Genomic DNA, 115343 nt, shown 5'->3' with positions numbered 1-115343 from the left:
ATCGATTGAAAATCAGCAAGTTTATCTGCATATTTTATGTTTCTTATTTCTTCAAGACATCTCACAATGACAGTTATGAATGATTTGTAATGACATGTAGCGGAGGAATTTAATAGTGGTTTTGACTGTTGAAGACTTATGCCAAATGACGGAACCTGCAATTATTCCGGTAGCCGGGAAGACCCGTTTAAAAAACAAAATAAACTGGGTTATTGCAACAGATCATCCTAATCCTAAACAATGGATAAGAGGAGGCGAATTTAATCTTATTTGTGGCTGTAATTTGAAAGACAATCCTGTTGAATTGGTAAGTTACATAGATAGATTATATTCTTGTGGTATATCAGGCATTGGGTTTGGTATTGGTTTAAAATTCGATAAAATTCCGCAAATCATTATTGAGCGTGCGAATGCACTACAACTTCCAGTTTGTGAAGTGCCTTATGAATTAAGCTTTTCGCGTATTTCACAAATAGCGGCTGAAAATATAATTAACGAACAACTGAAAAAAAATAAACGGCTTTTAGAAAGCCGCGTAATTGAAGATGCTATTGATGGTCGTTTGACTATTTATGATATTGCAATGCGTATCTCATCAACATTGGTTTGCGATACGAGATTTATTAGCCATGACGATACTATTATAGCACAGGTTTTATGTGGGCAAGGTCCCATAAAGGCAAACTATATTAACGAAATATTGGATAGGCGTGCTGTTTTTTCATGTACGCCAACGGTCAAACTCGAAATTATACGTCAAGTCGATAGTCTTTCTGCGACGGAAACAGCTTTTATTTCAAAAATGCTTTTAGCGGCACGTATTATTTTAACACGTCAGGATGCTGTCGCACGTGAACGAGCGCAGTTATCAATTGATTTGTTGTCGGAAATTTATGCAGGTCAAAATAAACCGAAAGATTTAATGCGTAAATTTGCCATTTTAGGTTTTGCTTTGAATGCAAAATATCGCATTATTGTCATTCGTTCTTCTTCCGGTATTTTGGATGAAACTTTTCAAATATTACGCAAGACGCTACCACAACATATGCTCATCGGCTTTGAAAATGATAACGGGGTTGTTCTTATTCCCGAAGAAACAAAAGACAATAAAGTCAATTTTTTGTTGAGTACATTGTGTACACGTTTGCCGGATGTAACGATCGGAGTAAGTTCCCCCTGTGAAATTAAAGATTTATCTGCCGCGGTAAATCAAGCAAAAGCACTATCAAAAATTAAAGAACCGGGCTTAAAATATCCGGATAATATGAATATTGAAAGTTTACTTAAGTCATTGGATCCGGTTATTTTACAAAATTATGTTACTACACTGTTTACGAAAAAGTTAACGCGAGAATTGAGAGAAACGATTGAAATATTATTAGATTGTGGCTTCAACATTAAACAGGCGGCTGAAAAATTGGGGGTTCATCGCCATACGATACGTATCCGTATAGATCGTTTTTGCGATGTTACCGGTGTTGATATCAAAATAGCTGAAAATAGAAATAAAATTTGGTTTTTGTTGAAATTAGCAAAAACGTTGGATGACAGTGCAAATTGAGCGACAGTGCAAGGTTTTGTTTGTTCAGGATTTTAATGCTGGTAACATGTTAAATGTTTTAGAAATTGTACGGCATGTATAATAAATAATTCTTCTATATACGGTTTGGATATAGCATACTGATAATTCTTTATTAAACTCTTCCAAAAAAATGGTGGGGTTTAAAATATGAAAAATAAAAAATTGGAAAAACGCCGTTCTGCTGCTGTTGCCAGAGGCGTGGGGGTTTCAACGCCATTATTTGCTGTAAGAGCAGAAAATTCAGTACTTTGGGATGAGGATGGGCGCCGTTATATTGATTTTGCGTCAGGTATAGCCGTTGTTAATACCGGTCATCGTCATCCACGCGTTATTGCTGCTGTTAAACAGCAACTTGATCGCTTTACGCATACTTGTCATCAGGTTGTTCCTTATGAAAATTATGTCGAGTTAGCAGAAAAGTTAAACCAATTAACGCCAGGTGATTTTGATAAAAAGACAGTATTCGTAACGACAGGTGCCGAAGCAGTTGAAAATGCCATTAAAATCGCGCGTGCTCATACCGGTCGTGATGGTGTTATAGCTTTTTCCGGTGGTTTTCATGGCCGCACTTTTATGGGGATGGCGTTAACCGGAAAAGTTTCACCTTATAAAATCGGTTTTGGTTCAATGCCCGCTGATGTGTATCATGTACCTTATCCTAATGAAGTTCATCAGATTACACCGGAAGATAGTATTAACGCAGTGCGTACTTTATTACGCGCAGATATTGATGCCAAAAGAATTGCAGCCATTATTCTGGAACCTGTTCAGGGTGAAGGCGGCTTTTATCCAGCTTCTCCGGAACTTATGCGTAAAATTCGTGAAATTTGCGATGAATACGATATTGTTATGATTGCAGATGAAGTTCAGACGGGTTTTGCCCGTACTGGTAAGCTGTTTGCGATGGAGCATTATGACGTAACGCCTGATTTAATCACAATGGCAAAAAGCTTGGCAGGTGGTTTTCCTCTTGCGGCTGTAACGGGTCGTGCTGAAATGATGGATGCACCGGTTGTTGGTGGTCTTGGGGGAACCTATGGAGGAAGCCCTATAGGTGTTGCCGCTGCTCTTGCTGTTTTAGATGTCATTGAAGACGAAAAATTGTGTCAAAAAGCAGAAATGCTTGGATCCCGCTTGCATCAAAGATTGGCATCATTGCAACATGAAATTCCTGAGATCAAGGATATTCGTGGTCCAGGTTTTATGAAGGCTGTTGAATTTTTCGATAAGAACGGAAAACCTTCACCAATATTTACCACTATGGTGCGTGATATTGCTCTGGAAAAAGGATTGATCTTGCTTATTTGCGGTGTCTATAGCAACGTCATCCGTTTTCTTGCACCAATCACTATTGAAGATCATATCTTCAATGAAGCTCAAGATATTCTCGACGTTTCAATTCGTGAAGCGAAAAGAAGAATTGGGTAGGAATAGCTAATTATCAGGCTTTTCTACCTAAGTTTTTAGTAATTCAAAATAAAAATAATTTCGTTTAATAAAAAACGATCATTCTGACTGGGGAGCAAGATGGAAAAAATGGGAATTATAATAGCGTTTTACTTATGATTGCTCCTTTTGATGAATGAGATCTAACCGTCTGTAAAGTATATAACGATTATAACAACTTTGCAGGTTGAGCCATCAGGAGGGAAATATGGCCAAACAACAACCCGTTAGAGCTGCGCTGGCAGCATTCATTGGAACTGCTATTGAATGGTATGATTTTTATATTTACGGAACCGCTGCAGCTCTTGTTTTCGGTGAAATTTTTTTCGCTTCACAGAGTGAATTTGTTGGCACTCTTGCGGCATTGGGAACATTTGCTGTCGGTTTTGTTGCTCGCCCCTTCGGGGCTGTTATTTTTGGCCATCTTGGTGATAAAATAGGGCGCAAAAAAAGTCTCGTCATTACTTTGTTGATAATGGGCGGTGTTACCGTTCTTATCGGTTTACTTCCTACTTATAGATCTATTGGTATGGCGGCAGCTCTTCTATTGGTTATATTGCGTTTTGTGCAAGGCATTGCCGTAGGTGGCGAGTGGGGTGGAGCTGTTTTAATCGCTGCAGAACATGCGCCCGCAAAATGGCGGACATTTTTGGCAGCCGCTCCACAATATGGAAGCCCTATCGGACTCATATTGGCTTCATTAGCATTTGGTTTTGTTTCCGATTTACCGAAAGAGCAACTTCTGTCTTGGGGATGGCGTATTCCGTTTTTATTAAGCGGTGTTCTACTCTTGATTGCTTTTATCGTTCGTGCCGGCGTGAACGAAAGCCCCGAAATGGTCAATGAGCTTGAAAAAAATAAAACAATAGATGTTGCTCCGATAAGAGAAGTATTTGCCACAAAAAAATTGACATTAGTATATGGTATTGGTGCTTGCATATTAGGTGTTGCCGGGTTTTATTTTATAACGACATTTATGATCAATTATACGACCACTTATTTAGGCATAGAGAAAAAGACTATCCTCAATATTGTGGCGTGGGTTGGCGTTGTTGAAATTACGAGCGCCCTGATCGGCTCTTATTTGGCAATTCGATTTAGTGAACGGTCTCTGTTACTTTTTATGACAGGACTTGGCGTTATTTGGGCCGCACCGATGATGTTACTTGTGGTGACAGGTGATATTACCAATATTACAATTGCTATTCTTTTTGCAACCGGAGTTTTAGGTGCGTATTATTCGGTTATTGCGCCTTATTTACCCAATGCTTTTCCGGTTCGTATGCGTTATACAGGTATTTCCTTAAGTTATCAGCTTTGCGGCGCTATTTTTGGTGGTGCAACACCTATGATTGGTGTGTGGTTAGCAAGTATTTACGGAACGAACTGGCTTCCATTGGCCATATTATTTGGAATGTTATGTTTACTAACATTTATTTGTGTCTGGTTTCTACCAACCGAACATAAAACGATTTTTAATACAATAGATGAAGATCGTACATTCAAGTAAGAATGTTTAAGAAAGTGAAATATAAATTTATAGGGAGCTTGGATAAAATGGATACTTCAAACAAAAATACAAACTATAATAATGTTACTATTGATGAAGATCGGTTGTGGAAGTCTCTTATGGATATGGCGCTTATTGGTGCTACATCCAAAGGAGGATGCAATAGGATTGCTTTTTCAAAGCAGGATGACGAGGCTCGTTCGCTTTATCGCAAATGGTGTGAAAGCTTGGGCTTAAAAGTGTCATTTGATGCTTTCGGTAATATGTTTGCTTATAGAGCTGGTAAGGAAAACTTACCACCAGTCGTCATTGGCAGCCATTTGGATACACAGCCAACAGGCGGAAAATTTGACGGTATATTGGGAGTTTTAGGGGGGCTTGAGGTTGTACGAACCTTGGTAAATGCGGATATACAAACGAAACACCCTATCATTATTGCAAACTGGACAAATGAGGAAGGCGTTGTTATGCGCCAAATGCTCGGTTCAGCTGTTTTTGCGGGTGCTCTTGATCTAAAGACGGCTTTATTACTTGATGACGGACATGGAAATACTGCTCAAGACCTTCTTTCCAGAATGAAAAATGGAATTGGCAATCAACCGCTAGGTTTTCCCATACATAGCTATCTTGAGTTACATATCGAGCAAGGTCCAATTCTTGAAGACAATCAAAAACAGATAGGTATAGTAACCGGTGGTTTTGGATTTCGTCGTTATCAGTTGGATTTTACCGGTGAAGATGCACATGCCGGCTCCACTCCCATGGCAAAACGTAAAGATGCAATGCTTGTTGCAGCCAAATCCATCATAGTTGCCGATGAAACTGTAAAAAAGGATGATAATGCTCGTGCAACATCAAGCATATTAACGGTACATAATGGTTCACCAGTGACCGTTGCAGCAAATGTTTCACTTATTCTGGATATTCGTTTTCCAAATGAAGAAGGGCTGCAAAAACTTGAAGATGATATTTTTCAGCAAATTGCGACAATTGCCAAACAAAATGGCGTAGCATTCGATTGGAAATATATCGTTCGTTCTCAAACCGTGCATTTTGATGAAAATATTATCAATGTGGTTACAGACGCAGCAAAAACATTGGGATATAGTTCTATGCGCGTTGTAAGTGGTGCAGGACACGATGCTTTCAATTTAGCACGTAAATATCCTACGGGAATGATCTTTGCGCCTTCAGTGAACGGGCTGAGCCATAATGAGGCGGAATATACGAAGAAAGAGGACTGTGCGGCGGCAGCAAATGTTCTCTTACGCAGTGTATTGCAATTGGCACAATAAGCCGATCTTTTAATTTTAGCCAAGCAAAATCAAATTCAAAGAAAAGGTCCAGTAAATGAAATTAAAACAATTACAAGACCGCTTTGGTGGCAGCAATGAAATGGAAATATATGATAATCATTTTAGAGCTGTAGCTACGGGTGTTATTAATGAATCCGGCACGCGTCAAGCACCTTTTGTAGGTATGCCAACATTATTGTCTGCACCATCACGTCAAGTCGATTGGAGCAATCCACAAATAAAGGATCTTGATGTTGCCTTACTTGGCGTACCGATGGATCTGGCTATATCAAATCGCAATGGTTGCCGCTTTGGACCACGTGCATTACGTTCAATTGAAAGGATAGGCCCTTACAATCATGTTTTACGACTGGCGCCAGCTATGCTGCTTAATATTGCAGATGTTGGAGATGTTCCATTTCGTAGCCGATACGATCTAGAGGGCTGTCATATTGATATTGAACATATTATTACAAAACTGGTTGATGCCGGCGTAAAGCCTTTATCAGTAGGTGGAGACCATTCTATTAGCCTGCCAGTCTTACGCGCTCTCGGTCGTAAAACACCATTGGCTATGATCCATATTGATGCACATTGCGATACGGGTGGCCCTTACGATAATTGTCGTTTTCATCATGGCGGCCCTTTTCGCCATGCTGTTCTTGAAGGTGTTCTCAATCCTGAAAAAACAATTCAAATTGGTATTCGTGGTGCTTCCGAATATCTTTGGGAGTTTTCATATCAGTCCGGAATGACTGTTATCCACGCAGAAGAAATTCAAAAAAACGGTATTGAACCGGTTATTGCACAAGTCCGTCAACTTATTGGAGATGACGAAGTGTATTTATCTTTCGATATTGACAGTTTGGATCCGGCTTTTGCACCCGGTACAGGAACTCCGGAAATTGGTGGCTTAACAACACGAGAAGCACAAATGCTGCTGCGCGGTTTCAAGGGGATGAATATTATTGGTGGTGATGTGGTCGAGGTATCACCTGCCTATGATGCTACTACAAATACAGCACAAGCCGGCGCACAAATGCTGTTTGAAATTTTAAGCCTGATGGCTTTCCGAAAAAGTGAGGAGAAATGATGATAAACAAAGCGTCATCCATAACTGCCGAGGATATTAAAAGATCTGTTGATGAATTGTTTGATGAACAGGTTAAATTTCTTCAGGAATTAGTGCGTTTTCCTTCAATCCGCGGGAATGAAAAAGAAGTTCAGAATTTCATGGCAAAGGCGATGGGGGAGTTAAACCTTTCTGTTGACCAATGGACAATCAACATTGATGATATTCGCTCCCACAAAGGATTTTCGCCCGTTACGGTTTCTTACGAAAATACGACAAATGTTGTCGGCACTTATGAGCCCAAGAACCCGCCAAAAGGTAAATCCCTTATATTGAATGGTCACGTTGATGTTGTACCAACGGGAGATGAAAAACGTTGGCGCTTTGGTCCATTTAACCCGATAATTGAAGATGGTTGGATGTATGGACGCGGTGCCGGTGACATGAAAGCGGGCGTCTCTGCCAATGTATTCGCATTAAAAGCACTACAAAAATTAGGTGTAATGCCTGCTGCGCGCTTACATCTGGAGTCAGTCGTAGAAGAGGAATCTACAGGAAATGGCGCATTGGCGTGTCTCGTTCGCGGCTATACAGCAGATGCAGGAATTATTCCGGAGCCATTGGAACCTAAGCTGATGCGCGCACAAACAGGGCCGATTTGGATAAGAGTTGAGGTTGATGGAGCTCCCGGACACGCTTCCGGAGATTTTGGTAGCGGCGCTGATGCAATCCATAATGCGATAGAACTTATCCAATCCCTTGACGTTCTAGAAGAGCGTTGGAATGCACGAAAAAAAGATTACCCACCATTTGATCGTCACCCCCATCCGATCAACTTTAATGTCGGTCGCATAGAAGGTGGTGAATGGGCGTCAAGTATGTCAGCAGGCTGTTGGTTTGAAGTCCGTATTGCTGTTTATCCAGGGCAAGATATAGAAAAAGCATGCCATGAATTTGAAGAATATATAAACGAACAAGCGAGTAAAAATCCTTTTTTTAGAGAGTATCCTCCACGGATAATCTATACGGGGTTTATGGCTGAAGGATATTTATTGGAAAATGCTGATGAGCAAGAGAAAATCCTTGCCAATTCACATTTGGATGTGTGGAAAAATACGTTGGAAGAAAATCTTTTTGCTGCGACAACCGATGCCCGTTTTACAGGGCTTTACGGTAATTGCCCGACATTGGTCTATGGACCATTTTGTAAAAATCCTCATGGTTTTGACGAATGTGTCGATTTGGATTCTGTCCGGAAAGTTACTCAGGTTATCGCTTTATTTATTGCGGAATGGTGTGGACTTGAAGATGTCTCAAAATAGCCATTCGGTTTAATAATACTATTAAATTCAAAACTATTTTGAAAAATAATACGAACAGAGGACAAGTGTTAAAAGATGAATTATTGTTAAAACAGGCTGCCTATATCGGCGGAAAATGGATTGATGAAAATTCTGATAACGGGGTAGAAGTGACCAACCCCGCGACAGGCGAAATTATTGGTTATGTACCGAATTGTAGTGCTCAAATGGTCGAGACCGCAATCGAAGTTGCGCAAAAGGCACAAAAGGGTTGGGCGGAAAGAACAGCAAAAGAACGTTCGCTTATTTTACGCCGATGGTTCCGGCTGATAATTGAAAACCGCGAGGATATTGGTCAAATCTTGACACTTGAACAAGGCAAACCATTGGCAGAAGCCATTGGTGAAATTGATTATGGTGCAAGTTTTATTGATTGGTTTGCTGAAAAAGCGCGCCGCGTTAATGGCGAAACCATTCCAGGACATCAGCGTGACAAGCGTATTCTTGTGATGAAACAACCCATAGGTGTTGTCGCAGCTATTGCGCCTTGGAATTTTCCTAATGCCATGATTACCCGTAAAGCTGGTCCTGCTTTTGCTTCTGGTTGTGCTTCGGTTCTGAAACCGGCAATGTAAACGCCTTTTTCTGCTATCGCATTGGCAATTCTTGGTGAGCGGGCTGAAATTACCCGCAGGTCTGTTTAGTGTCATCACCGGCTCTGCAACAGAGATTGGTAGAGTGATGACACAAAGCCCGATTGTTCGTGAAATTAACATTCACAGGCTCCTCTGAAGTCGGCATGAAACTTTATGCGCAAAGTGCACCAACCATTAAAAAACTCGGTTTGGAACCCGGTAGTAATGCACCATTTATCGTTTTTGATGACGCAGATATTGATGCCGCGGTGACAGGGGCCATTATTGCAAAATTCCGCAATAATGGGCAAACTTGCGTATGTGCTAACCGCATCAATGTTCAGGACGGCGTTTATGATACTTTTGCATCGAAACTTAAAGCTGCTGTTGAAAGCTTGAAAGTTGGTAATGGTATGGATGATGGTGTTGTCCTCGAACCATTGATTGATGAAGCAGCTTTGGAAAAGGTTGAAGAGCATGTTGCAGATGCTGTGTCAAAAGGTGGACATGTTCTTTCAGGTGGCAAACGACATGCTCTGGGCGGTACCTTTTTTGAGCCAACGATCGTTACGGATGTGACAAAGGAAACGATTGTTGCGCGTGAAGAAACTTTTGATCCTATTGCACCATTGTTTCGTTTTAGCGATGAAACAGATATTATCAAACAAGCGAATGATACCGAATTTGGTCTCGCTTCCTATTTTTATGCCAAGGATATGGCACGTGTTTTCCGTGTCGCTGAAGCACTTGAATATGGCATGGTTGGCGTTAATACAGGGCTTATTTCAACGGCTGAAGCAGCATTTGGCGATATAAAACAGTCAGGTCTTGGGCGTGAAGGTTCACATTTCGGTATTGATGATTTTGTCGAGCTTAAATATATCTGCTTGGGAGAAATAAAATAAATGTCATCATTGTTAATGAGTTAGAAAATCTTTTCTACCCATTAACAGAATTTGATTGCATAAATGGAAACCAGACTATTTTTCTATCTCGCACTTCTATTGAAGTTGCGTGTTCCATTTTGTATTCCTCGGATGGGTTCTTGAATATTCGGGCTTGACGAGCTTTGATGTTTTTTTGATGGATGTATTCGTGCTCTTGATTAAGTCTGAACGTTTAATCGGGTTGGAACGCTCTATCAAAATGGTTTGATCTTTTCACAGGCTCCATAACATTCAAGAATAATATCGCAATCATGAGGATTATATTCGGCAAAATAAGCTCATCCTCCTGCCTTTTCAGCAGCAATCAAGATTGAACCAGAACCACCAAACAGATCGACAACAATATCATAGCGGTTTGATTGAGCCTTGTTCGCATCAGCTATTATCCCGACGGTTTTGGCTATCGGATGAAGGTCGAGTTCTTTATGATTGGCATTTCGATAAAAGCAGCTCTTCATGTATGAGACAAAGTCATATCAAGCAATAAAGGCCGCCATAGCTCGTGCGAGATTCAAACAGACCGTCTGAATTATCAGGCGCGTAAAATGTCTGTCGTCACAAAATTAAATCACGAAATCTACACAGCAATAGAAAAATCAATGTTGGAAACCGAACCGGTTTACGCAATCGTGAAAAATAAATTTGCTGTTCATTTCCTGTATTTTTGTATTGCCCATAAAAATACCAATCCACACCGCAAAAATTGTAGACGAAGACAGAACGCAGAAAAATGCCAAACAATAACAGGAAATAAATCTCTTGAGAAAAAGACAGAATCTAACGCTTTGAAATCGTGCTTTATTTATATGGAATAAAAGGAACATCATACGATCATGATGTCTTAATGGCGGAGGGGGTGGGATTCGAACCCACGGTACAGTCGCCTGCACGCCGGTTTTCAAGACCGGTGCCTTAAACCGCTCGGCCACCCCTCCAAAAAGGATGCGCAAGTCTTTACAAGGTTCTGGCTAAAGGTCAATCACTTATTTGAATTTTTTTGAGCCAAATTTAATTTGCCTTCGTGCCTTTATAAATGTTCACTTTGAGATCGCGCACTTTTTTGCGCAAAGTATTGCGATTAAGCCCCAACAGTTCTGCTGCCTTGATCTGGTTTCCCTTTGTCGCCGTAAGACAGGCAAGAATAAGTGGATACTCGACTTCTTCCAATACGCGGTGGTAAAGTCCGGCAGGGGGGAGCTCATTACCGAAAGAAGCAAAATATTTTTGCATATTCATCTCGACTGCTTCGCCAATCGTTATATTGTCACTCACTGAAACCGGATTGTCTGCCCCGTGAAGACCGGTTTCATTTTTCAACTCGGTCTCGATAACGTCGACCGCAATTTCTTCCTGCGGATAAAGTGCGGCAAGTCTGCGTACAAGATTTTCCAATTCCCTGACATTGCCCGGCCAGGAATAACGGCGCAACAAATCAAGCCCCTCATTGCTGATATGTTTTGAAGGCAACCCGTTGTCGGAGGCCAATTTGAAGAAATGGCGCACAAGGTCGGGAATATCGTCGGCTCTTTCACGCAAAGCGGGAATGCGTAGCGGCACCACATTGAGCCGATAAAACAAATCTTCTCTGAAATGTCCTTGATTGATAAGCTGGTGTAAATCCTTGTTGGTTGCAGCAACGATTCTGACATCTGTTTTGATCGGCGTCCGCCCGCCAACTGTCATATATTCGCCTTGTTGCAAAACGCGTAGCAAACGTGTTTGTGCATCCATCGGCATGTCGCCAATTTCGTCGAGAAACAACGTTCCGCCGTTGGCCTGCTCGAAGCGCCCGCTCGAACGCATATTGGCACCGGTAAAAGCACCTTTCTCATGCCCGAAAAGTTCCGATTCAATGAGATCCTTCGGAATTGCTGCCATATTGATTGCGACAAAGGGGCCTTTTCTGCGTCTGCCATATTCGTGAAGTGCACGGGCAACCAGTTCTTTTCCTGTTCCGGATTCCCCTGTAATCATCACAGTCAGGTCTGTCTGCATCATGCGGGCAAGAATGCGATAAATTTCCTGCATTGCAGCAGAACGGCCAACAAGCGGCATTGCATCGGCGGTTTCATCGGATTTGGGCTTTTCGTTTTCGGAGCGCGGTTCCACCATGGCTCTTCCGACAATATTGATAAGCTCCGAAAGATCGAACGGCTTGGGCAAATAGTCATATGCGCCTGCTTCCGAGGCTTTGATTGCCGTCATAAATGTATTCTGGGCACTCATGACAATGACAGGAATTTCCGGACGAGCCTTTTTAATGCGAGGCAAAAGGTCAAATGCGTTTTCATCCGGCATAACAACATCGGTAATGACGAGATCGCCATCGCCATTGGCAATCCATCTCCACAGCATTGCAGCATTCGGTGCGACGCGTACTTCATAACCGGCACGCGAAAGCGCCTGATTGAGAACAGTGCGGATCGCTGCATCGTCATCTGCAACAAGTATCATCCCTTTTGTCATTCGGTTTCTCCGCTGTGCTTGTGTTCTGTTTCTTCCGGCCGCCACATAGGTAAAAGAACACGAAATATCGTACGCCCCGGTTGTGAATCGCATTCGACCACCCCGCCATGGTCATTTACAAGCTTGGCAACCAGTGCAAGTCCAAGGCCGGATCCGTTCGGTTTGCTGGTAATAAACGGATCAAACAGGTTTTCCTGAATGTCTTTGGGAACACCCGCTCCATTGTCTTCCACACAGAATTCCATCGGCAAAGTGACTTTGTCATGCCGCCCTTGAACAGAAAGTTTGATACCGGGCCGATAGGAGGAGGTAAGCGTAATTGTCGGGTTCTTTACACTTTCCAGAGCTTCTGTCGCATTTTTAACGAGATTGAGGAAAATCTGGATAAGCTGGTCACGATTGGCAAAGACCGGTGGCAGCGAGGGATCATATTTTTCGACAAATTTTATATTCTTTGCAAAACCGTTTTGCGCCAGTCTTTTGACATGATCGAGAACAGTATGAATATTGATCGGAAAACGTTCGATTGGCCGTTCATCGGAAAACACTTCCATACGATCAACCAGAGCAACAATACGATCTGTTTCATCGGTAATCAGACGTGTCAACTGGCGGTCGTCATCGCCAACCACACTTTCAAGCAACTGGGCAGCACCGCGTATTCCCGAAAGCGGATTTTTTATTTCATGGGCAAGCATCGAGGCAAGGCCGGTAACCGAGCGGGCAGCTCCCCGATGGGTCATTTGCCGGTCGAGCTTTTCGGCCATAGATTTTTCCTGAAACAGCACAACAACGCTACCCGGTATCTCCGAGAGCGGCTGGACAAAAATATCGACAAGCTTGTCATAACCCAGTTTTGGTGATGATAAATCGACATGATATTCATTAACCGGTTTGGGTTTTTCCCTCACCTGATTGATAAGCGAGAGCAGGGGGCTGCCGAAGGGCAAGAATGTTTCGAGCTTATTTCGTGCCAATACAGAAGAACTCGCTTTAAAAAATTGTTCGGCATAGGCATTGGCATAGGCGATGCTATTGTCCTTATCGACGAGTATAACCGGATGACGAACAGCATCAAGTACAAGACCCGCCAGATTTTGCTCCGGATTTTTGGTTTTTTGTTGCATTGTCAAGCTGCCCTTTTCGGATGTACCGAATCTCTTGAAAATATCGAATTTATTAATGTAAGAACACGTTCCGGACGGCGTGAAGTCATCAGTTCCTGCCGCTCTTCGCTGCTATAAACTCCTTTGGCATGTTTGTTCAAATACCAGTCGATATGTTTTCGGGCGTGACGGAGACCGGTATTTTCACCATAATAATCAAGCATCGCCTGATAATGGTCGCAAACATAATCACCGAGATTTGCTGAAAAAGGATGGCCTGCAATTTCACCGGAGAGCCACGGCGCACCGTAACTTGCCCGCCCGATCATAACAGCATCGGCACCGGAGCGGCGCAGGCATTCTTCAGCCTCTTCAAGATTGCCAATATCGCCATTTGCTACCATGGGAATTGAAATGACATCACGAACTTTTTTCAAAGCATCCCAGTCGGCTTGACCGTTATAAAACTGCATTCTGGTGCGGCCATGCACTGTAATCATGGCAATACCGGCCGCTTCGGCCATTTGTGCGAGTTCCGGCGCATTGATTGTTGTTTCATCCCAACCAAGCCGCATTTTGAGTGAAACAGGTATTCTGGCTACTTTTAAAACGGCCTCTATCAATGACATGGCAAGTTTCAAGTCGCGCATGAGTGCCGCACCCGAATATCCACCAATGACCTTTTTGGCCGGACATCCCATGTTAATATCTATCATATCGGCATGATTATCCTGAACGATTTCAGCCGCTCTTGCCATCCATTCGGGGTCGCGACCGGCAAGCTGTACCACATGCTGGGGAAGGCCTTTGCCATTCACACGCATTTGGCTTTCAACCGCACCGGAACATAATTCGGCACTCGCCACCATTTCCGAAACCACCATGCCCGCACCGGCGAGCCAACTTCTTTGCCGGAACGGTAGATCGCTTACCCCCGACATAGGGGCAAGAAAAACACGGTTTCTGAATTCCAGATTGCCAACTTTAAGAGGAGAGGTAAGAATGGACAATCACGAGTGCCTTTTTGTTGTGCAATTTTAAAAACGCCTAATCTTTTATCATTTTATTCACAAAAGGCAATGCAATGTCTAGGATTATGCATTCAAAATCGGCTCTATGCGCAAAAAATAAAGAGATCGGGAAGTGGCCTGTTAAAAATAAATTGAAATGCGCATTTGAATTGAACAATGTAAGATAAAGCGAGACTATTGAAAGAAACGAAAAACTGTATCAATTTCGGGCTATAAAACCGCAATATTTTTGAAGGGATAGAGATTATGAAATTGTATTTTGCCCCCGGTGCCTGTTCACTCTCTCCACATATCGTAGCGCTGGAAGCAGGTATACCAATTACGCTTGAAAAGGTTGATTTGGCAAAAAAGGTCACAGCAAGTGGCAAAGATTACCTGACTGTCACACAAAAAGGCTATGTTCCGGCTCTTGAACTTGATGACGGTCGCGTCATTACCGAGGGGCCGGCTATTGTGCAATATCTTGCTGATCTCAAGCCTGAAAAGAATTTGGCTGAAAAGCCGGGTACTTTCGAGCGGGCAAAAGTGCAGGAATGGTTGAATTACATTGCAACCGAGCTTCATAAAGGTTTCGGGCCGCTTTTCCACCCGACCTCGGAAGAAGAGAAAAAAGCTGCGAAAACAAAACTTATCCAGAGGCTTGTCTACGCAGAAAAAAAGCTTGAAAATTCCGAGTTTGTAGCCGGTGACCATTTCACGGTTGCTGATGCCTATCTTTTCACAATTTTGACATGGTGCAAATTTGTCGGGATCGATCTTCTCGATATGCCTGCTTTGTCTTCTTATATGGAAAAAATCAATGGCCGCGACAGCGTAAAAAAAGCTTTTGCGGATGAAAAAGCTGCTTGAGTATATCAGAATCAATATGCGGAAATGACTGCATATTAGAATTCGGGTTGAGCTAGCCGGTTTCATTTTCAAGGGGAAGAAAGCCTGCTTTTGACGAGAGGTCGAAGCAGGCTTTCTGTTTTTCAATGGAGATTTTTTTATAACCATTGTTTTGCAAATTTTGTGAAGTGCTAAAATGCCCGAAGCTTGATGACGGGAGCGATTTGACTTCAAGAAATGGCAATCACCTTGATAATTGAATAAAGTGTCATCGAATTGAATTGATAAGACTTTTACCCTGTCAGCTTATTCAATTGCATCTTCAAATTCTTGCCGGTTCGCGTCATAAAGGTGGAAGCCATCGACGATCAAACGACTTTTTCTTGTATGAAATGAAGTTTCCTCTTGAACTCGGAGTCTTTCCCGTTATATTGCGCCTCGCTGGAGAGGTGGCCGAGTGGTTGAAGGCGCACGCCTGGAACGCGTGTATACGGGCAACCGTATCAAGGGTTCGAATCCCTTTCTCTCCGCCATTGCAATTATAAACAGGTTTAAAAAACAATAAGTTATGTTACCTTAGAGTTTTCTTATCCTCCCATCAAAATTGCAACATATTTCTAAAAGAATATCTAATTTTTGGCTTTCTTTCTGCCATAGGAACGCTATGCATCTGCACGTATGACTTGCGTGTCTACTCAAATACATCAATAATTTTATGCCAATAAGCAGCGATTCAACCGCCGATTAATGCAGCAACAAGCTACAGTAAAAAAACATAAGCCAGTTAATAAAACAGTATAATTCCAATGTTTTCAGAGATAATCAAATCTTCTCACGTATAAGAATTGGCGTCACAGTCTAGCTTAGAGCACCGTATCTATTCTTTTTCTATCAATATTCGTGTAGGTATCATGCCCAGCAGCAAGGTGGGTTAAAAAACAAGTCAGCGGAGATCGAATTTTTCGGTTTCGTTCCTCGACTAAGTGCTCAAATGAATATGGTTTCCATAAATAATATAGCTGTCTCCGGGTGTGTTTGAGAGCCCTCAACGCCGTTCCATTTGGCATTATCTTCAAATGGGAGAAGAATGCGCTTTTTGACATCTGCAGCAAGCAGGATAAACATAATCGGGAAATACGGACAGGCTGGATAATAGAAGTCGACCTTGGTGTATACGCTTTGCCTCAGCGCGAGACAGCGGCGCAAATCCAAACGCCACTTATAGCTGAAGAGGAGACGGTTTGCTATTGATGTTTTTCTACCTTATCGAAGATTATTATGCGACCTCAACTCCTATTACGTCGGCGTTGTCCTCTTCGAATGCGGCGTCTTCTTCACCTTTTTCTTTCCAGCCTCAGTTGGCTTTTTTATCCATGAGAAAGCACTTTTGTAGCCGAGGGCCTTTAACTCACGAACCGCTTGTTTCAGAGTTACCTTGCTGAAAAACGGAAGCTTTGCTTCGGAGCCGGTGCCTATTACAGCATAGACAACTGTGAAATCACCGGTCCGAAACTCTGCATCAGCAGCGCTAATGACCTCATCAAAACCAGTTTGCCCGGTCTCACTTTGGACAACAGCAATTTGTTTGCGAACCTTGTCGCGAACCGGACCATCTAGAACGAGGACACGCCCCGATACAGTTCCTTGGTTGAATAGGTGGCTCAGACGAGACGAGGATGTCTTGTCTTTGACGTGAATTAGATGATGGTCATTATCTAGGAAGTCGCATACTTCAATATTCGAATTTGAGTCGGTAGGCTTTACCAATTTGCGATCAAGGCAGAGTAGCTCTGGCTTGTCATTTTTAAGGCGTGCGTTGTACTTTTCCTCGTTTTCATCAACGAGAGCATCAGGCATATTATATCGGGGCATAGCGTCGAAGAAGTCCTGAACTTGTTTTGCTAAGTTCTTGTCGACCTGATACCAACGCCCTCCGGAAAGAACGTAAGTGTGACCATCTAAGTTCGTCTCGTACGCCAGGCATTCGGAAATCTTCCATTTTTTACCGCAATCTCTGCCTTCGTCGTCTACCTCGTGGACGCTGTGTTTTTCAAAATCTTCTGCAGTAAATTCAGATTTGCCGCGCTCCTTAAGGGCATCAAGGTATCCCTCAAGTTCCAGATCCGGATAGATGTTATTGCTCCGGAAACCCTTGTAGCGAAGCTGGCTGAAGTGCTCAGGATCGTATATCACCGGAAATGCAAGGTACAAACCGTCTGCATTGCCGTCTTTTACTGCGGTATCTACGGCTGCGATGACCTTCGCGTTCAACTTCTTGATGAGGACACTTTCGCGGACATGCTTGATCTGGTCGATCCATGAGAAATACGCTTTGTAATCAGTCTTCTGATACATAATGTAGGCCTCGGAACAGGCCTTCGCGAGATCGGCCCTTGTCATCTTCCGATCCATGGAAAGCGCGTCTGAACCCGCGACACGAGATGCAAATGCTGGATCCTTCGGAGTTCCCGCAAGACCACGTACGATGTCGCGCTCTACATCGATTGCGAACGCAGTCTGGTCTGACCCATGGCTTGTCTGGCTCCGCCGTACCAGGGTGTTCTCGTCGGGAGTCCTGACGTCTGCACTCTTAAGCTGCTTAGGGTCTACAGCGTTCAGGACAACTCGCAAACCGAAGTCTTGCTCAAACTTTACTGGGTCTAGCTTAACGTGCCCTGTCCCGAACGCCACCGCAAACCAGCGATTGCAAGCCTTCAAGAACACAAGACCATATGCAGTTTTGTTGAACACCTTCTTCATTTCTTCTTCGGAAAGCCCAAGGAAGTGTGCCCACTTTGGAGAGTTTCCACCCATTGTCCCAAGAGTGATCTCTGCTCCTTCTAGTTCGTTCCAATTGGCGAGCTTAACGTCGTCTCGCAAACTATCGCAGGGGAGCAAACCATCCTTTAACAGGCGGATGGAAAGCTTTTGTGTATTTCCCGTCATGTCGCCGTTCCTTCCTTCGACACGCCATTCTTTTTGCCAACAATTTTTGTACTAGATTATGGTATTAATATCGAAAATATTATCCAAATTCGTTATTCAACAAAGCTGTAAATATGTCTTTATTTGGAAGATAAATATAAATGCTGTTGATATCAAGAATGCGTCCAAAAAGGAACGAAAAAAACGTTCTGACGCTGTAAATTTTATTTAAAGCAAAATTGAAATCTACCGGCACCGCAAAGTGTAAAATAACGGGATAACTATAGGTGCTCAATTGTTCGTTGCGTGATAACTTTCTGAGAGATAAAGATTGATGAAGTTCCAACTTCATATTGCAAGTCGGGCAATTGATTAAGACAGGTTTTAAAGGACAATAGGTTGAAGTTATGCCTTTCACCTTACCGGAAGGCTCAACTTCAACAACATCTTCAAACTTTGGCCAATTGTGAATTTTATCAATATCTTCAATATCAATTTTCCAATTATCCGAACGCATTTCGTCGAAATTTTTGAAGTCGCTCCCTTGAATGCAAAGCTTATATGAAATCTTGTGTCGGATCGGCCTGAAAAATCGAAATTCGCGTTTTCTTCATGAAGTTTATACAATGAAAACAAGCTGGTGGATGATTTGAAATTCAGTAATTCAATTTCGCTCGGAGCCACCGATTTGGGCCAATCACTTTTGAATAGGTCTTTTTCATTGATAATCAGCAGCCCCGATATGTTAATGAAAATTTTTTCGTCAGTTAGATGAAGTGCGGCAGGAAATTCTTTTCCATCTAATATTACACCACCCATATGTTCTTCATTGACCAATTTAGAAATTCCTTTGTTTGAAAATCGTGATTTACTTCAAACATATGAAATAATCCTAGTATAGTAGGAATATTGACATCAAAAATTAAATAAAAATCGTCGGGTATGTTACACCGCATTAGTCAATGAAGATTTATGAATAGCGCATTTTTTTCGTTAAGAAAATTTCAGTCGAAGCTTTACTCAGAACAGAAAAAACATAGCGACACAAACAAGTGTCATAACCCCCCAGACACCTGTCCATGATGTTGCGTTTAGTATCCACGGTATAATTGTCGGGGTTGCGAACAATATAAAGAAGGTTGCCGTGTTTGCCATTGCCATTGCGGTTGCAACGCTTTTCGGGCCTGCCATTGTTGCCAATTCGGTCATTCCGACGCCCTGCCAAGATAATATGAAGACACCGGCAACGAGTACTGCGGCAACCAAAGCCCACGATAGATGCGTCGAGGGAGCCTCTCCATAGAAGAAGGTAAGCAACGTAAGAACAAAAAACGCGATAGCACTTAATATTGTTACCGCTTTTAAAAAGCCTGCGCGATTGTTTTTCTTATCGGTATAATAGCCACCGGAAATACGTGTGAAACCGGCACTTATCTGGATAAAGAACAGTATCGCGCTGATATATTCGATATTGATATGTGCGAAGTCGTGTAAGAAAAGCATTGTAAAAGTCATCAGTGCAAACTGTGGTGCGCACAAAAGGCCTATTGCGACAACAATACGCCATATAGCGAACTGTTTGAAAACATGGGTAGCGGATTCGGTTTTTTGGGCTGTTCCGTTTGTTTCGGTGCTTTTTCCCTGATCTATATCAACAACCCAAAGATAAGTTAAAAAGGCAAAGAGAATGCAAAACAAGGCCGAGATATAAAGTGACCAGACAAAACCCATTTTATATGAAACGAGAGGGAAAAAGACTGCTCCCAAGGCATAGCCGAGCGGAACAGCAGTCTGTCTGACACCCATCGCAAATCCACGTTCGTCTTTGTCGAACCATTGCATAATAGCTCGTCCACTCGAACCATTCAGGCTGCCGCCTGAAAGGCCGATAATGAGTAGCCCGATGAATAATGTTACAGGTGCATAAACAATTGGAACGGCATTTATTATGATAGCTGTCAGGATGAGGACAAATGCCGTGGTCGTTAAACCGGTTATAAGAATGGGCCGGTCGCCCAGCCGGTCGGTGAGCATTCCCCAAGGAACTTCACCAAAAGCTATGCCTATTCCGACAATTCCCATAAGCATGCCTAATACCGGTGTGGAAATTTGATAATCATCCCGCAAAAGGAGAGCTGCGGCCGGAACACCACCAATCACAAATGTAAAACATGTATTCGCCAACGCACATGTAAACAGTACTTTCCACTTGTGCCCGCTTGAACGAACCCTGTCGTTGATGAAAATTTTGTCACTCATTATTCAGCTCCGCTTTTTCAGTTGAGAAATGCGTAGCACTGGATTAATTATAAATATAACAGGAATATTTTATAAAATAATTCGGTTTTTCCGAATTTTAAAAGGTGCGTATATGCAAAATCTGGATCCCGATCTTTTAACGACCTTCATTACAATTTTGGAAACCGGAAGTTTTCTGAAAGCATCCGAACGCCTCTACCGTTCCCAGTCGGCATTGACAGAGCAAATGCAAAAGCTTGAACTTGTTTGTGGCTGTCAATTACTCGAAAGAGGAAAAAAAGGAACACGACCGACAATTGATGGCGAAAAGTTGCAAAAACATGCGCTTGCTATTTTGAAACTTAACCGTTTGGCGCTTGCCGACATGCATAATGTCGCAGCAACCGAAAACATCTCGATTTCTATTACAGATTACCTCATGCCTGAAAAAGTGGCAGAGGCTTTGGAGATGTTGACAGCAGATCGTCCGAAAATACAATTGAGCCTTACATTCAAAAGCGGCTCAAATACGCTTATTCACGAAAACAATCTTGACGGTTTCGATATAATAATCCTGACACATCTTATCGGTACGCCGTTACCCTCCTATTCCAATAGGGTTGTTATAAAACGCGAGCGGTTATATTGGGCGGGTGCAGCAAAGAAGAGGTTTTCAACCGGTAGGGTCTTGCCGCTGATTGGTATGAAAAAGGGCTGTGTCATACAAAAGGCAGCCCTTCAACTTCTCTCGGATAGTTCGGTACCTTTTGGATTGACGCATACAGCCTCGAATGTTGCAAGTTTACAATTGGCGGTCAAAGCCGGTTTGGGCATTGGGTGTCTTAACGAAAATTCGATGGATGACAGTCTAAAAGATTATACACATTTCTATAATCTCCCGACTTTGCCGGATATTGAATATCTGCTTTTATATAAGCCGGAAAAATCGGATATTGCCGAGGTTTTACGCCGCTCGCTTGATGCGACTTTAAATTAGAAAATGGAACGCGTTATCAAGGTTTTGAATGAAAACGCCGTCACTTTCCATGAAACCCTGAGCCTTTTTAATAAGATGGCAATGATGCAAAATCGCATAATGAAGTGCGAGGGGTACAACATATATTTTTTATCATAAATGGCCAATTTTCGTGGCATTTGCTTAAGGAAAAAGCAGATTATATTGTCGAATAAAACAGTGGTTCAGAAATTCGTAAAAAGGAAAGGATGTTCCATGTTATCAACATCCTTTCCTTTATTGTAATCTAATTAATGAACTCAATTCAGGGGGTCGGCTTTGTTCAAATTGAGGGGTTTTGTTTCTGTCGCTCAAAAATATGAAACGACGAGGCCAAAAAAAGTAACAACCGCAGCAGCAGTTGGCGATGGTTCGCGGCTTATACGCAGTTCTATGCTTGGCTTTTTCCTTGCCGATTTTGCATGTGGAATAGATAGCGAGGAATTACGATATTTATTGAAGATGTGCCATCCCGAATGGTGTCCGCCTGAACCGATCAAAACAATTGCCGCAAATATCCGCATGTCATTGGAAGAATTCAATGCGAAAGACGAAATATGATGTCAGCTTTTCAAGCTCGCTCGACATCATTAAAAATATTCATCAGTGGAATGACGCACTTTGTTTTCTGCTGATGAATAAAGGATAAATTCAATGATATTCGCTTATGTTCAACCAAAATTAGGCTGAATGGCGTTGAACCTGTCCGGTTATGATGGCCGGATATATAAAAGTTCGGGATAATTTTTCCCGCATTGCCAATTTATAGCTCCGCCAGTTGCAATTGCTTGGATGCATATGCATGATATTTGCAATGCGATTGGACTTGTCTTCGCCGATGCATTTCATCGTTTGGTAGTGAAATCACGCTTTAGCCGCTACTATTTCTAACAATTTAAGAAAATTTGTGTGTCTCCAATGTGCGATGATTGATTCATAACTATTTGAAAGAAATAGTAAAATATGATGCATAAGGGTCAGAAATGATATTTCAAATATAATTTTTCGATAAAAATTAGCTAGTAACAGATTTGAATTGCAATAATTCTGATGAAATGTAATTTATTACAAATTCGTTTTTTTAAAAATATTTTACGGGAGGATAATATGAGCGAAATAAGATTGTATATGCTGCAATCGGGGAGTCTGAAGTGCAAACTGCATAATATAAAAATGAACGAAGGCGCGAATACGGATTATGAAATTCCGGTTCCTTTTTATCTTATAACCCACCCGAAGGGTAATATTGTCATTGATGGTGGAAATGCCATTGAAGTGGCAACAGATCCGAAGGGCTATTGGGAAGAAATTTGTAATGTATACTGGCCGGTACTTGATCCTCACGACGGGTGTGTCGATCAATTGAAACGTTTGGGTATTGCTCCCGAATCCGTTCGTTACGTTGTTCAGTCGCATCTTCATCTGGATCATACCGGAGCAATCGGGCGTTTTCCGCAAGCAACCCATATTGTTCAGCGCCGTGAATATGAATATGCCCATACGCCGGATTGGTTTGCCCGTGGTGGTTATATAAATAAAGACTTTGATCGTCCCAATTTGAAATGGCAATTTCTCAACGCAGAAGCCGATGATTATTATGATATTTATGGCGATGGCACGTTGATAAGTGTTTTCACACCCGGTCATTCGCCTGGACACCAGTCTTTTCTGGTTAATTTGCCAAATACCGGATCCGTTATATTAGCTGTGGATGCAGCCTATACAACCGACCATTGGAATGAAAAGTCATTGCCCGGCTTTTTAGCTTCTGCAGTAGACAGTGTGCGATCGGTACAAAAATTACGTATGCTGGCTGATAAAACGGATGCAATGGTTGTAACCGGTCACGATCCTGACGGTTGGAAAACATTCAAAAAAGCACCCGAATATTACGATTAGGAGAATTGTGCTGTAATAGCCAAGGGATAGATGTCGCAAAAATTGCAAATCGAATTTGGTAAAGCGCATTGCGGAAGTTGATAAGCAATGCGCTTTTATATTTTCAATTGTTACGTTTTATGAAACCCGACGTGGAAATTTCAGATTCTCAAATCAACTAAGGAATGATGAAAAGGTTTTTAATTTCATTGTGATATTGATTGGCCAAAAACTGTCGACCTTGGAAATATCAAGTTTGCCACGTTCATTCATGTAAAAGGGAGATTCGCGGTATTTCACTTTACCGGATAAAATAATATGCGCCGATTATATCGCACCGGTTCATATCGATAATCGTTTGCTCATCGGGAAATTTCTGCATTGTGTTTTGTCCGGTTTAAAAACGGAGAGGGGATATAGCTATGCTTGTATCAGGAAGACCGTTCACCGACAAAGGTTTTGGGAAAACGGAGTTGGCAATTTTGTATATTATGAATAGCATGATTAACATAAAAATATATTTTAACAATTTAAAATAAAAATTATATAAAAATATTATATATTATGATTTATAATGTCATAATTAATTTATTAGTAAAAACAATATAAATACATTATTATAATATTTTACTATGTGCTGTTTTTTAAGGCCTATTTTTCACGTCCTCTTGCAGCTATAAATCCGAAAACAGGATGTCAAAACCACTGTTCTGTCCATGGCGATAGATTTTATTTGGAAAACAAATCTATCGCGACCGTGGCGTTGACATTTTCGTTGTTTTTTATCCACCTTTCAGAGGGGCGATACGCCAACCGTCATACCGCCACAGACATAAAGCGTTTGTCCTGTTACAAAACCGCTCTTATCGGAAAGCATGAAAGAAACAGCTTGAGCGACATCCTCAGGCAAACCGATACGTTTGACGGGAATCGAGTTGATAATCGCTTTTGTGCGCGGTGAATCGTCAGGATTTGCCTTCTGGAACAATTCCGTTTTGATGGGGCCGGGGCCGATAGCATTGGACGTAATACCGAATTTGCCCAGTTCCAAGGCCCAAACTCTTGTCATTCCAATAAGTCCCGCTTTTGTTGCGGCATAGGCCGTGCGCAACTCTTTTCCCAATGCGGCGCGAGATGAAATGTTGACAATCCGGCCGAAGCCCGCTTCTTTCATGGAGGGAACTAACGCTTGCATACATTGCATGGCACAACGCAAATTAAGCGACAGGACGAGATTCAAATCGTCCAATGTTTGGGTTTCTGCACTCGCCGGACGGACGATGCCGACATTGTTGACGAGACGTGTGATGGGACCTTGTGCCAGTGCAGTCTTTAAAGCTTTTTCTGTCTCATCAGGATTGGAAAGGTCGGCAATAATGCCGTCGCCGGTTCTGTCAATAATTACCGGTTCATACCCGTCCTGTATCGAGCGTCGCGCGATGGCAGCACCAATCCCGTTAGCACCGCCGGTTATGAGAACACGTTGTTTCGTTGTCATTTGTTTTTCCTGAGGCTTTAATAATCAAATAGCTTGAAGAAGAAGACATTGCTTGGGTTAAAAAGAGGTCGAACCCTGTTACTGAAAACTCTCCTCGGACAGTGGCGTCAGGTGTGAGGAGGGATGCGATTGCACAGGGTAGATCAAGGAGTGGTGCTGTCAAAAGAAAGCGATGCTTTTTATGGTTGCGTAACCGGTAGGCAAGTGGTGCTAAATTCCATAATTTTCCAATGAGGAGACCGATTTTGAAGAGCCAATAAACATGTAATAGCAAAAGTGCAGAGCTATGCTTTCCTTTTCGTGGCACAAACGCTTCTACAGCATCGTTATTTGCCGCAAGTGCCGCAATTTTTGTTTCGCTTAACCATTCCAGAAGCTTTTCATCGCTTCCATCAAGAACAGATGAACTGTTCTCAAGCTTGTCTTTGTCCGGATTGCGCTTCATTTTTAATACAAGATCGGCAAAGCCGGTATGGAGGCACAAGATGTCGCCCTTTGTCACTTCGATCCCGTCTTTATCCAATATTTCCATAATATCGGAATAGGTAACGAGCTTACGGTCATCTTTGAAATATGCACGTAAATCAAGCCGGGCAGCACGTCCCTGAACGGCCTTGCGTGACATTTTTTCAATGCCCAATGCATGTGCCGATGAAGTACTTGCATTGTCGAAACCGGTCGGAATACCGCTATCCTTTATTTGTTCGGGACCGATAATATTTTTTCCGGCCGCAAATCCGCTATAGTAAAACGGTCGTCTGATACCCTCATCTTGCGTATTGAATAGCGAACCGGTATGCGCCAACCCTTCCCCATGGCTAGTATATTGCAGAAAAAATATAACCATATTGTCACTTGGAATGTCGGACTTTACCGGAACAAGCTTATCCATCTCGCAATGATAATTGACGCGGTTTTGACGTAACGATGGCCGCAAAACAGGTGGCTGACGATCAGGATCAAGTTTTTCACCTTCCGGATAGCCGAAGGGGGGATTTTGTGAAAAACTTGAACCCTTTTTAACTTCGGCTATACCTTCTTTCACTTTTTGCGGCAAAAGATAATTAATATAGTCCGGTTGATCGTCAGGACCAAAATCACCCCGATTGGAACCGTCGGGGCGTTTTTTCCACCTCGATATTGGCATATTTATTTCTTTTTTATTTCTCCCGATAACTATAAAACGTTTTGGGTCGAAAGAGACCAACCGGAGTTGCCAGAATTGTTCGTAAAGCTTTTGGTCAGGCGCGTTCAAACGCGACAGCAATTCCTTGCCCGACACCGATACACATAGTCGCCAGTGCATATCTGCCTTGTGTCAGTTTCAATTGCAAAGCAGCAGTGCCGCCAATACGTGCTCCGGACATACCGAGCGGGTGGCCAAGAGCAATAGCTCCACCATTCGGGTTGACATTTTCGGCGTCGTCTTTGAGTCCGAGATCCCGCAATGTTGCAAGCGCCTGACTGGCAAAAGCTTCATTGAGTTCGATAACGTCGAAATCCTGAGGTGTCAGGCCAAGATGACGGCACAGTTTTTTCGTTGCTGCTGCCGGACCAATTCCCATAATACGCGGTTCAACACCGGCGGTAGCACCTGCTACAATACGTGCAATCGGTTCTAGATTATATTTTTTTACAGCCTTTTCGGATGCGATGATGAGGGCTGCTGCGCCATCATTCACTCCCGATGCATTACCGGCTGTGACTGTAGCACCTTCTCTTTTATTAATGACACGCAAACCCGAAAGAGCTTCCATGCTGGTCGAGCGCGGATGTTCGTCTTTATCGACAATAATCGGGTCACCTTTACGCTGTTTTATTGTAACGGGAATGATTTCCTTGGCGAGGCGGCCGTTCTGTTGGGCTGCGGCAGTCTTCTGCTGGCTGCGCAGTGCGAATTTGTCCTGATCTTCACGTGAAATATTGAAATCAACTGCGACATTGTCGCCTGTTTCCGGCATTGAATCGACGCCATATTGCGCTTTCATCAACGGGTTGACAAAACGCCATCCGATTGTTGTGTCATAAATTTCCGCAGTGCGCGAAAATGCTTTATCGGCTTTCGGCAAGACAAAAGGCGCCCGCGACATGCTTTCTACGCCACCAGCAATTATGAGTTCGGCTTCTCCCGTTTTGATCGCACGGGCAGCAGTCTGGATTGCATCAAGCCCGGAACCGCACAGCCGGTTGATTGTCGCTCCGGATATTGAATAGGGCAGTCCGGCCAGAAGCAATGCCATTCTTGCCACATTGCGGTTATCTTCACCGGCCTGATTGGCGCAGCCCATCAAAACATCATCAACAGCTTCCCAATCAATGGTCTTGTTGCGCTCGACAATTGCTTTGAGAGGCAAAGCTGCCAGATCGTCGGCGCGAACAGAAGCGAGCGCGCCACCAAAACGGCCGATAGGTGTTCTTACATAGTCACAGATAAAAGCTTCGGTCATTTTTCCTCCTCGATAGCTGGTACAACCAGATCTGTTATGGGGCCATCAATATGAAGTTTGGCGCCGGTTATTGCTTGTAAATCATCAAAACTGAGCGAAGCCAATTTTTCGCGTAACACAAAATGCCGGTCGACAATGTCGATGACTGCATGGCTCGTATAGACCCGTGTCACGCAATTGAGACCTGTTAGCGGAAAAGTGCATTTTTCAACGAGTTTCGGATCACCCTTTTTGGTTATGTGTTCTGTGACAACGCAGACCTTCTTGGCGCCATGAACGAGGTCCATTGCACCGCCCACAGCAGGAACGCCTTTCGAGCCGACACGCCAATTGGCGAGATCTCCGTTTTCGGCAACCTGATAAGCACCAAGAATTGCCACATCAAGATGACCGCCCCGCACCATGGCAAAACTGTCGGCATGATGAAAATAACAACCGCCCGGCTTCAAAGTTACAGCTTTTTTGCCCGCATTAATCAAATCCCAGTCTTCTTGACCGGGAAGTGGCGGTTCGCCAAAACCCAGAATTCCGTTTTCAGTATGAAATATGGCTTCATGACCTTCAGGTTGGAAACGGGCAACCATTTCCGGGAAACCGATACCGAGATTGACATAGGCTCCATCTGCAATATCTTGTGCTGCACGCCACGCAATCTGTGCATTGGATAGCTTGATCTTCTCATACATATCCGTGTTCATTTGTAGACAACTCCCGCGTGAATAAGAACTTCTTCCTGAGCCGGATTTGTTACTTCGACAATATCGTCAACAAAAATTCCCGGTGTAATAATATTTTCAGGATCAATATCTCCCGCTTCGACCAATTTTGACACCTGCACAATCGTGTGTTCGGCTGCCATGCACATAAGCGGTCCGAAATTGCGCGCAGCCTTGTGATAGGTCAAATTACCATAACGATCGCCGATATAGGCTTTAACCAGAGCAAAATCGGCCTTCAACCAACGTTCCTGTACGTAGAAACGACCGTCAAATTCTGCGACCGGTTTGCCAACTGCAAGTTCTGTGCCGTAGGATGTAGGCGTGTAAAAAGCGGCGATCCCGGCTCCGCCGGCGCGTATACGCTCGGCCAGAGTGCCTTGTGGAACAAGCTCCAACTCGATTTTGTGGGCAAGGTACTTTTCAGTGAATGCACGAGGATCACTCGAACGGGGAAAAGAACACACCATCTTCTTCACCATCCCCGCATCAATCATTGCGGCGATGCCGACATAGCCATTACCTGCATTGTTATTGATAACAGTAAGGCCGGTTACTTTTCTGTCGATCAGTGCATGAATAAGTTCGATAGGTGTACCCGCGCCGCCAAAGCCACCGATCATTAAGGTTGCTCCGTCTTTGATCGGTGCTACCGCTTCTTCGACGCTTGGAATAGATTTGTCCATCTTTAGCCTCCCGAAAGATGACATCAGTATGCTGACTTAAAAAATTTATGGTAGAGAGGGAACAAAACGGGACAAAACACAGAGTAACTGCCGACAAACAAATAGATTTAACTTCCGGCAAACAAGATAAATCCCGTTTGCCATTAAACTTCCTGAAAATGCCGATGTCCGAATTCTAGACTCCCACACTACCTCCCATGACTCAAGTTAGGTCTTTTTTATTCCTTGCGTCAATATAAAATGTTCAATAATAGACACTTGTTCATATAGTGTACAAAAAGGAAAGCAAATGCATACGCCTGTTAAAACAGATTTTGTTGGCGGATTTGCCAAAGGGTTGAAAGTGATAGAAGCCTTCAATTCGGCTAAGGCACGCCTTTCCATTACCGATGTCGCAACGATTACAGGTTTCGATCGCGCCACAAGCCGTCGTTGCCTTCTCACGCTTTGTACACTCGGTTTTGCAAGACATGATGGAAAATATTTTTCACTCACAGCCAAAATATTACGACTCGGCTATAGTTATCTGTCATCGGCATCTTTGCCGGTTATCATCCAGCCATTTCTCGACAAGCTTTCAGCAAAAATCGGTCACAGCTCGTCTTCATCAATTCTTGATATGACAGAAATTGTCTATATTGCGCGTGCTTCGCAAGTAAAAATCATGTCGGTGAATTTGACTGCCGGAAGCCGTCTACCAGCCTGGTGTTCATCTATGGGGCGGGTATTGCTTGCGGGCTTGCCGAAAGACGAGCGCAAAAGAATATTGGATGCAAGCCATATCGAACCGCGAACAGTAAAAACCTGCACCGACCGCAAAACACTTGAGAAAAAAATAGAAACTGTAGCCGAAAACGGTTTTTGCCTGATAGATCAGGAACTTGAATTAGGATTGTGTTCTATCGCTGTGCCTATAAAAATTGCTTCCGGCAAAGTCGTTGCTGCTTTGAATATCGGTGCGCCTGCTGTTGAAAATTGCTTGCATGAGATGACAACACATTATCTGCCCGAATTGCAAAAAACAGCTCATGATATTTCCGCACTTATTCCGTTTCGCTGAATAGTTCGGCGCCGGTTTAGATCATATACAGATCATATATTGCATATCTTACGAAGAAATCTTTGTCCCCAAACCGCCCGAAGTTGCACTCTTTTGAACAAAAACCGCAAGCTTATTATTGATCGAATGCCGGTTTTACCAGAAAAGAAACGGGAAAAAGGCGCAGCCGATAGGTGGCAAGGCCTGCCTTTTCCGAAAGCTATAAATGCGATAATCACGATATAAATATCGGTCAAAAATAGCAATCGGGAAAGACATTTTAAAACGAGCAGTTTTTAAAACCCATATTTTTATGAAAACTATTCCCAAGCATCAGCCAGACGTTCGATTTCATAAGAAACGCGACTGATATTGCCTTTATGATCGGCAAGTTCGACACGCCAATGATGCGAAAACTGGTTGACCGATTTTTTCATCGGTATTGTACCGCTCATCAATAATGTTCCGGGGCGCGCAAGACCTGCTTCTTCAAGCTTTTTCAGCCATTCGGAAGGGGAGATAAGAAGACCGGCATTGCCGTCCTGAATGAGCTGTTCTTCCTGGCTGTCTTTTACCCAAGCTTTCAAAGTAAAGTCGGAAAACGAATTTTTGACCTCGCTATAACGCCAGGCAAGATCACCGATAAAATCCGGTGCGGATTGTTTTGACCAGGCTACACCATGAGCTTCCAATGCGCGATCGGTATGATCGCATGCGGCCATTAACAGATGCTCGTTTTCATTGTTACCGATATAGAGTGCCCATTCGGCTTCACCCGAAGTTTTATCATGCGGAGCCTGATAAAGATGTTCTTGGGAAACGACGTGAGAGCCTAAAGGATAAAGTGTCGGAAATGTTTTCGGGGCAGGGACACCGAGTGCTGCTAGCTCCTCAATATGGTGACGGACTTCTTCGCTATTACATCCGGCATAACCGGCGTTGAATACCCATTTCACGTCAACAGCCCTCAAGCCACTGCCAACGACATATACAACCAGACTTCTCATTCCGTCCTCCGTAAAAAAATAGTAGACTTACTATATATCAATGATGCATATTTATGGTATACCAAATTCATGCAATAACAAGGGGAACTATTAATGAAAAATTTTTCAAAAGAGACGGAACCACCAATAGAGCGCAAAAGTCTTGTTAAAGCATTTGCTGCAAGCCTGAGTGGTACTTCTTTGGAATGGTATGACTTCGCAGTTTACGGAGCCTGCGCGGCTTTGGTGTTCGGCCATTTGTTTTTCCCGAACGGCGATTCACTTGCCGGCACGCTAAAAGCCTTCGGTACTTATGCTGTAGGATATATTTCCCGTCCATTGGGTGGCATATTTTTCGGGCGTCTTGGCGATATTGTCGGGCGCAAAAAAGTATTGGTATGGACGTTATTGTTAATTGGTATCGCCACCTTCATCATCGGACTTTTGCCGACATTCGCCTCTGTCGGTTACCTTGCTCCGATTCTTCTTGTTTTGTTGCGTTTTGCTCAAGGTGTCGGTGTTGGCGGTGAATGGGGAGGTGCTGTTCTTCTCTCCAGCGAATTCAGCAAACCTGAACAAAGAGGTTTTTGGGCATCTGCGGCGCAAGTAGGCCCCCCTTTAGGTAATCTGATGGCAAACGGCGTTCTTGCTATTTTGGCTTTTTTCCTCACCACCGCCCAATTCAACGATTGGGGCTGGAGAATAGCTTTTCTGCTTTCTGCTCTTCTGGTCGTATTCGGTCTATGGGTTCGTTTTTCACTTGAAGAGACCCCTGTCTTCAAAAAACTTGAAGAAAAGAATGAACGCTCGAATGCGCCGGTGTCGGAAGTATTCAAATATGAGAGCAGAGCCCTTTTTGGCGGCATTCTTGCGCGCATCGGGCCTGATGTTCTTTATGCCTGCTTTACGGTTTTTGTACTCGCTTATGCCACACAATATCTGGGAATGCCGCGCTCTGATGCCATCGCATCTGTCACAATTGCTTCGGGTATTCAGGTGTTGTTCATCCCCTTTAGTGGCTGGCTATCGGATAGAATAGAACGGCGTGTCATTTATGCTGTCGGTGCGGTTCTTGCAACGATCTGGACATTTGTGTTTTTCTATATGATGGAAGAACCGACCTTTGTTCGCCTCTTCATCGGCGTGACAGGTGCTCTCATTTGCCATTCTTTAATGTATGGCCCGCAGGCTGCATTGATTGCAGAGCAATTTTCTGCACGTCTTCGCTATACGGGGAGTTCACTTGCCTATACATTTGCAGGGATTGTCGGTGGTGCCATCGCGCCTTTATTGCTCGCATGGTTTATATCATTCGATAAAAGCGGTTTTGCCATCTGCCTTTATATAGGCATTGCATGCGTATTGACCTTGATCGGGCTAGCCATGACAAGAAAATCGCACGAATCCTGACAAATAGGTTGAAACAGCACCGGAAGCCAAAACGGCACTGGTCGTTTCAGCCTATTCACCTTTTCGATAAATATGATGGGCGTTATCAGGCAAAAAACGATAAAGCTCTATCAAACGAGATATTGGCGTGTCTGCTCAAGATGTTCGAGAATGGCTTTCTTGGCTTTCCGGACATCTTTGGCGACAAGTGCATCAACGATGCGTTGATGTTCTTTCAGGACTTCAGTTCGTCTTTTCGCAGTTTTGCGGATGGCTCTTACACCAAAGGTTACATAGCGGGCACGTAGCAACTCGTACATCTGGTTTAACACAATGTTACCGGTTGCTTCAATCAAAGCACAATGAAAGGCACGATCATGTTCGATAAAGTCGATATAAGGGTCATCAAGCGCCATATGTTTTTGAAATTCCAATTCCTTCATCATGGCAGGCGTCGGGTCGATATTTTGCGAGATACAATATTCTGCACTCCAGCATTCGACAACGCCACGCACCTGAAACAGGTCATTGACTTGTTGTATATTCGGTGGTGCGACAAACGCACCGCGATTGGGCTTCAGATCAATCAGATCTTCACTGGCAAGCATCATGAAAGCTTCCCGTACAGGCGTGCGGGAAATACCCAAACTATCGGCAATTTCTCTTTCATTCAGGAAAGTACCAACGAAAGACGGATTGGTCAAAATAGTATTGCGTATGTGTGAATAGGCGCGTTCGCGACCTGAAGATTTCTTGTCCATAATGCTACATTATTTATTTTTACCAAACGAATATATGAAATCACAATATTGATAAGTATAGGGAGAATTCAAATGGGTGAAAACATAAAAATTGGATTGGCACAAATAAGAAGTGGTACTGACAAACAAAAAAATAACGCCGAAATTATTAGAATGATCGAACAGGCGGCCACGGCAAAAGTCGACATACTGGTTTTCCCGGAAGCAGCCCAGGTTTCTTTTGAAGCGGCTTTGAAGGATGAGGCAGAACCGCTTGAGGGCCCTTTTGCAACATTGATCCGCTCTTATGCGGCTAAATATGATATGATGATTGTTGCAGGCATGTTTGAACCGGCAAATGACGGACGCATACGCAATAAGTTGATAATTACCGGAAAAAACACTGAAGCCACTTATCAGAAAGTCCATTTATATGACGCATTCGGCTCACGTGAATCGGACCTCGTTGAAGCGGGAAGTGATTACCTTGTTCTCGATACAGTATTCGGCAAGATCGGTTTTGCGATTTGTTATGATTTGCGGTTTGCCGACCAGTTTACCGCAATGGGGAAGAAAGGTGCAAAATTGATTATCGTTCCGGCCTCCTGGGGAGATGGTCCCGGAAAAGCAGGGCAGTGGGATTTGTTGGTTCGCGCCCGCGCTGCCGATTCTGAAGCCTGGCTTGTTGCCTGCGATCAGGCTTGGCAGCCGCCAAAAGGAACAGCACCGCTGGGTATCGGACTAAGTTCTATTGTCGACCCGACAGGAAATGTGCGGGCACGTCTGGCGAGCGAAGCCGAGCTTTTGGTCTTCGACATCGATTTGGGAAATGTGGAAGCTATTCGCGCCCGTATTCCGATTTTATGATACGGATATTCGGGTAACAAAATATTATTCTGAAAAGATATTAAAGTGTTGCGCCGCTTTCTCCGGAAGAGGTTCCGCAAAACACAAAATCGGGCAATGGTGAACTCCCGTCATGCCCGATTTTCCATTGGATTTTCATTTCAATTCGGTCGCAAAGCTGTCAAGCGGATATTCTTTTTTGACAATGCCTTTTTTATAAAGATAGGCGCCGTAAGAAATATATCTTTCTCTGTCGAGGTGGAGCGGATTTTCGCTGAATAAGGGAACCGTTTCCATCCATATCTTTTTATTGAGATCGGTATCGAGTTCCTTATATTTTTTTGCAAAATTGTCCCATGTTTCCTGTGGGTGAGCCTTCAAATATTGCTGGCCTTCATGAACAGCTTCAAGGAATTTTTTATAAGCCTCGTGTTTTTTGAGGTCATTTTTGGCAACAAAAATCAGTTCGTCATAAGGGGGAATGCCGTAGTCCTCAACCTTCATAATAACAGGCTCTATTCCCTGTTCGCGTAGTTCATTACCTTCCACATTACGATAACCGCCAATGACAGCATCAACCTGTTTTGACATCAGCCCGCTTACAAGGTTGAAATTGACGTTTACAAGCTCGACATCCTTTATCGTGAGCCCCTGATTTTCCAACATGGTTCCCAGGATCACCGGTTCAATACTGCTCACAGAAAAACCGACTTTTTTGCCTTTGAGATCGGCCGGTGTTTTGATTCCGCTATCGGGAAGCGCCAAAACAGTATTGAGCGGCGTTTCAATGAGTGTTCCTATACGTGTCAGAGGCAATTCTTCATCTTGAAAAATGTAGAGTTGCTGTTGATAAGATAAAGCAATATCGGCTTTGTCGGATGCAACCAGACGCGGTCCGATATTGGGGTCGGAGGGGGTGACGATTTCGACATCAAGTCCGCGTTTTTCAAAACTGCCAATCTGTTCGGCAACAATTAAAGGCGCATGATCGGGATTAAGATACCAGTCAAGAACAACTGTAAGTTTATCATTTGCTTTTGAGCCGAAAACGCCGAGAAAAATGATGATGATGGAGAATAATATTTTTTTTAACACGTTTCCTCCGGAAATATAAAGAAAAGAAAAATCAATTTTGTTGTGATTTTTTATCCCAGTAGATAACATATTTCAATATGATGTCGGTGATATACCATAAAATCATTGCGATAATGGAAAGTATAAATATTGCGGCAAAGCATGTCGGCGTCTGCATGCGGGCATTGGCGTTCAACATAATATAGCCGAGCCCGCCGGATGACCCCACCCATTCACCGATAATCGCACCAATCGGAGCAATGGCGGCGGCGACACGCACACCGGAACCAAGCGCGGGCAGTGCCGCCACAAGCCTGATATGGACAAGTTGCGACAAGGGAGATGCTCCCATGGTTCTTGCAAGATCAAGGTAACCCGCATTTGTGCGCCGCAAACCGTCAAAAAAGGCTGTTGTAACAGGAAAAAATATAACCAGTATTGCGGCGATAATTTTCGAGAGGATTCCGTAGCCGAACCATAGAACCAGAATGGGGGCGAGGGCGAAAACCGGTATTGACTGGCTTACAATCAGAACCGGCATCAACCATTTTTGCAATGTTTTGGAAAACATTAAAAGAAGTGCCAGAGCAGCACCGGACAAAATTCCCAATACAAAGCCGATGACAATTTCGACAATTGTAATCAAAGAATTTTCCAGAAGATATTGGCGTCCGTTCCAAAGTGATTGTGCGACAACAAGGGGGGAAGGCAATATGTATTTTTTGAGGTCAAAAATAATGGCAATTGCCCACCATAATGCGAGAATGCCGAAGAAAACCACAAGACCATGAAGGAAAAATGCAATTTTTTTATTGAAGCGGTTCTGCAAACTATATCCCCTTTAAAAAATGCATCAATTCGGTTTCACTTTTTATGCGGTTTTTGTCATCATAATTTCGCGGTGCTTCACCTTCAACAATGATAGCGGGCAGGAAAATTGCCGGCTGACCTTTCAAAACCAGTATACGCCGACATAATCGTGCGGCTTCCGATGGATCATGGGTAACAAGCAATACAGTTTTAGTTTTAAGAAGATCGAATGCAAGTTCCTGTATGGTGGCGCGAGTAACCGCGTCCAGTGCCGAAAAAGGTTCGTCCATCAATACAACGGGCTTGTCTTCATACAATGTACGGGCAATAGCCACCCTTTGGCGCATACCACCCGATAAAGTTTCGGGAAGCTGCTCTTTGACCGATAAAAGACCGACCTTTTCCAGTAATTCTTCGGCTTTTTTGTAATCTTTCTTCTCATGGCGCAATCTTGCTCCAAGGCAGACATTCTCTATCACGTTTAGCCAGGGAAATAGCAAATCCTGTTGCGCCATATAGGTTATACGACCATGAAGACTGTCACCGTCGGAACCTGAAATTTGTCCGCTATCGGGGGTAACCAGCCCCGCAATGATTTTCAGAAGGGTGGTTTTGCCAATTCCACTTTGTCCCAAAAGCCCGACAAATTCACCGGCAGGAATATCAAAATCGAGCGATTGAAAAACCGGTTTTCCTTCATAATTTAGAGAAATGTTTCGACCTTTGATACCCAATAAGGGAGAAGAACTTGTCATTGATGAATGATCCTGAAATGAAGCTGTTCCGGCATTATCGAAATTCGGGTAAAAAGCAATTCTTTGCTATTACCGGCAAAGCAGTTTGAAGCAAAAAGACGGTTTCTTCTCCGTGAGATGAGGTGGTTACAGGGCGACAAAGAACATGACCTGTTAAGTTACGCTAATCAAGCTAATTTTTTACCACAAATCAATAAGAAATCACCCTTAAAAACAATTTCAGGTTGTCTCGAACTGCAAGAAAATGACCGGTTGACGACAAAATGGAATGAGGCTCGTCAAATAAAATAGGTCATTATCTTCAGTTTGGAAAAATTATTCGGGATCATGCCGCTTCAAGGCTTCAATGAATAACTGGAAAGCAACCGGATGATGACGACGATTGGGATAATAGAGATAATACCCCGGAAACGGTAAACAATATTTTTCAAGAACGCGGATGAGGCGTCCCTCTCTCATAAATTCCTCGACTTCCCGTTCAGGAATATAAGCAAGTCCGAAACCGTCAAGGACAGCTTCCACAATGTGCGGATAGGTGTTGAAAATGAGCTGTCCTTTCGGGCGTATATTCACTGCTCCGTTTTCGTCATCAAGCTCCCACGGATAAAGTCCGCCGGATGTTGGAACCCGCAAATTGATGCAATTCTGCTCCATCAGATCATGCAAGTTTTCCGGTTTTTTATGTGTTTCAAAATAACTCGGCGCCCCGACAATTGCCATACGCATAGGCGCACCGATCGGAATGGCAATCATGTCTTTGGCGAGATGTTCGCCAATACGGATACCTGCATCAAAACGTTCTTCGATAATATCGGTAAGACCATAATTGATATTGATCTCCACTTCGATTTTCGGATATTTCCGTAAAAAAGGCCGCAATTTCGGTCGCAAAATATAGGAAGCGGGATAATCCACCGTGGTGATGCGGATTTTTCCTTTCGGCTCTTCGGCGGCATTGGTGATGAGATCAAGCTTCTCGTCCATTGTTTCGATGAGTGGTGAAAGCTCTTCTATCAGCCGCTCGCCTGCCGTTGTTGTGGAAACATTGCGTGTTGTCCGCGTGAGAAGACGAATTCCCAAACGTTCTTCAAGACCGCGCATGGCATGGCTTAACGCCGATTGCGAGACACCCAGTTTGCTTGCCGCACGGGTAAAACTTTTTTCTCGTGCGACCACGAAAAAAGACATGAGATCATGGATGTTTTCTCTTAGCATTTTTTTGAGACAAAATCCGTTATTGGTAATTACCTTCATTATATCATGTTTATTCATGAATTGAATTCATAGAGACATGCAGAAATATCCTCTTAATTTATGCACATCATGGCTTTTAAATAGCAGAATGAAATGAGGCGGCAGTTCGTCCGGTAAGCTTTGAACGATTGTCATTGAGAGCGTCATTCGGGCATCATTCAAGCCGGTCATTCGGGTTTTGCTAAAAACGCCGGAAGTGTTTTAGGGCCTGTTGCGGTGAACCGGCAAGAACCGGATTGACGGGGTGATAAATCCATTATGCCGGTTGGGGAGATTTGAAAATGTGTGAAGCGTGTGGAAATTCTAATCACAAAATCCAAGAAACATTGCCGCGACGCAAATTTTTGAAAGAAAGCGGCGCGTCTGTTCTTGCAGCCGGTGCAATGATGGGGACAAGTGCGGCCGCAAAGGCAGCTCCTTCAGAAGGCAAGATGGTTATTGGCAAGGAGCCTTTTGAAACCCGTGCCTATGCTGCGAAAAGTGCGACGTCCGGTTTTTCGCCCATCACCATCACACGACGGGCATTAAGGCCGGATGATGTTCTTCTCGATATTCTTTATGTCGGAATTTGCCATTCCGATATTCATGCTGTTCATTCGGACTGGAGCGCCGCTCATTATCCTATCGTGCCCGGACATGAAATCGTCGGCCGCGTTCTTGCGGTTGGTTCAAAAGTCACGAAATTCAAAGTCGGCGATATTGGCGGGGTGGGTTGCATGGTGGATTCGTGCGGCACATGCGAAAATTGCCTTGATGACCGCGAACAGAACTGCCTGAACGGGACGACTTTTACCTATGATTCAACGGACAAGATAAGCGGTGGTTATACCTTTGGCGGCTATAGCGACCGCATGGTTGTAAACGAGCGTTTTGTCATTCATATTCCAGCCCAAGTGCATCTTGCCGCTTACGCGCCTTTGCTTTGTGCCGGTGTGACCACCTTTTCCCCAATGCGTCATTGGAAATTGCAAAAAGACCAAAAAATAGCAATTGTTGGACTTGGTGGTCTTGGACATATGGCCTTGAAACTTGCCCATTCCATGCGTGCCGATGTCACTGTATTCACGACAACAGAAGGAAAGATTGCCGATGCCAAACGTTTGGGCGCAAGTGCTGCATTTTTGTGGAGTGACAAAAATGCTTTCGAGCGCCTTACCAATCATTTCGATTTGATGATTTCGACAGTACCGGTTTCATATCCGATGCAGCCTTTCATGAATATGCTCAGACTTGACGCGACACTCGTCAATGTGGGGGCGCTTGGAGAATTGACAGGCGGTTTGAGTGGTATGGCCAATGGTTTTGGCCGAAAAAGCCTTGCGGGTTCGATGATTGGTGGCATTGCCGAAACTCAGGAAGTGATTGATTATTGTGCGGCACGCCATATTGAGGCTGATATAGAACTTATCAAACCCGATGAAATTGATCGCGCTTATGAACGGGTAATAGCCAAGGATGTGCGCTACCGGTTTGTTATCGACTTTGCATCAGGTAAATCCGCATGAAATCGGCGCTCAAACTTCATCGAAGACGATTTTTACAGGCGACTTTAATTTCCGCCGGTACGCTAACTTATTTTTCACAAAACGTTTTTGCAAAATTACAGGAAAAAACAATGTTGACACTTGAACAAAAAAGACTTGTTCCCGTTGCGGCTTTTGCGGCCGAAGGAAATATTGATGGATTGAGAAATGCTTTGGCGCAAGCACTTGATGACAAGGTTGCGATCAACGCAATCAAGGAAGTTCTGGTTCAGACTTATGCATATGCGGGGTTTCCAAGAAGTCTGAATGCACTTTCCGCATTGATGGATGTAGTCAATAAAAGACGTGAAGCGGGTAAAAAAGATGAACAGGGTAAAGATGCCTCACCCGTTCACACAGATAAAACGATGGTGGAGGTCGGTACAGAAATCCAGACAAAACTGGTTGGCCAACCGGTGACAGGCCCGCTTTTCGAATTTGCTCCCGCAATTGACCAATTTTTGAAAAGTCACCTTTTTGGCGATATTTTTGTGCGTGACAATCTTGATTATAAAACAAGAGAAGTTGCGACAATTGCTATGCTTGCGGCACTTCAAGGCGCCCAGTCGCAATTGAAATCACATTATCAGATGGGTACGAATACCGGTCTTGAAAAACAGGATTTGAAGGAAATTGTTACCATTCTCGAAACGAAGGTCGGTCCGGAAGTTGGAAAACGTGCAAGCGAAGTGCTTGATAGCTTTCTGAATGGTTGAACTTTTTGGTGATCGTGTTTTTCAAGAGGCTGAATGATGAGTGAATGGACAAAGAGCGAGCTTGCGGTGATTGATGCAGCCGATGATCTCAAAATGGCTCCCTATCATGAGGATTTTAAGACAACGGGCACGCCTGTGTGGATATGGGAAGTGGTTGTTGATGGCGGCCTTTATGTGCGTGCCTATAGCGGCACGTCTTCGCGCTGGTATCAGGCTGCAATCAAACAAAAAAGCGGAAAAATTATCGTGTCCGGAAAGATGGAATCTGTTCATTATGAAGCCGTCAAAGATCCGGCGGTTCTTGATAGGATTGATGAGGCTTATCATAAAAAATATGATCCAAGTCCCTATGTCGGACCGATGGTGGGCGAGAGAGCGAAAGCAGCAACAATCAAAATCATAAAAGCATGATGGCTCATTGTTGGTTTCGTTTTTCAAAACAGCAACATGAAAGTTTTACATAAAAGGCCGACAGTTAGGGAACTGTCGGCCTTCTCATAAAGATACTGTTTTAAAAAGCACGTACAGACTTGATTTGAAAATATCAAAGCCGGTTGCGCTTTTTCACTTTTTCACTTTTTTACTGGCAAGTGACCTAGAATTCGAGTTTGTCACCTTCAAGCGGAATAATAACCGATTGGCCAATACCTGCTTTATCGACATAAGAGCGAAGTTCTTTCCGGCTTAAAACAGCGTGGTTGCAGGCTTCCATATGGATAGCAACAAGCTTTGATTGCGGGGCGATTTTATGGGCGTGAACGACATCCTCCTTGCCCATAATAATTGAACCGAAGCCTTGAAGCTGTGCGTCACCTGCATGAAGAACAACAACTTCCGGCTTATATTGTTTTAAATTGTTCTCGACAGCGTCGATCCATATTGTATCGCCTGCAAAATAAAGTGTTGGTTCATTTGGTGCTTGAAAAATAAAGCCGGTGGCATGGCCTAGGACTTCACCAACCTCTCGGTTTTTGAAAGCTTCATTGCTTCCATGCTGGCATAAAGTTTTGGTTACATGAATGCCGTTTTCATAATCAAATTTTTGCGGCAAAACGGCAAGATTTTTGAAACCCTGACTCCCAAGAAATTCTTTATCCTTTTCATTCTGTACGAATATTTTCTGTTCTTTGTCTATAAGTCCTGTCGCAACCTCGTCCCAATGGTCAGGATGGGTGTGACTTAAAAAAACGGCATCTACATTTTTGATAATGTCTTTGGCATCGAAGGGCAGTTCAACGCGCGGAAACCGCCGCTCGCTATGCACTGTACCGGGAAGTCCGGGATAGCGATCTTTTTCTGCCAGCATCGGATCAATGAGAATGTGTTTTCCGGCGTAATCAAGAATAACCGTTGCGTTACGAATGAATGTGAATTTCATAGTTCAAACCTCTTCAATTTCTTGAAGTTTATGTAAGCACGCTTTTTCTGAATAGAAACTGGCCTGATGGTCAAAAGCCATTCATATCAGGCCAAATGTTAGAGAAGTTTTTGGCCGGAATAAAAACGACCGGTTAAATTGAAAACGTCTGGCGCCATTTTGTTGGAGTGACTTTGAACGCGTCAATAAAGCTGCGGCGGAATGATTGGGTAGAGGGAAATCCGGCAAGTTGTGCAATTTCCTCAATAGAAAGTTTTGTTGTTTCCAATGCGTGTCTCGAAAAATGCAGCCTTTCATGGTTAAGCCATTCCATTGGTGAACGGCCGGTTGCCTGATGAAAGCGGCGGGTAAATGTGCGTCGGCTCATACCGACATTCTTGGCCATAGCATCAAGAGAATAGGATGAAGCAAGGTTTTTTCTGATTGTTTCAAGCAGTGAATTTATGCGCTGGTCGCTTGTCGATATTGGAACAGGGGTTGCAAGATATTGGGCTTGTCCGCCCTCGCGATGCGGTGGCGTCACAATCATACGTGCAGCATGATTGGCAATAGCGCCACCGTAATTTTTGCGAATAAGGTGGAGACAACAATCAATACCCGCAGCAGTACCGGCGGATGTGATGATGTTACCATCTTCGACATAAAGGGCATTAAAATCGACTTCCGTATCAGGAAACTGTTCGGCAAACTGTTTTTCATAGGCCCAATGCGTTGCAGCTTTTTTCCCCTTCAAAAGCCCGCTAAAGGCCAGAACATAAGTGCCGAGACAAAGCCCCATAATGATTTTATTTTTTCGCACTTCATTGTTTAGACTTGTCTTCAGTGCAGAAGAGATCGGTTGTTCAGTATCCGGCCAATAGGGAATGACGATTATATCGGCGTCATCAAGGCTTTTTAGATCGTGTTCGACTTTTATCGAGAAAGCATCCTGACCTTCGACAATTCCGGTTTTTTCTGAAAACAGAATGGGCTTATAATAGGTTTTGTCCGGCATGGCTGCACCGAAGGCCATGACCGGAACAGAAATGTGAAACGGGCTGAAATTTGCCATGACATATATGGCTACAGTTTTCGGTGTCCGGTTCAAAGTTGCATTTTGACCGGCATCCATGTTGTGCAAGCATTGTGATAACCGGTCCATTTTTTCAAACAGACCTTGCAATGGTTGTTACAATCTTGTCGAACGTCTCGTTATCAAGCCACGGACTATTCGATATGGTCAACATTCTCGCCGCAAAATCGCGGGCATTAGGGGTTGAAAAACGCATATTGAAATGCGGTTCAAGATAGGAATAATCCGCTAAAGCATGAACAAACAGGCGCGTCACGCCATAGGGTGAAGGCCACAACGTTTGAAGTGCCTTGTCCCGTGCTTCTCCGGTTTTAAAAAGCACCATAATAAATGGCCAAATGGCCCCTTCATCATCAATGCCTTTGACAACCTTGATTGAGGGAATTTTTGCAAGCCTGTTGATGCGAAGTTGCGCCTGTTTTTTTATGTCAACCAAAAAGGGTTTGAGCCTTGAAGCTGCGTTTGCGCCTCTTTTCATTCTGAAACGGCTTACAAGATGAACGGGAATATCGTCATCAAAAACATCACCGACCGCTTCCTCTATATTGCCGGCTGCAAGTTCCTTGCGCCTTGGCATGCCATAAGCGAGTGACAAAAGCCGCGGACGATAGGCGATAGAATATCCCAACAATTCGCTTATGCGTTTAAGTTCAAAGAAAATGCGGGGTTTTACTATTTTTTGGTGGGTTTCCTTTAATGACTGCCGGATTTCATCATTGGACGATGTCAAAAGGCCGCCCTCATAAAGTGTAAGCCCCTTTCCGACGGCAAGGCTGAAAAAAGCAATATCACCCATTTTTCCGGCTGCCGAACCGAGCGCCTGTGCCCCGTCTTCAATGACATAAGCGCCTTTTTTATGAGCCATTTGAATGCATTGTTCAACATCTGCCAATTGGCCACCAATATGGGTCGGAATAACAGCTAGTGTCTTTTCGTCGATCAGCTTGTCGAGGCAATCAAAATCGAAATCGAAACTGTTTTTTGCTGTATCGCAGAGTTTTACTGTCAAATTGCAATGGGCAATGGCAAGCACAACGAGAGGGCAATTATAAGCGGGTATGATAACGTCTCTACGCCTTTCGTTCTTGGGCATATTTGCCAGAGTTTGAAGGGCAACAATAAGTGAAGCCGTGCCTGAACATTCCAGAATGAGCGGCGGCAAATCGAACATGTCGCTTAAATTGGGGCAGAGTTCTTTTTTTGTTGGCAACCAATCATGCCAAACCATAGGGAGACCGGCGGTTGGTGGAATTTCGCCTTGTCTCTTCATTGTTATGATTTCTCGTTTTCTTTTTTGATGACATCACGTTCGGCAAATGCAAGGCAGACAATACCCGCAACAATAAACAGCGCACCGGCAAAATGTGCCAATGAAATTGTTTCGCCGAATATCAGTACGGAAGCAATCATGACGGTGACCACTTCGAGATGCGACGCCGCAAATGCCGGACCGACAGGCGCGCGTCTTAAAAGAGTCATCCATGTGAAGAATGCCCCGACATAGCCGAGGATAGCAAAATAAACAAAAGGATGGGAAAAAATACGGTATAACCATCCGAAACTTGCTTCCAATGGCAGGGCGGCTGTTGCCGAAAGCTTGAAGCTGATCTGTCCGAGCGTGTCAAACATCATCAAAAAGAAAAAGCCCAGAATATAGAAGCGACGCATTAAAAAGCTCCCACAATAGCAACACCTATGGCAACAAAGCTGATGCCGAGAACCCGCATAGAGGTGAGTTTTTCATCAAAAAACAGCCGCCCCAATACCATGATAACAATGATATTGATTGATCCGAGCAATATACCTTCCGAAAGCGGAACCAATGTCAAAAATGCCATCCATAGCAAAAATTCGGCGACATAGGCTATAATACCAAGCCATAATAACGGTTGGCGGAAAAGCGCTAGCCAATATTGAAAAAGCGATTGCGGTTTGTTTTCCTCGTCCGGTTCTGTGGCAGCACCTTTGAAGGCAAGCTGGCCGACAGTGTCACAAACAATATTTCCAAACCACACCAGAAAAATCAGCCAACTCATTGTCAGGCAATCTCGCGAATAAACGGGTTTACAGCAGGGGGTACCAATTGATCTTTTGTGCATAAGGCACCAAAGAAGTCGGCACTTTCCTGAATGACTTTTTTACGGTCACGGTCAATTGTTATCATATGGTAGCTGTTCTCCAACGGTATCATCTTGACGGGGCCTGAAACCGAACGTGCAACCAGTCCCGAATTTGTTTCCATATTGGCAATGTCATCATGGTTTGAATGCATGATAAGGCAGGGAGCTTTTATATCATGCAATTGCGCCGCGGTTTGTTTTGCAAGTTCTTGCATCTCGGCAAGCGAACCGAGCGGATTTCCCGCAAGTCCACCTTTGGCACTGTCGCCTGAAAGCATACTTTCGGAAACGGTTTTGCGTATCCGCTCGTCTTTCAAACCATAAGGCGGCCGTTCGATAAACACACTTTTCTGGAAAATGCCGAGCGCTTTGAACCATTTCAACAAAAAGACAGACCGCTGGATATAACGCGGGATCGACCAGCCGTCATAAACAAACGTCGGACCATATACGCCGACACCTTTTACATTTTCGGGATGATCGGCGGTGTATTTGAGTGCCAGAACCGCACCCATAGAAAGCCCGCCGACAAACATTGTATCAACATGTTCCAAAAGCCGATCTGCCGCACGTATGACACTATCATACCAATCATGCCAGCTTGTTGCCAGCAAGTCATTTTCGTCACCGCAGTGGCCTGCAAGCTGCATCCCGTAGACAGTAAAACCGTGCTTATGCAAACCTTTGCCCAGAATTTGCATTTCGGCCGGTGTGCCTGTCAAACCATGAATGAGAAGAACGCCAGCCCGACCACCTTTATAGAAAAAGCTGACATCGGTAATCATGAAGCCACCCTTTCGCGGGCTTTTTCCGGCCGTTGCAGTTTGTGCCAGATTTGCATGATTTCGGCGAAGTTTTCGACCTTGATGTGGTCAATGCTGTTTGCTGCACAATAATCGGCAAGTTTTCCTTTGGCGAGTACAAGATCGGCTTTTCCGGCCGCGCAAAAATCCGACGTACCATCGCCGATATAAAGGGTAAATCCGTTACCCGCATTGGCAAAATGGCGGCATTTGCAATTGCCGGCAGGGCAAGCAACATTTTTGTAGGGAAATTGTAACTGCCAATTGTCATTACCGGCATAAAGAAGACGGTTTGCGAAAACCTTGACGTTTTCGAGACCATAACGTTTCAAAATAGTGCGGATGCTATAATCAAGCCCGTCGCTTAAAATGGCAATATCGACACCTTGTTCGTCAAGCAAGCGGACAAAATCCGGAAACGCAGGATCGATTTTCATTTCATCAAGACATTTTTTAAGCTCGGCAGGCGAGGCCTTGATAAGTGCAATCTGCCTCATCATGCATTCACGTGCACCGATTTTGCCCGAAAGCCAATCCTGTTCGATTGCTTCCCAGTTCGGAGATGCAAATCTTTCCAGAAGAACATCTGTCACGTCATTATCGGCAATCGTGCCATCGAAATCGACAAAGACACGGGAAAATATGGAACCCTGTGAGAATACGGGAGCGCTCAAAGCTTGAAAAGCATTCGGGAACGTTCTTGTCATATTCGTCTTAATCTCCAATAGAAGCCATAAACCGGAATTAGGTCAGCTTGATACATAGCGACCTTTTACCTATAAACAATAGAGACGAATATGCGTTCTTTGTTGCATTTCTGTAACCGAAAAGAAAAACCTGCATGAACAAAAAAATTCTTATAATAGAAGATGATACAAGGCTTGCCGAACTCGTTGCCAATTATTTGAAGCGACAAAACTATGATGTCGAGGTGCATCCTCGCGGCGATACAGCCGAAGAGGCCATCAAACAATTGCTGCCTGATCTCGTTATTCTTGATGTTATGCTGCCTGGAAAATCCGGTTTTGATGTTTGCCGTGATGTACGTCCTTTCTATAAAGGCCCGATATTGATTATGACGGCAAGCGAGGACGATATTGACGAAATTATCGGGTTGGAACTTGGTGCCGACGATTATATGTCAAAGCCGGTCGAACCACGCCGTTTGCTTGCCCATATAAGGGCACTTCTAAGGCGCAAAGAAAGCGAAACTGTCGACGAAAACCATCCTGAAAGCGAAGCATCACCTTCGTCGCGCACCAAACTTGTTTTCGGCAATCTTGTCATCGACAAGGAGAACCGCGCGGTGCTGATTGATAATAAACCGGTTGATTTAACTACAGCCGAATTTGATCTTTTATGGCTTCTTGCAAGCCATGCCGGACAGATATTATCACGCGACGATATATTGAATGCTTTGCGTGGTATCGAGTTTGACGGGTTGGACCGGTCGATTGATGCACGTATTTCAAGGCTTCGCCGCCGACTTGGTGATGACCTTGAAAACCCGCGTTTTATCAAAACAGTGCGCGCCAAAGGGTATCTTTTTTTGCAATGGGAAGGCGAATGAGAAAACAGGCTGAAGCCATAATCAAAACCGGGGAGCCAAGCCTTACAAGAAAGATAGCAGGAAGAAGCGAACAAAAAGGCATAAAATCTGCCAGTGATTTAGCCTAAAATCTGCCAGTGATTTAAAAAACGGATAATCGGGCTATATTCTTCGGGAAAGCTAAGCAGAAATGCGTGAAAATGCGAATGACGGCAATAATGGGTGAAATGCTATGACGAACGAAGAACACGATGGATTACAGAAAAGCCGTCGTCGAATAGTTATCATCCGCTCGATCAGTGTGCTTGTCATTTTGTTCTTTTTGCAAGGTGGCGTTGCCTATGGCACATTACAATTGTTCCTTGCTTTGCCTGCCAACTGGACCGGCATTATTGACGACGCGGATATAGAACGCGATGCCCATCAGGGCACTGTCTATATGATTGATCGTGCGATCGCGAGCGAGCCGTTGAAAAAGCCGTCGGATGTGCTGCAAGAATTGCAGCCGCATTTTCACTTTCGACTCACTTACATCGAAAAGCCCGACCATTTTTCCGACGAGGTTCAGGAACAATTCAAATCTTATGACCTCGCTTATGATGATGAAGATGACCATATCTATGCAAAACTGCAATCGGGTGGCTATTTGAAACTCGGTCCGCTGATTACAACAGATATTAACGATGCCAATGCCAGCGCAATTTTCGTTCTTCTGGCACTGCTTACAATTGTCAACGCAGTGCTGTTTTTTGCCATTTTATATTTTGCTTTTTCCACATTGTGGCGCGAGGCGCGAGCCATCAGATTGACAGCCAATGCGTTAGGCGAAGGAAACCTGACTGCACGGGTTCCAAAAATTCGCAGCGAACCGTTGAAAATGATCGGCCATGTTATCAATGATATGGCAACCCGTCTTGAACTTCTCGTCGGTCATAGCCGTACCATGATGCATGCGATGGCGCATGAATTCCGCACACCTCTTGCCCGATTGCGCTTCGGCTTGAGCATGTTGGAAGATTCCGATCCGGAAGAAAAAAAGAAGCTTTATGCAGGAATTGACAAGGATATAGACGAGCTTGAACAATTGATTAAAATATCGCTCGATTATTTCCGTATGAACAACAAAAACATGCCGACAAAGCTTGAAAATGTCCATATCAAGCGTTGGGCAGAAAATATCATTGATGATCTGTCATTGTTGAAGCCGAAGGGATTTGAAGTCAGTTATAATATTGCCAATGTGGATAGTTCCATTGATCCGAAATTGGCTGCAATGGCGTTTCGCAATATCATTCTGAACGCTTTCAAATATGCCCGTTCAAAGGTTTATATCCATGTTTATAAACAGGATGATGCGCTGATTTTCGAGTTCGATGATGATGGGCCGGGTGTGGCGGAAAGCGTCAGAGAAGAAATATTTTCGCCTTTTTTCCGGCTTGATAACGATAAATCCGGCTCACATGAGGGGTATGGTGTCGGCCTCTCGTTTGTGCGTGCTATTGCCGAACTCCACCATGGTTCGGCTTTTGTCCTTTCAAGCCGCTTGGGGGGCGCACGTTTTGTCATGCGCTTCGGGCTTTAGCGCGGGCGCCTGAAAAATACGCTTTTTAAAGATAAGCGGAAAGCGTTTCAATGAGCTTGCTATTCAACTCATGCTGTTCTTTTTGCCACTTTGTAACGAGTTCGTCGGAAACGGTTGTTTGCCCGTCAAGTTTACTTAACAGACTTTTCCAGAAACTGTGATAAGTGTAATTGGAAACTTCTCCGGTAATATCACAGGCTTCAAGTCGGGAACCGATATTGGTGATAAGGTCGGTCAAATGCCGCGGTTCCATCTCTCCCTGATCCCAATTGGTATGGATAAATTGCGGCGAAAGCGCATCCTTGTCGATTGACAGATAGACGGGAAGATTTTCCTTATAAATGCTGCTAATAAAGGCCGACATCATGTCATCGACATTGGCAAATGTCTGGAAAGCATTTTTCAAGCCCAGAATATTTGCCCAGCTCACATCCACTTTTGTCGACCAATAGGTCAATTTGCCGGACATAAGCGGCTTCAAGCGGTTTTCGACGGCATGTTTCACACCAATATCGCCGGAGGTAATGCCGACGACGTGAACATGGTCGACAAATGACAAGGAAGCAGCATGACTGATCCATGAACCGCAATGGATACCGAAAGGATAACGCATATTGTCGGGATGGTTATCAATCACAATGAGCGTTAAAGGTTCTTGTTTGATATGTTTGTGACAATGTTTTATCAACAATTGGCTGACATGGTGATAATCGCCACTTCCAAGAAAAACCGGTCCATAAGTTTCCGGCATCTGCTTTTCAAGTTCCATTTCGAGCTTACGAAAATTGGAAAAAGTCGTAGCGTAACGGATACGGTCTTGACACCCGCTTAAATCGATATTGATCGAATTGTCGAATGTTCCCACACTATTGTCAAAATCGAGGATAACCGGATTTTTCATCAGTTTTGGTCTCCTTGAAGTTCAAGATGGGCGTCACTCTCGAAATGATGCCGGAAGTGTTTCAATATCGCTCGCAACAAAGGATTGCGAATATAGACGGCATGGCGTGTATAAACGAATTTTGCGCCAAGATAGGCTTTGATTTCAGGATCGGTCCAACCGGCAACATAATATTTGAAGCCATTGAGGCGGGCATATTCAAGATTGAAAAACCAGCTTATGAAATAGAGATTATTGTCGGTTGCAAGCGGGTAATCGAAGCCGATATATTTATCGACAAGCATGTTTTTATAGGCAAAACAAATATTGTAACCGATGAGCTTGCCACTTTTTTTATAGACAACAACCCGCAGGCTTTCGTCGCCCGTATGTAACAAATCGTAGAAAAAATCTTCGCTCAAAAGATCGAAATGGATTTCGCTCTGTTGAAAGACCTGCAAATAAAGCTGGTAGAAGTGTTTTATCACCTCGTCACTTTGAAGATAAGGCGAGTTGGCGGTTAAAACATCAATTTCCAGATTTTCCATGGCACGGAGTTTCCGACGAAAATCCTTGCGACGATTTTTAGAAAAACGGGAAAGAAAATCATCCTGTGAAGAATAATCGACCGGTACATAGGCAAGCGCTTGACCGGAAACAGAAATAAAGCCCGCCTGTTCCAATTGTTGGAGAAAATCCGCAGTTTTTCTCGCGTCTTCATCGGATATAAGAGGCGAAGGGGAGGGCAAGTCTTTGACAATGACAAGCGGGAAATTTTTGCCTTCTTTTTCTTTCAAGAAAAGCGCCGCTTGAGTTGCATCAAAAGGCGTGGGCAAAGGCGAAAATTCCGAGACAGTTGTGCCGACAAATAGTGTTTTATACTTCAACAGCCGTGACCAGAATTTATAGAGCGGTATTTTTTTCAAACGCTTTTGATCTTCATTATCCATTGTTGTTGTGAGATCAAAAAGAGCTGAAAAAACCGGAAGTCCGGCCTCGGAAATATCTGCCTTGAAATCAACAGGCGGGTGGCGCAAAAAATCGCTTAAAAGATAATCCGGTTCAAGCTTGTTCGACCAGGCTTTAATGGCGTTGTCTATCTCTTTTCGATTTCCCATATTTCACCGGTTTGTCTGTCAAATTTCTTGAAAGAATCGGATTGAAATTCGCTTACGCGTCTAAAATTCCCAATGAGCCAATTATCAGCACGCCGGATAAAAAGCCTGAAATTTCAAAAAATGCGAAGAATAAACTTCAACACTTAATGTGAAGGGAAACGCGTCTCCCCTCACGCCCATTGTTTGCCGGATCGGCTTAAACGCCGATCCGGCAATGTTTTATTGTTCTTTCTTTGCACGTGTAATCAATTGGTCAAGCAGCGAAATTGCTTTGTCAATTTCTTCTGTTGTGATGAGCAATGACGGTGCAAGTGTGATGACGTTTTTATAATAGCCACCGACATCGAGAACGAGACCGGTTTTTTTGCCCTGCCAGTCAAGGTCGCCCGAAAGGCCGATGTCGACCATGCGATCAAGAAGGGCTTTATTCGGTGTGAAACCGTCTTCGGTGCAAATCTCGGCACGCAAGGCCAAGCCCAAACCGTCAACATCACCAATTTCCGGATGACGTTTCTGAAGATCTTGCAATCCTGCCAGAAAATGTTTGCCCTTTTCCATAACCATGGTTTCATAATCGGTTTCACCAAGCATATGGAAAACTTCAACACCGAGCGCAGTTCCAAGCGGGTTCGAGGCGAATGTTGAATGGGTTGACCCCGGAGGGAATATTTTCGGATTAATCAATTCTTCACGTGCCCAAAGGCCACCCAAAGGATTAAGACCATTGGTGAGCGATTTGGCGAAAACAAGAACATCAGGGGTTACGCCGAAATGTTCAATCGACCATAATTTGCCCGTGCGATAAAATCCCATCTGGATTTCGTCGACGACAAGAAGAATGCCATGCTCGTCCAGAACTTTCTTGATGCCTTTAAAGAAGTTTCTTGGCGGAATAACGTAACCGCCAGTCCCCTGAAGAGGCTCGATATAGAAGGCAGCGTATTCGGTTTCGTTTGCTTTCGGATCCCATACGCCATTATATTCTGTTTCAAACAGGCGGGCGAATTCGTTGACGCAATGTTCGCCATATTCTTCAACGGTCATTCCTTTAGGACGGCGGAACGGATAAGGGAAGGGCAGGAACATGGCGCGTTCGCCAAAATGCCCGTAACGACGGCGATAGCGATAGCTTGATGTGATAGAAGAAGCGCCCAATGTGCGGCCGTGATAGCCACCTTCAAAAGCAAACATCAGGCTCTTTCCGGCCTTGGCATTACGAACGACTTTCAGAGAATCTTCAATACATTGCGAGCCGCCGACATTGAAATGGATACGTCCGTCAAGGCCGAATTTCTTTTTCATATCTTCGGCGATGATTTTGGCCAATTCGATTTTTGTCGGATGCAAATATTGGCTGGCAACCTGTGGCAAGGTGTCGATCTGCTTTTTTAACACATTATCAAGGCGGGGATTTGCGTAGCCAAAGTTACAGGCGGAATACCACATTTGCAGATCAAGGTAAGGGACACCTTCGAGATCATACATATAGGAGCCTTCGCAGCCAGCAAATACTTTTGGCGGGTTTACATAGTGGACAGTGTCGCCGAAGGAGCAATATTTTGCTTCATCGGCAAGTAGCCGAGACTCGAAAGCCTTGGCATCAGCGTTTGTCATTTTTTCTGGTTTTGCCATATTTGCACTCCAAACTAAAAGATAGTCAGAATTTTAGAGCTAGAAAGCGTTAGGGCTGTTGTGTTTGTGTTTTGCTTTAGTAACAAAACTTGTCTTTCAATCCGGCCACGTGGAAAATTATGGTTACAAAGTCGGATGAATCGGCCGAAAATGTCATAAAGATAGGTAATGTTTGTCGTTTTCAGCAGATTGACGCAATCAACCGACTTTGAAATATCCGTGGTCATGAACCATAGCGAATAAAACAATTGGCAGATCCATTGAATCTGCCAATCGAATTTTCAAAAAAATCTCGTATAAGTTTGTAACCTTATATAAATTTGCCTCTAAGCTTCATCTCTCTCATTAGGGATTTTTGCATATACAATAAGAGCAACAGCGCAAATCAAAGTAATGATGACCTGTGCAATAGCAAAACCCATAGCAGACAGGATGGTTCCCGTTTCATTGAGCAAATATTGTGCAATCATCGGCGTCGAACCGGCAAATATCATTGAACAAACCTGATAGGTTACCGAAATTGCCGTATAACGAACCCGGGTAGGAAATGCTTTTACGAGAATACCCGCAAGAGCCGCATAATAGAGCGAGTGCGGGACGGTTGCCAAAGCCATACCGATCATTGCTAACGGCATGGATTTTGTCTCGATGAGTGAAAACATCAGTGGCAACATGAAAATTTCAGGAATAAGCATCCATGTAACGGTTTTTCGTAAATCGAATTTTGAGGCCAGAATGGCACCGAAAGGCTGCACCAGAAGTTGGACAAAGATAGCAACACTGACGATTGATAGAAATTCGGTTCTTGTAAAAAGCTTTTCATGAACCGCCCAGGCAAGCGCAAAAGTTGTTTTGAAATAGGTCGCTGTGACTGTTATGATCGTCGCACCAATTCCCAGCAAAACGATTGCCTTATATTTTTTTAATACGTCTGCAATCGGAAGGCGGGCAACCGCTTTTTCTTTCTGTATTTTTTCCATTTCGGGTGACTCATCCACACTCATGCGGATGATAAGACCTATGATAACCAGAATAGCGGAGAACATGAAAGGCAAGCGCCATCCCCAACTGAGAAACTGTTCATCAGGCAATGTCGAGAAAAATAGAAAAACCAATGTTGCAAGCAGATTTCCGGCAGGTGAGCCTTGTTGAGCAAAGGCAGCATAAAAAATAGATTTTCCTTTTGGCGCATGTTCGGCGGAAAGAACTACGGCGCCACCCCATTCGCCTCCCATTGCCAAACCCTGGATCAATCGCAAAACAACGAGCAGAATAGGCGCAACAATACCGACATTTTGATATACCGGTAAAAATCCTATCAAGGCTGTACAAGAACCCATTAACAGGAGCGTTGCTACCAATGTTTTTTTGCGGCCGATACGGTCACCCAAATGGCCGAAGACAATTCCGCCGACAGGTCTTGCAAAAAAGCCCACCCAAAACGTTGCGAATGCAGCCAGAGTTGCTGTTCCCGGATCTGTTGTCGGGAAAAACAGTTTCCCTAAAACCAATGCAGCGGCTGTGCTATATGCATAAAAATCATACCATTCGATTGTCGTTCCGATGAAAGAGGCAATACCAGCTTTACGTGCGCGACGCGTTCTTTCCTTTATATTTTCTTCCATAGTTTGTTTTGTCCAAGATAAAACATGAATATTGTTAAACGGGGACGTTCAAACTTGGGATGTATTTGAAGTTCCTCCCCCTGAAATCGAACCACCTTTTAATAAGCCTCCTGGCGGTCATTACGCAAAACGACAGAACACCTTTTGTCGCAAGCTTTGGTAAAGCTTTCGACTGAAAGTTAAAAATAGGCTGTCGTTGATCCTCCCAATAGATTCCATGAATGGAATACTCTTTAAATAAAGAAGGTTTTTATTTGAATATCAAGGAAAAAATGCGTCGGCTAAACAATATATCGCATAATCCAATCAGTTTTTTTTGAACGAAATAGTAAGTCACGGCATGGCTTCCGGAAAATGCATTGATAAATCGGGAAGCCTTAAAAAAATCGTTAAGCTAAAAAACATTCCGCGTTGTAATTTGAATGGTGAAATTTGAAACGGGATATTTTGCAAATGCGCATCTGGAATGTTCAGATGATGTCTCTTGATAAAACTGCTTGGCATGAATGGCTTTTCATGCTTTCAATAGCACTTTCTGGAGTTCAAGTTTTTTGCATTCATTCACTTTGCGCGTGAGATCTTGCGGAGAAGAAAATGAAAACAGCACTTGTGTTGCAACATCTCGAATTTGAAAATGCCGGTTTGATCGGGAATATTCTTGGCAAACGGGGATATGAGCTCAAAAAACTTGACGCGACGAGAGATGACATTTCTTCGTTTCGGTTAACTGAAGCCGATGTTGTCGTTATTCTGGGTGGTCCTATCGGCGTTTATGATGGCGCACGCTATCCCTTTATCAATCAGGAATTGACGCTCATAGAAAATTTCTTAAAAATCAAAAAACCGATGATCGGTGTATGTCTGGGAGCGCAATTGATTGCAAGCGTTCTCGGTGCAAAAGTACAACCGATGGGTAAAAAAGAAATCGGCTTTTCGAGCTTGCAATTAACCGATGAGGGGCAGAAAAGTGCGCTTGAGCTGATCGGTACGACACCGGTTCTTCATTGGCATGGTGACCAGTTCGAGATTCCGGATGGTGCGAAGCGTCTGGCAGAAACCGGCATTTGTCCCAATCAGGCTTTTTCTTATGAAAATGTTTTGGCATTACAATTTCATCTTGAAGCCGATCTCGATTATTTTGAACATTGGTTGGTAGGCCATGCCGCCGAGCTTTCGCAAGCCGGAATTGATCCGGTTAATCTTCGCAATGATGCAAAAAAATACCAAGGGGATTTGAGAATAAAAGCTGAAAAAATTTTCAATCTCTGGAGTGAGGAATTTTTGAAAAATATCTGATTGTTGCAACATTCCTTCCGCCAATAAGACAATTTCTTTAATGAAAATCTTGTTTTGTGAAGGTGAATTGAAAACGGCTGTACCGCTTCATGCATTGATAATTCTTTTTTTTTGAAGATTGTGCTTTGTAACATTTTACACGAAATTCACTCTGGCCTTTGCGTAAGGTAAGGCGCGCTCTTTATAAAATCGGTTGCAAAATTTTCGCCCCCCGACATCGCGTAGCTTCATTTGATTTTTGCCGTGATTTAAAATGAAAAAATAAGGAAATAACTGTTCCGGCTTTTTTATTAATCGTAAAACAGAGGTAAAGTTATTCTGCCGTTGTTATCAAGGCAGAATAACCGGATGAGGCACTGTCTCTGGTTTTACCAGCCCAAAGGCCAAATGTTTTCCTGAAATATTCAGACCTATTCGGAAAACAAAATCACATATTCGGGTAAACGGGTCCTTCGCCACCTTGTGGACATGTCCAGGTAATATTCTGATTTGGATCCTTGATGTCGCACGTTTTACAATGGACACAATTTTGCGCGTTAATGACATAGGTTTCCCTGCCATCCTTTTCGATCCATTCGTAAACGCCAGCGGGGCAATAACGTGTCGACGGTCCGGCATAAACGGTTAGCTCCGATTTTTCCTGAACATCGAGTGAGGTGACTTTCAAATGGCAAGGCTCGTTTTCCTCATGATTGGTATTTGAAAGAAAGACACTTGAGAGGCGGTCAAAACTGACAACACCATCAGGTTTCGGATATTCTATAGGTTTATGTTTTTCTGCCGGTTCAAGATATAGATAATCCGGTAGACCATGCGACATTGTACCAAATAATGAAAAGTGGAAGAGCGTTTGACACCACATGTCAAAGCCGCCCAGACGGACACCTTTTTTCGTGCCATATTTTGATAGCAACGGTTTGACATTACGTACCGGATAAAGATCTTTTCCGATTGCACTGTCACGCCAGCCATTTTCTATTTCTGTAATTTCATCATGACTGCGGCCGGATTTTAACGCATCGGCAATGGCATTGGCAGCATAAATGCCGGATAACACCGCATTATGCGATCCCTTAATGCGGGGAACATTCATAAAACCGGCCGAACATCCGATCAAAGCGCCACCCGGAAAAGTCAATTTCGGTACGGATTGCCAGCCGCCTTCGGTCAGAGAACGGGCACCATAGGCAATACGTTTGCCACCTTCAAATATCGGGCGAATAGCCGGATGTGTTTTGAAGCGCTGAAATTCTTCAAACGGAGAAAGGTAAGGATTTTTATAGTTGAGGTGGACAACAAATCCGACAGCAATCTGGTTGTTTTCCATGTGATAGAGGAAAGAGCCGCCACCTGTCGCATCATCAAGCGGCCAGCCCAATGTATGCTGGACAAGCCCCGCATGATGCTTTTCCGGATTGATCTCCCACAACTCTTTTATGCCTATGCCATATTTCTGGGGTGAGCGCCCTTTATCAAGCTCGAACTTGTTGATGAGCGTTTTTGCGAGTGAACCGCGTGCACCTTCCCCAATCAGCACATATTTGCCGAGAAGTTCCATGCCCCGCATATAATTGGGGCCTTGGCTACCATCTTTTTCAACGCCCATATCACCTGTTGCAATGCCTGTAACAGCCCCGTCTTCATTATAAAGAACTTCAGTGGCCGCAAAACCGGGATAGATCTCGACGCCGAGGGCTTCCGCTTTTGTCGCAAGCCACCGGCAAACATTTCCCAAAGAGACGATGTATTTTCCATGATTGGAGAGAAGTTTCGGCATAATCCGGTTGGAAATCTGCTTGGCTCTCGTCTCGTCCAACATGAAAATATGGTCTTCTTTTACCTCCGTTGTGAAAGGATGATTTTGTTCATTGCGCCAGTCAGGCAAAAGAGTGTCAATCCCGATCGGATCGACAACAGCACCGGATAGAATATGGGCGCCGACTTCAACACCTTTTTCAACGATAACAACCGAAAGATCGGGATTGATCTGTTTCAGTCTGATAGCTGCCGAAAGGCCGGCCGGACCGGCACCAACGATAACAACATCAAATTCCATGCTCTCGCGCGGAGGTAATTCATTCATTTCAAAGTGCCTTTTCAAGCTCCGGAATAACGTCGAAAAGATCACCAACCAATGCATAATCGGCAATATGCATCATGGGTGCATCTTCATCCTTGTTGATTGCGACGATGACGCGTGAATCTTTCATGCCTGCAAGGTGCTGGATAGCACCGGAAATGGCAACTGCGATATAAAGATCCGGTGCAACAACTTTTCCGGTCTGTCCGACTTGCCAATCATTGGGGGCGTAACCGGCGTCAACGGCTGCACGGCTTGCACCCACTGCAGCACCGAGCTTGTCGGCAAGCGGAAGCAGAATAGACATGAAATTTTCTTCCGAGCCGAGGCCACGTCCACCCGAAACAATGATTTTTGCCGAAGTGAGTTCGGGCCGGTCACTCTTTTTAACCTCTTCGCCGATATAACGCGACAAAGACGGGTCTGCTGCCGGTGTAATTTTTTCAATTGTTGCTGTACCGTTTCCGGCTTTTGCCTTGAATGAAGCGGTACGCACTGTAATAACCTTTTTGTCGTCCGTTGACTGGATCGTTTCAATAGCATTGCCCGCATAAATCGGACGTTTGAATGTGTCGGGCGAGACAACCTCGACAATGTCCGAAATCTGCATGACATCAAGCGATGCCGCAACCCGTGGCATGATATTTTTGCCATTGCTGGTCGATGCCGCCATGATGACATCATAATCTTTGCTTTGCGCAACAATTGTTGCAGCTACCGGTTCGGCCAATTGCTGTTCGAGATAGTCGGCTTCTGCCAGAAGTACTTTATGGACATTGTCGAGTTTTGCGGCCTGTTCGGCAACCGTCTGTGCATTTTTTCCACAAACGAGGATATCGACATCGCCACCGATTGCATGGGCTGCGGTTAAAGCTTTTGCTGTCTGTTCCGACAATTCCGCATTGTTATGTTCGGCCAATAAAAGAATGGTCATATTGAAATCCTTCCCTTGATGCTCAGAGGACGCCCGCGTCATTTTTCAATTTTTCGACAAGTTCGGCAACATTTTTAACCTTTACGCCTGCCTTGCGGGCCTGTGGTTCTTCCACTTTCAGGATTTTTAGTCGCGGCTGGCTGGAAATATTGAACTCGGAAAGTGTTTTTTGCTCGATCGGCTTTTTGCGTGCTTTCATAATATTGGGAAGCGAGGCATAGCGCGGTTCATTCAAGCGAAGATCAACGGTAAGAACAGCCGGAAGTTTAACTGCAATGGTCTGTAAACCACCATCGACTTCCCGCGTTACAATAGCCTCGCCATCCTTCAGCTCAAGCTTGGAGGCAAAAGTGGCCTGTCCCCAACCGAGAAGAGCCGCAAGCATTTGGCCTGTCTGGTTGGAATCGTCATCAATAGCCTGTTTGCCGAGGAAAACCATATCCGGTTTTTCGCTGTCAACCACCGCCTTCAGAACTTTTGCAACCGAAAGCGGCTCGATTTCATCATCTGTTGTAACCAGAATTGCCCGATCAGCACCAACGGCAAGAGCGGTCCGCAATGTTTCCTGTGCAGCCTGCGGCCCGACACTTACAGCAACGACTTCATTTGCGCGACCGGCTTCTTTTTCGCGAACAGCCTGTTCAAGCGCTATTTCGTCAAACGGATTCATCGACATTTTGACATTAGCAAGTTCGACGCCTGTTCCGTCACTTTTTACGCGCGGCTTGACGTTGTAATCTATCACACGTTTTACAGCTACCAATATTTTCATAGGCCTATCCCTTTGCTAGAACCGCTGATCGTTTCCATTGTGCATTCGATGTTATTCGGTTGGCAAGATAATGTATAGAAGCAACATTACCTTAATCCAACCATTTTTATTGACTTTCGGGTTTGAAACCTTCCGTCAATCAAGCAACGAGTTTGCCATAATGAATGACATTCTCGATATGCACATCGCTTGAACCAAAAAGCATTTCAATCATTGTTAAACGACGGAAATAATGCGCGCCGATATATTCCATTGTCATGCCGATACCGCCGTGAAGTTGTACCGACATTTGCCCTACAAAACGGGCAGATTTATTGATTTGCGCTTTGGCTGCAGAGAGAGTGGCAAGACGTTCCTGTCGATCCTGCGCATTCAGCATCATCATCGCATAATAGCTCATGGAGCGGGCTTGCTCGGATGCAATCATCATATCAACGGCTTTGTGTTGGAGTGCCTGAAAACCGGAAATAGCGACACCGAATTGCACACGCTGTTTCAAGTAATCGACAGTAAGATGCAGTAGTTGATCCATAATGCCGGCAGCTTCTGCCATCATCGCAACCATACCTTCTTGCAAGGCACGTTCGATAACGGGAAAAGCTTCGTTTTCCTTGCCAAGGCGGTTTTCTTCGTCAATCAAAACATTTTTGAATGTAATGTTGGACGCACGCCCGCCGTCGGCGCTCTTGTAATGAGCGGCCTCAACGCCTTTTGTGTCTGCTGGCACGATAAACAAACCAAGGCTCTCTTCAGGTGCTTTGTGTTCGCCGGTTCTGGCACTGACAATATAATAATCGGCACCTTCTGCATAAGGGACGACCACTTTCGTACCATTCAGCGCATATTGATTTCCACTTTTTTTAGCAGACAATTCGATGTTGAAAGGATCATTGAAAGTCTTTGCCTCATTATGGGCAAATGCAAAACGTTTCTGACCTTCAATCATAATAGAAAGCAGCTTGCTCTTCTGGCTGTCATTTGCAGCTTTCGACAATATGACGCCGGGAATGACAATATTGTTGAGATAGGGAGCGGCGACTAAACCCCTTCCCAAGGCCGACATAACAATGCCGGTTTCTTCGATACCATAGCCAAGCCCGCCATCAGCTTCCGAAAAAGGCATCATTGTGAGACCCATTTCCACCAGTTGTTGCCAATCGGCATCACTAAAACCGCGAGTATTTTTCCGGGCGTTGTCAATAGCTTCCAGTGTCGAGAATTTTTCGCGAACAAAACGGCCAATGCTGTTTTCCAACATGGATTGTTCTTCATTAAGTTGAAAGTCCATTTTAGCCTCACATTCCCAAAATTGCTTTTGCAATTACATTATGCTGAATTTCGTTTGAACCACCATAGATCGAAACCTTGCGTGTGTTCATATAAAGTCCGGGAACACCACGGGCCCAATCCACACCGTCAGGCAGAGCTGCTGCATCACTTCCCGCCAATGATAACGGGCCGGCAAGTTCAAGTAATAATTCGGTTGATGCTTGCTGAAGCTCGGAACCCTTGATTTTCAAAATAGATGATGCCGGATCAGGGGCTTTATCGCCTGCAACTTGTTTTGATAAAACGCGCATTTGCGTTATTTCCAATGCCTTCAATTCGATTTCAAGCCAGGATAGCCGTTCCCTGAAACCGGTATTTTCCCACATGGTTTTCTGATGATAAGGAACAGTTTTGGCAATTCGTTTGATCCGCGATACACGTTCTTTGGTAAGCCCCAACCGTGCAATTCCGGAACGTTCATTCGCCAAAAGGAATTTGGCATATGACCAGCCTTTATTTTCTTCGCCGACAAGATTTTCGGCCGGTACTTTTACGTCGGAAAAGAAAATTTCATTAACTTCATGTCGCCCGTCAATGGTAATAATGGGGCGGATAGTGATGCCTGGGGTTTTCATATCAATAAGGATGAATGATATACCGGCCTGCTTTTTTACATTGGGATCTGTTCTGACGAGACAGAATATCCAGTCCGCATATTGACCGAGTGTTGTCCATGTTTTTTGTCCATTGACAATGTAATAGTCGCCTTCACGAACAGCTCTTGTTGTCAATGATGCGAGATCGGAACCCGCGCCTGGTTCGGAAAATCCCTGACACCACCAGTCGTCAAGATTGGCGGCACGTTTCAGAAAACGTTCTTTTTGCTTTTGGTTTCCAAATGTCGCAATCACCGGACCAACCATAAAGCAGTTGAACTGGAGCGGAAGGGGAACCGCATTGTAGAGGACTTCTTCGGTAAAGATATAGCGCTGGATAGGCGTCCAGTCTTTTCCCCCCCATTCAATCGGCCAATGCGGTACAGCAAGCCCTGCAGCGTTGAGAATACGTTGCGAGGTCACCATTTCTTCTTTGCTCAAACTCTCGCCGGCACTTACCTTTTCCCGAATTTTTTCGGGAATTTCGGTCTGGAAAAAATGCCGCAACTTATCGCGGAATTTCAGCTCTTCATCAGTAAAACGCAAATCCATAATGACACCTCAATTAATTTCAAAAAGTCCGGCACATCCCATGCCGCCGGCTACACACATTGTAACAACCGCATAACGTACACCGCGTCGTTTGCCTTCTATCAAAGCGTGGCCGACCAATCGCGCACCGCTCATTCCAAAGGGATGCCCGATGGCGATCGCCCCCCCGTTGACATTGACAATTTCCGGATCAATTCCCAATGTGTCGCGGCAATAGACTGACTGCGATGCAAACGCTTCATTGAGTTCCCACAATCCTATGTCGGAGATCTTCAAATGATGGCGTTGCAGTAATCGGGGAACCGCAAAAACGGGACCGATGCCCATCTCTTCAGGTGAACAGCCGACCGACACAAAGCCGCGAAAAATACCGAGTGGTTCGAGATTTTGTTTGCTTGCCTGTGTTTTGGACATCAGCACACAAACCGAAGCACCGTCGGATAGCTGGCTTGCATTGCCTGCTGTCACAAAACGTTCGTCTTTAACCGGATTAAGTTTTGACAATGCTTCAAGTGTTGTGCCGGGGCGGTTGCCTTCATCTTTTGAAAGGGTAACGGTTTCTTGTGTAACCTCGCCAGTCTCTTTGTTGGTTTTCGAGCAAATCGTTGTAATGGGCACGATTTCATCATCGAAAAGGCCTTCTTTTTGTGCTTTGGCGACCCGTCTTTGACTTTCTACAGCAAATTCATCCTGCGCATGTCTCGATATATTGTAGCGTTCTGCAACAAGATCGGCAGTGTCGATCATTGACATATAAATTTCCGGAATATGTTCTTTAAGCCAGAGATTGACGACAAGGTCACGCCGTACATTCGGCTGGACAAGGGAAATGGATTCTACCCCGCCAGCAACCATAGTCGGTACCTTGTCACACATGATGCGATGGGCAGCATCGGCAATTGCCTGTAAACCGGACGCGCAAAAGCGTGAAACAGTAACACCCGAAGATTTTACCGGTAATCCCGCAATAAGCGATGCATGGCGGGCGACATTGCCTCCCGTTGCTGCTTCCGGAAAGCCGCAACCAAGAACGACATCTTCAACATCGGCCGGATCAATACCTATTTTATTTATGGCCGCTTTGATACAATGGGCAGCGAGATCCGCACCATGTGTCAGGTTGAGACTTCCGCGAAATGCTTTGCCAATCGGCGTTCTGGCAGTCGAAACAATAACAGCTTCATCCATTTTCTCACTCCCGAATTAAACGATTTACACGGTGTTATGCCGGTCTTCCTCTCTTATGACCGGCAATTGTAAAATCGTATGGACTGGTCTTTGACCGATTGGTTTTAATCCCGTTCAGTCTTTCCTCTGTTCAGTCTTCAAAATGCTTGTTCGATTTGACCAATTGTTCAAGCAATGGCGCAGGCTTAAGACTTTCGTCACCGAACTCTTCGGCATAATGCTCAAGCCTTCCGGCAATGAGCTTCAGTCCTTTATGGTCGGCATAATAGATGGGGCCGCCGCGCCAGACCGGCCAGCCATAACCGTTGCACCAGATGACATCAATGTCACCGGGACGTGCAACAATACCTTCTTCAATAATGCGAGCGCCTTCATTAATCATGGGATAAATCAGGCGTTCGATAATTTCATCATCCGATATGGGGCGACGTTTTATGCCAAGCTTTTTCGATACATCTTCAATAAGCTTTTCAATTTCAGGATCGCGTTCGCCTGTCCTTGAGCCATTTTTATAAATATAATAGCCACGTCCGGTTTTTTGACCGAAATACCCCAATTCGCAGATAGCATCAGCGATCGGAAAGACTTGTCCGATTGCTTTGCGGTTACGCCAGCCAATATCAAGTCCGGCGAGGTCGGAAACTGCATAAGGCCCCATTTTGAATCCGAAATCGGTCATTGCCTTATCAATCTGCCATGGCAGAGCACCATCTTGTAACAATTTTTCGGAAGCTTCCGTTCTTCTTGCCAGCATCCGATTGCCGACAAAGCCATGACAAACGCCAACAACAACCGGAATTTTACCTATTTTTCTGGCAAAATTTACCGAACCGGCCAAAACCGGTAACGAAGTTTTTTTGGCTCTAACGACTTCAACAAGGCGCATAATATTGGCGGGTGAGAAAAAATGAAGTCCGAGTACATTTTCGGCGCGGGCTGTAACGCCTGCAATCTCGTTCACATCAAGGTAGGATGTGTTGGTTGCAAGAACAGCGGAAGGCTTTGCAATTTTATCAAGTGCGGTGAATATGTCTTTTTTCACCTTCATATCTTCAAAGGCGGCTTCGATAACCAGATCGGCGTGAGCTGCATGGTCAAGGCCGATTTTACCTTTAATAGATTCAACGCATTTTTGTCCGGCTTCTTTGGTCATCCGGCCACGTTCAACGAGGCTCTGATATGTATCGGCAATTTTTTTCAATCCACGCTCTAATGCTTCGGGATTTGTTTCAATAAGCGTAACAGGAAAACCCTTGCTCGCCGCGGCCATGGCAATGCCCGAACCCATTGTTCCGGCGCCTATGACTGCCAGCGAGTTTATCGTAACAGGGGTTGTATTGCCGGTGTCGATTTTTGCGGCAGCGCGTTCGGCAAAAAAAGCATATCGCATAGCTTTTGAACGTTCATCATTTTGCAAACAGGAAAAATGCTTTCGTGTACGCTTGAGATTATCTGCAAAATTTTCGTGAAACCCTGCCTGCATCGTGTCGATAAGAGCTTCAATTCCGGGATTTTCCGACTTGTGCTTGAGTTCTTTTTGAACCAGTGCATCAAAGGCCGGTTTATTATCGCGGCTAACAAAAGCTGCATCGTCCACACGGTTTTCATAGTGTTCGGCTACAAGCGTATTTGCCAGTTTTATTGCTTCTCCAACAAGATCGCCATCGGCAATAACCGAGATGATTCCATTCGACAGGGCGGCCTTTGCAGAAAGCGGTTTTCCGCTTTTTGCCAATTCAAAGGTTTTGTCAGCCCCTATGATGGGAGGCAAAAGTTGTAACGCTCCCGCACCGGGAATGAGTCCTAAATTGATTTCAGGCAGGCCGATTTGAGCTTTTGGCCCTGCTATACGTTTCGAGCAGCTAAGAGCAATTTCTGCACCGCCGCCAAAGGCTACACCGTTGATTGCAGCAACCACCGGTTTTTTGAAATGACGAATTTTTTCGATAAGATCGACAAGAACCGGAGACTTTGCCGGTTTGCCGAACTCGGTAATATCAGCACCTGCAACGAAGACATTCAGTTTTGAAGCAATGACTGCCGAACCAATGGCTTTATCGGCAGCGATTTTGTCCAAAGCTATGTCGATTTGCGACCGAAGCGCTTGGGACAAAGCATTCACCGGCGCATTATTAAGCCATATAATTCCTGTACCATCTCGTACTTCAAATGAAACAATGTCCGTCATTATTTACCTCCCAGCAATGAAAACGCCCCACAGCCAATGTCGAAAGCTGACCATTTCAACTAATTGATAGATGCAGAATGATTTTCGACACGTTCAGGAATACGGTTTGTAGAACCTACTCCCCCCTATGGAAACTCCAACCATTATTCTGCATAATGGAAAATAAAATGCAATGTCAAAGATCGAGTTTTGTTCACAATTATGTTTGCTGTGGTTTTTCAATCTACGAATTATCGGAATAAAGGAGATTTTTTTAGCAAAATAACATTTTCACTCGCGCCGTTTTGAAAAAGGTATGTCGCGTCAAAGTTGATTTTTACAAAAATATTCCGGTGGTTTGAACGTTGAGCCTGTAAAAAAAATTGCCCGTTTGCTTTGATAAAAGGGGGTGCAGGCAAAGATTGAAAATAGCTATTTTTCGTCTCTTATTCCGCCATGCAGAAAAATATTGACGGGTTCAGGTGAATTGGTTATCGTTGCCGGACAAGGGGTTGTCCGGGAGGAACTTTGCAACCTTTTTCACAAAACAAATACATAGAAGAATAGTGTAATCATACTATACTAAAATATAGTATAACCACTAATTTTAAATATAAAATAATATTATTCAAACAGATATAACGGGAGGATGCTATATGGTTTGGAATAAAATTATATCCTTATTTATTGCAGCAATAGGTATATTTATTTTTTCGGGTGTTTCATTTGCCGAAGAATATGTTGTTGGTGCTCACCTGCCATTAACGGGGGCTTTTGCACGGGCCGGACAAGCTTATCGCGAAGGTATGTTGGTTGCCGAACATCTTCATAACCTCAATAGCGAAACGAAGGTGAAATTCGATATTGTGGATGATGAAAGTACTGCAACCAAAGCGGTGACTGCTGTCGAAAAATTTGCAAGTAGCGGCGATGCGGCGATTATCGGCGGTTATGCTTCAAGCATTATCGGGCCTGCCTCCGAAGTGTCCAATCGTTATGGCGTTACTTATATGACGGCGGGTGCTGTATCGGAAGAACTGACAAGACGGGGCTTGAAAACCTTTTTCCGCGTTAATAACAATGGCGGTTACGCGGTTGCAGTCAATGGAATGCTTGACGAACTAAAACCGACAAAAGTTGCAATTTTTGTCAACACGCGTAGCGATGCTCCCAGTCTGCTTGCCAAAACGGTAGGAGCCCATCTCAAACAGCAAAACATCGAATTTGTCGAATATCCGTTTGACGCTTCAACCACCAATTTCCAACCGTTGGTCAACCGGATGCGTTTGCGCGACAAACCGGATGTTATCCTGATGATTGTCTATGAAAATGATTACATCGGAATTTTGCGTGCGGCTAAACTTATCAAGCCCGATGTCAAGGCTATGGTTGGAACATGGAGTGTCGCGACAGTCAAAATGCAGGAAGATTTTCCCGATCTTATGGAAAAAGTGATCGGTGCTGCTTTGATCTCCTTTCCGGCGGCTTTCAATGACGAGGAAGGCAAAACCTTTCAAGCAGCCTATAAAGAACTTTACGGCAAGGATGTCGATTATCAGGCAGTTTATGGTTATGTTCAGGCGAAACTTCTTTTCGATGCAATTGATCGCCTGGCCAAAAAGGGTTCATTCGACCGGACAAAACTTTCCGACGAATTACGTGCCGAAGAAGTTGACAGCCTGATTGGTAAAATCAAGTTTGATGATACCGGTGAGAACATCCATTTTTCGCTGCGTATGGCCCAGCATCAAGGCAAAGAACTGCCAATTGTTGCACCATTAGACCAAGCTACAAAACCGCTTCTGTTACCGGCACGTCCCTGGTGAAGGGTGCTAAACCGCGTTGTTTCGTATGCAATACGGAATGATTTCTTTTCTCAAAAATCAAGAGTTCTATGATGGATTTATTGCTACCGGCAATTTTTACAGCACTTACAATAGGGGCGGTTTATGCATTGATTGCTTTAGGCCTTGCTCTTGTTTTCGGTGCGATGAAGATTATCAATCTTGCTCATGGTGAACTGGTACTATTGGCAGCCTATATCGGCTACATGTTTGAAAGCCAGTGGGGGTATAACCCTTATCTTGCAATTCCGGTAGCGTTTTTGGTGGTCGGGCTCATTGCATGTCTCATTTTTATCTTGCTCAACCGGATAACCAGACAACGCGAACTGAATTCGCTGATATTCACCTATTCGTTCGGTATTATTATTACCAATGCAATTCTTATCATAGCGCGAAACGAGCCACGCATGAGTGCCGATATGCAGGAAACGGTCGAACCGCTTCTCGCAATTGATATTTTTGCCACTTACAGTCAGCTTATTGCGCTTGTTCTGGCAATTCTTCTCATGTTGGCTTTGTGGCTTTGGCTCAAAAACAGTTGGTACGGGCGGGCGGTGCGCGCTGTCACTTCAAATCGTAATGCAGCCAAGCTGATGGGTATCAACCCCGTTCGCACCGAACTTATTTCATTTGTTATCGGTGCTTTGCTTGCGACTGTCGCCGGAATAGCACTTTATACTTTTCAGCCGATCACTCCCGGCCTTGGACATATGCTGACGATCAAAGCCTTTATTATCACGGTGCTTGCCGGTATCGGTTCGATTCCGGGTGTGTTGATAGGTGCGATTTTGCTGGCTCTGGCCCAGACTATGACCGAAAGTTATTTCAATGCGTCATTTGCCAATATGGTTTCGATGCTGCTTTTCCTCGCTGTACTGATTTTCCTTCCGAATGGTCTTTTCGGCAAAACACAGCGGAGAGGTTAGAAAAATGGCAAAGCTTCAATCTTCTATTTTGTTTGTCTTGCTCATTATCATTGCAGGCGTGTTGCCATTCTTCCTGAATGATTATTATTTGATGACGATTATCTCGTCATTGGTCATTGCGGGGCTTGCCTTATCATGGGCGATGCTTTCCAATCTTGGTGGCATGACGAGTTTCGGCCATGCAGCGTTTTTTGGAATAGCATCTTATGCGAGCGCAATTGTTACCATGCGCTGTGGAGTTCCGGTTTTGCTTGCTGTTCCATTTGCGGCAATTATCGCGGCTCTTTCAGCCGTTTTGATGTTGCCGATTATAAGATTGTCAGGGTCCTATTTTGCTCTGGCTATTCTTGGTTATGCGCAAATTTTCTATGGTCTGGCTGTCGAAATGCCGCAATGGACAAATGGTTCTGCAGGCATAAGCTCCATCCCGCCGCTTCCGGAAGTTTTGGGAATCGATTTTTCACAACGTCTTGGTGCTTATTTTCTGATGCTTGCCATCATTCTGGTTATCGCATTTATCTATGGTTCCATTCTGCGTTCCAGAACCGGTTTGGCATTGAAAGCTATAGCCGAAAGCGAGGATGCAAGTCTGGTTGTCGGTGTCAATGCTGTCAGGCTCAAATTTCTCATTCTCTTGTTATCGGCTTTCATTGCAGGACTTATCGGCGCTTTTAATACGCATCTCATTGGCTCCCTCAATCCGGATGATGCATTTTCTGCCAATTGGAGCCTTTTGCCGATCATTGCCGCTATTTTTGGTGGCTCCCGAACATTGTGGGGGCCGGTTATCGGCGCTGTCGTAATCTATCTGTTCGACCAGATCGTAGCAAAAGAATTTTTTGCGGCTGTTTTCCATACTTCGGTCGGTCACCAGATCATTCTGGGGATTATTCTGGCAATACTTATTCTCGTTGCTCCGGATGGACTTTTATCGCTCTTTTTCAAGAACAGGAAAGCTCATGCTTGAGATTAAAAATATTACAGTCCGGTTTGGCGGCCTTGTTGCTGTAAACGATGTGTCTTTCAGCGTTGGCAGCCATGAAATTCTGGGGCTTATCGGTCCCAACGGTGCCGGTAAAACAACGCTCTTCAATGCAGTTTCGGGGCTTGTTCGCCCGACACTCGGCCATGTCATTATGGACAAAAGCGATATAACGCGGTTGGCACTTTATAAACGTGCCCGTCTGGGATTGGGGCGCACCTTCCAGATTCCGAAGCCCATGCACCATCTCACAGTACGGGAAAATCTGATTGTTGCCCAAACTTTCGGCGCTCGCGAGAATAATCCGGAAAGGATAGATGAAATTCTGGAATTATTGGAGATAGCCCATAAAGCCGATAGCGATGCGGCGAGCGAGCTTGCCATGCAGGAACTCAAACGGTTGGAAATTGCCAAAGCGCTAGCAACCAGACCGAAATTGTTACTGCTTGACGAGGTATTGGCCGGCCTTGAAAGTCAGGCAAAACGTATGTTTATGGAAAAATTGAAGCAGATCAATTCAACGCTTGGCATCGGAATTATTATTGTCGAACATGACATAGAGACAATTTCCAAGCTTTGTTCGCGGGTTATCGCATTGAATTTCGGCCAATTGATTGCCGACGGGACACCACGCGAAGTTTTCACCAACCCGAAAGTCATAGAAAGTTACACAGGTGCAAGTCATGTTGAAGATTGAAGATTTGCATACCGGTTATGGCGCGATCACGATATTGCGCGGTGTATCGCTCGAGTTTCCCGAAAAGCAATTGACAACCATTGTCGGTCCGAATGGCGCAGGCAAAACCACTTTGTTACGGGCAATTACCGGACTGTTACCATATCAGGGAACCGTCGAAATAAACGGCAAAAACGTTGCGGGAAAAAAGACTTGGGACTTTGTCGGTGTCAAACTCGCAATGGTTCCGGAAGGCCGTATGATTTTTCCGGATATGACAGTTGAAGAAAATCTCGCTTTGGGAGCTTTTGATAAACGTTGCCGTGCAACTTTTTCTTCCAAAGCGGAAGAAATGTATGTTTTGTTTCCCAAATTGAAAGAACGTCGTCTCCAATTGGCGGGGTCACTGTCAGGCGGCGAAGCGCAAATGCTTGCAATGGCGCGTGCATTGATGTCGGATCCCGAAATTCTTCTGATCGATGAACCTTCATTGGGGCTTTCACCGGTCATGGTGAAAGAGGTCTTCAATATTATCGGCCGCATGAAAGAGCATGGCGTAACAATTGTTCTCGTCGAACAGAATACCCGTATGGCCGTCAACATTGCCGATTTGGTCTATCTCATGCGCGATGGCAAGATTTTGCTAAAGCAACCGGCCGCCGATGTCGATCTTCATGCGTTACACGAACTTTATCTGGCACAGGAGTAGACAATGTCACTTCAGGAAATTATCGAACATCTCGCACTTCCGGCAATTGCTTCGCCGCTGTTTATCGTTTCCAATCCGCAATTGGTTATCGCTGAATGCTGCAATGGAATTATCGGTTCCATTCCTTCCCTCAATGCACGTCAAAAGGAAGATTTTCCCCTCATGCTTTCAACAATTGAAGAGGGTATCCAAAAAGCTGTCTCGACGGGAAAATGTGCGAAACCGGCTCCCTATGCGGTCAATCTGATTGTTCATGCGTCCAATGACCGGCTTGACCATGATCTTGGCGTTTGTGTCGAACATAAAGTTCCGGTGGTTATCACCTCCCTTCATGCGCCGGGAAAAGTGGTTGAAGCCGTTCATAATTACGGCGGAGTGGTGCTCCATGATGTCATCAGTATAAGGCACGCAAAAAAAGCATTGAACGAGGGAGTTGACGGTCTTATCGCCGTTTGTGCGGGGGCAGGCGGGCATGGTGGCTCGCTCAGTCCTTTTGCTCTCGTTGGCGAAATACGCCGGTTTTACGACGGTGTGATCGTTCTTTCGGGCGCAATATCACGCGGTGATGATATTCTAGCGGCTCAGGCAATGGGCGCCAATGCGGCTTATATCGGAACCCGTTTTATCGCAACTCCCGAAGCAAATGCGGTTGATGAATATAAAGAAATGATTATCCAATCGGATGCGAGCGGGATTGTTTACACGCCTTTTTTCACTGGTGTTAATGGCAATTACCTGAGGGAGAGTATTGTTCGTTCCGGCCTCGATCCGGATGATTTGAAAAATGGTCTGTCAGCAAATTTCGGTTCGACGCGGGTCAAACCGTGGAAAAATATTTGGGGTGCAGGACAGGGTGTCGGTAATATCGACGAAATATTGCCAGCATCCGAAGTCATTGCCAAATTGAAAAGGGAATATCGGACCGCTTTTCACCGTCTGCAAAATAAGGGGACAATCTATGTCCGGTAAAATACTGGTGGAAATGCCAATTCCTGAAATCTGTCATATTATTATGAACAGACCCGAAAAACATAATGCACTCGATCGGGAAGCGTACCGGTTGTTGACTGATGCGCTCCAGAATGCCGACGAGAACGAAAATATCAGGGTTATTGTGCTTTCGGGCGCGGGTAAATGTTTTACCGCGGGCAATGACCTTCATGATTTTACCGGAGAGAGTTTGCTTGATGGGAAAGGCCAGTCTCCGGGGTTGAAATTGCTGCTTACACTTCATGGCATGAACAAACCGGTCATTGCGGCTGTGGAAGGTTATGCGGTCGGAATAGGGGCGACAATGCTTAACCATTGCGACCTTGCCTATTGCGGAACGAGTGCCCGTTTCAGATTCCCGTTTGCAACTTTGGGGCTATCTCCGGAAGGTGGATCGACATTCTATCTCCCGCTTGCGGCAGGCTACAAAAAGGCAGCCGAATTGTTGTTTTTCGGGGATTTCTTCAGTGCGGAGGATGCCTTACAGTTCCATCTTTTGAACGCTATTGTTGAAGACAATAATGCCGTTTCTTATGCACTTCAAAAAGCGGAAAAACTTGCAAAAATGCCGTTTCAATCCATATTGGCAACCAAAAAAATGCTAAAAAAACGGAATAAGGATAAATTAGTGTCAATCCTTGAAGAGGAAGCAAAAACATTTCACAACTTGCGAATGAGTGCAGAAACTCAAAAAATTATCAAAGGATTTTTCAATAAATAACAGGAATCATAATGGCGCGTAAAAGAACACCTATTCCATCCAATGATATTCCGTTGACCGACAGCAACAAGGTTGACAGGAATACCGAACGCCATTTTGTGACCGCCCTCGGGCGCGGGCTGAAAGTGCTTGCCTGTTTTCGCCACGGGGACATTCTGCTTTCTAACAACGATATTTCCGAACGCTGCAATCTGCCACGTTCCACCGTTTCAAGACTAACCTACACGCTGATGCGTCTGGGCTATCTTTATTATGTTGAAAGCAAGGGGAAATACCGGTTGGGAGCGGCTGTCATCACGCTTGGTACGACAATGCTTTCAAGCCTTACTATAAGGTCCATTGCCAAACCTTACATGCAGGAATTGTCCGATATGAGCAAAGCTTCGGTCGGGCTTGGTATAGCCGATCACCGAAGTGCACTTTACCTTGAATATTGTACACCGGCGGATGGTTCGGTTTTGCCTACGCGTTTGGGAACGCGTATTTCCATTATCAATAGTGCAATGGGGCGTGCTCTACTTGCAGCCAGCAGCGAACGTGACCGCGAAGCGATTTTTTATGACATTCGCCGACGCGACGAAATCGAGTGGCCGGAAATATATGACGGAATCAAAAAAGCAATCCATGAACATGAAACCACGGGTTGCTGCACCTCTTTTCAAGACTGGCAACAGGATGTCAATGCGATAGCGGCAGGTTTTAATCCGGGTGAGGGATTGCCTGTTATGTCTATTAATGTGGCCGGACCTGCTAAAATGGTGAGGAGAGAACTACTGCTCGGAGAGGTGAAAAAGAAATTATTGGGAATCGTTCAGTTGTTGAAAAACAGCCAGACGATAGAAGGAGGAAATTATGACAGGAAAGTTAGACACTAGGAACGAGGTTCAGCACGACAGCAATGCAGCACCGGAAAACAGAAAAGCGATACCTGGTGAACCATTGGCGGGAGTGAAAGTGGTTGATGCTTCACGCGTTCTTGCCGGTCCTTTGTCTGCGCAATGTCTGGGAGATATGGGAGCTGATGTTATCAAGATAGAACATCCCGAACGTGGCGATGATACACGCGATTGGGGGGTGCGCATAGGCGAGCGCGATACAACCTATTTTTATTCGATGAATCGCAATAAACGTTCTATCGGTCTTGATTATACCGATAAAAAAGATCTCGATATTGTATTGAAGCTCGTCAAAAATGCCGACGTGTTCATTCAAAATTTCAAATATGGCGGAGCGGAAAAACTCGGTATCGGTTACGAACAATTGTCGAAGATAAACCCGCGGCTTATTTATTGTTCGATTTCCGGCTATGACCGCCATAGTTCGGAAAAAGAACGTCTGGGATATGACATCGTTTTACAAGGCGAAACGGGGCTCATGGGCATGAACGGCGATCTCGGCCAACCACCTTTAAAATTCGGTGTTGCGGTGGTCGATTTGTTTACCGGATTATATAGCGCCCAAGCAATCCTTGCCGCATTATATGAGCGGGAGCGGACAGGGCGCGGCAGCCATGTCGAAATATCGCTTTACAATACAGCCGTCCAGCTCACCGCCTATTATGGGCTGGAAGCCTTGGCCAATGGCAAAGATCCGCTAAAATGGGGTAACAATCACCCCTCGATTATGCCTTATGGTGTTTATGAAGCGGCAGATGGTCCGGTTGTTATAGCTGTCGGTAACTTCAGGCAATTTACGGCTTTCTGCACCAAAGTCATTGACCGGCCAGATATTATGGAAGACCCGCGTTTCAAGACCAATCTGGACAGAATAAAAAACAGGAATATTATTGGCCCGATTTTCAAGGAGGAAGTAAAAAAGTTTCCGCGCGCCGAGTTGATCCGTCGCATGAACGAGGTCGATATTCCCTGTGGCGAAGTGGACGGGCTTTATGCGGCGATGACTTCAAAACGCGCACAAGAAAATCAAATGGTGTGCGAGGTTGACCACCCGATTGCAGGAAAGGCCAAAGTCCTTAACCCGCCTTACCGTTTTCATGGTCAGCGTTCGCCTCTGCAACGTCGCCCGCCAATGCTTGGCGAACACAATATCGAAATTCTTAAAGATGTGCTCGGTTTCGCCGATGAAGAGGTCAATGAATTCATGCACCGGCATCATTTGAATTGAATTTTGAAAAATTGGTTCATGGTTTGACAATCAAAAGCACAGCATCCGATAGGCGGTACTGTGCTTTTTTGTGTTCGTTCACATGGAAATCATAAAATTGGGCGATAGCAGGCAGAAAACCATAAAAATCAATCAACGGACGACTGAATACTTTGTCGGATTTGACAAAGTGTTCCTCCAGCTATCGACAATGTTAGCCTCCCGCTATCGACAAAGAGTGCCTCCCGCAACCCGCAAAGTGTAAATCCTGCAATTTATGGGGGCTATTAACGAAATTCGCCTCTAAAAACCGGAGATTGTGGCCGGAGATTATGGCCAGAGATTGCGGCCGGAGATTGTAGATTGTCGTGAATGGCCGGTTCAAATTCCGAAAAGAAAATCCGACTTTTTTGCTAATTTTATGATTTCAAATGCTCACTTTATTTTGTCGCTTTACCATGCATAAGCTTCGGGCGCTTCGCCTTTTGGGCCCGGCCAAATTTTGTCGAGCCTGTCCAGTGTTTCCTTTGACAAAGAAATATCAACAGCTCGCAAATTTGCTTCCAATTGGGCTTTTGTTCTGGGCCCGATAATGGGAGCGCTGACAACGGGATTATTGAGGCACCAGGCAAGCGCAACATCTGCCGGTTTTTCATTCAATTCTTTGCATAAAGCTTCATAGGCAACGAGTTGATCGTGGTGTTCAGCAACAACATTTTCAAGATCGGCGCGACGGCCACTCTCGAATTTGTCAAGTGCTCCTGCAAGTAATCCGCCGTCAAGCGGACTCCACAAAATCAATCCCAGACCATGATAGCGGCAGGCAGGAATGACTTCGGTTTCAATGGCGCGATTTCTCAGATTATAGATGTCCTGTTCGCTGACAAGGCCGAGCATATGCCGTTCGACAGCTTTGCCTTGGGCTGTTGCAATGTGCCAGCCGGCGAAATTCGACGAACCGACATAGGAAATCTTTCCTTGTGTGATGAGAACCTCCATTGCTTCCCAAATTTCATCCCACGGTGTCCCGCGGTCGATATGGTGCATTTGATAAAGGTCGATATGATCGGTTTTAAGCCGTTTGAGACTTGCTTCACAAGCACGCCTTATATGGTAGGCGGAAAGGTGTCTGTCATTTACACCATAATCCATAGGCTGATAAAGCTTGGTCGCAAGAACAATCCGGTCACGTTTACCGCTGTTTTTGATCCAGTTGCCGATAAATTCTTCCGAAATTCCGCTGCCCTTCGGGATTTCAGGATATTGGCGCGTTCCATAAATATCGGCTGTGTCAAAGAGATTAATTCCATTATCAACGGCAGCATCCATAATATGACATGCTTCTTTTTCATCCGTCAGATAGCCGAAATTCATCGCCCCCAATGCCAAACGGCTGACTTTCAGACCTGTGCGACCAAGATGGGTATATTTCATTTTGTTTTCCTCATTTGAACAAATGCTGCGAAACTTCATCGCGATTTTTCAAGCCGGTCATTTTAGCAAGACGTTCATTTTCCGGAATATTCCTTATCAATCCGGTTTATGCGTGAACGCCGTTTTCCGAACATTTGTTCTTGACTGCTTTCATATTCGGCAAATCATCCCGTTGGCTGCACCCGCTTTGTCTTTTGTCAAAATGTTTCGTTAAATTCAACGTCGCACAATTTGCCAAGCCGGTAGATACAAAACAATGTAACCGCACCTTGCCAACGAAATATCATCGCTATCGGTAAACAACATAACATAACCGGTTCTGCTGTTTAGACAGGAAAACTCGCATGTTATCATGAATGTCATTCATATATTTGATGATAAGGCGGGCAACAAAGAACTAGGCGGCAAAGAGGAAATGTCGGGATGTGAATTGCAAAAATCTTTTTTGCAATAGAAACAAAAACATTAAAAATCTTCCGGCTCGTCCATCACCATAAAACAGCACAGAGCGGAAAGACAAGCTGACAGCGACCGGTTTACCCGAAGCTTCAAAATTGCATCTTGTTTAAGAGATTTTCTTTGTCGGTACGCTCTTGTTATCGGGGGTGAATTCTACAAAGCTTGATTGCGCGACGCCATTTTCATTGCCCACCCAAAGTTCGGCTTTACCAAAGCTTACTATTTGACCGGCCGTTATAAATTTTTCCGGACAAAAAACCGGTCTTCGGCTGCGGAAGGAAAAACTTGATATTCCTGCATCCGGATTTGCATTTTTGAAAGCCTGAAGTGCTAGAGTGGCAAGTAACTGGCCTTGTACCAGCAAAGCAGGATAGCCTTCTTTACTGGTCACGTAAGGATAATCATAATGGATGCGATGGCCATTGAAAGTCACTGCCGAATAGCGGAACAAAGTAACACTATCGGCTTCATGCGTTTCTGACCATTGTCCGCTATGACAAGGATCCGATTTTATATTCACGAATTTTGTCGGTTCGCGATAGACAATATCCTGTTCTTCCAGAAGCGCTGTTTCATCATTTTGAATATGTTTATGTTCGACAGTGACAAAGAGCAACTTTCCGCTTCTACCTTGCTTTTCGTTAATCTGCCGAATAGTCGATATGCGTTTTGCCGGTTCTCCGATGATAAGGGGGCGGAAAAATTTCAGCCGCCCGCCGGCCCACATCCGGTTGAAGTTTTCGGCAGGCGGCAGGAACTCGCCGCGTGAGGGATGCCCGTCTTCACCTAATGAATGAAAGGAAAGCGTTGGTTGAAAATACATCCAGTGCCATAAAGGTGGTAGAGGATCTGTTCTTTCAGGAAGCTTTGTTCCCAGTGTCGCGGCCATACGTGCCACCAGGACATAGTCGAGAACATCTTCAATCGTTTCCGTTTTTCCGACCCAATCGGTGAAATCTTTCAAATTTTTCTCCTCCCGATGTTTTTCCGGATTGTTATCTGGTATTTCAAACGACCAATCCGGACATATCGTTATATAATGCCTTGATATTAGCGGTTTTCGAGCGCTTTTTTGACAAAACAATTATCGAAAGTTTGCGACACTATTTCAGCACCGGTTTGATATTCATCGATTGGTTCAGGCATTCATCGTTCCATAATCTTGCTATAACGCGTTGAATTTGCAATTTCCTTCAAGTTTCGTTTGCCACATTGGCTATCACGATAAAAGAAGAAATTATGTAAACGTGTTTTTCAAGTGAAATATAAAATTTTCCCTTCTTTGTGCGAAATAAAATTGCGTGTCGCTCACTTGTTGATAAAGCATCCGCGGTGCATTCAAAGCGGAAAACAAACCGTTGATCGCCGAAATCATGATTGCAATTATAGTTAAGGCTAAATTTACCAAACTTGAGCTATGAATAACAAGGGTTTAAGGGATCAAGCGCTTAAAGCCCGAGATGTTTTAGTCTATCGCGTTTTGAGTAAAAGGCCGTGCAATGAATATGAATCGTTTATCGCTTATTTCCAATGAAGCGGGTGAAAAGCAATTTGCGCGACATCAACCACAAGAAATACAGCGCCAACAGATCACACTTTCGGATATTGCCGCACGGTTGCGGTCGGTTCACGAACAAATGAAAACGAAAGCGCCGGTCAAGTTGGAAAATGTTATGCCTTTTCCGAAAAAAAATAACGATGATGTAAAGGCTTATCTCGACGATATAGCACGCGCTTTGCTTAAAGAATATGAGGCAAGAAAAACCGGACAGTATGAACTCGTTCGCCATCTTGCCAGAATCGAGCAATTGCTTGAGGCAAATAAACGGGAACTTGAACAGACCGCAGAGAAAGACAAACAGGCATTGTTGAACGACATTGCCGGTGAAGTGCACTCGCGGTTAAAACAGGAACTGGCCGGGCAAACAAAAAGTTTGGCAGAAGAGAGCCGGAAAACCAATCAGGAAATATCGCGCCAATTGCGCGAAGCCGTTGCTGCGTCACGGTTTTCTGTTCAACTAGTTTCACTCCAGCGGCAAATTACAAACCTTCAGGCAACACTTGACGCCCATGACAAGTCACCAACAAATTGTTCGCACGAAGACAAGAGGAAGCATTTAGACGACGAGCTTCTGTCGAATATAAGCCCGCAACCATTGCCCGCAACGGATCGCGGACAAAATCATCATGATGTGAAGAAATCTTTCGACAAGCCGGTTATTCGCTTATTGGCTGAAAAAAAAACGCCAGAACAAATTCCGGAGCTGAATAAAACATCTGTAGAGCTTGATAAGTGCGAGCGTGAAGATGAAGTCGGAATAAAAAAATGCGAAATTGGTGATAGCACGCCGAAAAAAGACCTTCAAAAATGCGATGCAGAAACGACCGGATGCGGGCGGATAGTCAACACCGGACGGAAAAAAGATAAAGCAACGCGCGCAGGGAATGGAGATAACAAAACAAAAAGGACAATCACACGTGTGAGTGCGCTTTTGTTGATGGCGGCATTGGCTTATGGTTTGAACGGCCATTTCGATATGATCGACAATGCGTCGATTATTTCATGGCTACATTGATTGGCTTTAAAAACAGTTTTACGACATGAATTGTCGAATTTTTGATATATCTAATAAGCTGGCGGAAGTAACAATCGGTGTTCAAGTTATAAGATATATATTTTAACACTTATTGCGGCTTTTCTGGTATCAACCTTGAGAGACAAAACAAACAGCAGAATTTGGCAAAACAAAGGACCGTTTTCCCGTTAGGTGAGAGATGTGAGTATTTATTTACCGATAGCAGAAATGTCGCTCAATATGTTGATCCTCATCGGCATGGGAGGGGTTGTCGGTTTTCTTTCGGGAATGTTCGGTGTCGGCGGCGGGTTTCTGATTACGCCACTCCTTATTTTTTATAATGTGCCACCGGCAATAGCTGTAGGTACGGGGGCAAATCAGGTAATTGCTTCATCTGTTACCGGTGCGCTTACACATTTCAAGCGCGGGACACTCGACATTAAACTCGGCATTTTTCTTGTAGTCGGTGGCATATTGGGATCCTGCCTCGGTGTCGAATTATTTACTTTTCTGCGTAAACTTGGTCAGCTCGATCTTATCATTTCATTGCTTTACGTGGTTCTTTTGGGCGGCGTTGGCAGCCTTATGGCCATTGAAAGCTGGCGGGCAATCGTCAATGCAAGGAAGGGAAAGGTGGTTGTTGTTCACCGCCCCGGCCACCATAGTTTGGCACAGCGTTTGCCTTTGAAAATGCGGTTTCGCGCATCGAAAATCTATGTCAGCATTATTCCGGTTCTCGGCATCGGACTTGTTATCGGCCTACTTTCTTCGGTCATGGGGGTTGGCGGCGGCTTTATTATGGTTCCCGCACTCATTTACATGTTGCGCGTTCCGACCAATGTCGTTGTCGGCACATCGCTTTTCCAGATTACTTTTGTGACAGCGTTCACAACAATTCTACAAAGTATAACCAACCAATCGGTTGATATTGTGCTGGCATTTCTATTGATGGTTGGCGGCGTTATCGGTGCAACTTATGGAACAAGGATAGGTAGAAAGCTCAAAGCCGAACAGTTGCGCATGCTGCTTGCCATTCTGGTCTTACTGGTTTGCGCCCGTCTTGCATTCGAGCTTTTTGTTCGTCCCGACGATCTCTTTTCGCTAAGCTTTATCGGCGGGTAAAATGAAAACAGTTTTAACCGCAATAATGGTTTATCTGGCAGTCTTTCTGACATGTGAAACCGCCTATGGGGATACAGCTACAACATCTGCCGCACCGAAAGAAAATATACAGATCATTGTGACAACCAATGAAATTACACTGGATACCAATTTTGCCGGTCGCAACGTCTATATTGCGGGTGTTCTCGAAAACGCCGATCCTCAACTGAGACGTCAGGGGCGTTATGATATTATCGTTGTTATGGAAGGTCCGATACGGCCGATGGTGATGCGCGAGAAAAAGCGTAAGCTGGGTGTATGGGTGAATACGGATGCACTGACATTTGTAGCGGTTCCACAATCCTATGAAATGGCAACCACACGTGAAATCAGGGATATTACCAGCCCGATCAATTATAAAAGACTGGGGTTGGGGCTTGAATATGTTCCGCTGCGCGCAGAAACCGACGACGCGGATAAACTCAAATTATTCCGCGAGGAACTTATCAAAATCAAACGCGATCAACATCTCTACAGTGAAAATATCGGGGCCGTTACGTTCGGCTCGGCTTCGCTTTTTTCAGCGAATTTCAAATTGCCAGCCAATATCCCTGTCGGTCATCATACAATTCACGCTTATCTTTTCCGTGATGGCGAATTCGTAGAAACAGTGTCAACAGAGCTTGAAATTGTCAAAGCCCACACAGCCTATGCAATTTACCGTTTTGCTCAGGATAACAGCATTTATTACGGTTTTGTCGCCGTCTTTGTAGCAATGTTTACCGGCATTCTCGGGCGGTTGATTTTCCGCAAAGATTGATTGTTCGGTCAAGATGGTGTCGCAATTTTTTGATGAAACAGTGTGCCCCTGCCGTTTTATTTATGACTGTAACGATTATTTCATAGCGAAAAAACGATCGTTTAGCTTCTATCAATGAGAATACACAAGAAGGAATTATTGCGAAAAGAAAGATCGTTTTTGAATGGGATAAATGGTGTTCTTGCCTAAGAGACAGGCAATCAACGCCGATTTATCAAAAATATTGTAAAAAGCCTTGTGTGACAGATCAAGCCCGCCGGCATAGGCACCGAATGCCGGTAAAATCATCCGGTTCCCGTCGCTTGCAAAACAAAATCGTCTAACCGACATTCCCCGGCGGGAAATGCGAAGAGCGGGGTGAAGGTGACCGGCGATTTCCCCTTTCTGTGTTCCGGCAAGCGGTTCATGACGGAACAATAACGAGCCTATCCGGATTTCATGTGTCCATTGACCGGTAAATTCCGTTTTTTCATCATCGTGATTTCCGGCAATCCAGATCATCTCATGATGAGTAATGATGTCTTCAAGCAATTGCCGGTTTGTTTCAGAAAGTTGTAGAGACGCCTGATTATCATGGAAGCTGTCGCCCAAGGCGATAATTGTTTGTGGTTGATATTTTTCGACCACGGTTTTCAAACGTTTGAGGGTGCGTTCGCTGTCATAGGGTGGCAATAATTGGCCATGACGGGCAAAACATGATGATTTTTCAAGGTGAAGATCGGCAACGACCAACAGTTTTTCGGCGTGCCAATAGGCTGCGCCACTACAATCACAAGTAATTCGGGCATCATTGACTTTGACTGTAAAACGATCAAGTCCGGTTGTCATATTCACCAACAAGCCTGTTTCAGTTTTCAAGAACAGTATGGATGAGTTCTTCTGCTGCTTCCATTAAAATATTGTCTTCCGCGCTTCCCGGAATCATTTCTTTTCCTATTTCAAGCATAACCGGTAGCGCAAGTGGCGACATCCTGTCGATTGGCCGATGGATAATGTGATTTTTTATCCGTTTCAACATATCGCCAAGCCTTTTGATGTCTAAAAGTCCACGCGCCGCTTCCTGACGTGTCGCCTGAAGCAGGATATGATTTGGTTCATGCGTTCTTAAAACGTCAAAAATAAGGTCGGTGGAGACAGTCACTTGCCGTCCCGTCTTTTCCTGCCCCGGATGACGCCGGTTAATCAAACCGGCAATCATTGCGCAATTACGGAAAGACCGTTTGAGCAGATAGCTTTCATCGAGCCATGCTTCCAGATCATCGCCCAACATGTCTTCGGAAAAGAGTTCTTTTAATGAAAGGTTTCCGGCTTTTATCGCCTCGCCAATGTCGTCAAGTGTCCAAAGGCCGATCGAATAATCGGTAGCGACAAACCCTACAGGCTTCAAACCGGCGCGTTCGAGCCTGCGTGTCAACAACATTCCGAGTGTCTGATGGGCAAGCCGCCCCTCGAATGGATAGGCAACCAGAAAAGACCGGTTTTTCTCATTGAATGTTTCAATCAATAATTGATTGGTATCGGGCAGAATGGACGAGATTTTTTGTTGGCTTAACCATTTTTGAACCTGTTCAGGCAAAACATGCCATTCTTTCGGGTTTGCCAGCATTTTTCGCAATCTGTCCGCAAGATAAGTCGAAAGTGGAAAACGCCCCCCCATATAGCTTGGAACGCGTGCTTCCGGTTTTTTCGACAAGCTTACGTAACATTCATTTTCGCGAATAGCTTCAAAACAAAGAACGTGACCGGCAAAAATGAATGTATCGCCTTTCGTCAGACTTTCGAGAAAACTTTCCTCGATGCGTCCCAGCATTCTGCCACCGCGCATTGCAGTACTATTGCCCGCTTTGACAAGCCTGACATTGAGTTCGGCTGCTTCGACAATGGTTCCCATATTGAGCCGGTATTGCCGGGCAATTCCGGGATTGGAAACGCGCCAGCGGCCGTCTTTTGTAAGTCTTATTTTTGCATATTGCTCGTAAGCTTTAAGAGCATATCCACCTGTTGCAACGAAATTCAATGTTTCATCAAATGTTTTTCTTTTGAGCGATGAATAGGGTTCTGCGGTTTTGACTTCCTGATAAAGCTCGTCGGCATTGAAAGGTCCGGCGCAAGCCATACCGAGAATATGTTGGGCAAGAACGTCGATTGCCCCTTCACTTAAATGCGGGCTATCCTGTGCGCCGATATAATTTGCGTCAAGTGCAGCCTGACATTCGAGAACTTCAAAACAGTTTGCCGGAACAAGCACCGCTTTACTCGGCTCGTCCATGCGGTGGTTGGCGCGACCGATACGCTGGGCAAGTCTGCTTGCGCCTTTTGGTGCGCCGACATGAATGACCAGATCAATGTCACCCCAATCTATGCCGAGATCAAGTGTCGAAGTGGCAACGACCGCGCGAAGCTTGTTCAAAGCCATTGCTTCTTCCACCTTGCGGCGTTGCCCGACATCGAGCGAACCATGATGAAGTGCAATAGGCAAACTGTCTTCATTCATGCGCCACAATTCCTGAAACAACATTTCGGCTTGCGAACGTGTATTAACGAAAATCAATGTCGTATGCGCCGCTTTGATGAGGTCGAGGATGTCTTTGACCGCATAACGGGCAGAATGTCCCGCCCAGGGAATATGTTCTTCGGTTTGTAAAATTCTGATTTCAGGTTTTGCGCCGCCTTCAACGGTAACAAGACCGGCCATTGCCGATTTTTGTTTCTGGCTCACCAGCCAACGCCGTAAAGAATCAGGATCGGAAACGGTGGCCGAAAGGCCGATTGTTTTCAAATCCGGTCGCAATGTTCTTAAACGGGCAAGTGCAAGAGAAAGCAATTGTCCACGCTTGGACGTGACAAGCGAATGAAGTTCGTCAAAAATGACAGTATCAAGAGAGCCGAAAAATTTTTCGGCCTCGTGCGACGATAAAAGCAGCGACACTTGCTCAGGTGTTGTCAACAATATATCAGGTGGAATATATTTCTGTCTTTGTCTTTTATGTTGGGGCGTATCACCGGTACGGGTTTCGATCGCAATATCAAGCCCCATTTCCTGAACGGGTATTTTTAAATTGCGTTCAATATCCTGAGCCAAAGCTTTGAGGGGTGAAATATATAGTGTATGAAGATGACGGGTATGAAGATGATGGTGTTCAACATTTGAAAGATCAACCATGGAAGGTAAAAAACCGGCAAGAGTTTTACCAGCACCTGTCGGAGCAATAAGCAGAGTTGATTGTCCACTTTTCGAGCGTTTTAAAAGTTCGGCCTGATGGGGGCGCAGATTCCATCCTTTTTTCTGAAACCAGTTGTTAAAACGGTCAGGTAAAAGAGAATTTTCATCTTGCAGAAGTGAATTGCATTGATCGTGATACATAAAATCTATTTAATATGCGCGATTAAATTCGCCAAGTTACCGGTTAAGAATCATTATGAAGCTATATGTGATCAATCTTGATCGTTCACCAGACCGATTGGACCGCCTTGATAAAATTTTTAGGAAGTTGAATCTTGATTTTTCACGTATTCCGGCAATAGACGGGCTTCATCTTGATGAAAAATTCGTTGCCAATGTCAGGCAACACCAGCTATGGCCGGATCCGTTTACACGTGGGGAAATTGCCTGCTTTTTAAGTCATAAATTGGCAATCGAAAAAGTGGCAGCAGGAGAAGACGATTTTGCAGCCATTTTTGAAGATGATGTTATTTTGTCGGAAGACGCCGCCGAGTTTTTGAAGAATGACGATTGGATTCCCGAAACTGCAGATGTTGTCAAGATTGAAACTCATGGTAAAAAGGTCTGGCTGGGAAAGTCGATAGCCGTGAAAAACGGTTATAGCGTTGCGCCATTGAAAAGTCGGCATATCATGGCTGCGGGCTATATAATTTCAAAACCGGCAGCAAAACGACTAGACGCAATGATGGTACAAATAACATTTCCGTTCGACCATTTTCTTTTCAACCCGAAATGTCACGTATTTGAAAAATTTGAAATGTGGCAACTTGATCCGGCAATTGTGCGGCAAGCCGGTTTGGAAAGTACTCTTTCCGTTGATCGTACACAAATTGCCATAGTCAACAAACAAAGCCGACGCGCATCAAAAACTTTCAGGCGCGAGCTAAAACGGTTTTTTTCGCGCGCAAAAACCGGCCTTTGGGGCATGTCTATCAACCTTTTTACGCGAGAAAAATGGAAACGGGTCAAATTCAAACCTTGAGTTTTTCGCCCATCAGACAGGATTGAACGGTAAAATTGCTATTTTTGAATTGTTGCGAAGTTCAATTTCGCATTGCCTGAGGGGACATGTAAAAGCTTATGCATTCACGCAATCGGAAAAGCATGAAAAGCAATGATGCATTATCCCGATCGGGCTATATCGACTGTTGATTTTTCTGTCTCGACACCGATTTCAACGTTTGAATTCCATTGCCCAATAAATATAATTGGGGCGCTTCGGTGATGTGGCCTTTGCCAGACCATAATAATGAAAAGACGGATAAAGCATATTGCTTCTGTGGCCGGGGGAATTCATCCACACATTATAGGCAGCCGAAACCGTTGAACGTCCGGCACACAGATTTTCTCCTGCTGCCCCATGAATGCCGAATTTACGCAAACGTGTGACAAAATCATTACCCGAACTGATTGTGTGGGCAACCTTTTGAGCATAAGCCATAAGATTGGCCTGATCCTGAGCCATTTTTTCCAATTGGCTATCAGGTGCGAGAGGGCCACGATCGTTTTGGGCTCGCAAAGCGTTGATGAGACTTGTCGGATCTTCACCGTCGGCAAAAGCCGGAATTCCTCCTGCTGTGCCAATCATGAAAGCACCGGAAAGAACAAAAAAATTTCTACGTGTCAGCACAATATCACCTGATTATTAAATAGGCTCATCAACAACGGGGGTTTTAAAGTCCGATGCCGTGAAAAACAATAGGTCGCAAACGCCCTGCCATTCCAATGCACCGAAAATTATGAGCCGGCTGAATTTATTAACAGATGTTTATGAATATTCTTTGGCAACGTCAAAATTTTTTAAGGCTTTTGTTTTTCAAGTGTATTTATTATCGACCACCATTCCGGAAAAACAGCGTTTCACCGTGTTTGCCACGACATTTCGCCCAACAATAGCGTGCTTGCATTTTTCAATGGAAAAGGGAAAGCAAAACCTATTTGATCCAACTTAAAATACGCATGATAATAAATATCGGAACAACAATTGCAGCGCCGACGATCAGAACATTAAAGAGCTTTTCAAATGCTTCAAAACCCATTGACCATAACGAGGTGAAGAAATGGCTGATTTTCCAGACAACATCCATTGGTGTCCAGCCGAGAAGCGTCATCACAATGCCGACCAGAATTGAAAAGACGAGTAGTTTGATAACGACGCGTCCAGGTGTATCTCCAAGAAATGAATTGAGCGGCTTTGACATTGACTATCCCTCAAAGGTGCAGAATAAAACCTTAAATAGGTCTCGACGGTTTAAAGTTCAATCTCCATCATTTTCAGCCTCCAAACAATAACAGCCAGTGTCGAATTAGCAAATTTTCCAAATCCGGCTCTCGTCAATATCTCTTTCTTCCAAATTGGATGAGACGATCGCCTTAAATAGTCTTTCAAGGCCATTCCATAACTTGATGGAAAGATCGGGGCGTATGCTTTATTCAGCAAAACTGCTTTCTCGGCTGAAAAAAAGCAGGATGAAGCGCAAAGCAGCAGAATGGGCTTTAACAAGAACGCCAGTCGCGAATACGAACATAGAAGCAATGATACTTTCCGTACCATTGCTGTTTTTGTCTGACAAACACGATGCGGCCTCTTTACAGAAGTTTTTTAACGCTTGTTGTTTTTTGTCGATTTTTCTTTTTTCACCTGCTTTTCAAGCTTTCCGCCTTTCAAAGGTGGTGTCACTTCCTTTGCAACGTCACTTGCCCGTTCATGATCTACAGGTAATTTTCCCATTTTTTACTCCCGAAGCTGATTTGAATGAAACGAAATAGACACATAATTGTTCCGGTTAAATCGTATGGTGGCGGTTTTTAAACAGCTTGAAGTCGGCGGCATTTATGTCTAGTGGATTAACCGCAACAATTGATATAATGTGGGCATATGAGTGATTTTTTCTCTGAAAACAGTGCTGCAACCAATGCGGTAGAATATACGGTTTCCGAAATATCGGGCGCGTTGAAGCGTACGGTAGAGGATCAATTCGGCCATGTTCGGGTTCGCGGTGAAATTTCGGGATATAGAGGGCCGCACGCATCCGGTCACGCTTATTTTGCTTTGAAAGATGATAAAGCGCGCCTTGAAGCTGTTATCTGGCGTGGCGTAATGGGCAAACTCAAATTCCTTCCCGAAGAAGGAATGGAAGTGATTGCTACCGGTAAACTCACGACCTATCCCGGATCGTCCAAATATCAGATTGTCATTGATAGCCTTGAACCGGCGGGTGTCGGCGCATTGATGGCGCTTCTGGAAGCAAGAAAAAAGAAACTTGCCGCCGAAGGACTATTCGACGAAGCCAATAAACAATTATTGCCCTTTATGCCCAAGGTAATAGGTGTTGTCACTTCGCCGACAGGTGCTGTTATTCGCGATATTATCCATCGCATTTCCGACCGCTTTCCCCTTCATATTGTTGTTTGGCCGGTGCGTGTTCAGGGAGAGACGTGTGGGGCCGAGGTTGCAGCCGCAGTTTCAGGCTTTAATGCTTTGGAAGAAGGCGGGCCAATCCCGAAGCCCGATCTTATCATTGTTGCGCGCGGTGGTGGCAGTCTTGAAGACTTATGGGGCTTTAATGATGAAATCGTTGTAAGGGCTGTTGCCTCTTCACTCATTCCGGTAATTTCCGCTGTCGGCCACGAGACTGATTGGACATTGGTGGATTATGCGGCAGATGTGCGTGCACCAACGCCGACCGGTGCCGCGGAAATGGCAGTTCCCGTCAAAGCGGAATTGGAGGCAAGCGTTGCTTCTCTTTATGCGAGATTATTGGGGGGAATTTCCCGCCAATTCGATTTTCGCAAGCAAAAACTTTATAGCGCAGTGCGTGCACTTCCTTCTGTCGACCAGTTGCTCGCACTGCCGCGCCGCCGTTTTGATGAGGCTGCAAGCAGGCTGGAACGGTCTCTGACAGTAAATTCCGAAAAGAAAAGACAGGATTTCAACCTGTTGGCGCGCGGGCTTTCACCGCATCTGGTTACCAATCTTATCAATCAGAATCGCCAAAAGATAAGCCATATGGCCTTGCGACTTGAACAGGCATTTATTGCATTAACAATAGGAAAAAGACAAAAGCTCCTATCGGTGACGAGGAGTTTCAACCCGCGACTTGCCGAAACCATTATGGATAAAGCCAAAGAAGCCGGTTTGTTTTATTTCATGCGCCTTCAAAATGCTTATATTCTCATTGTTGAAAAACAACGCCAGAAAGTTGACATGGCGTCGCGGCTATTAAACTCGGTTTCTTATGAAAAGACACTTGAACGCGGTTTTGCGCTGGTTCTCGATACAGAAGGAAAGCTTGTCAAAAACGCGCGAGAAGTTCCTGAAAACGGGTTTTTGAAAATCAGATTTTCTGACGACACGATTGACGCAACAACGGTTCACAAAACTCACCAGCCGGCAAAAAAACAAAAACGCCATCCGATTGACGATGACAATCAGGGGGATCTCTTTTGAAAGCTCTGGCAGAAGGGCTAATGCTTGGTGCTGACGGGAAAATCCGTTGCGCATGGGCGGGCAAGGACGCGCTTTATTTAGCCTATCACGATCATGAATGGGGCAAGCCTGTTTACGATGACAATCATTTGTTCGAGAAAATTTGTCTGGAAGGATTTCAGGCCGGTTTGTCATGGTTGACAATATTGAGAAAACGGGAAAATTTTCGCAATTCATTCGATGGGTTCGATTTTAACAAAATCGCTTTTTATGACGAAGAGAAAATAGATGAACTAGCGAAAAATCCGGGTATTATCCGCCATATCGGAAAAATCCGGTCGGTAGTGAACAATGCCAAATGCGCTCGTAAACTTGTTGAAGAAAAGGGAAATCTCGCCGATTATTTCTGGTCTTTTCAGCCGCCCGAATCCGAACGGTTCAAACATGTCGATTATGCAACGCTTAAATTAAATCCGATAACGCCGGCTTCAATCCGCCTTTCAAAAGATTTGAAAAAACGCGGGTGGAGCTTTGTTGGCCCCACAACCTGTTATGCTTTCATGCAATCAATCGGCATTGTCAACGACCATATCGAAGGTTGTTTTTGTCGCTAAAAGCCGCTTTTCTCGGCTGTTTGGAAACACCAAATTTTCTTGGTAAAGCGGACTTATTTTTTCTCCCCATTTTCCTGTGGTGCTGAAGTCAGACTTTTTTCGGCTTCAAAACGGGTGAATTTTATTTTTTTGGCAAGATCTGCAAAATGGCTATTCAAGTAATCCTGAAAACGGGCAGATGTCAGGCTTCCTTCTGCCGTTCCAGTGTTGGAGCCGAACAGAAAACTGTGGCTGGACTGATGTCTTATGTCGAGAATACCGGCATCAACAAGTTCGTTTTTGTCGATATGGATAAAATTTGCACCGGCCACAGGTAACTTCTCACGGGAAAATAAATCGCTGAAAAAAGTATCGTGCCCGTTTTCGCCCATCGAGACACGAGCATTTGCGTCAATATTACATTCAAGGCCGGTCAATATATAATCGCCTGGAGCAATTGGAGAAAATGCTGTCGCAATTGTTTTATTGGTGAGCTTTTCCGAAATCGTTTCAAAGGTTACTTTACCGAGGAACCATTTATCAGATTTGCCAAGAATCCATTTGGTTTGCGAAATCGCTTTGTCGGATAAACCGGCAATTGTATAATTATCTCTACCGGAATAAACATTTGTATAATTTTTCTGGTCAAGCCTGTCACCAACGATTTGCCGCAAGCGTATTGTTGTGCTTTGGCAAAACCGGCCTTCATAAACGACTCTGACAGCAATGGCCGCACCTTTTTGGGAAATCGTATTCTGGAAGAAATTAACAGCTTCATCGCTATTAATGTCATTTTTCTTGGAGTTCGTGCAATTGGCACAAAAAATACACAAAAAAACCAATAACAAAGTCCGATAATGCGGCATTTTCTCTACCCGAAGCTTTCCGTTTAACCGGATACACTGGGTAACAGTATATCGTTGGAAATAAAATGGGTTACCGCGATCAAGCCGGATTATAGCTGAAGAAGATGTGGATAAAGCGTGGTCATTAGCCACTCAAACGTGAATGGACATAACAGATGTGGAATGACGGAAGGGCAAAAGCGGATATTCAATTGTGATTTTACCAATAAACTTTAGTGGGCGTGGAATGCATGCCTTGCCGCTTGGTTCACGATGAGTTACAAACCAACACCCTTTCAATTGCAGAACAGTTTTATTGGCAGGAATAAAATGGCAGACAGACAGGTAAAAACGATAGCACGCGTTCCTCGCGGGTTTGTTGATCGCACGAGCGCGGAACTCGACGCAGCAGAAAAGATGATGTCGGTTATTCGTAGCGTCTATGAACTTTACGGGTTTGAAGCGGTTGAAACACCGATTTTTGAATATACTGATGCGCTGGGAAAATTCCTGCCCGATCAGGATCGTCCGAATGCCGGTGTTTTTTCTATTCAGGATGATGACGAACAATGGATGTCATTGCGATATGATCTGACGGCGCCACTTGCACGTTATTTTGCCGAGAATTTTGAAAGTCTGCCAAAGCCTTATCGCAGTTATCGTGTTGGCTGGGTCTTCCGTAACGAGAAGCCGGGACCGGGACGTTTCCGCCAATTCATGCAATTTGATGCCGATACTGTAGGAACGCCGACCGTTGCGGCTGATGCCGAAATTTGCATGATGGCAGCCGATACAATGGAACGGCTTGGTATAGAGCGCGGCGATTATGTCGTTCGGGTGAATAACCGCAAAATCCTTGATGGAGTGTTGGAGCTGATCGGCCTTCAAGGCGAAAACAATGCGGAAAAAAGACTGACTGTTCTTCGTGCCATCGACAAGCTGGACAAGTTCGGCTCTGAGGGCGTGAAGCTGCTCCTCGGTAAAGGCCGTCTGGATGAGAGTGGCGATTTCACCAAGGGAGCCGAGCTTTCGGATGAAGCGATTGCCAAAGTTCTTTCCTTTATCAATGCCGGTGCTGACAATGGTGAGGCGACCCTTGCCAATCTTGCAAAGGTAGTTGAAGGAAGCAGCCGCGGCAAAGAAGGCGTTGATGAACTACAGGATATGCTGGCACTTTTTACGGCAGCGGGCTATGAAAAACGGATAAAAATTGACCCGTCTGTTGTTCGCGGGCTTGAATATTATACAGGACCGGTTTTCGAGGTCGAATTGTTATTCGATGTTGTCAATGAAGACGGACAAAAAGTTGTTTTCGGTTCGGTCGGCGGTGGCGGGCGATATGACGGGTTGGTATCGCGTTTTCGCAGCGAACCGGTACCGGCAACCGGCTTTTCAATCGGTGTTTCGAGATTGATGACAGCCTTGAAAAACCTTGGCAAACTTGATCTTGATGAAAAAACAGGACCGGTTGTCGTTTTGGTGATGGATAAGGATCGCACATCGCTTGAACGCTATCAGAATATGGTTGCCAGGCTTCGTAATGCCGGTATTCGTTCCGAACTTTATGTTGGTGGTTCGGGCATGAAAGCGCAAATGAAATATGCCGATCGCCGTCATGCCCCTTGTGTTATTATTCAAGGTTCACAAGAACGGGCTGAAAATCAGGTGCAGATCAAGGATCTTGTTGAAGGTGCAAGATTGTCGGCTGAAATTGAAGATAATAAAACGTGGCGTGAAAGCCGTCCCGCACAAATTACAGTAGACGAAAATAAAATGGTCGACGCGGTTAAAGACATTCTCGCCGCGCAAGATCGGAAATAGATAGTGTCAAGCGGGAAAGATATGACCGAACCCGAAATAAAAACGAAAACAATTGAAGAGTTTTTTGCAAATAATAATTTGCAGACGGTATCAATTCCTATTTTACAACCGTCCGAACCTTTTCTGGATATGGCGGGAGAGGATTTACGCCGCCGCATTTTTATGACGGAAAATGAAAATGGCGACAGTTTGTGCTTGCGTCCGGAATTTACGATTCCGGTTTGTATAAAACATATTAAAACAGGTGCGACAACGCCGCGCCGTTATGCCTATATTGGCGAAGTATTCAGACAAAGCCGTTCTGGCGAAAACAGTTTTTATCAGGCAGGCATAGAAGATTTGGGCGATGTTGATGAAGCAACAGCCGATTCACGCTGTCTCTATGATGCCTTGTCACTATTGAAACATATATCGGGAAATCCCGCATATACAGTCTTGTTGGGCGACCAGAATGTTTTTGCCTCGGTTCTTCAGGAACTCGGTATTGTTCCGACATGGCAAAAAAGGCTTCTTCGTAGTTTCGGAAACGCCAAACAATTACGTGATCTTTTGCATATTCTGGCCGAGCCGAAAAGCGAACAAAGCTTGCCTGCTGATCTTATGAAGCTTGTCGAGGCTCAGGATGAGGCAGCTTTGACCAATTATATTGAAGGGGAAATGCTTGACGCGGGCATTTCGCCATCTGCCGGACGCAGCCCGACAGAAATTGCCAGACGCCTTTTGGAAAAACAGCTTTTATCGTCGGTGAGGCTGACCAAACCGGTGTTGGAAGCTTTGGAAGAATTTCTGTCTATCCGCTTGGCTCTTGATGAAGCCGAAGAGGCTCTTTTCGAGTTCGGGAAAAAACACGAACTGGTAAGCGACCATTTTCTGATGCCGTTCAAAGCACGAAATCGCGCTTTTTTAAACAAGGGGATTGCTCTTGAAAGCTTGCAATATGATGCAGCTTTTGGCCGTCCGCTTGACTATTACACCGGATTTGTTTTTGAAATCCGCCGTGACAGTGATGTCATGATCGGTGGCGGGCGCTACAACCGGTTAATGACAATGTTGGGAGCCGATAGGCCCATACCGGCGGTCGGTTTTTCGGTCTGGCTCGACAGACTTGCGAATGGCAAAGCCAACGGAATTGGAGTTGAAAGCAGGGAAGGGAAATCATTATGACAGTTACACTCGCGCTTCCCTCCAAAGGCCGTCTTAAAGATAAAACACTGGAAACTTTAAAAGACGCCGGTTATCAGATCGCGCTTGCCGATAACGAACGTAATTATCGGGCAACAGTCGCCAACGATAAAAATATCGATATTCTTTTTTTATCGGCTTCCGAGATTGCTCGTGAACTTGGCTACGGGAATGTTGATCTTGGCGTCACGGGACAGGATTTGATAAACGAAACACTTGCTCATCCCGAAACAAAAGTCAAAGTTGAGGTTCCGCTCCGTTTCGGTTTTGCCGATGTGGTGGTGGCTGTTCCTGCTGTTTGGCATGATGTTGTAACTATGGCCGATCTTGATGATGTTGCTGCGGAATTTCGCCAACGGCACGGAAGGCGACTTCGTATTGCGACAAAATTCTGGCGTTTGACACAACAATTCTTTTCGCAAAAACATGGAATACAAGTCTATCGCATTGTCGAAAGCCTGGGTGCGACCGAAGGTGCACCGGCGGCCGGTTCAGCCGACATGATTGTCGATATAACATCGACGGGTGAAACGTTAAGAGCAAACAGGCTCAAAATATTGGATGACGGTGTCATTCTCAAATCACAAGCGTCACTTGTTTCGGCATTAAGAAGCCGTGAAAAAAAGGAAGTTCAGGCAATTATTGAAAAATTGCGCCATGTTGTAGATAAAAAAATCTAAAAGCCGAAAAAGAGAATAAAGCCGTTTTCAGTTTTTAAAATCAAACAATAACGTTCAATCAGACAATAATATTCAATCAAATAATAACGTTCAATCAGACAATAGCGTTAAGAGCCTCAATTCCCGTGAGGTCAAAAAACGCAAATGTCATAATAACAAGCAGTATCACAAGAATGATTGCTGCAATCAGCAAGATAAAAAAACGCGATCTTATACGGCGTTTTTCCGAAAAAGCAGGATCTGACCGATCAGCCATTAATTTTAGTCATCATTGCTGGAATTCAAACGGTCGGGACTTGTGCCTGCACCCGGTTCTCTTCCCAAATATCCCAAGTCTTGAAGCGATTTTTTAAGAAAAAGCTCTACTGCTTCTGCCTCGCTTTTTATTTTATGATTGTCGCGCAGGAAGTTTTGTAGTGCCGACAATGTCTGTGCATCAAGATTGAACGAAATACCCATATAGACCTCTTTAATATATCAAAAATATATAAAAAGCTCCTGCGCAGAAACGCAGGAGCTTTGATTGAAATTATTTCTCGCCTTTGAGAACTTTCAAAATGTTCTGCGGAGAAGATTCACCATAAGGATCGGTTTCGCAGTTATCTGAAAAGCCTTTTTCCTCGAACCATTTTTCGACAACGCCATCATTGACAATAGCCGCATAACGCCAAGAACGCATGCCGAAACCCAAATTGGATTTATTGACAAGCATACCCATTTTACGGGTGAATTCGCCATTGCCATCAGGAATGAGCTTGATGTGTTGCAATTTATTATGTCTGCCCCAGGCGTTCATGACAAAAGCGTCATTGACGGCAAGGCAATAGACTTCATCAATGCCCAGTTTTTTAAATTCCGGATAAAGTTTTTCAAAATCCGGCAACTGGTAAGTCGAGCATGTAGGGGTGAATGCGCCCGGCAAGGAGAACAATACAACGCGCTTGCCCTTGAAATATTCGTCAGTGTTGACATCCTGCCAACGGAAAGGGTTTGAACCCCCGATCGATTCATCACGAACACGCGTATGAAATGTCACATTTGGAACTTTTTGTCCGATCATTAATTTGCTCCTGTATTTTTATATCCTTCAGTCTGTCCGAAAAGACAGACAGTGTGAGCCGGAATTCACATAAGAAAGGTAAGAGATCAGTCGTTAACTTGCAAGCGTACCTCCGGAAGATTGATAATTTTACACTCGATATTTTCGATTAATCGCTTTAAATTGATCGCATCAAAGAACATATGGTGATGGATATGGCGATTCAGACAATTTCTACGACTGCCTTTGACGATCAAAATCCCGGAACTTCAGGATTGCGTAAAAAAGTGAAGATTTTCCAAAAGCCGAATTACGTGGAAAACTTCATCCAGTCTATTTTCAATAGCGTTGGTGATGTTTCCGGAAAACTCTTTATTCTCGGAGGCGACGGGCGATTTTTTAATAAAGAAGTCATCCAGAAAATTCTAAAAATGGCTGCGGCCAATAAAGTTGGCCATATCAAAGTCGGATTGAACGGTATTTTGTCGACACCGGCCGCTTCCCATCTTATCCGAAAATACAAAGCATTTGGCGGCATTATTTTGTCGGCAAGCCATAATCCGGGCGGGCCATCCGGTGATTTCGGTATCAAATACAATATTTCCAATGGCGGTCCGGCACCGGAAAAAGTAACAAAAGCCATTTTTGAATCATCGAAAAATATCACCTCGTATAAAATAGAAGATTGTGGTGATATTGACATTGCGAAGTTGGGGAAAACGCAAATCGGCTCGATGGTTGTCGAAGTCATTGATCCGGTTGTCGATTACGCAAATCTGATGGAAGAATTGTTCGATTTCGATCTCATCCGCAAAGCCATTGCCGGTGGTTTGACATTCCGCTTCGATGCATTGAATGCTGTGACCGGTCCATATGCCCATGAAATCTTCGAGAAACGTCTCGGCATGAAAAAGGGAACAGTTGTGAACGGTACACCGCTTCCCGATTTCGGCGGGCGCCACCCTGACCCCAATCTCGTCCATGCCCATGATCTTTATGAATTGATGATGTCGGAAGACGGGCCTGATCTTGGCGCTGCATCCGATGGTGATGGCGACCGCAACATGATTGTGGGGTGGAAACGGTTTGTCACTCCTTCTGATTCCCTTGCCATTCTCGCTGCCAATGCAAAGCTCGTTAAAGGCTATCGCAATGGTATTGCCGGTATTGCACGCTCTATGCCGACAAGTGCCGCAGCCGATTATGTGGCCAAAAAACTTGGTCTCAATATTTATGAAACACCGACAGGCTGGAAATTTTTCGGCAATTTGCTGGATGCCGGAAAGGTAACATTTTGCGGCGAGGAAAGCTTCGGTACCGGTTCCAATCATGTGCGTGAAAAAGACGGTTTGTGGGCAATATTGTTCTGGCTCAATCTGCTTGCGGCAACAGGTAAAAGTGTAAGTGAAATTGTCGAGCAACATTGGCAGCTATTCGGTCGCTCCTATTACACCCGTCATGATTATGAGGAAGTCGACCAGACAGCCGCAAAAGCTCTTATGGAGGATTTGCGCTCACGTCTTGGAAAGCTTGCCGGAACCGATGTTGCGGGGTTGACGATTGCCAAGGCTGACGATTTTTCATACCACGATCCGATTGATGGCTCGGTCAGCGAGCATCAGGGCATTCGCATTTTCTTTGAAGGTGGCGGTCGTATTGTCTATCGCTTGTCAGGGACCGGAACAGCCGGTGCGACTGTCCGCGTTTATATGGAACATTATGTTGCCGATCCTTTGAAACAGGATGACGACCCGCAAGAAGCACTTGCGGCATTGATTGTTGCGGCCGACGAGCTTGTCGATTTGAAGAAAAAGCTCGGTCGTGATGCACCAAGCGTTATTACCTGAAAGTAACAGGCAAAGTGCAAAGGAAAAGCCTTTCCTGCCGCTTATTGCTTTTTGACATGTTTTTTAATTGCCATCTGCAATTTTGTTGAACGTATATCAAGTCCGAAAAAAGCCCTGTAGATTCTACAGGGCTTTTTGAATGCTATTCAAGAAAACCGACGAAGCTATCAACTTCGTCATGTTTCATGTCATTTCGGATGAATCATGTCTTCCGGCTTGACCAGACGATTATAATCTTCCTCGGATACACCGGCCTTTAAAGCTTCTTCGCGCAGTGTCGTGCCATTTTTATGGGCAGTTTTGGCAATCTTTGCTGCCTTGTCATAACCGATTGCCGGTGCAAGTGCAGTGACCAGCATCAAGGATTTCTCAAGAAGATCATGAATGCGTGCTTCATTGGCTTTGATACCTTTTACACAGTGATCTGCAAAAGAAACCATGCATTCCGACAAAATCTTGATTGATTGCAAAACATTGAATGCGATAACCGGTTTATAGACATTGAGCTCGAAATGTCCCTGACTTGCGGCAACGGTAATCGTTGTTTCATTGCCAAATACCTGACAGGCAACCATTGTCATCGCTTCGCATTGTGTCGGGTTGACTTTGCCCGGCATAATCGAAGAACCGGGTTCATTTTCCGGCAAGCTCAATTCACCAAGCCCGCAGCGTGGACCGGAGCCCAAAAGACGAATATCGTTGGCAATCTTGAAAAGATCGGTTGCCAGAGCATTGAGACTGCCGTGGAAATTGGTTATTGCACCATGGCTTGCCAAAGCTTCAAATTTGTTATCGGCGGTCTCGAATGCAGCACCTGTAATGTCGGTGACTGCTTCGACGAAATCCTTGTCAAAACCGATCGGCGCATTCAAACCTGTACCAACAGCCGTACCACCCTGAGCAAGTTTCAAAACGTCCTGCAAGGAGGCTTCGATACGTTTACGGTTATGTTCGAGTGCTGCACGATAGCCGGAAAATTCCTGCCCCAGCGTAATCGGGGTGGCGTCCTGTGTGTGGGTGCGACCGATTTTGATAATTTTGGAAAATTCTTTTTCCTTATCTTTCAACGCAATCGTTAGATGGTCGATTGCCGGAAACAGCTTATTGATGGTCTCCAAAGCCGCCGAAATATGGATAGCTGTCGGGAACGAGTCGTTTGATGATTGGCTCATATTGACGTGGTCATTGGGGTGAACAGGCTTTTTGGAACCCATTTCTCCACCGAGCATCTCGATAGCGCGGTTGGCTATGACCTCGTTGACATTCATATTGGTTTGCGTACCCGATCCGGTTTGCCAGACCACAAGTGGAAAATTGTCATCAAGCTTGCCGTCAATGACTTCATCGGCTGCGGCAATAATTGCTTTCCCAAGTTCTGGCGAAAGCTTTTTGGCTTTCATATTGGCCATTGCGGCCGCTTTTTTAATAATTCCCAAGGCGTGAATGAGCGGCAGTGGCTGCTTTTCGCCGCCGATTTTGAAATTATGTAAAGAACGCTCTGTTTGCGCCCCCCAATAATGGTCAGCAGGAACCTCGATCGGACCGAATGTATCCGTTTCTGTACGGGTTTTTACCATGATAAAACTCCTCTTTGGTTGAGGAGACGATAGACCAAGAAAAGCCTTGAGAAAAGCCTTAAACAGTTCAAGATCTATTTGTTGAACGGCTTTTTATACATATTTTGGTGAGGAAAAATCGGTCACAACAATAGCTCGTCAAAGAACAAAGCGGATATATGAAATTCCGTTCGTCGTTTTCATATGAAATGCGCTTTTAAACATGTGAAACAGAAGAAAGAGCAGGCATTCCGGTCCTGAAACCGGAGTTTGGCGATAAAAGCCGGTTGCCGTTTTGAAACAAGGAAAAGGGTTCAAATATAGAAGGCCGGTTGCATTTCCGGATGAAAGGAAAATGATTTATAAAACATCTTCGGCCTTTAGCTATTTTCCCCTTGATGAAAGTTAAAAGGGGTGAATGTTTGGCCTTACTTTTAGACATTATGTCCGCCCGTGAACTGGCAAGACATTTCTCTGCAAAACAACCTGATCGCCACAAAAAAACGGGCCCGAAGGCCCGTTCATGAATGTAGTCGAGGACGACTTTATCAGAAGTCCATACCACCCATGCCGCCGCCCGGCATTGCAGGCATTGGAGCCTCTTTCTTCGGCAGTTCGGCAATCATAGCTTCGGTTGTAATCAACAATCCGGCAACGGAAGCAGCGTTTTGCAAAGCAGAACGAACAACCTTTACAGGGTCGACAATGCCCAGAGCAATCAAATCGCCATATTGGCCATTGGCTGTGTTGTAGCCGAATGTATCGCTCTTGTTTTCAAGAATTTTACCAACAACGATAGAAGCTTCATCGCCAGCGTTGGTCGCAATTTGACGGGCAGGAGCCTGCAAAGCACGACGAACGATATTGATACCGGCTTCCTGATCGGAATTTGCACCTTTTACCTTGATGTCGGCTGCTGCGCGCAGGAGTGCAGTGCCACCACCGGCAACAATGCCTTCTTCAACAGCGGCGCGTGTTGCATTCAAAGCATCGTCAACGCGGTCTTTTTTCTCTTTAACTTCAACTTCTGTTGCACCGCCAACGCGGATAACAGCAACACCGCCTGCCAATTTTGCGAGACGTTCCTGAAGTTTTTCACGGTCATAATCGGATGTTGTTTCTTCGATCTGGGCCTTGATCTGGTTGACACGTGCATTGATTTCAGGCTTCTTGCCAGCACCGTCGACGATTGTTGTGTTTTCTTTGGAAACGGTAACTTTCTTGGCGCGGCCGAGCATGTCGAGTGTGACATTTTCAAGCTTGATGCCGAGGTCATCGGAAATAACCTGACCGGATGTCAGAATGGCAATATCTTCCAACATTGCTTTACGACGGTCACCGAAGCCAGGAGCCTTGACAGCAGCAATCTTCAAGCCGCCACGCAATTTGTTGACAACCAGAGTTGCCAAAGCTTCACCTTCAACATCCTCGGCAATGATAAGCAAAGGCTTGCTTGACTGGACAACAGCTTCAAGAACGGGAAGCAGTGCCTGCAAGTTTGAAAGTTTCTTTTCGTGGATAAGGATGTAAGGATCATCCAGATCGGCAACCATCTTTTCTGTATTGGTTACGAAGTAAGGTGAAAGGTAACCGCGGTCGAACTGCATACCTTCAACAACTTCCAATTCGGTGTCAGCGGTTTTTGCTTCTTCAACGGTGATAACACCTTCATTGCCGACTTTCTGCATGGCTTCGGAAATCATTTTACCGATTTCAGTCTCGCCATTGGCAGAAATAGTGCCAACCTGTGCAACTTCGGCTGAAGTTTTGATCTTCTTTGCTTTTTTCAGAAGATTTTCGACAACTTCATTAACAGCAGCGTCGATACCGCGCTTCAAATCCATCGGGTTCATGCCGGCAGCAACAGCTTTTGCGCCTTCCTGAACGATTGCCTGACCCAGAACAGTTGCTGTTGTGGTACCGTCACCGGCAATATCGTTGGTCTTGGAAGCAACTTCGCGCAACATCTGTGCGCCCATATTTTCAAACTTGTCTTCAAGTTCGATTTCTTTCGCAACCGAAACACCATCCTTGGTAATTCGCGGTGCACCGAAAGACTTGTCGATCACAACATTACGGCCTTTAGGACCAAGTGTTACCTTCACGGCATTGGCGAGAATATCGACGCCACGCAACATACGTTCGCGCGCATCGCGGCCAAATTTGACTTCTTTTGCAGCCATTTAATATATCTCCTTGGGAATTATCCCGGAATTGTTTTTTAAAATTTATGGGGAAATGGCTATCAGCCGAGAATACCCATAATGTCGGATTCTTTCATAATCAGAACGTCTTCGCCATCAAGCTTGACTTCGGTTCCTGACCATTTGCCAAAGAGAACGCGGTCGCCTGCTTTAACGTCAAGAGCAACGAGCTTGCCGCTTTCATCACGTGCACCCGGACCAACAGCGAGAACTTCGCCTTCCTGCGGCTTTTCTTTGGCTGTATCAGGGATGATGATCCCACCTGCGGTTTTTTCTTCTGATTCAACCCGACGAACGACTACGCGATCGTGTAATGGGCGGAATTTGGTTTTTGCCATGTCTTGAACCCTTAAATTGTTTAACTTTAATTAAACTCGAATTGTTTGAGGTCTTGCCTCGATTAGCACTCTCGATGTCAGAGTGCTAACTCATGAGAACAGATAAAAATTGCCCTTTATAATGTCAAGAAGGCGATTTCATTTTTTTAGTGAATTGCTTGAGCCTTCCCGAATTTCGGTGAAGATATGAACTGTTTCCACCGGATAGGGCGGTTAAATCATGGTAGAAACACAGCTTTGCTTTCCTGTTCGGGCAAAGTGCCGGAACTCCGGCAGGAGGTCATGATCTATGAGAATTTATACATGGTCATCAACAGGTTAGATCGTATTCCGGATAGAAGAACCCAATGTCTTTGAATATCTTTATCCAAAGTCCCGACCGGATGTTTTGCAATTAACATAAAGACCGTTTCAAGAACACGCTTACATAAAGCCTGCCGAAAACAGTCTTGCACATTTTTTTGATAAACTGTGCAAGAGAGAATTTTTTACAAAGAAATTTACTTTATTTTGCGAAAATTTATTTCATTTCGCGGAAGTCAGCTTTGTCAGGAAGGATATTCCTCAACTCCCAGAACTTCGGGAACAAAGTGGCGTAGAAGATTTTCGATACCGTGCTTGAGTGTTGCAGTCGATGCAGGGCAACCGGAGCAGGCTCCCCTCATGTTCAGATAAACAACACCGCGTTCAAACCCGCGAAACGTAATATCACCACCATCATTGGCAACAGCAGGGCGAACCCGTGTTTCAATAAGTTCCTTGATCGTGTCGACAAGGTCTTTATCTTCGTCGGAGAAAAATTCTTCACCAACCGGCACATCGGGCACATCATTGACATGTGCTGCCATGATCGGGCTATTGGACATGAAATGTTCCATAATAGTCCCTAATATAGCCGGTTTCAGATGCTGCCACTCGCTATTGTCTTTTGTAACAGTAATGAAATCATAGCCGAAGAAAACGCCTGTAACACCGGGAATTGTGAAAAGCTTGGAAGCGAGCGGCGAACGCTCGGCAGCATCTTCCTTGTCACGAAACTCTGCCACGCCTTCTTCCAGCACAACCCGACCGGGCAGGAATTTCAGTGTTGCGGGATTGGGTGTCGTTTCTGTCTGAATGAACATTTAATTTCCTTTTCATGGTCAAGGCATGCAAGGTGCATTATTCGATTACCTTCTATATGCTGCTTTAGGGAACAAAAATTCAAGAGGCAAGTCATTCTCGTAAATGACGTTGCAGTGATTGTTAGCTTTTCAAGCGTTGTTTTTATTCTTGCCGCCCGAACAAAGCCGGTCAGGCGACCGAATCTATATCTTCTGCTGTCAAACCATCTGGAATAATTGTAACAGGAATGGGAAAAGCACTTCCCTTTGCAGCAATTGATTGAACGAGGGGGCCGGGGCCTTCGGCGCCGGAGCCGGCCGCAAGCACAAGAACCGCAATGTCCTGATCGCTTTCGATAAGCTTGACTATTTCAGCAGCCTTTTGCCCCTCGCAAATTTTTGTTTCCGTCTCTATTCCCAGATTTTCCCTTACCTCTGCAGAAATTGCGGATAAGGTCTGGTGCGCCTGCTCATGGGATTCAGCACGCATAATATCACCAACCCCAAGGAAGTGCTGGAACTCCGAACTGTCGATCACATAAAGCAGGATGAGCGAGCCACCTGTATTTTTAGCCCGCCTTGATGCATAGGCAACGGCGCGTCGACATTCAGGTGTTTCGTCGATAATTGCCAGAAATTTTCGCTTATGACCGTATTGGCGGCTTAGTCGTTTCAATAACATTTGTCATTCACCGGATGATGAGCCATCAGGAGCCAATTCAATGTGGCATATGAGGCCGCTTGCAGCATAATCAATTTTTACATTGTTATGCGGATTGTAGCTTAAACTGCGTTCAATTAATGTTGAACCGAAGCCCTTTTTATGACGGGAGGCCACTTCAGGTCCGTTACTTTCAACCCATTGGAGATGAATAATTCCGTCTTTTGCAAGCGACCAGGTAACCGAAACCTTTCCGGATGAAACAGAAAGAGCACCATATTTGATGGCATTGGTCATGAGTTCGTGGAGCGTTAGCGCAAGTGCCAAAGCCGCTTTTTCGGAAACACTGACTTTCGGCCCCTTCACTTTGATATTGCCGTAGGTTTCCATGGCAACCGACATGGTATTTTCAACAAGTATCTTAAGGTCGCTCTTCTTGCCGCTATCCTCTTTCAAAGTACTTTGCGCTTCCGCAATTGCCCTTAAGCGTGCACCGACTTTTTCGCGTGCACTCTCTATATCTGTGCTGCTATTCAAAGTTTGAGCCACCACGGCGTTGACCATGGCCAGAATATTTTTCACGCGGTGGGCCGATTCTCCGGCAAGGATATGTAACTGGTTTTCAAAATTGATACGTTCGGTTATATCAATGCCCTGAACATAAATCCCGACAACATCACCCTCGCTATTTTTGATCGGTTGATGGATAAAATCGACATAGTGCAATACCGGTTCTTCGTCACCCGGTCGCTCGATCAGAAGTGGTACGCTCGCCCCGCGAAACGGTTCTTTTGTTTCCCAAACCTGATCGAGAAGAGCAATAAACCCCTGTCTGGGTATTTCGGGCATCGCTTCGGCCACAGTATGGCCGATCAATTCCCGCGTGCCGACAAGCTCCATAAAGGCATTATTGACAAGATAAAAGCGGTGATCGCGATTGAGCAATACAATAACAAAGCCCGGCGCCTGCTGCACAAGGTCACGTAAAAAATCAATCTCGGCAATGAAACGTGAACGCTCGCCGTCATCATTCTTCGTTGATTGTGACTTCGTTCCGTCAGATTTGCCCGCTTTGTCAATTTCCGTCTTTAAAGAAAACGTCACACAATATTCCAATCCAAAATTTGAACCGGTTTTTAAATTAGTGCAATTCAGCTATTGTGCAAATTATTTTTGTTAAACTGATTTTATATACAGGTGCTTTTATTCAAAGCACCTGTATCATTGTCTGTTTGAACTTCATCCCTGAAGAAAGCCCACAATATCACGCACATGTTTCATTGTGTCTTCAGCGAGAACGCTTGCGCGTTCGGCACCGTTTCTTAAAACATCATCAATATAGGAAGGTTCATTGTTGAGGCGACGCAATTCTTCTGTGACGGGCGATAATTTGCTGACAGCCAAATCGGCAAGTGCCGGTTTGAATACGGAAAACTGCTTACCCGCAAATTCTTCGATAACAGTTTTTTTATCTGTGCCGGAAAGGGCAGCATAAATTCCTACAAGATTATCGGCTTCCGGACGGCCACTCAGGCCGTCAACGGTGTCAGGCAAGGGTTCTGAATCGGTTTTTGCCTTTTTGATTTTTTTGGAAATGTCATCGGCTGTATCAATGAGATTGATACGCGACAAATCGGAAGGATCGGATTTCGACATTTTTTTTGTTCCGTCACGCAATGACATAACGCGTGTGGCCGTGCCGCCGATCAACCCTTCAGTGAGCGGGAAAAAGCCGTTAACAGTTTCATCGCCAACCTGCATTTCCACGCCGACACCGAGTTCGGCGATGCGGGCCGAATAGTCATTGTTGAATTTCTGCGCAATGTCGCGGGTGAGCTCGATGTGCTGTTTCTGGTCTTCGCCGACGGGTACTTTTGTGGCGCGGTAAACCAGAATATCGGCAGCCATCAAACTTGGATAGGCAAAGAGGCCGAGAGACGCATTTTCGCGATCTTTTCCGGCTTTATCTTTGAACTGTGTCATTCTGTTCATCCAGCCGATACGGGCAACACAATTGAAGATCCATGCAAGCTCTGCATGTTGGTGTACCCGTGACTGGTTGAACACAATGTGGCGTTTCGGGTCTATTCCGGCTGCCAGAAATGCCGCGGTTACTTCACGTGTCGACCGCATCAGGTCATGCGGATCGGGATTGACAGTGAGCGCATGCATATCAACCACGCAATAGATACACTCATAGTCTTTTTGCAATTCAACCCAACGCTTGATCGCACCGAGATAATTTCCCAGATGAAGATTTCCGGTAGCTTGAACTCCAGAAAAAACACGTTGTTTGAATGTGCTCATAATCAATAATCCGATCTTTCAAAAATATAATTGTTTGTGTCAAAGCTTTCTTTTGAAAGCAATCAAACGCTTTATCGCTTACGCAGCAATCCTCTTTTAAGCAACGATATATTTGTTGCGCCAAGAAGAAACGCAGAACCGAAATAGACTATTATGGCTCCAAATACCAGAGAAAGGACGCCGACAGCCCGATAAGATAGAGGTGCGTTTGCCGAAAGCGGGTAAGAAAGATAGCCGATCGCATAATGGAGGGCGATAGCCATTATAATTGTCGAGAGTAAAATTCGCGGAATACGTTTCAAAAGAATTCGATCCCGTCCCCATTGGCGTCTTCTGACAAGCGTAATGAACAACAGAATTGCATTGACCCAACCCGCCGAGATTTCGGCAATTGCGATTCCGCGTGCCGATAAAATCGGGAAAAGTGTGAGCGCAAGCGATATATTGACGGCGACGGAAATTCCGGCAAAAATCATGGGCGTTTTGGTGTCTTCGCGGGCAAAAAAACCGGGTATGAATGCTTTTATCAACACAAAGGCAGGAAGTCCCAAGCCGTAAATTCCCAAAATTCCGGCGACAATTGTTGTCGACTGGGCAGAAAAATGCCCGCGCTCGAATAACAGGCGCACAATCGGTTCCGACATAACCAGAAACGCGGCAGCGGCCGGCAAAGTCAAAAGCAGAGTAAATTCGACAGACCGGTTTTGCAAGTTATCGGCTTCTTTCAGATTGCCGCTTCTGAGTGCACGCGAAAGTTCGGGCAAAAGCACTGTGGCAACAGCAATTCCGACGACACCCAATGGCAGTTGATAAAGCCGGTCGGCATAAACAAGTGACGAGACAGCACCTGATTGCGCGGAAGCAATATTGGTATTGATGAGAAGGTTTATCTGTGTAATGCCGCCGGTTATAGCAGCAGGTAGTGCAAGCCAGAGAAGCCTGCGAACATTATCGGTAAAGCGGGGAAAGCGAAAACCTATTCTCATACCGGCATTGGCTACAGCAATCCAAACGATAACAAGTTGCACAACGCCGGAAGCCATAACCCCCCATGAAAGACCAATGCCGACATGCCAGGGATCCAGTTTATAAATCCAGGCATAGAAGAGAACGCCGATAAGAATAATATTAAGAAAAACCGGAGCGATTGCCGCAGCAAAATAACGATGAAGCGAATTGAGCATCCCCCCCATCATTGCCGCCAGTGACATGCAGGCAAGATAGGGGAACATAATCACGGCAAAGCGAACGGTTGCGGAAAATTTTGTTGCATCATCGGTAAAGCCCGGTGCAATGACATAACGCACCAGAAACGGCATGGTCAGTTCCATAATGATGGTTAAAATCAACAGAATTGAAAACAACACACCGAATACTTCTTCGGAAAACCGCCGTGCACTGTCTAACCCGTCCTCTTCTATCTGTTTGGCAAATAGTGGGACAAAAGCCGAATTGAAAGCGCCTTCGGCAAATAGCCGGCGGAATGTATTGGGAAAACGGAATGCGGCATTGAAAGCATCGGCCACCGGACCGGTGCCGACAGCCGCTGCCATAAGCATTTCGCGGATAAAACCGAACAGGCGACTCATCAACGTGCCGGATGCAACGGTCGCGAATTGTTTGATGAGGCTCATGTTCTCTTCATATTTTCCTTCGGCTCAGCCGCTATAAGTGCCAGAAGTTTGCGTCGTATGGCAGCTTGTTTTTGCGGGTTGATAATCTTGTGACGGAAAAGATCATTAACATAAAAATTGTCAATAACTTTTTCTCCGAAGGTCGTAATATGTGCCGAGGCAATGTCAAGAGAAAGATCGGAAAGAGTTTTCGTGATTTCAAAAAGCAGCCCCGGCCTGTCAAGTCCTTCAATTTCGATAACGCTGAATTTGTCGGACAGGGTGTTGTTGATCTCGACATTCGGCGCAACGTCAAAAGCTTTGGCAGCGCGCCGCGGTTTGGCACGTTGTGCAATCACTTCCGGTAAACGGATTGTGCCCTTCAAGGCATCTTCAATCATTTTGCCAACTCGATTTGCCCGCCTTGTTTCATCATCATCAAGTTCAAATTCGCGGCTGATAAGAATGATGTCGAGAGCACGTCCATCTGTTGTGGTAAATATTTGAGCGTCGACAATATTGCCGCCGGCGGCTGCGCAGGCACCGGTAACAATGGAAAGAACGCGCGGATGATCGGGGGCAAGAATGGTGAGTTCCGTTACCCCGTCAAAACGGTGGAGTTCCGACATTGTGGCAAGCGGGGTTTTGCGTTTATCCGCATCACGGATAAAATTGGCTTGCCTCACCTGGTCTTCGGGCGAAACAGTCAACCAATAGTTCGGATATTGTAAGCCGATATAATGTTGTTTTTCAGCTTCGTCCCAATTTTCAAGTGCATCATGCAGGCGTTCTTTCGACGCGTTGATGCGGTCTGTGCGCGGAACCTGTGAAAAACCGCCGGTCAGAACAAGTTCTGTTTCATGATAAAGAGTTCGCAACAATTGTCCCTTCCAACCGTTCCACACGCCCGGTCCGACGCCTTTGATGTCGCAAATTGTGAGAACCAAAAGCAGTTTCAGCCGGTCAGTTGTCTGGACAACATTGGCAAAATCTTCAATTGTTTTGCGGTCGTTGAGGTCACGTGACTGGGCAACCATGCTCATGGTCAGATGTTCTTTGATGAGCCAGGCGACAAGTTCGGTATCCGCCCGCGAAAGCCCGAAACGCGGGCAAAGTTTACGGGCAATTTTTGCGCCTGCTATCGAATGGTCTTCCGGCCTGCCTTTGGCAATGTCGTGTAAAAATAAAGCGACAAAGAGAATCGTACGCTCTTTTTTGAACGTTGGCACAATAGATGAAGCAAGCGGATGATCCTGATAAACTTCGCCATGGTCGATTTGGCTAAGGCAGGCAATGCAGCGCAAAAGATGTTCGTCGACAGTGTAATGGTGGTACATATTGAACTGCATCATCGCGACGATCTTGCCAAAATCGGGAATGAATTTACCCAATACGCCCGATTCATTCATCCGCCGCAAAATCAGCGACGGGTTGCGCGGAGATGTTAAAATGGCAATAAAAAGCCGATTTGCTTCTTTATCTTCCCGAACTTTCGGTGTGATGAGTTTCAGCGAACGGGAGGCTTCTTGCACGGCATGCGGGTGGCATTCAAGACCATGGGTGTCGGAGAGGTAAAAAAGGCGGATAAGATTGACCGGATCACGGACAAAAACGTCATCATCGTCAATATTGATACGTTTGGTATCAATGACAAAACCCGGATAATCGACAATTTTCTTTTTACGGCGAGAAAACGTCAAAAATACCCGATTTAATCCGGGAACGGGTTTTGCATATTCTTCTTCCAAAGCCGCTGAAACAATTCGCGTCAAATCGCCAACCTGTTTGGCAACAAGAAAATAGTGTTTCATAAAACGTTCGACATCTTCCATACCGGGGTGGGCGGTGTAGCCGAGCCGGTGGGCAATATCGCGCTGTATGTCGAAGGACAAACGCTCTTGTGCTTTCCCTGTTAAAAAATGCATATGGCAGCGTACCGCCCATAAAAAATCATCGGCTTTCTTGAAAATTCTCAATTCCGCTTTGGATAAAACACCCAGTGTAACGAGTTTGTCGGTCGAGGTGATGCGATAGTGATATTTGGCAATCCACAACAGGGTTTGTAAATCGCGTTGGCCGCCTTTGCTTTCCTTTACATTGGGTTCGACGAGGTAACGTGTTTCACCGGCTTTTTTATGGCGCTGGTCACGCTCCAGAAGTTTTGCACGGATAAAAGCAGGTGACGTACCTTTGACAACTTCATCTTCAAAACGACGCATCAATTCGTCAAAAATTCCACGATTGCCAATCAGAAAACGCGCTTCGAGAAGGGCGGTTCTCACTGTCATATCTTCTTGCGCCATGCGGATCGAGTCTTCGATATTTCTCGTTGCATGCCCGACTTTAAGTCCCACATCCCAAAGCATGTAGAGAATATATTCCATAACCTGTTCGCCCCAGGGTGTCTGTTTCCATGGCAGCAAAAAATGCAAATCAATATCGGAGTGGGGAGCCAGTGTCCCGCGTCCATAACCACCGACAGCTATGAGAGCAATACGTTCACCGCTTGACGGGTTGGGCAGGGGGTAAATTCTTTCAACAACAAAATTATAAAGTGTTGTAATGACAGTATCAACGAGCAAACTCAAACGGCGTGCGCATTGACGCCCTTTGCCATTTTGCTGAAGAATAAGTTCAGCCTGTTTTTGCCCTTCGGAAATAGTGTTTTTTAAAAGTGCAACGATTTTCGGTCTGATTTTTAAACCGATATCAGCTCCATTTTCGTTTTTAATAAGCTCTTCCATCATCTGGCGAAGTTTTGTTTCTTCAATCAGAACAAGATTTTTTTGTGAAGCACCCATTATTACCCGATCCGCTGCTCACGCATTTTGTAAATTGAAATAAATCTAGACTATATTTCAAATTCTTGGAATAGCCTATATTCGCGACAATCGAGAAAGAAGATGACATCATCTTTCTGTTGCGTTAGGTGTCTTGGAAAAACGTTCTGACAAGCTATAAATTCCGGCAAGCCGCGAGTTTCTAACAAGGTATGGTAACAAGATGGAAGAACCCGAAAGCTTACAAGCAATTATCGACCGCTATGACGCTGTTCTTTGCGATGTCTGGGGTGTCATTCACAATGGTATTCACGCTTTCGACAAAGCTGTTTCGGCTTTAAGGAAAGTCAGGCAATCGGGAAAATCGGTTATATTGCTCACCAATTCGCCCCGTCCCCACCAAGGTGTGGCCAGCCAGTTGGCTTCATTGAAGATTGGCACTGACGTTTACGATGACATTGTCACTTCCGGCGATGCCACACGTTATCTCATCATGGAAGCGCCGAAAAAAGTTTTCCATATCGGCCCCGAACGCGATCTCGCCTTGTTTGACGGATTGGATGTCGAGCTTGTCGAAGAATTTGAAGCAACTTCAATTGTCTGTACGGGACTTTTCGACGACGAGCATGAAACGCCGGAAGATTATGACGAACTTTTGCTCAAACTAAGGTCGAAAAATCTTCCCCTTATATGTGCCAATCCCGACATCATCGTTCACCATGGCAATAAGGAATTGTGGTGCGCTGGTGCACTTGCCCGCAATTACGAACAACTCGGTGGGCGCACATTGATTGCGGGTAAACCCCACCGCCCGATTTATGATCTGGCAATGAAGAAACTTGACAAAAAAAACGGACTTGTTGCCAAAGATCGCATTCTTGCTATTGGCGACGGAATTCTGACGGATATGAAAGGCGGACAACAATTCGGTCTTGATACGCTTTTTATCTCCGGTGGAATTCATCAGAATGAATATGCGAAAAATGGTCATGTCGATCGTGCCTTGTTGATCGAATTTCTGAATAAATATGGCAGCCATCCGATTGCCACCATGTGGGCGTTGAAATGAAAAATGAATTTTTGCGGTTGGAAAACCTTTCTGCATTTCCTGAAAGCTATAAAAATGCAGTTGTAGCAATCGGCAATTTTGACGGTATCCATAGAGGCCATCAGGTGGTTTTGCAAAGAGCGCTCGATGTGGCGCGCCAGACACGACGACCCGCAATCGTCTATACATTCGAGCCTCACCCTAAAACTTTCTTCAGGCCGCAATCGCCGGTAGACCGGCTGACACCTGCGCCGGAAAAAGCAAAAATATTGCGATTGCTCGGATTTAATGGTGTTGTCGAACAGAAATTTGACGCAGACTTTGCAAAACTTGGCGCCGAAGAATTCGTCAGACATATTCTTTGCGAGAAGTTTCAGGCTTCGGCCATTGTAACCGGAAGTGACTTCCATTTTGGCAGCAAACGCTCCGGTACACCCGAATATTTGGAAGATTGCGGAAAGAGATTCGGCTTCGCCGTTATTAAAGTTCCACCATTTTGTGATGAAAATGGCGGAATTATATCTTCAAGCCGCATACGCAAACTTTTAACTGAAGGGAAAGTCGAAGAAAGTGCCGATCTTTTAGGTTATCATTATACCGTTTGTTCAAAAGTTATCCACGGCGCAAAGCTTGGGCGAACATTGGGATTTCCGACTGCCAATATGGCACTTCCCGTAGAAACCGGCCTTGCTTTCGGAATCTATGCCGTGCGCTTCCGGCGAAATGACGGGACACTTTATGACGGGGTTGCAAGTTTCGGCAAACGACCGACAGTCGAAGGGGATGGCGTGCCACTTCTCGAAACGTTTCTCTTTTCATTTGATGGTGATTTGTATAATGAGGCCGCGTCTGTCAGCTTCTATTCCTATTTACGTGGAGAAAAGAAATTTGACGGGTTGCAACCGTTGATTGAGCAGATGAAAAAGGATAAAGAAAGTGCACAAACGGCACTTGAAAAAGCCCGCCCATTATCGGCATTGGATAAAAACTTCACGTTTACCAATAGGTAAGGATAGGCTCACAAGATTTTTGAGGTGCCGGGGTTTTAATAGATTTTTAAAAACTTGATTGAATAGTTAAAGCAGCCAGTCTGCAAAGAGTTGGTGCGTAACGGCTTGAAATCAGGTCGTTTTGTCAACGTGTCTGGAGTATATACGTGTCGAATATTGGTGTGAAAATAGTTTTTGCCAGCATAACGGGCTTGATGACGATTTCGTGTTTTCAGGGAAAAGCCGAACAGCTTTACGACTATCAGACAGGCAAAGTCACCAATGTCTCCAGTCAACAAAGTTATGCGGATGACAGAAATTACCGGTCGACAGCACCGAAAAAACAACATTTTTATAGTGGAAACTGGTCGTTGACGCTGGGTGCATCGGTTTACGAAGCACCGAAATTCGAGGGCGACGATACATATGATATTGCAGTCGATCCGATTTTTTCTATCGGGAAAACCGGTAGCGATAGCCGCTTTTCGTCACGCAATGATAATATGTCTTTTGCACTTTTGGAAAAAAGTTTCATTCGACTCGGTGTCGTTGGCAAGGTCCTCAAGGATCGTGACAGCGATACATCGGGCGACCTCAAGGGGCTAAGCCGGGTAAAATGGGGTGGCGAAGTTGGCGGGTTTGCCGAGATTTACCCGCTCGATTGGCTGCGGGCGAGGGCAGAACTGCGTAAAGGTATACGCAGTCATGATGCTGTAACGTCCGATATTGCAGTTGATGCTTATAAAAATTTGACACCATCTGTTCAGGTTTCCGGCGGGCCGCGTGCTTTCTACGCCACAAAAGACTATTTCAAGACCTATTACGGAGTTGACCATGAAGAATCGCTCCGCTCCGGTTTGAAAGAATTCCATCCCGATAGCGGTTGGGGGGCATTCGGCGCCGGTGGTGCAATCACCTGGAAGGCCACCGACAAAATTACCACCAGCGTATTCAGCGAATACAAGCGGCTGACAGGGGACGCGGGTGATTCATCTTTGGTTAGTCAGCGTGGCGACAAAAACCAGTTTACAATGGGTATTTCCGCATCCTATCGTTTTGATTTTACGCTACGGTGAAATGGATAATCCGCGCCTCATAATACGGAAAATCGCGATTTGTCATATCCAATATAGCCTGCCGGTCCAATAGCGTTAGCCGGAATTGCTCTTATATGTCGGGCGAGTGTTTTTATTGATTATCAAATGTCGGGCTGATGATCGGGCTATTAACGGTTGTTTCCACCAGATTTGCAAATTCGTCGATAAAAATAACCGATATGGTGACAATAGCTGCAAGCGTAACCACTATAACAAGCAGATATTCAAACACGCCATAAACAAAGTGCGATCTTCTCGTGTAAGTCGATAGCTGTAATGCATCCGAACTATGTTTCAGCACCTTGTCTCCACCTTTCAATTGCGGGATCGCAATGGCATTCATTGTGCCCTAAATGAAAGCTGTACAGAAATGAAAATTACCATTTCAAGCGGGTTTCTAATGGTGTGGTAAACAAACAATAAATTTTATTGTCAATAAATCAGCGACAGTGTGTCGAACGATCTTCATTTTGAAAGTTGATAAAAAAGTCCTATTTTAATATTGAAAATAGCATGAGAAATCAAAGAGGAAAAAATGACCAAACAATTCAAAGTCGCCATATTGATCGGCAGCCTGCGTAAAGAATCCTATAGCCGGAAATTGGGAAAGGCATTTATCAAACTTGCACCGGATAATCTCTCGCTTGATTTTATCGAAATAGGGGATTTGCCACTCTATAATGAAGATCTTGAAACGGCTAACCCGCCTCTTGCGTGGCAGAATTTCAGAAATGAGCTGAAAAAGGTTGATGCTGTCCTCTTTATCACGCCCGAATATAATCGTTCGATACCGGCTGTATTAAAAAACGCTATTGATGTCGCATCACGCCCATATGGCAAAGGGGTATGGAATGGAAAGCCGGGTGCAGTTGTTTCCATTTCACAAGGTGCATTGGGTGGTTTTGGTGCCAACCATCAGTTAAGACAAGCGCTGGTGTTTAATGATGTTCCAACCATGCAGCAACCTGAAGCCTATATCGGCAACATTCAGCAATTGGTGACCGAGGATGGAAAAGCTGCAAATGAAAGTGCCGAAAAATTCTTTTCAACTATATTGAATTCTTTCGGAAAATGGGTTGAACAACTTTTAAAATAATAAATTCTATTATTAATATAATAAATTTGATCCTGAAATGTTTGTTAATATAATAATCATTTCAGGATTTTTTATATTATAATTTATTGCCACATAAAAATATAATAATCCTGATATAATACACGGTTTTATAAAACGTGAACACTAAATTTTGAAAAGCCTTTATATCGTCCAACTGAATCCCCATATAATATTTAGACATTGGGGAGTGAAAAATGGAAAATATTAATAGTTTAATTGAATGGCAGCCCTATCAACTCGTTAATGCCGGTCTACTGGTTATTATCGTCAATCTTGCTTTAGGTTTTTCGTTATGGAAATCATTATCCGACAGCGAATGGGCTCGGTTTTTCGATATTGCATCCATATTGACCGGCGTGGGAGCTGTGTCACTTGCGATAACAATGAGCAGGGTTGTGGTCGTTGATTTTCTTGTCAACTTTTCATCGCTATTGTTAGCAAGCGGTATTTTTATGACCATTTTTGGCGCGATTTGCGATATTGCACATCGTCTCAGCCTTTACCGCGATAGCCATCATAATAAAGAAGCATAGATTACAAAATTGTTTTCAACACCGGTCGGGTATGTAGCGAGAGATGAAGAGGCCTCAATCGGGATTTGAAGGGGACGTACCCCGACTTTATGTCGGCATCTTTTATTTTGAGTGAGTGAATTTCACTTAAAAAAACAACTTCACATAAAAACCAACTTTACAAGCGTTGCATCAGTTTTTTGCCAAATGATAGAGTGTTTCAGCTCTATGACCGGATTTACAATAAGCAAGAACCGGATATTCGCATTTATTCAAAACCCGTTTCATCTCGTCCACGTTATGACTTGTGATGTGGGGTGGGGTAACCGGAATATAATAGCTATCGAGGCCATGAGCTTTGGCAGCTTTTTCGATTGTTGAAAAACCTGGTTGGTTTTCTTCTTCATTGTCGGGGCGATTGCAAATGATTGTCTTGAAACCGGCCTTGGCAAGTTCGTCAACAAAATCTTCTGTAATCTGTCCGCAGGTGAAAACGCCATCGTCAATTTCAGTCAGGTTCATGAGAATTTAGTCCTTGGAATATGTCGATTTTACCTGTTCGGGAAAATATTCTGTTGCGTAAACCTTGGCAAGCGTATCTCTTGCTTATAAAACATGAAACTTGAACGCGAGCCGAATGACAAACGCTTGTAAGCGTGATGCTTGACGATGTTTGATTATCTTGAAGCATGAATGCCTCACGCATTTCAATGCCTTGATTTCGGTTTTGTAACAAGAGAATGAATGGTTAAATGACGATCTTGAAAAAGGCGTTTCCTATTGGAAAAAATGGCGTTTCAACTATGGATGACACGGTTCTGGTAGATGTCGATATAGTTTCTTCAGCCGATAAAAAGAGAAGCCAAATCTCGAAAAGAGTTGCCGAAGAGGTGCCGATTGCTCTTTCTTATGATGGAACAACGCAGGCTGTATTGATGGCGTCGCCTGACGATCTTGAAGATTTTGCATATGGTTTCAGCCGAACGGAAGAATTTATACATGACCCGAACGAGATAGAAAACGTTGATATTGTTACGCTGCCGCGCGGAATAGATGTCCAGATAGCGTTACAATATGACCGGCGGGATGCTTTTAGAAAGCGGCGGCGTTCTATGGCAGGACCAGTGGGCTGCGGGCTATGCGGGATCGAATCCATTGAAGCAGCCATGCGCGATATAGCTCCGGTAAAACGGACAGATATTTTATTTGAGTCGGGAGAAATTTTCGCATCGGCGCGTGAATTATGTGAAAAACAGGTTTTAAACAATGCGACAAGAGCCGTGCATGCCGCAGCTTTTTACGATAAAAATAACGGTATAGTTGCGGTTCGGGAAGATGTCGGCAGGCATAATGCGCTTGACAAATTATGTGGTCATCTGTTTCGCAACCGCATGGATGTAAATTGCGGTTTTATCGTTGTGACCAGCCGTCTTTCAGTGGAAATGGTGCAAAAAGCTGCCGTTCTCGGCGTTTCTACACTTGTTGCTGTATCGGCAGCAACCGCTGAAGCCATTCGCATAGGCCAGAAATGTAATATGACATTGATCGGCCGTACACGGGAAAATAGTTTTGAAATATATTGCGGTGAAAAGTGGATTATCTGATCCACCCCGCAACCTCGATCCCTCAGGCATCAGCTTGGAAGGCTGAGTGCCGGAACCTGAGCGCACATGCTATCCATGTACGCTGTCATCTTCAAGCTTAGTTCAATCCCATAACAGCAAAGGCGATTGCAACATTCGTGCTTACAATCATCATGGAATAGAACACTGCAATTTTCATCATATCAGTCATGATCTCACCTCGAATATCTCTATCTATCACAATATATTACAACACGTAATATAACAATGTGTTATAATTCGGGCAATCATATAAAGTTCCATAAATTTTTTAAAAAATCCCGAAATCCGGTTCTTTTTGGAAGTTCGGGCCAAGCTTTTATCGCTTGATTCAGGGCTTCAGTCCGGTGATTGCCTTTATTGAATATCATTTTTAGGACACGTTGGTTACTATTTTGTAAAATTTCGTGAGCATGCTGTGGAAACTTCACGAACGTGCACAATGTTTCCACCGCTTTCGTTTCCACCACCTTCGCGCAAGCTTCGTTTTCTATTTTGTAACAGGACTTAAAGGTCATGACGATTGTGATCGCATTGTCGTGCCTTTTCTTGTTAAGGAGAACAACGTGCAGCAAAGTGCCGTAAACTCGATAAGCAAAAGCAGTAAGTTTTCCGGTAGTGATATTGGTTTCGCTGCCGGTATTGTCATTATATTGACAGTTTTGTTTTTGCCTGTTCCATCTTTTGTACTGGATATGGGGCTTTCGTTTTCGATAGCTTTTTCGGTTTTGATTTTGATGGTGGCATTGTGGATTCAACGCCCGCTCGATTTTTCGGCTTTTCCGACGGTGTTGCTTATCGCAACCATGCTGCGTCTATCGCTCAATATTGCGACAACGCGTGTTATCCTCACTCATGGTGATGAAGGTTATACCGCAGCCGGACATGTGATTCACGGGTTTTCACAATTCGTGATGGGTGGCGACTTTGTCATCGGTCTCGTGGTTTTTGCAATCCTTATTATCGTAA

Annotated in this window: 103 protein-coding genes, 2 tRNA genes and 1 pseudogene (1 of these 106 only partly in view); 47 read left to right on the top strand and 59 right to left on the bottom strand. The window is 44.7% G+C overall.

Annotated features, from left to right (window positions below):
- Positions 1-115: 115 nt before the first annotated feature.
- The 7 genes and pseudogenes from H3S94_RS02025 (at position 116) to H3S94_RS01995 (ending at position 9746) form a co-directional block, all read left to right on the top strand.
- The gene (locus H3S94_RS02025) at positions 116-1561 is read left to right on the top strand and encodes a PucR family transcriptional regulator (protein ID WP_198240127.1); all 1446 of its coding nucleotides are present in this window, start codon (positions 116-118) and stop codon (positions 1559-1561) included.
- A 168-nt stretch (positions 1562-1729) separates the two neighbouring features.
- The gene (locus H3S94_RS02020; RefSeq protein WP_198240126.1) at positions 1730-3010 is read left to right on the top strand and encodes a 4-aminobutyrate--2-oxoglutarate transaminase; all 1281 of its coding nucleotides are present in this window, start codon (positions 1730-1732) and stop codon (positions 3008-3010) included.
- A 226-nt stretch (positions 3011-3236) separates the two neighbouring features.
- Positions 3237-4538 (top strand): MFS transporter, encoded by a 1302-nt coding sequence (locus H3S94_RS02015; RefSeq protein ID WP_077990805.1) that lies wholly within the window; start codon positions 3237-3239, stop codon positions 4536-4538.
- Between the two features lie 47 nt (positions 4539-4585).
- Positions 4586-5833 (top strand): Zn-dependent hydrolase, encoded by a 1248-nt coding sequence (locus H3S94_RS02010; protein WP_188318066.1) that lies wholly within the window; start codon positions 4586-4588, stop codon positions 5831-5833.
- Positions 5834-5888: 55 nt separating this feature from the next.
- On the top strand, positions 5889-6926 hold the full coding sequence (gene speB / locus H3S94_RS02005) for an agmatinase (protein WP_198240125.1): 1038 nt from the start codon (positions 5889-5891) through the stop codon (positions 6924-6926).
- On the top strand, positions 6923-8227 hold the full coding sequence (locus H3S94_RS02000) for an ArgE/DapE family deacylase (protein ID WP_246786390.1): 1305 nt from the start codon (positions 6923-6925) through the stop codon (positions 8225-8227). The genes speB and H3S94_RS02000 overlap by 4 nt, the downstream gene beginning before the upstream one ends.
- A 65-nt stretch (positions 8228-8292) precedes the next feature.
- Positions 8293-9746 (top strand): annotated as a pseudogene (locus H3S94_RS01995) (NAD-dependent succinate-semialdehyde dehydrogenase).
- 320 nt (positions 9747-10066) lie between these two features.
- On the opposite strand, the gene H3S94_RS01990 reads toward H3S94_RS01995, so the two are convergent.
- The 5 genes from H3S94_RS01990 to dusB all read right to left on the bottom strand — a co-directional run bounded on the left by H3S94_RS01990 (position 10067) and on the right by dusB (position 14370).
- A complete protein-coding gene (locus tag H3S94_RS01990) occupies positions 10067-10246 on the bottom strand; it encodes a DNA methyltransferase (protein ID WP_198240124.1) in 180 nt (59 codons plus the stop codon).
- Between the two features lie 387 nt (positions 10247-10633).
- A tRNA-Ser gene (locus H3S94_RS01985) sits at positions 10634-10723 on the bottom strand.
- A gap of 73 nt (positions 10724-10796) precedes the next feature.
- Positions 10797-12254: a nitrogen regulation protein NR(I) gene (gene ntrC, locus H3S94_RS01980; protein ID WP_198230614.1), complete on the bottom strand. Its 1458-nt coding sequence runs from the start codon at positions 12252-12254 to the stop codon at positions 10797-10799.
- Positions 12251-13381: a nitrogen regulation protein NR(II) gene (locus tag H3S94_RS01975; protein ID WP_077990826.1), complete on the bottom strand. Its 1131-nt coding sequence runs from the start codon at positions 13379-13381 to the stop codon at positions 12251-12253. The genes ntrC and H3S94_RS01975 overlap by 4 nt, the downstream gene beginning before the upstream one ends.
- 2 nt (positions 13382-13383) lie before the next feature.
- Entirely contained in the window at positions 13384-14370 is a 987-nt protein-coding gene (gene dusB / locus H3S94_RS01970; RefSeq protein WP_198240123.1) for a tRNA dihydrouridine synthase DusB, read from the bottom strand.
- 267 nt (positions 14371-14637) lie between these two features.
- Here dusB and gstA point away from each other — a divergent pair, with 267 nt between their 5' ends.
- Together gstA and H3S94_RS01960 are read left to right on the top strand one after the other, a co-directional pair.
- Positions 14638-15240, top strand: coding sequence for a glutathione transferase GstA (gene gstA / locus H3S94_RS01965; protein WP_198240122.1), 603 nt, complete (start codon positions 14638-14640; stop codon positions 15238-15240).
- Between the two features lie 422 nt (positions 15241-15662).
- A tRNA-Ser gene (locus tag H3S94_RS01960) sits at positions 15663-15752 on the top strand.
- Between the two features lie 763 nt (positions 15753-16515).
- On the opposite strand, the gene H3S94_RS01955 is transcribed toward H3S94_RS01960, so the two are convergent.
- The 3 genes from H3S94_RS01955 to H3S94_RS01945 form a co-directional block, all read right to left on the bottom strand.
- A complete protein-coding gene (locus tag H3S94_RS01955) occupies positions 16516-18165 on the bottom strand; it encodes a DUF6119 family protein (protein ID WP_198240121.1) in 1650 nt (549 codons plus the stop codon).
- Between the two features lie 79 nt (positions 18166-18244).
- Positions 18245-18712, bottom strand: coding sequence for a hypothetical protein (locus tag H3S94_RS01950; protein WP_369805702.1), 468 nt, complete (start codon positions 18710-18712; stop codon positions 18245-18247).
- Between the two features lie 452 nt (positions 18713-19164).
- On the bottom strand, positions 19165-20403 hold the full coding sequence (locus H3S94_RS01945; protein ID WP_198240119.1) for an MFS transporter: 1239 nt from the start codon (positions 20401-20403) through the stop codon (positions 19165-19167).
- Between the two features lie 112 nt (positions 20404-20515).
- Here H3S94_RS01945 and H3S94_RS01940 point away from each other — a divergent pair, with 112 nt between their 5' ends.
- The 3 genes from H3S94_RS01940 to attM all read left to right on the top strand — a co-directional run bounded on the left by H3S94_RS01940 (position 20516) and on the right by attM (position 23296).
- Positions 20516-21379 (top strand): LysR family transcriptional regulator, encoded by an 864-nt coding sequence (locus H3S94_RS01940; RefSeq protein ID WP_198230623.1) that lies wholly within the window; start codon positions 20516-20518, stop codon positions 21377-21379.
- Between the two features lie 297 nt (positions 21380-21676).
- Complete coding sequence (locus H3S94_RS01935; protein WP_198240118.1) at positions 21677-21958, top strand: hypothetical protein; 282 nt, start codon at positions 21677-21679, stop codon at positions 21956-21958.
- Positions 21959-22504: 546 nt separating this feature from the next.
- Positions 22505-23296 (top strand): N-acyl homoserine lactonase AttM, encoded by a 792-nt coding sequence (gene attM, locus H3S94_RS01930; protein ID WP_077990840.1) that lies wholly within the window; start codon positions 22505-22507, stop codon positions 23294-23296.
- A 772-nt stretch (positions 23297-24068) separates the two neighbouring features.
- Here the strand turns inward: attM and H3S94_RS01925 are convergent.
- From H3S94_RS01925 to H3S94_RS01905, 5 genes are all read right to left on the bottom strand, one after another.
- Positions 24069-24773, bottom strand: a complete 705-nt coding sequence (locus tag H3S94_RS01925; protein WP_198230625.1) for an SDR family oxidoreductase — start codon at positions 24771-24773, stop codon at positions 24069-24071.
- Positions 24733-25920 (bottom strand): cyclase family protein, encoded by a 1188-nt coding sequence (locus H3S94_RS01920; protein WP_198230626.1) that lies wholly within the window; start codon positions 25918-25920, stop codon positions 24733-24735. Before H3S94_RS01920 ends, H3S94_RS01925 begins: the two co-directional genes overlap by 41 nt.
- A gap of 94 nt (positions 25921-26014) precedes the next feature.
- Positions 26015-27220, bottom strand: coding sequence for a 3-oxoadipyl-CoA thiolase (gene pcaF, locus H3S94_RS01915; RefSeq protein WP_198230627.1), 1206 nt, complete (start codon positions 27218-27220; stop codon positions 26015-26017).
- Positions 27217-27918, bottom strand: a complete 702-nt coding sequence (locus H3S94_RS01910) for a 3-oxoacid CoA-transferase subunit B (RefSeq protein WP_077990846.1) — start codon at positions 27916-27918, stop codon at positions 27217-27219. The genes pcaF and H3S94_RS01910 overlap by 4 nt, the downstream gene beginning before the upstream one ends.
- A complete protein-coding gene (locus tag H3S94_RS01905) occupies positions 27915-28622 on the bottom strand; it encodes a 3-oxoacid CoA-transferase subunit A (protein ID WP_077990848.1) in 708 nt (235 codons plus the stop codon). Before H3S94_RS01905 ends, H3S94_RS01910 begins: the two co-directional genes overlap by 4 nt.
- 289 nt (positions 28623-28911) lie before the next feature.
- Here H3S94_RS01905 and H3S94_RS01900 point away from each other — a divergent pair, with 289 nt between their 5' ends.
- A complete protein-coding gene (locus H3S94_RS01900) occupies positions 28912-29682 on the top strand; it encodes an IclR family transcriptional regulator C-terminal domain-containing protein (protein ID WP_077990849.1) in 771 nt (256 codons plus the stop codon).
- A gap of 299 nt (positions 29683-29981) precedes the next feature.
- Here H3S94_RS01900 and H3S94_RS01895 read toward each other — a convergent pair whose 3' ends face one another.
- Positions 29982-30668 carry a DUF2848 family protein gene (locus tag H3S94_RS01895; protein WP_198240117.1) on the bottom strand — a complete coding sequence of 229 codons (687 nt, stop codon included), beginning with the start codon at positions 30666-30668 and terminating at the stop codon, positions 29982-29984.
- A 93-nt stretch (positions 30669-30761) separates the two neighbouring features.
- Here H3S94_RS01895 and H3S94_RS01890 point away from each other — a divergent pair, with 93 nt between their 5' ends.
- Positions 30762-32057 (top strand): MFS transporter, encoded by a 1296-nt coding sequence (locus H3S94_RS01890; RefSeq protein ID WP_198230629.1) that lies wholly within the window; start codon positions 30762-30764, stop codon positions 32055-32057.
- A 110-nt stretch (positions 32058-32167) separates the two neighbouring features.
- Here the strand turns inward: H3S94_RS01890 and H3S94_RS01885 are convergent, their stop codons facing one another.
- A complete protein-coding gene (locus tag H3S94_RS01885; protein ID WP_198240116.1) occupies positions 32168-32797 on the bottom strand; it encodes a GntR family transcriptional regulator in 630 nt (209 codons plus the stop codon).
- Between the two features lie 72 nt (positions 32798-32869).
- Here H3S94_RS01885 and H3S94_RS01880 point away from each other — a divergent pair, with 72 nt between their 5' ends.
- The gene (locus H3S94_RS01880; protein WP_198240115.1) at positions 32870-33643 is read left to right on the top strand and encodes a nitrilase-related carbon-nitrogen hydrolase; all 774 of its coding nucleotides are present in this window, start codon (positions 32870-32872) and stop codon (positions 33641-33643) included.
- Between the two features lie 135 nt (positions 33644-33778).
- On the opposite strand, the gene H3S94_RS01875 is transcribed toward H3S94_RS01880, so the two are convergent.
- The 4 genes from H3S94_RS01875 to H3S94_RS01860 all read right to left on the bottom strand — a co-directional run bounded on the left by H3S94_RS01875 (position 33779) and on the right by H3S94_RS01860 (position 37476).
- Entirely contained in the window at positions 33779-34717 is a 939-nt protein-coding gene (locus H3S94_RS01875) for an ABC transporter substrate-binding protein (protein WP_225868135.1), read from the bottom strand.
- Between the two features lie 31 nt (positions 34718-34748).
- On the bottom strand, positions 34749-35525 hold the full coding sequence (locus H3S94_RS01870) for an ABC transporter permease (protein WP_210327955.1): 777 nt from the start codon (positions 35523-35525) through the stop codon (positions 34749-34751).
- 1 nt (position 35526) lies between these two features.
- Positions 35527-36261, bottom strand: coding sequence for an ABC transporter ATP-binding protein (locus H3S94_RS01865; RefSeq protein ID WP_198240113.1), 735 nt, complete (start codon positions 36259-36261; stop codon positions 35527-35529).
- 315 nt (positions 36262-36576) lie between these two features.
- The gene (locus H3S94_RS01860) at positions 36577-37476 is read right to left on the bottom strand and encodes a LysR family transcriptional regulator (RefSeq protein ID WP_198240112.1); all 900 of its coding nucleotides are present in this window, start codon (positions 37474-37476) and stop codon (positions 36577-36579) included.
- 365 nt (positions 37477-37841) lie between these two features.
- Here H3S94_RS01860 and H3S94_RS01855 point away from each other — a divergent pair, with 365 nt between their 5' ends.
- Genes H3S94_RS01855 through H3S94_RS01845 form a run of 3 tightly spaced genes read left to right on the top strand, consistent with a single transcriptional unit; the run spans position 37842 to position 40165 of the window.
- A complete protein-coding gene (locus H3S94_RS01855) occupies positions 37842-39020 on the top strand; it encodes an NAD(P)-dependent alcohol dehydrogenase (protein WP_246791210.1) in 1179 nt (392 codons plus the stop codon).
- Positions 39017-39754, top strand: a complete 738-nt coding sequence (locus tag H3S94_RS01850) for a carboxymuconolactone decarboxylase family protein (RefSeq protein WP_255520145.1) — start codon at positions 39017-39019, stop codon at positions 39752-39754. The genes H3S94_RS01855 and H3S94_RS01850 overlap by 4 nt, the downstream gene beginning before the upstream one ends.
- 36 nt (positions 39755-39790) lie before the next feature.
- On the top strand, positions 39791-40165 hold the full coding sequence (locus tag H3S94_RS01845; RefSeq protein WP_198240468.1) for a DUF2255 family protein: 375 nt from the start codon (positions 39791-39793) through the stop codon (positions 40163-40165).
- A gap of 184 nt (positions 40166-40349) precedes the next feature.
- Here the strand turns inward: H3S94_RS01845 and H3S94_RS01840 are convergent, their stop codons facing one another.
- The 7 genes from H3S94_RS01840 to H3S94_RS01810 form a co-directional block, all read right to left on the bottom strand.
- A complete protein-coding gene (locus tag H3S94_RS01840; protein WP_198240110.1) occupies positions 40350-41132 on the bottom strand; it encodes an MBL fold metallo-hydrolase in 783 nt (260 codons plus the stop codon).
- 133 nt (positions 41133-41265) lie between these two features.
- Positions 41266-42273, bottom strand: a complete 1008-nt coding sequence (locus H3S94_RS01835; RefSeq protein ID WP_198240109.1) for a GlxA family transcriptional regulator — start codon at positions 42271-42273, stop codon at positions 41266-41268.
- A gap of 4 nt (positions 42274-42277) precedes the next feature.
- A complete protein-coding gene (locus H3S94_RS01830) occupies positions 42278-43474 on the bottom strand; it encodes an aminotransferase class V-fold PLP-dependent enzyme (protein ID WP_198240108.1) in 1197 nt (398 codons plus the stop codon).
- 2 nt (positions 43475-43476) lie between these two features.
- Entirely contained in the window at positions 43477-43872 is a 396-nt protein-coding gene (locus H3S94_RS01825) for a multidrug efflux SMR transporter (RefSeq protein ID WP_198240107.1), read from the bottom strand.
- Positions 43872-44240 carry an EamA family transporter gene (locus tag H3S94_RS01820; RefSeq protein WP_077990876.1) on the bottom strand — a complete coding sequence of 123 codons (369 nt, stop codon included), beginning with the start codon at positions 44238-44240 and terminating at the stop codon, positions 43872-43874. The genes H3S94_RS01825 and H3S94_RS01820 overlap by 1 nt, the downstream gene beginning before the upstream one ends.
- A gap of 2 nt (positions 44241-44242) precedes the next feature.
- Positions 44243-45109: a carboxylesterase gene (locus tag H3S94_RS01815; protein WP_198240106.1), complete on the bottom strand. Its 867-nt coding sequence runs from the start codon at positions 45107-45109 to the stop codon at positions 44243-44245.
- Positions 45106-45834 carry an MtnX-like HAD-IB family phosphatase gene (locus H3S94_RS01810; RefSeq protein WP_198240105.1) on the bottom strand — a complete coding sequence of 243 codons (729 nt, stop codon included), beginning with the start codon at positions 45832-45834 and terminating at the stop codon, positions 45106-45108. The genes H3S94_RS01815 and H3S94_RS01810 overlap by 4 nt, the downstream gene beginning before the upstream one ends.
- Before the next feature lie 134 nt (positions 45835-45968).
- Between H3S94_RS01810 and H3S94_RS01805 the strand changes: the two genes are divergently transcribed.
- Together H3S94_RS01805 and H3S94_RS01800 are read left to right on the top strand one after the other, a co-directional pair.
- A complete protein-coding gene (locus H3S94_RS01805) occupies positions 45969-46697 on the top strand; it encodes a response regulator (RefSeq protein ID WP_077990894.1) in 729 nt (242 codons plus the stop codon).
- Positions 46698-46908: 211 nt separating this feature from the next.
- Positions 46909-48258, top strand: coding sequence for an ATP-binding protein (locus tag H3S94_RS01800; RefSeq protein ID WP_198240104.1), 1350 nt, complete (start codon positions 46909-46911; stop codon positions 48256-48258).
- 25 nt (positions 48259-48283) lie between these two features.
- Here the strand turns inward: H3S94_RS01800 and H3S94_RS01795 are convergent, their stop codons facing one another.
- The 4 genes from H3S94_RS01795 to H3S94_RS01780 form a co-directional block, all read right to left on the bottom strand.
- Entirely contained in the window at positions 48284-49159 is an 876-nt protein-coding gene (locus H3S94_RS01795) for an arginase family protein (RefSeq protein ID WP_198240103.1), read from the bottom strand.
- Positions 49159-50256 carry a GNAT family N-acetyltransferase gene (locus H3S94_RS01790; protein ID WP_198240102.1) on the bottom strand — a complete coding sequence of 366 codons (1098 nt, stop codon included), beginning with the start codon at positions 50254-50256 and terminating at the stop codon, positions 49159-49161. Before H3S94_RS01790 ends, H3S94_RS01795 begins: the two co-directional genes overlap by 1 nt.
- Positions 50257-50475: 219 nt before the next feature.
- Positions 50476-51888 (bottom strand): aminotransferase class III-fold pyridoxal phosphate-dependent enzyme, encoded by a 1413-nt coding sequence (locus H3S94_RS01785; protein ID WP_198240101.1) that lies wholly within the window; start codon positions 51886-51888, stop codon positions 50476-50478.
- 326 nt (positions 51889-52214) lie between these two features.
- The gene (locus tag H3S94_RS01780) at positions 52215-53513 is read right to left on the bottom strand and encodes an MFS transporter (protein ID WP_198240100.1); all 1299 of its coding nucleotides are present in this window, start codon (positions 53511-53513) and stop codon (positions 52215-52217) included.
- 594 nt (positions 53514-54107) lie between these two features.
- Here H3S94_RS01780 and H3S94_RS01775 point away from each other — a divergent pair.
- Positions 54108-54809: a glutamine amidotransferase gene (locus tag H3S94_RS01775; RefSeq protein WP_198240099.1), complete on the top strand. Its 702-nt coding sequence runs from the start codon at positions 54108-54110 to the stop codon at positions 54807-54809.
- A gap of 427 nt (positions 54810-55236) precedes the next feature.
- Here H3S94_RS01775 and H3S94_RS01770 read toward each other — a convergent pair whose 3' ends face one another.
- From H3S94_RS01770 to H3S94_RS01740, 7 genes are all read right to left on the bottom strand, one after another.
- The gene (locus tag H3S94_RS01770; protein WP_198230647.1) at positions 55237-56892 is read right to left on the bottom strand and encodes an electron transfer flavoprotein-ubiquinone oxidoreductase; all 1656 of its coding nucleotides are present in this window, start codon (positions 56890-56892) and stop codon (positions 55237-55239) included.
- Position 56893: 1 nt separating this feature from the next.
- Positions 56894-57823 carry an electron transfer flavoprotein subunit alpha/FixB family protein gene (locus H3S94_RS01765; protein WP_077990908.1) on the bottom strand — a complete coding sequence of 310 codons (930 nt, stop codon included), beginning with the start codon at positions 57821-57823 and terminating at the stop codon, positions 56894-56896.
- A 22-nt stretch (positions 57824-57845) separates the two neighbouring features.
- Positions 57846-58595 (bottom strand): electron transfer flavoprotein subunit beta/FixA family protein, encoded by a 750-nt coding sequence (locus H3S94_RS01760; RefSeq protein WP_198240098.1) that lies wholly within the window; start codon positions 58593-58595, stop codon positions 57846-57848.
- Between the two features lie 139 nt (positions 58596-58734).
- Positions 58735-59883, bottom strand: a complete 1149-nt coding sequence (locus H3S94_RS01755) for an acyl-CoA dehydrogenase family protein (protein WP_198240097.1) — start codon at positions 59881-59883, stop codon at positions 58735-58737.
- Between the two features lie 7 nt (positions 59884-59890).
- Positions 59891-61072 carry an acyl-CoA dehydrogenase family protein gene (locus tag H3S94_RS01750; RefSeq protein ID WP_077990913.1) on the bottom strand — a complete coding sequence of 394 codons (1182 nt, stop codon included), beginning with the start codon at positions 61070-61072 and terminating at the stop codon, positions 59891-59893.
- Positions 61073-61081: 9 nt separating this feature from the next.
- On the bottom strand, positions 61082-62260 hold the full coding sequence (locus H3S94_RS01745; RefSeq protein ID WP_198240096.1) for an acetyl-CoA C-acyltransferase: 1179 nt from the start codon (positions 62258-62260) through the stop codon (positions 61082-61084).
- 130 nt (positions 62261-62390) lie between these two features.
- Entirely contained in the window at positions 62391-64448 is a 2058-nt protein-coding gene (locus H3S94_RS01740) for a 3-hydroxyacyl-CoA dehydrogenase NAD-binding domain-containing protein (protein ID WP_198240095.1), read from the bottom strand.
- A gap of 635 nt (positions 64449-65083) precedes the next feature.
- Here H3S94_RS01740 and H3S94_RS01735 point away from each other — a divergent pair.
- From H3S94_RS01735 to H3S94_RS01695, 9 genes are all read left to right on the top strand, one after another.
- A complete protein-coding gene (locus tag H3S94_RS01735; RefSeq protein ID WP_198230650.1) occupies positions 65084-66253 on the top strand; it encodes an ABC transporter substrate-binding protein in 1170 nt (389 codons plus the stop codon).
- Positions 66254-66321: 68 nt separating this feature from the next.
- On the top strand, positions 66322-67197 hold the full coding sequence (locus tag H3S94_RS01730) for a branched-chain amino acid ABC transporter permease (RefSeq protein WP_198240094.1): 876 nt from the start codon (positions 66322-66324) through the stop codon (positions 67195-67197).
- 4 nt (positions 67198-67201) lie between these two features.
- Positions 67202-68164, top strand: coding sequence for a branched-chain amino acid ABC transporter permease (locus tag H3S94_RS01725; protein ID WP_077990923.1), 963 nt, complete (start codon positions 67202-67204; stop codon positions 68162-68164).
- Positions 68157-68876: an ABC transporter ATP-binding protein gene (locus H3S94_RS01720; RefSeq protein ID WP_198240093.1), complete on the top strand. Its 720-nt coding sequence runs from the start codon at positions 68157-68159 to the stop codon at positions 68874-68876. Before H3S94_RS01725 ends, H3S94_RS01720 begins: the two co-directional genes overlap by 8 nt.
- Entirely contained in the window at positions 68863-69564 is a 702-nt protein-coding gene (locus H3S94_RS01715) for an ABC transporter ATP-binding protein (RefSeq protein ID WP_077994429.1), read from the top strand. The genes H3S94_RS01720 and H3S94_RS01715 overlap by 14 nt, the downstream gene beginning before the upstream one ends.
- 3 nt (positions 69565-69567) lie before the next feature.
- Positions 69568-70533: a nitronate monooxygenase family protein gene (locus tag H3S94_RS01710; RefSeq protein WP_198240092.1), complete on the top strand. Its 966-nt coding sequence runs from the start codon at positions 69568-69570 to the stop codon at positions 70531-70533.
- Positions 70523-71275: an enoyl-CoA hydratase/isomerase family protein gene (locus tag H3S94_RS01705; RefSeq protein ID WP_198240091.1), complete on the top strand. Its 753-nt coding sequence runs from the start codon at positions 70523-70525 to the stop codon at positions 71273-71275. The genes H3S94_RS01710 and H3S94_RS01705 overlap by 11 nt, the downstream gene beginning before the upstream one ends.
- A gap of 11 nt (positions 71276-71286) precedes the next feature.
- On the top strand, positions 71287-72150 hold the full coding sequence (locus H3S94_RS01700) for an IclR family transcriptional regulator (RefSeq protein ID WP_198240090.1): 864 nt from the start codon (positions 71287-71289) through the stop codon (positions 72148-72150).
- Positions 72128-73399, top strand: coding sequence for a CaiB/BaiF CoA-transferase family protein (locus H3S94_RS01695; RefSeq protein WP_077990932.1), 1272 nt, complete (start codon positions 72128-72130; stop codon positions 73397-73399). Before H3S94_RS01700 ends, H3S94_RS01695 begins: the two co-directional genes overlap by 23 nt.
- 432 nt (positions 73400-73831) lie before the next feature.
- On the opposite strand, the gene H3S94_RS01690 is transcribed toward H3S94_RS01695, so the two are convergent.
- Positions 73832-74812: an aldo/keto reductase gene (locus H3S94_RS01690; protein ID WP_077990934.1), complete on the bottom strand. Its 981-nt coding sequence runs from the start codon at positions 74810-74812 to the stop codon at positions 73832-73834.
- Between the two features lie 565 nt (positions 74813-75377).
- Positions 75378-76235 (bottom strand): acyl-CoA dehydrogenase, encoded by an 858-nt coding sequence (locus tag H3S94_RS01685; protein WP_198240089.1) that lies wholly within the window; start codon positions 76233-76235, stop codon positions 75378-75380.
- A 535-nt stretch (positions 76236-76770) separates the two neighbouring features.
- Between H3S94_RS01685 and H3S94_RS01680 the strand changes: the two genes are divergently transcribed.
- The 3 genes from H3S94_RS01680 to H3S94_RS01670 all read left to right on the top strand — a co-directional run bounded on the left by H3S94_RS01680 (position 76771) and on the right by H3S94_RS01670 (position 79768).
- The gene (locus H3S94_RS01680) at positions 76771-77847 is read left to right on the top strand and encodes a hypothetical protein (RefSeq protein ID WP_198230655.1); all 1077 of its coding nucleotides are present in this window, start codon (positions 76771-76773) and stop codon (positions 77845-77847) included.
- 201 nt (positions 77848-78048) lie between these two features.
- The gene (locus H3S94_RS01675; RefSeq protein WP_077990943.1) at positions 78049-78969 is read left to right on the top strand and encodes a sulfite exporter TauE/SafE family protein; all 921 of its coding nucleotides are present in this window, start codon (positions 78049-78051) and stop codon (positions 78967-78969) included.
- Position 78970: 1 nt separating this feature from the next.
- The gene (locus H3S94_RS01670; protein WP_198230656.1) at positions 78971-79768 is read left to right on the top strand and encodes a TIGR02186 family protein; all 798 of its coding nucleotides are present in this window, start codon (positions 78971-78973) and stop codon (positions 79766-79768) included.
- Between the two features lie 135 nt (positions 79769-79903).
- Here the strand turns inward: H3S94_RS01670 and pdeM are convergent, their stop codons facing one another.
- Both pdeM and H3S94_RS01660 read right to left on the bottom strand, forming a co-directional pair.
- Complete coding sequence (gene pdeM, locus H3S94_RS01665) at positions 79904-80596, bottom strand: ligase-associated DNA damage response endonuclease PdeM (protein WP_198230883.1); 693 nt, start codon at positions 80594-80596, stop codon at positions 79904-79906.
- 19 nt (positions 80597-80615) lie between these two features.
- The gene (locus H3S94_RS01660) at positions 80616-83132 is read right to left on the bottom strand and encodes a ligase-associated DNA damage response DEXH box helicase (protein ID WP_198230657.1); all 2517 of its coding nucleotides are present in this window, start codon (positions 83130-83132) and stop codon (positions 80616-80618) included.
- Between the two features lie 55 nt (positions 83133-83187).
- On the opposite strand from H3S94_RS01660, the gene H3S94_RS01655 reads away from it, so the two are divergent.
- Positions 83188-83973: a glycosyltransferase family 25 protein gene (locus H3S94_RS01655; RefSeq protein WP_077990947.1), complete on the top strand. Its 786-nt coding sequence runs from the start codon at positions 83188-83190 to the stop codon at positions 83971-83973.
- A gap of 192 nt (positions 83974-84165) precedes the next feature.
- Here H3S94_RS01655 and H3S94_RS01650 read toward each other — a convergent pair whose 3' ends face one another.
- The 3 genes from H3S94_RS01650 to H3S94_RS11980 form a co-directional block, all read right to left on the bottom strand.
- The gene (locus H3S94_RS01650) at positions 84166-84621 is read right to left on the bottom strand and encodes a CAP domain-containing protein (protein ID WP_198230658.1); all 456 of its coding nucleotides are present in this window, start codon (positions 84619-84621) and stop codon (positions 84166-84168) included.
- Between the two features lie 304 nt (positions 84622-84925).
- Complete coding sequence (locus tag H3S94_RS01645) at positions 84926-85192, bottom strand: DUF6460 domain-containing protein (RefSeq protein WP_077990951.1); 267 nt, start codon at positions 85190-85192, stop codon at positions 84926-84928.
- A gap of 401 nt (positions 85193-85593) precedes the next feature.
- Positions 85594-85722: a hypothetical protein gene (locus H3S94_RS11980; RefSeq protein ID WP_255520144.1), complete on the bottom strand. Its 129-nt coding sequence runs from the start codon at positions 85720-85722 to the stop codon at positions 85594-85596.
- Between the two features lie 147 nt (positions 85723-85869).
- Here H3S94_RS11980 and xseA point away from each other — a divergent pair, with 147 nt between their 5' ends.
- Positions 85870-87441 (top strand): exodeoxyribonuclease VII large subunit, encoded by a 1572-nt coding sequence (gene xseA / locus H3S94_RS01640; RefSeq protein WP_198230659.1) that lies wholly within the window; start codon positions 85870-85872, stop codon positions 87439-87441.
- 20 nt (positions 87442-87461) lie between these two features.
- On the top strand, positions 87462-88034 hold the full coding sequence (locus H3S94_RS01635) for a DNA-3-methyladenine glycosylase I (RefSeq protein ID WP_198230884.1): 573 nt from the start codon (positions 87462-87464) through the stop codon (positions 88032-88034).
- A gap of 53 nt (positions 88035-88087) precedes the next feature.
- Here H3S94_RS01635 and H3S94_RS01630 read toward each other — a convergent pair whose 3' ends face one another.
- Complete coding sequence (locus H3S94_RS01630; protein ID WP_198240088.1) at positions 88088-88879, bottom strand: hypothetical protein; 792 nt, start codon at positions 88877-88879, stop codon at positions 88088-88090.
- Positions 88880-89188: 309 nt separating this feature from the next.
- On the opposite strand from H3S94_RS01630, the gene hisS reads away from it, so the two are divergent.
- From hisS to hisG, 3 genes are read left to right on the top strand one after another with little or no spacing between them, the layout of a single operon-like run.
- On the top strand, positions 89189-90679 hold the full coding sequence (gene hisS / locus H3S94_RS01625) for a histidine--tRNA ligase (protein ID WP_077990955.1): 1491 nt from the start codon (positions 89189-89191) through the stop codon (positions 90677-90679).
- 21 nt (positions 90680-90700) lie between these two features.
- Positions 90701-91843, top strand: a complete 1143-nt coding sequence (locus tag H3S94_RS01620; RefSeq protein WP_198240087.1) for an ATP phosphoribosyltransferase regulatory subunit — start codon at positions 90701-90703, stop codon at positions 91841-91843.
- Positions 91840-92541 carry an ATP phosphoribosyltransferase gene (gene hisG, locus H3S94_RS01615; RefSeq protein WP_077990956.1) on the top strand — a complete coding sequence of 234 codons (702 nt, stop codon included), beginning with the start codon at positions 91840-91842 and terminating at the stop codon, positions 92539-92541. Before H3S94_RS01620 ends, hisG begins: the two co-directional genes overlap by 4 nt.
- Positions 92542-92635: 94 nt before the next feature.
- Here hisG and H3S94_RS01610 read toward each other — a convergent pair whose 3' ends face one another.
- From H3S94_RS01610 to H3S94_RS01600, 3 genes are all read right to left on the bottom strand, one after another.
- Positions 92636-92797 carry a hypothetical protein gene (locus tag H3S94_RS01610; RefSeq protein WP_198240086.1) on the bottom strand — a complete coding sequence of 54 codons (162 nt, stop codon included), beginning with the start codon at positions 92795-92797 and terminating at the stop codon, positions 92636-92638.
- 5 nt (positions 92798-92802) lie between these two features.
- Entirely contained in the window at positions 92803-93000 is a 198-nt protein-coding gene (locus tag H3S94_RS01605; RefSeq protein WP_077990957.1) for a hypothetical protein, read from the bottom strand.
- A gap of 70 nt (positions 93001-93070) precedes the next feature.
- Entirely contained in the window at positions 93071-93601 is a 531-nt protein-coding gene (locus H3S94_RS01600) for a peroxiredoxin (RefSeq protein ID WP_077990959.1), read from the bottom strand.
- A gap of 194 nt (positions 93602-93795) precedes the next feature.
- Here H3S94_RS01600 and H3S94_RS01595 point away from each other — a divergent pair, with 194 nt between their 5' ends.
- Entirely contained in the window at positions 93796-95427 is a 1632-nt protein-coding gene (locus H3S94_RS01595; RefSeq protein ID WP_198240085.1) for an alpha-D-glucose phosphate-specific phosphoglucomutase, read from the top strand.
- 188 nt (positions 95428-95615) lie between these two features.
- Here H3S94_RS01595 and fumC read toward each other — a convergent pair whose 3' ends face one another.
- The 9 genes from fumC to H3S94_RS01550 all read right to left on the bottom strand — a co-directional run bounded on the left by fumC (position 95616) and on the right by H3S94_RS01550 (position 108010).
- Positions 95616-97004 (bottom strand): class II fumarate hydratase, encoded by a 1389-nt coding sequence (fumC, locus tag H3S94_RS01590; protein ID WP_198230664.1) that lies wholly within the window; start codon positions 97002-97004, stop codon positions 95616-95618.
- A gap of 527 nt (positions 97005-97531) precedes the next feature.
- On the bottom strand, positions 97532-99166 hold the full coding sequence (gene groL / locus H3S94_RS01585; protein ID WP_077990969.1) for a chaperonin GroEL: 1635 nt from the start codon (positions 99164-99166) through the stop codon (positions 97532-97534).
- A 62-nt stretch (positions 99167-99228) separates the two neighbouring features.
- The gene (gene groES / locus H3S94_RS01580) at positions 99229-99525 is read right to left on the bottom strand and encodes a co-chaperone GroES (protein ID WP_075870318.1); all 297 of its coding nucleotides are present in this window, start codon (positions 99523-99525) and stop codon (positions 99229-99231) included.
- Between the two features lie 548 nt (positions 99526-100073).
- Positions 100074-100649, bottom strand: a complete 576-nt coding sequence (locus H3S94_RS01575; RefSeq protein ID WP_077990970.1) for a NifU family protein — start codon at positions 100647-100649, stop codon at positions 100074-100076.
- 169 nt (positions 100650-100818) lie between these two features.
- Positions 100819-101310 (bottom strand): universal stress protein, encoded by a 492-nt coding sequence (locus H3S94_RS01570; RefSeq protein ID WP_198240084.1) that lies wholly within the window; start codon positions 101308-101310, stop codon positions 100819-100821.
- Between the two features lie 3 nt (positions 101311-101313).
- The gene (locus H3S94_RS01565; protein ID WP_225868136.1) at positions 101314-102393 is read right to left on the bottom strand and encodes an HWE histidine kinase domain-containing protein; all 1080 of its coding nucleotides are present in this window, start codon (positions 102391-102393) and stop codon (positions 101314-101316) included.
- A gap of 135 nt (positions 102394-102528) precedes the next feature.
- A complete protein-coding gene (gene trpS / locus H3S94_RS01560) occupies positions 102529-103596 on the bottom strand; it encodes a tryptophan--tRNA ligase (protein ID WP_077990974.1) in 1068 nt (355 codons plus the stop codon).
- A gap of 71 nt (positions 103597-103667) precedes the next feature.
- Positions 103668-105230 (bottom strand): murein biosynthesis integral membrane protein MurJ, encoded by a 1563-nt coding sequence (murJ, locus tag H3S94_RS01555; RefSeq protein WP_198240083.1) that lies wholly within the window; start codon positions 105228-105230, stop codon positions 103668-103670.
- On the bottom strand, positions 105227-108010 hold the full coding sequence (locus tag H3S94_RS01550) for a [protein-PII] uridylyltransferase (protein ID WP_077990977.1): 2784 nt from the start codon (positions 108008-108010) through the stop codon (positions 105227-105229). Before H3S94_RS01550 ends, murJ begins: the two co-directional genes overlap by 4 nt.
- 202 nt (positions 108011-108212) lie before the next feature.
- Here H3S94_RS01550 and H3S94_RS01545 point away from each other — a divergent pair, with 202 nt between their 5' ends.
- The 3 genes from H3S94_RS01545 (at position 108213) to H3S94_RS01535 (ending at position 111102) form a co-directional block, all read left to right on the top strand.
- Positions 108213-109058, top strand: a complete 846-nt coding sequence (locus H3S94_RS01545) for a TIGR01459 family HAD-type hydrolase (protein ID WP_198240082.1) — start codon at positions 108213-108215, stop codon at positions 109056-109058.
- On the top strand, positions 109055-110047 hold the full coding sequence (locus H3S94_RS01540; RefSeq protein WP_198240081.1) for a bifunctional riboflavin kinase/FAD synthetase: 993 nt from the start codon (positions 109055-109057) through the stop codon (positions 110045-110047). The genes H3S94_RS01545 and H3S94_RS01540 overlap by 4 nt, the downstream gene beginning before the upstream one ends.
- A gap of 146 nt (positions 110048-110193) precedes the next feature.
- Positions 110194-111102 (top strand): MipA/OmpV family protein, encoded by a 909-nt coding sequence (locus tag H3S94_RS01535; RefSeq protein WP_077990982.1) that lies wholly within the window; start codon positions 110194-110196, stop codon positions 111100-111102.
- Between the two features lie 112 nt (positions 111103-111214).
- Here H3S94_RS01535 and H3S94_RS01530 read toward each other — a convergent pair whose 3' ends face one another.
- Positions 111215-111466, bottom strand: coding sequence for a hypothetical protein (locus H3S94_RS01530; RefSeq protein ID WP_198240080.1), 252 nt, complete (start codon positions 111464-111466; stop codon positions 111215-111217).
- A 192-nt stretch (positions 111467-111658) separates the two neighbouring features.
- On the opposite strand from H3S94_RS01530, the gene H3S94_RS01525 reads away from it, so the two are divergent.
- Positions 111659-112219: an NADPH-dependent FMN reductase gene (locus H3S94_RS01525; RefSeq protein WP_198230666.1), complete on the top strand. Its 561-nt coding sequence runs from the start codon at positions 111659-111661 to the stop codon at positions 112217-112219.
- A 215-nt stretch (positions 112220-112434) separates the two neighbouring features.
- Positions 112435-112773 carry a hypothetical protein gene (locus H3S94_RS01520; RefSeq protein WP_198240079.1) on the top strand — a complete coding sequence of 113 codons (339 nt, stop codon included), beginning with the start codon at positions 112435-112437 and terminating at the stop codon, positions 112771-112773.
- A gap of 171 nt (positions 112774-112944) precedes the next feature.
- Here the strand turns inward: H3S94_RS01520 and H3S94_RS01515 are convergent, their stop codons facing one another.
- A complete protein-coding gene (locus tag H3S94_RS01515; RefSeq protein WP_198230667.1) occupies positions 112945-113274 on the bottom strand; it encodes a TIGR01244 family sulfur transferase in 330 nt (109 codons plus the stop codon).
- A gap of 230 nt (positions 113275-113504) precedes the next feature.
- Here H3S94_RS01515 and fdhD point away from each other — a divergent pair, with 230 nt between their 5' ends.
- Entirely contained in the window at positions 113505-114356 is an 852-nt protein-coding gene (gene fdhD / locus H3S94_RS01510) for a formate dehydrogenase accessory sulfurtransferase FdhD (protein WP_198240078.1), read from the top strand.
- Between the two features lie 584 nt (positions 114357-114940).
- On the top strand, positions 114941-115343 hold the beginning of the coding sequence (gene flhA, locus H3S94_RS01505; RefSeq protein WP_077990990.1) for a flagellar biosynthesis protein FlhA. 1691 nt of this gene lie beyond the right edge of the window; the window shows 403 of its 2094 coding nt (coding positions 1-403); it begins with the start codon at positions 114941-114943; its stop codon lies beyond the right edge, outside the window.

It is taken from the genome of Bartonella sp. B10834G3 (assembly GCF_016102505.1).
Lineage (GTDB): Bacteria > Pseudomonadota > Alphaproteobacteria > Rhizobiales > Rhizobiaceae > Bartonella > Bartonella choladocola.
Note: the sequence above shows the minus strand (reverse complement) of the source record. Positions and strands in the feature narration are given on the sequence as shown.

What these genes read in the sequence shown, in the direction of transcription:
- H3S94_RS02020 (WP_198240126.1), top strand. Translation starts at nt 1,730, where the DNA reads ATGAAAAATAAAAAATTGGAAAAACGCCGTTCTGCTGCTGTTGCCAGA.
- H3S94_RS02015 (WP_077990805.1), top strand. Translation starts at nt 3,237, where the DNA reads ATGGCCAAACAACAACCCGTTAGAGCTGCGCTGGCAGCATTCATTGGA.
- H3S94_RS02010 (WP_188318066.1), top strand. Translation starts at nt 4,586, where the DNA reads ATGGATACTTCAAACAAAAATACAAACTATAATAATGTTACTATTGAT.
- speB (WP_198240125.1), top strand. Translation starts at nt 5,889, where the DNA reads ATGAAATTAAAACAATTACAAGACCGCTTTGGTGGCAGCAATGAAATG.
- H3S94_RS02000 (WP_246786390.1), top strand. Translation starts at nt 6,923, where the DNA reads ATGATGATAAACAAAGCGTCATCCATAACTGCCGAGGATATTAAAAGA.
- H3S94_RS01990 (WP_198240124.1), bottom strand. Translation starts at nt 10,246, where the DNA reads ATGAAGAGCTGCTTTTATCGAAATGCCAATCATAAAGAACTCGACCTT.
- ntrC (WP_198230614.1), bottom strand. Translation starts at nt 12,254, where the DNA reads ATGACAAAAGGGATGATACTTGTTGCAGATGACGATGCAGCGATCCGC.
- H3S94_RS01975 (WP_077990826.1), bottom strand. Translation starts at nt 13,381, where the DNA reads ATGCAACAAAAAACCAAAAATCCGGAGCAAAATCTGGCGGGTCTTGTA.
- gstA (WP_198240122.1), top strand. Translation starts at nt 14,638, where the DNA reads ATGAAATTGTATTTTGCCCCCGGTGCCTGTTCACTCTCTCCACATATC.
- H3S94_RS01955 (WP_198240121.1), bottom strand. Translation starts at nt 18,165, where the DNA reads ATGACGGGAAATACACAAAAGCTTTCCATCCGCCTGTTAAAGGATGGT.
- H3S94_RS01945 (WP_198240119.1), bottom strand. Translation starts at nt 20,403, where the DNA reads ATGAGTGACAAAATTTTCATCAACGACAGGGTTCGTTCAAGCGGGCAC.
- H3S94_RS01940 (WP_198230623.1), top strand. Translation starts at nt 20,516, where the DNA reads ATGCAAAATCTGGATCCCGATCTTTTAACGACCTTCATTACAATTTTG.
- attM (WP_077990840.1), top strand. Translation starts at nt 22,505, where the DNA reads ATGAGCGAAATAAGATTGTATATGCTGCAATCGGGGAGTCTGAAGTGC.
- H3S94_RS01925 (WP_198230625.1), bottom strand. Translation starts at nt 24,773, where the DNA reads ATGACAACGAAACAACGTGTTCTCATAACCGGCGGTGCTAACGGGATT.
- H3S94_RS01920 (WP_198230626.1), bottom strand. Translation starts at nt 25,920, where the DNA reads ATGCCAATATCGAGGTGGAAAAAACGCCCCGACGGTTCCAATCGGGGT.
- pcaF (WP_198230627.1), bottom strand. Translation starts at nt 27,220, where the DNA reads ATGACCGAAGCTTTTATCTGTGACTATGTAAGAACACCTATCGGCCGT.
- H3S94_RS01910 (WP_077990846.1), bottom strand. Translation starts at nt 27,918, where the DNA reads ATGAACACGGATATGTATGAGAAGATCAAGCTATCCAATGCACAGATT.
- H3S94_RS01905 (WP_077990848.1), bottom strand. Translation starts at nt 28,622, where the DNA reads ATGGACAAATCTATTCCAAGCGTCGAAGAAGCGGTAGCACCGATCAAA.
- H3S94_RS01900 (WP_077990849.1), top strand. Translation starts at nt 28,912, where the DNA reads ATGCATACGCCTGTTAAAACAGATTTTGTTGGCGGATTTGCCAAAGGG.
- H3S94_RS01895 (WP_198240117.1), bottom strand. Translation starts at nt 30,668, where the DNA reads ATGAGAAGTCTGGTTGTATATGTCGTTGGCAGTGGCTTGAGGGCTGTT.
- H3S94_RS01890 (WP_198230629.1), top strand. Translation starts at nt 30,762, where the DNA reads ATGAAAAATTTTTCAAAAGAGACGGAACCACCAATAGAGCGCAAAAGT.
- H3S94_RS01885 (WP_198240116.1), bottom strand. Translation starts at nt 32,797, where the DNA reads ATGGACAAGAAATCTTCAGGTCGCGAACGCGCCTATTCACACATACGC.
- H3S94_RS01880 (WP_198240115.1), top strand. Translation starts at nt 32,870, where the DNA reads ATGGGTGAAAACATAAAAATTGGATTGGCACAAATAAGAAGTGGTACT.
- H3S94_RS01865 (WP_198240113.1), bottom strand. Translation starts at nt 36,261, where the DNA reads ATGACAAGTTCTTCTCCCTTATTGGGTATCAAAGGTCGAAACATTTCT.
- H3S94_RS01860 (WP_198240112.1), bottom strand. Translation starts at nt 37,476, where the DNA reads ATGCTAAGAGAAAACATCCATGATCTCATGTCTTTTTTCGTGGTCGCA.
- H3S94_RS01850 (WP_255520145.1), top strand. Translation starts at nt 39,017, where the DNA reads ATGAAATCGGCGCTCAAACTTCATCGAAGACGATTTTTACAGGCGACT.
- H3S94_RS01845 (WP_198240468.1), top strand. Translation starts at nt 39,791, where the DNA reads ATGAGTGAATGGACAAAGAGCGAGCTTGCGGTGATTGATGCAGCCGAT.
- H3S94_RS01840 (WP_198240110.1), bottom strand. Translation starts at nt 41,132, where the DNA reads ATGAAATTCACATTCATTCGTAACGCAACGGTTATTCTTGATTACGCC.
- H3S94_RS01835 (WP_198240109.1), bottom strand. Translation starts at nt 42,273, where the DNA reads ATGGACCGGTTATCACAATGCTTGCACAACATGGATGCCGGTCAAAAT.
- H3S94_RS01830 (WP_198240108.1), bottom strand. Translation starts at nt 43,474, where the DNA reads ATGAAGAGACAAGGCGAAATTCCACCAACCGCCGGTCTCCCTATGGTT.
- H3S94_RS01825 (WP_198240107.1), bottom strand. Translation starts at nt 43,872, where the DNA reads ATGCGTCGCTTCTATATTCTGGGCTTTTTCTTTTTGATGATGTTTGAC.
- H3S94_RS01820 (WP_077990876.1), bottom strand. Translation starts at nt 44,240, where the DNA reads ATGAGTTGGCTGATTTTTCTGGTGTGGTTTGGAAATATTGTTTGTGAC.
- H3S94_RS01815 (WP_198240106.1), bottom strand. Translation starts at nt 45,109, where the DNA reads ATGATTACCGATGTCAGCTTTTTCTATAAAGGTGGTCGGGCTGGCGTT.
- H3S94_RS01810 (WP_198240105.1), bottom strand. Translation starts at nt 45,834, where the DNA reads ATGACAAGAACGTTCCCGAATGCTTTTCAAGCTTTGAGCGCTCCCGTA.
- H3S94_RS01805 (WP_077990894.1), top strand. Translation starts at nt 45,969, where the DNA reads ATGAACAAAAAAATTCTTATAATAGAAGATGATACAAGGCTTGCCGAA.
- H3S94_RS01800 (WP_198240104.1), top strand. Translation starts at nt 46,909, where the DNA reads ATGACGAACGAAGAACACGATGGATTACAGAAAAGCCGTCGTCGAATA.
- H3S94_RS01795 (WP_198240103.1), bottom strand. Translation starts at nt 49,159, where the DNA reads ATGAAAAATCCGGTTATCCTCGATTTTGACAATAGTGTGGGAACATTC.
- H3S94_RS01790 (WP_198240102.1), bottom strand. Translation starts at nt 50,256, where the DNA reads ATGGGAAATCGAAAAGAGATAGACAACGCCATTAAAGCCTGGTCGAAC.
- H3S94_RS01785 (WP_198240101.1), bottom strand. Translation starts at nt 51,888, where the DNA reads ATGGCAAAACCAGAAAAAATGACAAACGCTGATGCCAAGGCTTTCGAG.
- H3S94_RS01780 (WP_198240100.1), bottom strand. Translation starts at nt 53,513, where the DNA reads ATGGAAGAAAATATAAAGGAAAGAACGCGTCGCGCACGTAAAGCTGGT.
- H3S94_RS01775 (WP_198240099.1), top strand. Translation starts at nt 54,108, where the DNA reads ATGAAAACAGCACTTGTGTTGCAACATCTCGAATTTGAAAATGCCGGT.
- H3S94_RS01770 (WP_198230647.1), bottom strand. Translation starts at nt 56,892, where the DNA reads ATGAATGAATTACCTCCGCGCGAGAGCATGGAATTTGATGTTGTTATC.
- H3S94_RS01765 (WP_077990908.1), bottom strand. Translation starts at nt 57,823, where the DNA reads ATGACCATTCTTTTATTGGCCGAACATAACAATGCGGAATTGTCGGAA.
- H3S94_RS01760 (WP_198240098.1), bottom strand. Translation starts at nt 58,595, where the DNA reads ATGAAAATATTGGTAGCTGTAAAACGTGTGATAGATTACAACGTCAAG.
- H3S94_RS01755 (WP_198240097.1), bottom strand. Translation starts at nt 59,883, where the DNA reads ATGGACTTTCAACTTAATGAAGAACAATCCATGTTGGAAAACAGCATT.
- H3S94_RS01750 (WP_077990913.1), bottom strand. Translation starts at nt 61,072, where the DNA reads ATGGATTTGCGTTTTACTGATGAAGAGCTGAAATTCCGCGATAAGTTG.
- H3S94_RS01745 (WP_198240096.1), bottom strand. Translation starts at nt 62,260, where the DNA reads ATGGATGAAGCTGTTATTGTTTCGACTGCCAGAACGCCGATTGGCAAA.
- H3S94_RS01740 (WP_198240095.1), bottom strand. Translation starts at nt 64,448, where the DNA reads ATGACGGACATTGTTTCATTTGAAGTACGAGATGGTACAGGAATTATA.
- H3S94_RS01735 (WP_198230650.1), top strand. Translation starts at nt 65,084, where the DNA reads ATGGTTTGGAATAAAATTATATCCTTATTTATTGCAGCAATAGGTATA.
- H3S94_RS01730 (WP_198240094.1), top strand. Translation starts at nt 66,322, where the DNA reads ATGATGGATTTATTGCTACCGGCAATTTTTACAGCACTTACAATAGGG.
- H3S94_RS01725 (WP_077990923.1), top strand. Translation starts at nt 67,202, where the DNA reads ATGGCAAAGCTTCAATCTTCTATTTTGTTTGTCTTGCTCATTATCATT.
- H3S94_RS01720 (WP_198240093.1), top strand. Translation starts at nt 68,157, where the DNA reads ATGCTTGAGATTAAAAATATTACAGTCCGGTTTGGCGGCCTTGTTGCT.
- H3S94_RS01715 (WP_077994429.1), top strand. Translation starts at nt 68,863, where the DNA reads ATGTTGAAGATTGAAGATTTGCATACCGGTTATGGCGCGATCACGATA.
- H3S94_RS01710 (WP_198240092.1), top strand. Translation starts at nt 69,568, where the DNA reads ATGTCACTTCAGGAAATTATCGAACATCTCGCACTTCCGGCAATTGCT.
- H3S94_RS01705 (WP_198240091.1), top strand. Translation starts at nt 70,523, where the DNA reads ATGTCCGGTAAAATACTGGTGGAAATGCCAATTCCTGAAATCTGTCAT.
- H3S94_RS01700 (WP_198240090.1), top strand. Translation starts at nt 71,287, where the DNA reads ATGGCGCGTAAAAGAACACCTATTCCATCCAATGATATTCCGTTGACC.
- H3S94_RS01695 (WP_077990932.1), top strand. Translation starts at nt 72,128, where the DNA reads ATGACAGGAAAGTTAGACACTAGGAACGAGGTTCAGCACGACAGCAAT.
- H3S94_RS01690 (WP_077990934.1), bottom strand. Translation starts at nt 74,812, where the DNA reads ATGAAATATACCCATCTTGGTCGCACAGGTCTGAAAGTCAGCCGTTTG.
- H3S94_RS01680 (WP_198230655.1), top strand. Translation starts at nt 76,771, where the DNA reads ATGAATATGAATCGTTTATCGCTTATTTCCAATGAAGCGGGTGAAAAG.
- H3S94_RS01670 (WP_198230656.1), top strand. Translation starts at nt 78,971, where the DNA reads ATGAAAACAGTTTTAACCGCAATAATGGTTTATCTGGCAGTCTTTCTG.
- pdeM (WP_198230883.1), bottom strand. Translation starts at nt 80,596, where the DNA reads ATGACAACCGGACTTGATCGTTTTACAGTCAAAGTCAATGATGCCCGA.
- H3S94_RS01660 (WP_198230657.1), bottom strand. Translation starts at nt 83,132, where the DNA reads ATGTATCACGATCAATGCAATTCACTTCTGCAAGATGAAAATTCTCTT.
- H3S94_RS01655 (WP_077990947.1), top strand. Translation starts at nt 83,188, where the DNA reads ATGAAGCTATATGTGATCAATCTTGATCGTTCACCAGACCGATTGGAC.
- H3S94_RS01645 (WP_077990951.1), bottom strand. Translation starts at nt 85,192, where the DNA reads ATGTCAAAGCCGCTCAATTCATTTCTTGGAGATACACCTGGACGCGTC.
- H3S94_RS11980 (WP_255520144.1), bottom strand. Translation starts at nt 85,722, where the DNA reads ATGGGAAAATTACCTGTAGATCATGAACGGGCAAGTGACGTTGCAAAG.
- xseA (WP_198230659.1), top strand. Translation starts at nt 85,870, where the DNA reads ATGAGTGATTTTTTCTCTGAAAACAGTGCTGCAACCAATGCGGTAGAA.
- H3S94_RS01635 (WP_198230884.1), top strand. Translation starts at nt 87,462, where the DNA reads ATGCTTGGTGCTGACGGGAAAATCCGTTGCGCATGGGCGGGCAAGGAC.
- H3S94_RS01630 (WP_198240088.1), bottom strand. Translation starts at nt 88,879, where the DNA reads ATGCCGCATTATCGGACTTTGTTATTGGTTTTTTTGTGTATTTTTTGT.
- hisS (WP_077990955.1), top strand. Translation starts at nt 89,189, where the DNA reads ATGGCAGACAGACAGGTAAAAACGATAGCACGCGTTCCTCGCGGGTTT.
- H3S94_RS01620 (WP_198240087.1), top strand. Translation starts at nt 90,701, where the DNA reads ATGACCGAACCCGAAATAAAAACGAAAACAATTGAAGAGTTTTTTGCA.
- hisG (WP_077990956.1), top strand. Translation starts at nt 91,840, where the DNA reads ATGACAGTTACACTCGCGCTTCCCTCCAAAGGCCGTCTTAAAGATAAA.
- H3S94_RS01610 (WP_198240086.1), bottom strand. Translation starts at nt 92,797, where the DNA reads ATGGCTGATCGGTCAGATCCTGCTTTTTCGGAAAAACGCCGTATAAGA.
- H3S94_RS01605 (WP_077990957.1), bottom strand. Translation starts at nt 93,000, where the DNA reads ATGGGTATTTCGTTCAATCTTGATGCACAGACATTGTCGGCACTACAA.
- H3S94_RS01600 (WP_077990959.1), bottom strand. Translation starts at nt 93,601, where the DNA reads ATGATCGGACAAAAAGTTCCAAATGTGACATTTCATACGCGTGTTCGT.
- H3S94_RS01595 (WP_198240085.1), top strand. Translation starts at nt 93,796, where the DNA reads ATGGCGATTCAGACAATTTCTACGACTGCCTTTGACGATCAAAATCCC.
- fumC (WP_198230664.1), bottom strand. Translation starts at nt 97,004, where the DNA reads ATGGTAAAAACCCGTACAGAAACGGATACATTCGGTCCGATCGAGGTT.
- groL (WP_077990969.1), bottom strand. Translation starts at nt 99,166, where the DNA reads ATGGCTGCAAAAGAAGTCAAATTTGGCCGCGATGCGCGCGAACGTATG.
- groES (WP_075870318.1), bottom strand. Translation starts at nt 99,525, where the DNA reads ATGGCAAAAACCAAATTCCGCCCATTACACGATCGCGTAGTCGTTCGT.
- H3S94_RS01575 (WP_077990970.1), bottom strand. Translation starts at nt 100,649, where the DNA reads ATGTTCATTCAGACAGAAACGACACCCAATCCCGCAACACTGAAATTC.
- H3S94_RS01570 (WP_198240084.1), bottom strand. Translation starts at nt 101,310, where the DNA reads ATGTTATTGAAACGACTAAGCCGCCAATACGGTCATAAGCGAAAATTT.
- trpS (WP_077990974.1), bottom strand. Translation starts at nt 103,596, where the DNA reads ATGAGCACATTCAAACAACGTGTTTTTTCTGGAGTTCAAGCTACCGGA.
- murJ (WP_198240083.1), bottom strand. Translation starts at nt 105,230, where the DNA reads ATGAGCCTCATCAAACAATTCGCGACCGTTGCATCCGGCACGTTGATG.
- H3S94_RS01550 (WP_077990977.1), bottom strand. Translation starts at nt 108,010, where the DNA reads ATGGGTGCTTCACAAAAAAATCTTGTTCTGATTGAAGAAACAAAACTT.
- H3S94_RS01545 (WP_198240082.1), top strand. Translation starts at nt 108,213, where the DNA reads ATGGAAGAACCCGAAAGCTTACAAGCAATTATCGACCGCTATGACGCT.
- H3S94_RS01540 (WP_198240081.1), top strand. Translation starts at nt 109,055, where the DNA reads ATGAAAAATGAATTTTTGCGGTTGGAAAACCTTTCTGCATTTCCTGAA.
- H3S94_RS01530 (WP_198240080.1), bottom strand. Translation starts at nt 111,466, where the DNA reads ATGAATGCCATTGCGATCCCGCAATTGAAAGGTGGAGACAAGGTGCTG.
- H3S94_RS01525 (WP_198230666.1), top strand. Translation starts at nt 111,659, where the DNA reads ATGACCAAACAATTCAAAGTCGCCATATTGATCGGCAGCCTGCGTAAA.
- H3S94_RS01520 (WP_198240079.1), top strand. Translation starts at nt 112,435, where the DNA reads ATGGAAAATATTAATAGTTTAATTGAATGGCAGCCCTATCAACTCGTT.
- H3S94_RS01515 (WP_198230667.1), bottom strand. Translation starts at nt 113,274, where the DNA reads ATGAACCTGACTGAAATTGACGATGGCGTTTTCACCTGCGGACAGATT.
- fdhD (WP_198240078.1), top strand. Translation starts at nt 113,505, where the DNA reads ATGACGATCTTGAAAAAGGCGTTTCCTATTGGAAAAAATGGCGTTTCA.